Below are 115,343 nucleotides of genomic sequence, written 5' to 3'. Positions count from 1 at the left end.
TGTAAAGCACAAAGAATAAAGCACAAAGCACAAAGATGGCTTTTAAAAGTATAGTAATCTCTACTCTATTTTATTCTTTATGCTTTATGCTTTATTATTTTGAAACCGTAGGTTTTAGTCTAAAAACCATCCCCGGATTCTCCACCCCAATGTACAAGTAGCCATCGCGGCCTTGCTCCACGTTGCGCATTCGTCCCACGTTGACTAAAACTTTTTCATGTTTCACCACTTTGTTGTTCTTCACCTCTACGCGGTTCAAATAGTTGAAACGTAAGGATCCGATCATTAGGTTGCCTTTCCAAGCCGGGTATTTATCACCCGTCACAAAAGTCAAACCAGATGGTGCGATAGAAGGGATGAAATAGGAGATAGGTTGCTCCATGCCTTCTTTTTTAGAGATAGCCGAAATCGGTTTCCCATCATAATTGATACCGTAAGTAATCACCGGCCAGCCATAGTTTTTGCCAGCCTGAATGATGTTAATCTCATCACCACCACGAGGACCGTGTTCCGTTTCCCAAATATCGCCCGTCCATGGATTTGTCGTTAATCCTTGTGGGTTGCGCTGTCCATAAGAATAAACACTTGAATTCTTGAATGGATTATCAGCAGGAATCGTACCGTCATCATTTAAACGGTGGATTTTGCCGTTGTCATTATCTAATTTCTGTGGGAACACTTTCTCCATTCCACGTTCACCTACCGAGAAGAATAGATGTCCTTGTTTGTCGAATGTGATGCGAGACCCAAAGTGGAGTGATGTTTTCGTATACGGCTTCGCTTCGAAAAGTTCTTGTGATTCTACCCATTGATTGTCTTTAATTTTACCCCGAACAATGGCGGTCGTATTCACTTTAGATCCATCTTCCATTTTAAACTTCGAGTAGGACAAATAGATCCAGCCATTCTTCTCAAATTGTGGGTGCAGAGCGATATCTAATAAACCACCTTGACCTTGTGAATAAACGGAAGGCGTCCCTGTGATAGCTGTTTTGTTACGTTTTTGGTCTACCTGATATAATACACCTGAACGATCAGAGATTAAATAATCATTTGAAGGCAATTGTACAAAACCCCATGGGCTATCTAAACCGGTTACAATTGTATCTAGAGCGATCGTCATTCCCTCTGATTTGAAGATATTCGAAGTGGGCTTGTTCGCGAATTTGTATTGCTCCACACCGGCTAAGTTTTCGACGATTAAATCGGCTAATTTTTCGATTTCCTTCGGAGTTAACACTTCTTTCCAGGTCGGCATACCTAAGTCAGGATACCCGTGCGTGATGCTATTTAAAATATCGGATTTTTTATCACCGTGCTTCCATTTGCGGTCCACGAAAGCTTCCACTTTTTCTCCGTGGCAAGACGCACAGTATTTGGTATAATTCACCTCAGCAGGCTCTTCAATCACAGCAGGTGCCTTTGTTAAAGACATCGTGCTCAAAGCGGCCATCGCAATCAGGCCAATAAAGGATATTTTTTTAATCATAGCTTGGTATTTTTCAGTCACGAAGCTAAAAATTAATTTCTATATTTCTATCTTTAAAGCTTACCTCATTCAACATATGAAAAAAATCTTACTCGTTCTCTTATTTGCGTCGCTAACTGTGAGTGCACAGGTTCCTAGTCCAAAATCGCATTTTGGTTTTTCTATCGGCGATAATTACCATTTATCCACGTTTACGCAGACGGAGGCTTACCTAAAAAAGGTGGCGGCATCGTCTAATCGGGTGAAGTTGCAGTCGATTGGAAAGACGGAAGAAGGCAGAAATCAGTACATGGTGATTGTTTCTGATCCGTCGAATATAAAGAATCTAGCTAAATACAAGGCTATTTCGCAGCGTTTGGCACGAGCAGAGGGCCTGAGTGAGTCTGAAGCGAAGGCTTTGGCCAAAGAAGGAAAAGCCATCGTCTGGATCGACGGCGGTTTGCACGCCACAGAAACGGTGGGAATCCACCAGTGGATCGAATCCATTTATCAATTCACCATCCGAAATGACGAGGAAACAAAACGCATCCTCCAAAACACGATCATCCTCTTCGTCCACGCAAATCCAGATGGCCAAGAATTGGTTTCGAATTGGTACATGCGCAAGGCAGACACGCTGAAACGCTCGACGGATAATTTGCCACGCTTGTACGAAAAATACATCGGACACGACAATAACCGCGATTTCTACATGATGAATATGAGCGAGTCCACGAATATGGCCCGCCAACAATACATCGAATGGATGCCGCAAATCTTGTACAATCACCACCAAACAGGTCCAGCAGGTACCGTCGTGGCCGGTCCTCCTTACCGCGATCCTTTCAACTATGTCTATGATCCCCTTTTAATTACGGGAATCGACGCACTAGGAGCAGCCATGAGTTCTCGCTTGAACGCGGAAGGAAAGCCAGGTTACACGATGAAATCAGGATCTGTTTATTCAACCTGGTGGAACGGTGGATTACGTACCACGGCTTATTACCACAACATCATTGGTTTATTAACCGAGATCATTGGCGATCCGACACCATCCACTATTCCTTTGGTCCCAAACCGGTTGATTCCTAATTCGGCCACCCCATTTCCGATTACACCACGTAAATGGCTCTTCAAGAACTCGATTGATTACTCGCTTTCCTTGAACTATGCAGTCTTAAATTATGCGACGCGTTACCGCGAAGAGGTCTTAATGAACATCTACAAGATGGGTAAAAAATCCATTGACTTAGGATCGCAGGATTACTGGACGATGTCGCCTAATAAGGTGGAAAAACTAGCGGAGATTTCGGGGGGTAACTATAAGAAGAAAGCGGATAGTTTATTTGCTGCTGTTTACACGAATCCAGCCACGCGTGATGCACGTGCCTATATCGTGACGGCTGACCAATCGACTTCGGGTATTGCGTTTATCAACATCTTAATCAAGAGTGGTATCCGCGTAGAGAAGGCAACGAAAGCCTTCGAAGTAAATGGAAAGGCCTATCCAGCAGGTTCATATGTAGTGAAGACGAATCAAGCTTTCCGTCCTCACGTGATTGATATGTTTGAACCACAAGATCACCCAAATGACTTCCAATACCCAGGTGGGCCTCCAGTGCGTCCTTATGACGCCGCAGGTTGGACGCCAGCATATACGATGGGGATTCAGTTTGATCGGATTTTGGAAGAGGTAAATGGGCCGTTCGAAACGGTACCTTATGGGGAGCTTCAAAAAGCGAAACCAGCCTTCGTAACAGGGGCTTATTATTCATTCTCGACTTCGGATAATGCCTCATTTACTTTGTTGAATGATTTATTAAAAGCGGGTATCGAGGTTTCGAAAAACGCATCCGCTTTTTATGTAAAGCACAGTGCGACAGCGGCGGATATCTTATCGAAGGCGTCTGTGAAAACACAAGTATTGAACGCTTTACCTGCTACCGTTTCGGCTAAAGTGGGGACGAAGCGTGTGGGTCTTTGGGATACCTATGGGGGATCTATGCCCTCTGGATGGTTGCGTTGGATTCTAGAACAACACCATTTCGATTTCAAATTAGTGTTCGCAAAAGAAATCGACAAAGGCAACTTACGTTCGAAATTCGATGTGTTGATTTTTGTTAAAGGAGCCATTCCAGGCTTAAAAGCAGAACCAGCTAATGAATGGGACGAAAAAGATCCAGTCGAGGCAGATATCCCAGCCGAATTCCACGAGACGATGGGTAAAATCACCGCTGCTAAATCAGTTCCAGCTCTTCGTGCTTTCTTAGAAGAGGGAGGAGATATCATTACCATCGGTTCAAGTTCAAATCTAGCCTATCACTTAAATCTTCCAGTGAAGAATGCCTTAGTGGAGATGGTAGCAGGAAAAGAGCGCAATTTACCAGGTGAGAAATTCTACATTCCGGGTAGTGTGATGCAAGTAACGGTGGATCAAAATTCACCAGCTAACTGGGGAATGGCGGCTAAAGCTGATGTCATCTTTGCAGCTAGTCCAGTCTTTAAATTATCTCCAGAGTCTATCTCACATGGGGAATTAACTCCTTTAGCTTGGTTCGCATCTGAGAAGACCTTACGTAGTGGATGGGCCTTTGGTCAAGCGTATTTACAAGATGGAGTTGCTGCTTTTAAAGCGAAAGTGGGAAAAGGAAATCTGTATGTATATGGTCCAGAAGTAACGTTTAGAGGCCAAACACACAGCACATTCAAAATGGTATTCAATCAATTATATGAAAACAATCGCTAAGATTATTGGGGGTATTTTTATAGCCCTATTTGCAGTTATTCTATTCTTCGCTGAAGCCGATCGTCCTGTGGAGGAATTGATCCCCCTCTATGCGAACAAGGATTCTAAATTCATGCCCATTATGGGGATGAAGGTACATTACCGAGATGAAGGAGTGGCGACGGATACGTTGCCATTGATTTTACTGCATGGGATGTCCTCTTCTTTGAATACATGGGATAATGTGGCGCTCTACTTAAAACGATACAAGCGGGTGATTAGTTTGGATTTACCTGGTTTTGCACTAACGGGACCTTCACCGGAAAACAACTATGATTTCCCCTATTATTCCAAGTTTATCGATTCCTTTGCGACGCGCTTAAAGATCAAGCGATTCATTTTAGTCGGTAATTCGATGGGTGGAGCCATTTCCTGGAACTATGCGCTTCATAATCCGTCACGATTAGCTCAACTGGTTTTGATCGATGCAGCGGGTTACCCCAAAAAAGGAGAAAGTGGCTCACTCGGATTTAAGTTAGCGTCTACTCCAGTTATCAATAATTTATTGTTATACGTTACGCCTAAATCTTTAGTCCGTAAAAGTCTAGAATCGATTTATGCTGATCAATCTAAAGTGACAGATGAGCAGGTGGAACGATTCCACGACATTGCCATTCGGGAAGGAAATCGCGCGGTAGCTTTGCAGATTTTCAAAGGATCTTTCCACGGAGATTACAAGCGCATAAAAGAAATCAAGACGCCTACGTTCGTTATATGGGGTGCAAAAGATAATTTAATTTCTGTGGATAACGGGGCAGAATTTATGAAGGATATCAAAGGAAGTAAAGGAGTGATTTTTAACGTAGGTCATGTTCCTATGGAAGAAGTGCCTTTTGACGTGGCTTTATCGATATATAAATTTGTTCGGTAGGACTTTTCAGTAGAAAATCTTATCATTGTATCAATTATAGACAATAAACCTATTTAATCATGAAAAGAATCTGGCAACTCACTTGCCTACTAGGACTTATCGCGTCCAGTACATTTGCACAGACTGACTTTAAGATGGCCGTTCAGGCTAAAATCGAATCAGGAATTATCGAGGGTGATTACAATACCCAGACTGGTATTCAAACTTATTTTGGCGTCCCTTTTGCAAAACCACCGGTAGGTGATTTGCGTTGGAAAGCACCCGTTCCGGCAGAAGCTTGGTCAGGCGTTAAGAAAACGAAAGCTTTCGGACCTCGACCGGTACAAGCGATTGTTTTTGGGGACATGGGATCTCGTTCAGTAGGTTTGAGCGAAGATTGTTTGTATCTGAATGTTTGGTCTCCCGCTAAAAGAAATACGAAAAACTTACCTGTATTGGTCTATTTCTATGGAGGTGGATTATTTGCGGGTGATGCCTCTGAGCCGCGTTATGATGGCGAAGCGATGGCGAAACAAGGAATCGTGGTGGTGACGGTGAATTATCGTTTGGGGCTTTTCGGATTCTTCGCACACCCAGAATTGTCTGCGGAGGCATCCTATAAAGCCTCTGGAAACTATGGTTATTTAGACCAAAATTTGGCCTTGAAATGGGTTCAAAAGAATATCGCTGCTTTTGGAGGAGATCCTGCAAAGGTGACCATCGCTGGAGAATCAGCGGGTTCCGCTTCAGTATCAGTCCAAATGGCTTCTCCGCTTTCAAAAGGCTTAATCGCCGGAGCGATTGGAGAAAGTGGTGCGGGTATTAATCCGACGATGGCACCTATGCCTTTAGCGCAAGCAGAGAAGGGTGGTGTGGCATTTGCGGAGAAAGCAGGAGCGAAGTCTTTGAAAGATCTTCGTGCCATGTCTACGCGCGAACTATTTGAGATTGCGCAAGAGACGCGTTCAATGGGCTTCCCTACGGTGGTAGATGGTTATTTCTTACCCAAAACCTTACCTGAATTATTCAATGCAAAACAACAATCAATGGTTCCACTTCTTTTAGGTTGGAACTCTGCTGAAATCCCTGGTGGCGCCTTTATGCAAGGAAAGCCGTATACGCACGATAACTATGTTTCAAAAGTGAAAGAGGTGTATCCTGCTGATCACGAAACCGTTTTGAAATTATATCCATCGGGTTCAGAGGATGTGATCGAGCGTTCGGCTACGGCTTTAGCGTCAGATCGTTTCATTTCTTACAGCACGTGGAAATGGTTTGATTTACATCGCAAGAATTCATCTCAACCGGTTTATCGCTACTTGTATTCTCGCTTCCGTGCTCCCTTAGTGGATAAGTCGGCAGCCTCAGGTTTAGCGGGTGGAACGGTGAAAGCTGATCCGAATGCACCTAAACCGCGTCCTGCAATCGGTGCGCCTCACGCTTGTGAGATCGAGTATTGCATGGGTAATCTGCACTTAATCAAGGATTATGCGTTTACGGCAGATGATTATACGGTGTCCAAAACGATGTTCGGTTATTTCGCGAACTTCATTAAGACGGGAAATCCGAATGGAGGAACTTTGGCAAACTGGCCAGCAGCAGCTCCATTAGACAAAGAGCCGGGTGTAATGGTCATCGATGTAGAATCGAAAGCCGTTAAAGCGACTGAAGATGCGCGTTATGAATTTTTAGATAAACAATACAAAAACTAATCAAGATGAAAAAATTGACCTTAGCTTGTGCTTTGATTTTAGCCTCAGTGGGCTTGAAAGCACAAATTACAACAGGTAAGGACGTTGCTGTTGTAGCAACGGACGCAGGTAAAGTGCGCGGCTATGTTCACAGCGGCATTTATACCTACAAAGGTATTCCATACGCGGAGGCGGCTCGTTTTGAGGCTCCTCACAAACCAAAGCCTTGGGCTGGTGTTCGTTCTTCTTTATCATATGGCCCTGTTTCGCCTTTAATCGACGAAACGACTCAGGTAAATGATGAATCAGAATTCGTATTCAACCACAATTGGGGTTTCACAAATGAAGATTGTATGCGCATTAACGTGTGGACTCCAGGTATCAATGATGGGAAGAAACGTCCGGTAATGTTCTGGATTCACGGTGGTGGTTTTACATCAGGTTCTGCAGTTGAATTGCCGTCATATGATGGAGAGAATTTAGCCAAAAAAGGCGACGTCGTAGTCGTTTCCATCTCCCACCGGTTGAACATTACAGGGTACTTAGATTTATCCGCTTATGGCGAGAAGTACAAGTATTCAGCAAACAATAGCGTGTTAGATATGCGTGCGGCTTTGGAATGGGTAAAAGAAAACATCGGCTCTTTCGGGGGTGATGCGAAAAACGTAACCATCTTCGGTCAATCAGGTGGAGGCGCGAAGGTTAACACTTTAATGGCGATGCCTTCAGCGAAAGGTTTATTCAGCAAGGCAATCAATCAAAGTGGATCTTTCCGTTCTGAGATGTTAAACAAAGCAACAACCCAAAGCATCACAGCAGAGGTTTTAAAAGCCTTGAACATCCCTGCTGCGAAAGTGGATAGCTTACAAACGATTCCTTACCCTGTTTTAGCTTCAGCAGGCAAGAAAGCGTTGGCAGTAGTGGCAGCGCAATTAAAAGCAGCTGGGAAACCAGTAGGTGGATTCGGCTTAAGTTGGGGTCCATCGGTAGACGGCGATGTATTGCCTTACCAATTATTCTCGAAAGAGGCGTTTGAATTATCGAAAGACGTGCCTTTATTGATCGGTACGGTGAAGAATGAGTTTATGCCTTCGATCATGAGTGGTATGTCAGATGCTACTGCGGAGCAGGTGGAAGGATACATCAAACGAGTATATGGTGACAAAGCGGATGCCTTTAAAGCGGCGGTGAAAAAAGCCTACCCTAATGACACGAAACCATCTGATTTAATGGATGTGGATGTGATGTTCCGTCCGGGTGCGGTGGTTCAAGCAAAAGAGAAGTCTGCCTTGAAAGCGGCGCCGGTTTACATGTATTTGATGACTTGGCAATCGCCTGTGATGGACGGAAAGTACAAAGCTTTCCACTGCATGGAATTGCCTTTCTGCTTTAATAATATTGCGCGTTGCGAGGAGATGACTGGAGGCGGAAAAGAGGCCTATGTCTTAGCGGATCGCATGAGTTCGTCTTGGATTAATTTTGCCAAAACTGGAAATCCAGCGCACAAAGGTATTCCAGCTTGGCCTACCTTCGATGCAGCAGGAACTGCAACGATGCACTTCGATAATACCTGCGTGGTGAAACCGCAGCAGGATGCGGAGCTCTTCAGCTTAATCGCTAGATAAATTGATGCACATTAAGTAAAGAGGCCCTTCGTGAGAGGGGCCTTTTTTATTAGTAATAAAAATGATTAGCTCATTTTACCTATCGCACAGCTGACGTAGGATTTAGCTTGTTTAAATAGTGAATTGTCACCTCGCTGTGGATAACCCATTGAATTCAAGGAATCGATTACTTCGCTTAGCTTGTAATGATCACCCGTAAGGCTGATTTTTTCTTCTTCCTTATCGATTTCTACTTTCGTGATTCCTTTAATTTTCTCTAAAGCCTGCTTAATGCTGGTCATACATCCGCCACACTTGATGTTTTCTACAAAAATCTCTTGCGTTTTCATGGTGTTATTATTTGTTTAGTCAAATGTAGGCTATCTTTAAGCGATAAAAGGTGATATATATCACTTCTAAAAATATGAAAAAACACTTTTCGCTAGCAGACCTTCAGTCCTGGGAACGCTTCACCCGTGCTAATTTGATTAATACACTGAGTGGCTTTAAGAGCTTGTCGTTGATTGGGACCGTGAATGGCGAAGGTGTTTCAAATCTTGCCGTTTTTAGCAATATTGTACATTTAGGGGCTGATCCAGCTTTGATTGGTTTTGTTAATCGTCCTTTAGCTGCAGCGCCGCATACCTTGTCGAATATCCAAAAGACGGGTTTTTATACGGTGAATTTAGTGACCGAGGCGATGTATAAACAGGCCCATCAGACGAGTGCGAAATATCCGGATGGGGTTTCAGAATTTGAGATGACGGGCTTGACGCCGGAGTTTAAAGAGGGTTGCCTTGCGCCCTTTGTGTCAGAATCTCCGGTGCAATATGTTTTGAAATTAGAGCAGGTGATACCGATTGAGTTAAATAACACTTTTTTTGTGATTGGGTCCTTGCAATCGATGTACTTTCCGGAAGAACTGATGGAGGAGGATGGCTTTTTGGATTTGGCCAAAGCCGGAATCTTAACCTCCCTAGGCACCTCCGGTTATTATAAAACAACGAAAATAGACAACTTACCCTATGCAAAAGTTAAGTAATCTGGTAGACGAATTAGCGTCCTATATTCCACAGTTAGAGGCCAGAAATGAGGCTGTTTCTGCTTCCTCTGTAGGCTGGCAAATCGAACATAGCTTATTAGTTATTTCTTCTGTGATCGAAGGGGTTAAGAGATCAGATCCGTCGAAATACAAATGGAGTTTTCGACCTATTAAATATTTGATTTTTTGGCGAGGTAAAATTCCAAGAGGTAAAATAGGGGCACCTAAAATAGTTATTCCAGGAGAAATAACACAGGATACATTGCAGGCTCACATAGCGCTATGTCGTCAACGATTAGATGAATTGGAACAATTGGGGGCCGGACATTATTTTACCCATCCGTTTTTTGGAGATTTAAGAATGGCGGATACGCTTTCTTTCTTGTTTATTCACACGGAACATCATTTGAAGATTATTCGGGTCATGCTGGCGCACTAGCGCACTTTCCGGCAATATATCCGGTTGTCCAGGCAGATTGGAAATTGAATCCGCCCGTGACGCCATCGATGTCCATGACCTCGCCTGCAAAGAATAGCCCAGGACACTTTTTGCTTTCCATCGTTTGGACGTTAATGTCTTGTAAATCCACTCCACCAGCGGTCACAAATTCCTCTTTGAAGGTCGTTTTGCCTTGCACCACATAGCGGTCGTTAATCAGTGTATTGATGAGTTTATTAAGCGCTTTCCCCCCCAGTTCATTCCAGCGAAGGCTGGTCTTGATTTCATTTTTCTCTAACAGATAGACCCAAAGGCGATTTGGCATTGGGAATGGATTCAAGTTCGCCACCATTTTAGCACCGTGGTCTTTGATGACTTGTGCGATTTGCGTTCTTAAATTGTCCTCTTTCGTGTCATCTAACCAATTGACTAGGATGGCACATCGGTATTCTTTTTCGGCAAGAATGCGCGCTCCCCAGGCGGATAATTGCAAGATGGCCGGGCCGCTCATACCCCAGTGGGTGACGAGGAGGGGGCCTTGACCGATGAGTTTTTGGCCTTCAATTCGAACACGAGCTTTCTCCACTACGATACCCATGAGGTCGCGAACAGGTTCAGCCGGCATATTGAACGTAAACAAGGAAGGAACCGGAGGAACAATCGTATGTCCCACATCTTCAAGCCAAAGCAATCCCGACATCTTCGGCTGCCCACCCGTCGTCACAATCACGCGATCTGCATCGTATTCCGTGTCTTTGCAATGGATACGGTAGCCTTTCGGTGTCAGCTTGATTTCGTCTACAGATTGACTGCTGTGTAAGTTGATGTGAAGCCGTCTAGCTTCGGAAAGGAAGCAATCGATGATGGTTTGAGAATCATTCGAAAGCGGAAAAATACAGTTGTCAGGATAGGTTTTTAGTGCCACACCTCTGCTCTCCAGCCATTCGACCATCGTAGCGGCATTAAAGACTTCAAAAGCCTTGCGAAGAAATTTCTCCCCTCGCGGATAGTTTTCAGAAAGTAAACGAGAATTAAAGGTGGCATTCGTGACATTGCAACGACCTCCACCGGAGATCTTCACCTTTCCGAGAAACTTAGAGGTTTTCTCCAAAATAGTCACCTCCGCCTCCGGGTTATGTTCTTTTGCCGAAATAGCCGCAAAAAAACCAGCCGCTCCACCACCTATGACAATTATTTTCATTGGATGAATTTATCGAGGATTTCCCTTTCGATGTTCGCGTCTTCTATGAAGTGTGTCTTACTCATGTACAAAAATAACAAAAAAGCCGGGCAAAATGCCCGGCTCGAATTTTAATCTGCTAAAGTCTGGTAGACCATTTGGCGTAGACTATTGTGGTATTCCCAGGTGAAATTACTCTCTTGGGTCATCAATAAAGCAATCAATTTTTCCTTCGGGTCTATGAAGAAGTGTGTATTATTTGCCCCTCCCCAATAGAATAAGCCATTGGATGCCGGTGTTTTCGTAGCTGGACCATCCGTAACTACGGCAAATCCAAGTCCCCATTCCGTCCCAGGCGTTTTAAATAAATCCCCTGTGTGGTTTGAAGTCATTAATTCCACCGTCTTGCGGCTTAGGTATTGTTTTCCTTTATAGGTTCCGCCGGCCAGCATCATTTGGCAGAAAGTAGCATAATCTGTAGCCGTTGAGAACAATCCATTCACTCCACTCCAAACAGTCACATTCTCATACGGAGGTTGATTCGCCGCCACAGAGATCGTACCATTCTTACCCTTGGTATGCAATGCTACAATCTTAGACTGCTCTTCTTTAGGTACATTATAACCTGTATGTTTCATTTCCAAAGGCTCAAACAAGCGCGACTTCAAAAAGTCATTCACACTCATTCCAGAAAACTTTTCAATTAACACACATAGCACATCTGGACCCGCACTATAATTCCATTCCGTCCCCGGCTGAGCTAATAGCGGGTATTTCGTCATATTCGCCACCCGTTCTTGAATCGTTTTGATACCCGGTTTAAAATAGCCATTTCTGAATCGAATCTGCACCGGATTTTGTTCCAAACCATGCATCAAACCACCACTATGGCTCAGCAATTGCGTGATAGTAATCTCCGATTTTAATGAATCGGTAGGTGCATCTGGACCATCAGTTACGCTACGAATGACGCGAAAATTCTTGAATTCTGGCAAATATTTCGACACCGGATCACTCAACTTAAAATATCCTTCCTCATACAACATCATGAAAGCCGTCGAAATAATCGGCTTCGTCATCGACTGAATATAGAATAAATCATCGGTCGTCATGGGCGTTTTAGTCGCTACATTTTTATAGCCCAAAGCCCCCTGGTGAACCACCTGCCCCTTATGAATGATCATCGTCACGGCACCCGGAATATTTCCCTTATCCATTTCGGATTGAACAAACTTTTCTAATCGCTTCACGCGATCAACATTAATGCCAGCTACGATTTTAGGTGCTTGCCCTTGAATTTCACCTACGATTAGGAGGGTGAAGAGGAGGAGGAAGAGTTTAGTTAGTTTCATCATTTTTTTAGTGAGGAATAATTATCAGTTAATTTAATTAATTATACTTAATTAAAGGTTACATTTATAAAACCAAGGTTACATCTGACCTCTATTATTCCAAATCAAAGAATAAGTACTTACCCCAATTACTCAATTAACATTAACCTTACCCGTAGCTTAGAGAATGCTTCTTATTTGCTATAGTTCTATTGTTTTTTAATCTGATAGGGTCGAATCCGAAAATCCTTAAAAGAGTAGGAGCTATAGTGTAAACTAATTTAAAATGAGAAAAATTGTCTTTTTCATGGGTTTCAGTTGTTTGTTGTTTTTGAATTCTTCGTGTGTGAAAAGTAAGGAAGAGGCCGAATTGGTAGGGCAAAATGCTGAAAATCGACAAGCCTTTATTCTACGTAACGTATCTATGGTTGCTGAAATCCAAAATTTCATGCGGGAAAACCAAGAATTTATTTTAGGTAACCAAGAGAAAATTGTCAAACAGTACGATGGTAATTTGTACGAATTTTTGTCCGCCGTTAAATCTGAAGACGCTCAGTTCAATCGTGTTATTTTGCAATTAAAGCGAAATGATCGATTAAATCAGGTCTATTATTTGAGGAATAAAAAGGTTTCGAGCGAGGTGATTATTTCAGAAATGAAACAACAAGAGAATACCTATACAAAAATGCTTTTGGACGATTCCGGAGATCGCAAAACCTGTATGGCTTTGTATATGCAAAATGCCTCAGATTGTAGATTGACATTTCTAAGAGATGTTACTATTTCTGTTCTATCTGCTGGTTTTGGAGGAATAGGTTGGGGGTTAATTACATCATTTAATGCAGGATGGGGTTTAATCGAATGCCAAAACCGAGCACAAAGAAATTTTGATTATTGTTTGGGAAATATTTAATAATTAAACTCAATCTATATGGAAAACAACGTAAGTCTTTATCTAAAAAAGTATGGCATAGCCTTGTGCTTGATTATTAATCAAACCATTTGCATTTACCTCTTATCTTATCAGAGTGATTTTAAAAGTCCCAGAATTTACCTTCACCTGATAACGCTCGCAACGATAGCACTTATAGCCATTAAATACCCTGAATACCAGCGAATTCGATGGGGGGCAATGCTTATTATCGCAGTTTTACTCTTGATTTTTTATTTGATGGAGGTCAAATATGCGGTATGAAAAAGGGCAGCCTTTACAGCTGCCCTTTTATTTTATTTCCCTTTTTTCTGTGCCGCTAACCATTCCATAATGGTAACTGGCTTGCCATTTACGCGAACTGGCGATCCGTCTAAATCGGTTCTTGGTAGGTTTTCATGTAGATAAACCCATGACCAGTGGCCATTGTATTGAAAGCCTTTGCCACCATAGAAATTTGTAATGTCATTCACTTGATCATAATAAGTGAAATGTACATTTTTCGCGCCTGCTTTACGAAGACGGTCGAACACAGGAACGACTGTTAAGTCAGGAACGGTGGTTTTGTCGTCTTTGGAATGAACAAACCAAATAGGCACATTCTTGATCTTTTGAATATCGCTATCCGAGATATACTCAGATTTATAGGCTAAAGCACTAATGTAACCCGCCGCAAAATAATCCGGATACAAGAAGATCAGTTTCAAGGCCATATAACCTCCATTCGAGCAACCACCCACATAAATACGGCTGGCATCAATTCCTGGATTTGCTTTGACATAATCCTTAATTAAAGCCATTAAACCTTCATTGTAAATGTCATTGTCTTTTCCTTGAGTTCCCACGCCTTGTGTATTGTGCATCCAAGCGCCTGGACATTGAGGTGATAAAACATAAGCACCCTCGAAAATCGATTGGATACCTTCTCCTGCATAATTTGCTGCTTTGTTTCCCAAAAGAGGAACTGTCGGATCCGTTCCACCTTCTCCACCACCATGCAACCAAATGATTAATGGAGCTTTATCTTTCTTCACTTTGGGAGTGAAAGTGGCGTAAGACATGGTTAATTTATCACTATAGGTATATTTCCCAGTTAAGTCAAATTGATCTACTAGAGGCATGATTTTACCTGTTGATGTATCCCAAACTTGCCCTGATTTAGTCTGAACGATCGTTAACGAATAATCTACCCACACATTTCCTTTGCTTCTTTGGTATTGAAAAGGGGAGCTGATCGCAATTTGTGGGCCCACAGATAAAACAAGTGTGATATTTTTGCCCGTTTTTACGCGGGAACCAATCTCATCAGAAACATAGGCAGTCACGATATCACGTTTGTTATCGGGGTCAGCTATAGGTCCAGTGCTTGATTTGCGGCTAGCGAAGACGGTGTAATCCGCCACATTGACTTTCGAGGTGGTATCATTTAAAGCTAAAATGACTTTGTTTACGCCTGCACCCCAATCGAATCCTTCGACGACGATCTTGTAAGTGCCTGTGGGTTTAGCATAGCTGCAGAATGCCAATAAGGCCAAGAGCAGCGTTAATAAAGAGTACTTTTTCATAGATATTAGGTTTAGTTTATAGTTTCTAGTAATTCTAAGGCTTTGCGGGTGGGTAATTCTTTGGTTTCAATGACCTTGTCAAGGATTTGGACTTTTTGATCTTTGGTATTAAATGTAGGCCAAACCTCTAGGCCGGCTCCATTCGGATTACCAGTCTTAGTAAAGTTAACCCAATACGAGGACATTTTTTGGCTTAAAACCTGATCGATTGCTTCGAATGGACGATTCACTGTTTGCAAATTTGCATAGGCATAAGGCACCTCACCGGTATGAAATGCTCCGTATCGAGTAGATTCATCATAACCTGGTACAGCTCGGTTGAAGTTATATACATAAACGGGCGCTTTGCCTTGTAGGTTCTGTTTCTTTGCCCAGGTATGGACTTGTACCCCAAAACTCTCATCGCGTCCTAAGTCCAAAGATCCATTCGGTCCATAAGCAGCTAAAACTTCAGCTCCTCGTGTTCCAAACCTCTTTTCTAATGTTGTTTTAAATACTTCTGGTTCTGCTGCCTTTGCACTTAAACGATCTTCAGAATTCCAACCCACTAAGATGGGAACATCGTTTTGAAGTCCTTTGGAATAAATTTCTGGCATAGCTAATGGTAAAACATAGCCGTCAGAATAAGGGGAAGCATTGCCACCTGCTTTCTGAATCGCATCTGCAGATAAGGCACGCAAATCCGCTAGTGATTTAGCTCCTAACGTAGTCGCCCAGTCCAGGCCATTATTTTCTGCTTGAGCTTTAGTAATTGCCGGTCTTAATGGACTAGGAAGCATGCTGGCGCCACTTTCTGCAATAGCACCCTGAAAAAGACCTTTTGCTAAAGGGGAGGCACACAAGAAGTTCACGGCAAAAGCTCCAGCTGATTGTCCCGCGATCGTCACTTGATTGGGGTCACCACCGAAAGCGGAAATATTCTCTTTTATCCATTTTAACGCCGCAATCATATCTAGTAGTGCATAATTTCCGGATGATCCATAGGCTGCCTCTGCACTCAATTCAGGATGTGCTAGAAACCCAAAGATGCCCACGCGGTAATTAATACTGACAAATACGATGTCTTTCTGGGCCATGTTTTCTCCGTCATAAATAGGGCAGGCGGCCCCGCCACTTCTGAATCCACCTCCATAAATGTATACTAATACTGCTTTTTTGCCTTGAGGTGATTTAGGAGCCCATACATTGAGGTATAAACAATCTTCACTGATGGGTGATTCTGGAATGAGGAATTCAGAGGACCAAAAAGCAAAGGGTGTCGGTTTAGCTTGCATCGGGCTAGGTCCGAATGCTTTGGCTTCTTTAATGCCAGACCATGATTCCATAGGAACTGGAGCCTTCCAACGCAATTCACCCACAGGTGGTTTCGCAAAAGGAATACCTAGGAATTTTTGAATGTTAGTTTTCGGGTTAAAGGTTCCAGAAACGGTCCCTTTCGTTGTTTGAATTATCACGTTCTGTGCATTTAGACTGAACGTAAATAAGACGAGGAGTAAGATTTTTTTCATGATTAATAAGTCAATTCACATTTCTCTCCATCGCACATCTTTCGAATGTCGCCGGAGTAGATGTTTTTTAGGTCTGATTTTAATAGTTCGCGTTTTTCTAGGGATAATTTACGCAGTAGTTTGCCCTCTGCGAAGCGACGGGTTTGGGTTTCATTTTCTAAAATGAGGCCAGGGACTTCGGTTAGGGCACCGTCGTCGTTCTTTGCTGCCATAGTGAAGTAGCAAGAATTAGTGTGGGTGACTACCCCCGTTTTAGGCTTTAGTGATTCGATGCGCATGCCGATGATCATGGTGGTTCTGCCCACATAGTTAACGGAGGCTTTGATGGAAACTAGGTCACCTACTTCCACTGGGTTGAAGAATTCAACGCCTTCCACTGCAACGGTTACGCAATAGTTGCCGCTGTGTTTTGCTGCGCAGACATAGGCGACTTTGTCCATTAGGGAAAGGAGAGTGCCCCCGTGAATTTTGCCGCTAAAGTTAGCGAAGGCGGGGATCATTAATTCGGTGATAGTGGTCTCTGAATCGGAGACTTTCTTAGGGCTCAGCATAGTACATGTTTAACTATCACTAAGCTAGCTAAATTTTGGCCATAAAAAAAGGGGATGATCGATGACCACCCCCTTCTTTAACCCCTGATAATTATTTTGCTTCAGCAGCTGTAGCTCCTTTAGCGATAGAGTAAACAACTAAACCGAAACCGATTTTGTTTACTGCATCCGCAATATTGTAAGCTAAGTCGATGTTTCCTGAGAAACCTGATAACAAGTTACCTGGTAACATCATGTAGCCTACTGGATAGATTGCCCAGCCTACTAATGTGAACCAACGCATTACTTTGAAACCTGATTGTACTCCAGCGTTTGTAGACGCAGCAGCTAACTTAGAAGCCTCACCCATGTAGATTTCATAGATGATGATTGCCCAACCTAAAGTAGAGATGATACCCCACATTACGTTTTGCGCTGGTACTACAGCCTCTCCGATGTAACCTGCTACTAGCATAACTACTGAACCGAAGATTAAACGTGATAACATTCCTGTCTTAGCACCTGCTGGCTTTAAGATCAAGAAGTATTCAATACACATCAATGGAACAGTTAACGTCCAGTCGATGTAACGGAATTGTGTAGGAGACTCATGTGTGTCTAACCATACACCGCGCATGTAGAAATAATGCACTGCCGCAATAAATGTGATTAAAGCAGAAATCAATAAAGATGTTTTCCACTTGTCGTTAACTGTGCCTCTCTCAACGATAAAGAAGATAGATGCAGCAAGCATCGACATGTACCCTGTAAAGAAGGTGAAGCCGATGTAATCTCCGGCAGCTAGGGTGCCGTTCAATAAAATGTTTAATGTTTCCATAAATGATAATGATTTAAAGTGATACTGTTTAAACTGATGATGTCGGCAATTGTTTCAAATATTGTAAAAAAAATTTAAAAAAAAATAAAAATTATACAATATGTTTAATTTGGGCGTTTTATTAATTTATGCATAAGCACAAAATGGGGTAGTGTCAGTAAGGATAAGAAAATAAAAATCGGATATATTTTTAAGTCTTTGAATATCAAAATAATATAGGCCAAACCAATAAAAAGTGCTCCCAATGTGAAGGGGAGAAGCTTTTTGTATAATTCTAAGAAATTGAGCTCAAGTCGATTTTGCATGCCTTTGAAACTGTAGACAGCATGGCAACAAGAGAAATAACAGATAAATGCGGGTATTAGCGGCAAAAAATATCCAGCAGCTAAAGTGAAAAAAGTATTTAAAAAAGGAGTAAAATTTTTCTTGTCAAATCCGAGCAAAAGAAAAATTAAGCTCACAAAGAGAAATCCCGGAGACAGATTTTCCACAACCGGCACTCCCATTGAGCTAATAATTCCTCTGACCTCTGGCCAATGACTGACTAAAATAAAACTCAAAATGCCAGTGCCCAGACTGACGGTTCTAGCGAGTTGAAGCCAAGTGTTTTTCTGATTAATGGGAGAAAGATCTTCCATATCGCCAAAATGAAAGACACTTATCCCTATAAAAATGATGAATGATATCGTAGGAGATAGGTACCAAAGCAATCCATAAGCGAGCATTATGCCTAGGTAAAAGCTGATAAAGGGTTTTAAATGAAACGTTAGATTTTCTCTGGCGGCGATCTTTTTAGCAATTAAATGATCTCCAGCACCATGTGGAATCCCGGTCGCAAAAAGTAAAATACCAGCAATGATGTAATCTATGTTTGTCTCCCAAGGTCCGAAAACTTGGTAACAAAGCATATAAACTGCTGTAAAGATGGCCCCCAGGTAGTTTTTCATCGGATCAAGTGTTTAATGAAAAGGGGGATATCAAGTTGTGCCAGCAATTTCACCTCTTGCGCTAAGGTTGTTTTATCATCTAAAAAGCGCAGAATATCTTTTTTAGGTACACGAGTAAATAAACGATCCATCACCCCCGGGATTTTATGCATCTCATTTTGCATGATTTTTAGGAGCATTTTGTCGTAAAACCGGAAGCGTTTTGGCGTTTTTTTGCGGGTGCCTTGTGCCCTATATATGGCATCTTGATGCATTCTTGTAAATGCGTAGCCTGTGGACGGCTTCATGTTTCCGGAGGCAGCCCCTATTTTGAAGACCTTTCCCTCTTTTTCTTCCGAGCTAAATCCCATCGGGATGGTACCCTTTTCCTCTGAAATTATATTAAATGATTTTTGAGGAAAATGCGATGCCAAATATTTTTGCCAAATCCCCTCGTAAGTCTCTTTATCATAGGAAGCAGCCGTGAACACAGTCGTTTCTATTAGTGCTTTGGTCGAGCTGAAGGGCAGAATGTAGTGGAAAACAGCCATTTCTTTTGTTGAAAAATCTAAACTGAAATCCATGAGGGTGACAAAGGAATCATCTACGATGGGTTCATCAAATTCGATGAACTTGCCACTGAAATGTTGGAATATAGATCCTTTTGTGGGTGTGGGCCTAGAGTCTGCTATTTTTTTTGCTTGGTAATGAGTGCCATCTTCACAAAGGATGGTCTGAAGATCTTCCCCTTCTTGAATGTGTTTTGCTCGTTGTAGTAGATGTGTTATGTTCGATTCACCAGGGATAAATTGTTCGAAAAAGAAGTTGAAAAATCCCTCTGATGAAATATAATTATAACTTAAAGGCCCTATTTCTGATTGTATCGTTTTGCCTTGGCTTGTCCGGTAGGTCATGTTTTTCCAGGACTTTTCGACTAGAAAAGGAAAAGAGGAAGAGGTATGGTCTTCCCAAAAACACCAACTCTTCTGAGATCGATCCCCTGAATCAAGTAGTAAGATTTTCTTTTTTCTAGAGGGATCAGCTTGAACTAATTCATATAAAAGCTGCAATCCTGACGCTCCAGCACCTATAATCGCAATATCGTATACAAGTGTGGCCATCAATATAATTATTGAAATAAATAATTGTATTTATTAAACCGCAAACTACAGAATTTGTTTCACTTATTTAAATCGTGCGGCATCGATGACTAGACAAAGGCCTGCCTGAAAGACAATCAATGCGCCTGTTCCATAGAAGAACCAGTCGCCTCCCTGCAATTTAGTGATACCTGCGTCGATTGCAAGTGAAAGCCCACTTCCTGTTAGAATGAGGCCTGAGGTGGCTTGAATGACCCAACGTGTTTTATTTTGCATGTGGTAAATAGTTTAATAGGGAATTGTAAGCTGGTTTTCTCTTATAGTCATCATCGAACAAAAGCGGGTATTCTTTCGGTCTCTTGAAATAACCACGTAGCCACGAATCTTTGTCCGAAATATTCCAAAAAGTAATGCCATATTGCTGTGCAGCAGGAATCATCATGTAAGACTTGAATACGAAGTTAAATTGTTCAGCTTGCGCTGAGGCTACTTTTTCTTCATAGATAAAGTCCGGATCGTTCTTCGGATTTACCGCAATATCTAGTTCTGAGAGGTGGATTTTTAAGCCTGTTGCTACGGATTTATCGAGCACCTCTTGCAATTCATTTCGCTTCGAATCCACATTAATATGCATCTGTAATCCCAATCCATGAATGGGAATCCCGCGACGTTTTAGATCGGATACGAGGTCGAGGATGGCCTGCATTTTCTTTGGTTTTCCATCTTGTCCATAGTCATTGTAAAATAGAATCGCAGCTGGATCTGCCTCATGGGCCCATTGGAAGCTTTTGGCGATATAATCGGGAATATGATCAGCCCATAAAGAGGGACGCAAACTCCCGTCATCCAAGAATGACTCATTCACCACATCCCATCCAGCCATCTTACCTTTATAATGCGATGCAACCGTTTGAATGTGGTTTTTTAATAGCTCTTCCCAAGCTTTCTGATTGCCTTGAAAGTCCTTCATCCATTGCGGTACCTGATTATGCCAAACCAAGGTATGCCCATGCATTCTTTTACCTGATGCTGTGGCGAAATTCAGAATTTCATCTCCTTTGGAGAAATCAAAACGATCTGCGGCCGGATGAATCAACATCATTTTCATGTGATTTTCTGCGGTTAGGCTCGTCCATTCCTCTTTTGCAATGTTGTGATAAGCCTCATTCTCGTTCAGCATTCGTGGATTAACGGAAGCACCTAAAGGAAATTTTACTATATTTTTTAGATAAGTATCTTGCGCGGAAAGGCAATAGGAAAGGCCTAATAGTAAGGTAATTAATTTCATAGAATGGAGGTTTAGTTTTACAAAATAGCTAAATTGTTTCATTAAACTATCCTTATTACTATGAAACGAATTCTCTTATTTCTCCTTTTTTCTACATTCTTAGTAAATGCCCAAATTCCTTATGGATCAAATCCGAAAGTGGGTAAGCGCATTCAAGTAGGTGATATTTCGATGTATTATGAAATTTACGGTAAGGGCGAGCCTTTAATTCTTTTGCATGGTGGATTTGGTTCCTCTGAAATGATGGGAGGTATGATCGCAGCATTTTCTAAAAAATACCAAGTCATTGCAGTCGATTCTCGTTCACAAGGCAGAACTACAGATAGTGATGAAAAGGAATTGAGTTATGCTCAAATGGCTTTAGATGTGAATGGTTTTATGGATTTATTGCACATCAAAAAAGCGAAATTCGTGGGGTGGAGTGATGGGGGAGATATTGCCTTAGAGTTAGCTTTGATTCATCCGGAGAAGATCACGAAAGCGGTCATCATGGGAGCTAACTTTTTAGGAGAATCCAAAGGGGTATTTCTAGGAATAGATACCACCTGGAAAATGGACGCCAAGGATCCGCTTTTTGCAAAAACTAAACCGGAGCTTGTCAAGTATTTTTCTACTTATGAGCGTTTAGCTCCTGACAAAAAGAAAATAGAATCTTCTAGAAAGAAGGTGTCTGAAAATGCATTTAAGAATCCCAATATTACATTGGCACAATTAAAGTCCATCCAAGTGCCATTTTTAGTGATGGCTGGGGACCACGATATGTTTACTTTAGAACATACCATTGCCATGTATCAAAATCTACCACAGGCATCACTTTATATAGTTCCAGATGCAACTCACATTTCACCATTTGAAGAACCAGAGCTAGTGCATGCTGAGATTTTACGGTATTTAGGAAAGCCTTATAGAAGGTTAGATGCGTTTTATTTTTGGAGATAAAAGAAGGCCACCACTCAGGGGTGGCCTTCTTTAAGTATAATGGATATTACTCCCCATTCACCTTCCTGATGAACGATATAACGCCATTCATGTAGGTTTTTTGGTCGTCCCACATCGCTAAATGACTACCGTTAGGACAATAGAGGTAAGATCCGTTTTGAACCATTTTGCTTTGTTCTTCCATCGCCTTCGGGTCCATGGTATCGTGTTTTGCACCGATCATTAGGGTAGGAACAGAGATTTCTTTTAAGCGATTTTTGATATCCCATTTTTCCAAAAGTCCACTAATTCCAAATTCACTCGGTCCCTGCATGCGGACATAAATAGAGCTATTTCCGTGTTTAAATGAACGATTTATAGCATCAGGCCATTCTATTAAGCGGCAGATATGTTCGTGGTAAAAGTTAGGAATTAAGAGTTCCATGTAGCGAGGATTATTGAAATCCTTTTTCGCCTCGATGGCTCTAACCTCCGCTAATACCTTAGGATCCATTTGCTTCGCCAATACCTCCTCGGCATATTTTCCATATTCTGGCGCACTTGCTACCATGTTAGAGACTAATAGTCCCTTCATATTTTTCTGGTATTTCAGCGCGTATTCCATGCCTAAAATGCCGCCCCAAGAATTTCCAATGATGTAAAAATTAGAGGAATCTGCACCTATCGCTTTGCGAACTTGCTCCACTTCCTCTACAAAACGCTCCGTTTTCCATAATGTGGAATCCGTCGGTTGATCACTGTAATACGAGCCCAGTTGATCGTATTCGTAGAATTCGAAACCCTCTCTTTGGAAGAAAGTCTCAAAACATTCCATATACTCATGCGTCATCGCAGGACCGCCGTGTAATAAGAGAATTTTGATTTTAGGATTAGTCCCAAAACGCTTCGTCCACACCTTGAACGTCCCAGAAGGCGTCTGAATGGGAATCATCTTCACGCCAGCCGCTTCGATACTATCTGGATAAGTGAAGTAAGTAGTCGCCGAATCTGTGCTTTTCGTGCAGGCAGACAGGGTGAAAATGGAGAAGGCGAGGAGAAGGAGTTTGTTCATCGTTTTTTTGTTTAAACATACGATAAATACGGGAAAATTGTATTAAGTAAATAAACTTCCATAGATCAGAAATAAAAAGGTTGACCCGCTAAAAAGTGGGCCAACCTTTAAATGAAAATAAATTATTTAGAACTCAAATCCGACTGAACGGTCATGTACATAATGTCATTTTCTACAACGAATGAACGCATGATAGCCATGTCTTTTTCGTAAGCTCCCTTGCCATAAATCTCATCAAATGTTTCCTTTAGTTTAGAGGCTTCGTCTAATTCTTTCCAGCCTGAAGGAAGGCGACGGGAGAAAATAAGACGATTGGCACCAGAAGTAGTATAGGTCGCAATTTTGAATCCTAATTTATCCCAAACCTTTGGCAGGCGTTTGATGACATCCCAAAACTCTTGAGATGGAGCATATTTTATCGTCAGCACATTGAAACGAAATTTATCTGTTGATTCTTTCATTGCGCTGTTGCTATATTCCGCTCTGTAGCTAATAATATCGCCTGCTGTAACGCCTTCTAGGTGGGGTGACACTTTTACGTAAAAATCGTTAGCTGCCTCAGAGTTAGACGTAGGGCCGTTTAGGGCATCTCGTTCTGCCCAGGAGAGACCAAAATTATAGGTGGCCATTACTTCATTGTGGTGGCTTCCTCCAGTGACATTACTGATTGTCCAAGCGGAGGGCTCGCCTGCTTTTCTGAATTTTGCTGTGTGGCTTTTAAGCGCTTCATTAAATGCCGAACGGTGGCCTGTTTTTACTTTGTAAAATTGAATGTTGGCTGTTTTGGCTTGTCCGTAGCTGTTCGAAACAAATAAGGACAGGGCAAGAAGTAGAAGGATTTTTTTCATTGTTTTTGTTATTTTGATTAGGTGGGAAAATTAGCCTAATCAAATCCGAAGGCCTGATTTTTTGTCCCTGTATTTGTCCATTTTTAGCTATTTTTTGTCTAAATTTCTGTATCTCATGTACTAAAAAGCCTTTATGTTTGAATTTGTGCCCTATTTATCGTTTCTGACTAGTGGTGTGGGAATACTTTTTATGGGGTTTCTATTACTTCGGTTTTATCGGCAGCCTAAGGTTTATGGTTTACTCTACGTCATTTTTGCACTCGTCTTTTTAGAGTTTTACATTTATGCGCTGACCTCTAAGCACATTTACCAAATGCTTTTCTTGCTACGCACCCCTAATATTATTCGGGCCTTTTTGCCTATTGTGCTGTTTTTGTATGTTAGATCAATGGTGCATCCACAGAAAAAAATCCGAGGATTCATGTGGTTTCATTTTATTTTTCCTGTCAGTATTTTGATTGGATTGTTTCCTGATTTGATATTATCCGCTGCAGAAAAGACAGTGATTTTAGATCATTATTATCAAAAGAATAATTACTTCATTAACACACCATCTGGCTGGATTCCTGCGGGTTACGTGCAGCCAGTTTCCATAGTAGTGGGTGTAATCTATGGCGCGCTAACGCTATTGACTATTGCACAAGCAAAGAGGATATATGGCTTAAATTATGTATTGATGAATAAGCAATCTCTACTCTGGCTGAATTTATTGAGTGCTACCGTATTCCTATATTTCTTGCTTCAATTATATCAATACCTGAATTTATTTGTCAATAATAGCTTCGATCCACCCTCACAAATAATCAAGTGTGTCATCGGGATTTTCTTGTTTTCTTATTTCATCAGTACGCCTAATGTGCAGGAGAATATGGATGGATGTATTTTGCCAAAAGAAAAGGGGATGCCATCCGTCGGAGAAATTCTTCCTACTTTACTAGAAAAAAGCCCAGAATCAAAGGATCTGAGTACATATTTGTCTGAATCGAAATGCTTTTTGGAGGAGGATTTAGATTTATCGGCTTTGGCAAAAAGCCTAGAAATGAGTTCGGTCAAATTATCAAAACTCATTAAGCAAGCCTATGGCATGTCTTTTGCCGAATTAATTAATCGTTTCCGCATTCATCATTTTCTTTCGCAGAGGGAATCGTTTACCCAGTATACCTTAGAAACTTATATCTACCAAAGTGGTTTTGCTAATCGCTCCACTTTTTACGCTGCTTTTAAAAAGTATGTAGGAGTCAACCCGAGCTTTTATTTGAAAGAAATAAAGCGATAATTGTATTCATAATCATTTAATAAAATGAAACCGTATTTAATTGACTAGATTTGCATCCGTTAGCCTATATTGGTGAGTATTTAGTTGCATATCATGCCTAAAAATGTAAAAATTTCCGTGTTGATGGCGGTCTACAATACGGAATTTTCTTTAACCAAAAGAGCCATTGATTCCGTTTTACAGCAAGATTTTCAAGATTTCGAACTGATCATTATAGATGATGGCAGTAAGGGAAATGACCGCAAAGAGTTATTAGATTACGTAGAAAAATACGAGGATAAAATCGTTTACATCCGCCATAGCAATCGTGGCCAGGCAGAATCCATTAATCGGGGTGTGTTGATCAGCACGGGTGAATTCATCACTATTTTAGATAGCGATGATGAATACAAAGTTCATCATTTAAGTTCTTGTTTGCAGGAGATGGAGCATGTCGATTTGATCTGTTCTACCGCTGAAACGGTCGTGGATTCAGTCGAAGATTATTATGTTCCTGATAAAAATGATTTGAGCAAGCCGATACATTTGGATGATGCGATTCTTTTTGGGACTTTGTTTGGTCACCAAAAAGTGTTCAAGAGTATCGATTTCAAAGGCGGATTCGCCGCTGATTCGGCCTTTTTTGAAAGAGCTGAAACCCTTTTCAAGACGAAAAAAGTCTTTAAAAGATCCTATATCTATTATCGAAATAATCCGAACAGTACCTGCGCAGTTCTGAAAAAGCAATTAGCTTTAAACGAGAATTAATGAACCTCCTATTAGCTTGTCATATTACTGGTATTTACGACGTAAACCGGAGTACCACCTTGCCGGATGATTCCTATGAATTAGTACAGGCATGGGCAGAATCGGTAGCTGCAACAAAGCTAAACGGGGTAATTTTTCACAATAACTTTTCGGAAGAAACCTGTGCGCGTTATGCGAATGAGTACATTTCGTTCGTTCGCATTGACTATAATCCCACCTATAATCCCAATGTATTTCGGTATTTAGTCTACCGTGATTATTTAGCAAAATGCACTGAGCCCATAGAAGGAGTATTTGTGACGGATGTGTCTGATGTGACGTTGGCCCAAAACCCCTTTACACATTCCCTCTATATCGAAAACCCTTCCTCCCTTTTCTGCGGGGATGAACCTAAGCTGTTGCGCAATGATTGGATGATGGCACATGGAGAACATCTTCGTTCGCAGATTCCGGATTATGCGGAATATGAGGAGCGATTTGCCTCAGATACCTTATTGAATTGTGGGGTTTTTGGCGGGCATTATCCGTTGTTTATGGATTTTTTGCAGCAGTTATGCGATCTGCATGAAACCTATAATCACATTAATAAGACGGCTTACACGGGCGATATGGGCGCTTTTAATTACCTAGCTAGAACTCGATTTAACGAGAATCTACAACATGGATTTCCCGTGAATACGGAATTTAAGGCCTACGAAAACGAGCGTACAGATTGCTGGTTTCGACACAAATAGGTCTAGTTATTTGCCTTGTATACCCGCAAGAAATTACCTCCTAACACTTTACTGATATCTTTAGCCGAATACCCACGTGCAATTAATGCTTGCGTAAATAGGGGATAATCTAGCACCGTTTTTAACTGTTTCGGCGCAGAATTAATTCCGTCAAAATCCGATCCCAAGCCCACGTGATCTACACCGATTAAATCTACGATGTGGTCGAAATGCTTCATTAATAGCTCTAAGTCGGGTTTGATGGCATTGCTCTCCTCTGCATATTTATCTGAAATCACCGTGAACACATATTCCGTTTGCATGCCAGATGCAATCATGGAATCAATTTCAGCGGCATGGTTCTTACGGAAAGCGGCGTCTTTTTGGAAGAAATCCACATCCACAAATCCAGAGAAAAAATTCAGGTGAATCACTCCTCCATTTTTACCGATGGCTAAAATCTGCTCGTCCTTTAAGTTTCTAGACACAGGACAAATACTGTAGGCGTTACTGTGAGAAGCGATAATGGGTTTAGTCGTCGTTTTGATTACATCCCCAAACGTCGTCTCACCCACGTGCGAAACATCCACGATCATTCCCAGCTGATTCATTCGCTGAACTACTTGTTTACCAAAATCCGTCAATCCTTTTTGGCCCTTATAATTTGGATTCTTCTCATCTGCGTGTGAGCTCGCCCAGCCTGGAGAATTGTTCCAAGTAAGCGTCATGTACCGAACTCCCCGGTTATAAAAAGTCTCTAATTTCTGTAAGTCGCTATCAATCATGTGACCGCCTTCCACTCCGAACTGTGCCACTAATTTGCCCTCTTTCAACGCTTTCTGAATATCTTTCCACGACTTCGCAATCACCATTTTCTCTGGATTTCTTGCCGCCACCGAATACAAACTATCCATCTCCCGCATGGCCCACTCGTAAGGCTTCGCTTTTTCCCCATCGCACCAAACCGAAAACAACTGGTAATCCACTCCTCCCTTTTTGAATCGCGCTAAATCGGAATGATTAATACCCGTTAAATCAGAATCAAGCGATACATTTTTCTCAATGCATGCCGTTAAACAATCATTGTGGGTATCAACTAGAATGGATTTGAAGTGTATGTCTTGGGCGAATGTAGCCGTTGATAAGAGAAGGAAGAATAGGTATTTCATAGATTGAAGGAATTTATTGAAATTATCAGTTTTATTTCGATTAAGCAATTTTTAAAAGGCGCTATAAATCAGGTATTACTAATTTGTTTCGTATATATTTGCCTTTAGTGGATGAGTGGATTGTGTACGATAACTCCAATTTTCTTCCTGTAGAAATTTGTCGTTACGATCCCAGGCGAGGGATTCAACTTAAAAACCTAGCATTATGGAACGTACTAAAACAGTACAAGTAAAAGAATCTAAGTCTACTTTGGATAAAATCGAAGAAGGCATGAAACTCGTCAAAGCCGATTTAATGGCCTATAAAAAAGCAAAGAACTCTAAACTAGTCGTCCTAAAAGATGACAAAATTGTGTTCCTTAACCCAGAGTAACATGTCCACTTGGAAAGAAGAAAATCAAGTCTTACTCAAGACTTTTACCTTTGCTAGCTTCGAAGAAGCCATGCAATTCATGCAAAATGCAGCTCCATTCATTAGCGAAACTGATCACCATCCCACTTGGTCGAATACATATAATCGGGTAGAAGTGAAGCTCACGACTCATGATGCGGGGAATAAAGTCACGGAGAAAGACCGAAAATTAGCAGCATATTTAGACAATTTATATAAGCGATGAAAAAACTACTTTTATTCCTATTTTTATGCCCTTTGCTGGCGATTGGTCAACAAAAAACATCAGACGAAGATCAAATCAAAGCCGTTATTCTTAAAACGTTTTCAGCTATGAAATCGGTCGATTCCGTGGCATTGAAGTCTTGTTTTACGGAGAAAGCGGTATTGCAAATCAGTCAAATTAGACCTGAGGGTAACATAGTCCGGGAAGTGCCCATCGCTAATTTTGTCAAGAATGTCATGACCAGAAAAGCGGGTGATATGGACGAACGGGTTCTATCTTGGGGGCCTATTCTCGTTGATCATGAAATCGCGACGGCTTGGGTGCCTTATGAATTTTACCTAAATGGGAAGTTTACGCACAAAGGTGTCGACGCCTTTATTTTGGTTAAAGTGGGTGAGGAGTTTAAGATCCAAACCCTGTTGTATAATATGCAGAAGTAGATTCTATGAAAAAATACTTATTAGGTTTATATACTTTGTTAATGATGAATGCTTGTACGACTTCTACACCTCCTAAGGAAGGATTTATTGAGGTAGAAGGCGGGAAAATATGGTATCGAATAGATGGCGAAGGCGATAACACGCCTGTGCTTTTGTTGCATGGTGGGCCAGGTTCGTCGAGTTTTAATTTAGAGCCCTTGAAGGAATTAAGTCAGGACCGCCCGGTTATTTTCCTTGATCAATTGGGTTGCGGTCGTTCCACTCGGATTACGGATACCACGTTGATGACCATCGAGAAAAATGTGGAGCAACTAGAGCAAGTCAGAAAAGCGCTGAAACTGGATAAATTTTATTTGTATGGGCATTCCTGGGGGACGATGTTAGGGATGGATTATTATGTAAAATATCCCAAAGGCATTCAGGGTTTGATCTTTTCCAGTCCATTGTTTAGTACCAAAATTTGGACAGATGATGCCGATACCTTAATAGCGACTTTACCTGAGGCAACTCAAAAGGCCATTAGAGAAAGTGAACAACAAAAAAATTACAAGAACGAAGCCTACAAGGAGGCAATGAAAGTGTATTACAAAGCCTACGTAAGACGTAGTGACAAGTCTAAATCGCAGCAGGATTCAGCGGCCAAGTTTTTTGGTGAAAATGTCTACAATTTCATGTGGGGACCAAGTGAATTTACGGCGACTGGAAATTTATTGAATTACAATCGCTTGAAAGATTTACCTAAAATCACCGTGCCTACGCTATTGACGGCTGGAGAATATGATGAAGCCAGGCCTTCGAGCGTCCGCTACTATACCAGTTTAATTCCTGGTGCTCAGTTTAAGGAAATCCCCCAAGCGGCACATAGTACGATGATGGATAATCCGAAAGAATACATCGGGATTTTGAGGGAGTTTCTACAGAAAATGGATGTGGCTAAGTAGGATTAATTTTACTACTTGGCTAGTTCCTCTTCTAACAGTTGAATGATTTCTTTTGCTTTTTCTTGCGCTATATTAATCATAATTTGATAATAAGATGCATAACCACGTTGTACCCAAATGGCATTCGCATATTGGTAGAATTCTTTTTTATCAGTCGTTATAAATTCACTACCGGTCAAAACTTTAAGTCGATTAAGCTCAGTTCTATCTAATTGAATGTCATTAATGGCTTTAGGCGTTCCTAAAGTGGTGACATGTAAAATTCGATTCTGTGCCTCGTGAATCTCTCCCCAATTGCGCATATTTGATTCCTCCTGAACTCGAATGGTTTCCTTCCATTTTTCATATTCAGAAATTTTACGCACAATTTCCTGGTTTTTAATCAATCGATATCCGCCCGCATTTTTTAACTGATCTACCGTGTTTGAAGTAAAATTAGGTTTGATGATGGTAGCGGTGAGCTTTAAACTCCACAAATAAATCGAATCAATATCTGACTCTGTCCAAAACGTTTTGTATAAGGTTTTTTCTAGTTTTAGACTTTTTTCTTTTAGTCCTTCGATAGCTGAAACTCGAGTGCTGATTTCAGTTAAATCTACTTTCAAATCCTCTTTCATTCCCACTAAATAATCATGCTCTTTATGCCTCTCAGCTCGGTATTCTAAGTAATACTCCGACATGAAGCCTAAGAAAACGGCAAAGAATAACATCAAAAATTCTTGAACGTATTCTTTCCAAGATTTAGGATGGTGTGAATGGTGGTGAACTTCCATGGGTAATATGACAGATTTTGGTTTCTTGAAATTATCAGTTTTAATTGGTTATGCCAAAGAGGGCACCCTTCCCCTATTTCAACACATGGAACGCTAGCACGTTCTGCACATCGTAAACATTCACTGATTTGTTGAATTGCTTGATGATGCTCGGTTGTGCCTCTCCGGAGATCCAAATCTTCAATTCCGCATCTAGGTCAAAAGTTCCCGCCGTTTCGATGCTGAAGCGAGAAATGCTTTTGTAGTTGATGGATTTGTATTCTGTCTTGGAACCTGTAAGTCCTTGTTTGTCGACTAAAATGAGGCGCTTCGAGGTGAAGATGAAGGTATCTCTGATGAGCTTGAATCCTAATTCGATTTCTTCGCCTTCGATGAGTAGTTTGCCAAAATCTTTCAGTAAATCCTCCTTATTTACTGTACCTGCGTTGCCAAGGATGGCGGAAAATAGTCCCATAGTGAATGATATTTAAGGGTTTTGTATTTTTTAATTTTTTGTGGTGTAATTCTACATATAAATCCTGAATTATTTTGAACAAATTAGCAATTTAGTTGCTTTATAGATTCGATGGATGGTTTTCTCCAAAGACTCTTAAGCACTTTACCTGCAAAGAAATAGAATATGTTAAAAATAGCTCACAGTTCCATTTATGCACATCCTTTGCCAGAAGGACATCGGTTTCCCATGTTGAAATACGAGTTGATTCCGGAGCAATTGCTGTATGAAGGAAGTATTACCGAGAGTCATCTTTTTGCGCCGGAGAAATGTGCTGCCGAAGACATCTTGTTAACGCATGATGAGGCGTATTTTCAGCGACTTATCGGGCAGCAATTGACAGCATCTGAGCAGCGAGTTATTGGTTTTCCGCAGTCTGAACAATTAACAAATCGAGAGCTGGTTATCACGCAGGGAACGATCGATTGTGCGCTTTTTGCGTTGGAACACGGCTGTGCGTTGAATGTGGCGGGTGGGACCCACCATGCTTTTGCGGATAGAGGGGAGGGATTTTGTCTGTTAAATGATATGGCTGTGGCGGCTAACTATATGCTTCATCGGAATTTGGCAAAAAAAATACTCATCATCGACCTAGACGTTCATCAGGGGAATGGGACGGCAAAACTGATGGAAAATACCGCAGAGGTATTTACATTTAGTGTACATGGAAAGAATAATTATCCCTTTAGAAAAGAAACATCTGACTTGGATATCGGCTTAGAAGATGGAGCTGCTGGTCCGGAGTATATGGAAATGCTGGAGACTACACTTCCAGGTCTAGTGGATAAAGTGCAGCCTGATTTTGTCTTTTATTTATCCGGAGTAGATGTGCTTGCGACAGATAAATTAGGGAAGTTTAAATTAAGTCTGGAGGACTGTAAGCAGCGAGATAAATTCGTATTGGATTTAGTACATAAACATAAAATACCTGTCACTGTGGCGCTGGGAGGTGGATACTCTCCGGATATTAAGGATATCGTGGAGGCGCATTGTAATACATTCAGGCTGGCCTTAGACTTATTTGACTAGCGCAAACGAGTGTAACTTATTTATTTTCAAAACATTACGGATAGTCTCGTGTTTAGATTAGGAACTTAAACACAAGAACAATGAAAATGAAATTTATTGCCGGAATTATCACCTTGTTTATCTCTGCCTTCTCGGTATCAGCCCAAACAACGGTAGTGGATGTAGCGATTAGCTCAAAAGACCATACGACATTAGTAGCTGCCGTAAAGGCTGCGGATTTAGTAGCTGTTTTACAAAGTGCAGGTCCATTCACGGTTTTCGCACCTACGAATGCTGCTTTCGCAAAGTTACCTGCAGGCACAGTGGAGACACTTTTGAAGCCTGAAAACAAAGCAACTTTAGCTAAAATTTTAACCTACCACGTAGTAGCGGGTAATTTAGACGCAGCTGCTGTTATCAAAGCTATTACAGCTGCAAATGGATCATTGAGCGTAAAGACAGTAAGCGGAGGAACACTTATTGCTTCTATCGAGAATGGTAAAGTGGTTTTAACAGACGAAAAAGGAGCGAAAGCTACTGTCGTAGCTGCTGATTTAAAAGCAGGTAACGGGGTGGTACACGTTATTGACTCAGTTGTATTGCCTAAGTAATACTTTCTATAAATGAGTTTTTGCTTAAGGGCCGCCTAATTTTAGGCGGTCCTTTTTCATTTATATCCTACTCTCTCAAACCCTCCACCAGCGCTTTCTTCTGAATCTTTCGGATGGCCGTTTCGATGGATTTCTCCGGTTCGATGATGTTGTAAGCTCCCCAAAAATCCGGGTCAGACAAGCTGGATACTTTGTCCGACATGATCACATTCGAGTTCAATTTTTGTGTAGACCCAGGTTCTTTTTTATCCGATTTTTTCCAATCTGTTACGGCCATTTCCACGGTGGTAGTGTAGACCGTGTTGAATATTCTTTTGTCCCAATTTAATTTAAAGGTCAAATCCGCGCGAGAATAGGCATAAATCCATTTGCCATTTTGTTCCCGGTAGTTAATCTGGTAGCGGACTTCGGAAGGGTATACATCTAATCCCAGTGGTTTTTTGCGCGTAAAGAGGCGACCCGCCTTGACTTTGTCTTCCACATTCAGTGCGAAGGAGGCGCTCACGACAGCAAGACTTTTCGCATCGATAAACAATTTGCCATAATAAAGCGGGAAGTCGTAGGCAGATTTTTGTTTGAAGGCTAAGACTAAGACCTGATTGCCGTTAATCTGGGTGACTTCTTCTAAGTTGAAATCATATAATTCAAAGGCGTCTTCTGAGAATATGTTGCTCGGATATTTGACTAAATCGATGTACAAAGCGGAGAATGGACCACCTTGTAATTTGAAATTTACGGTGTCTAACTTCGTGTAGTCCGTGTTTTTTCTGCCCTTAAATAGGTCTATTAGGTCTTGTGAACCGTCGGTGAATGGCTCTTTTTGGATCTTCACGATGGATTCTGAAAGGGAGACGTAGGTCCGGCGTTTTTTGATGGTCTCGCGGTAAAAACCAGTCATTGCGAGTGGATCGTCTCCGTAGTTTTGGAGTCTATTATTTAATACCCCCAAAAACACCGTTTTCGCATCCCTCGAATTCACCACCACCTCCTCTAGGACGGTATTGCTAGGCTCCAAGTACAGGATATTTTTCTCTGCTTTTAACTCTTGAATGGAAACGATTTTGTTTTTATAGCCTAAAAATGAAATGATCAGGTTAGCGTTCTGATTGTCTTTAGGAACCTTAATTGCAAACTTTCCCTCGCTATTGCTGATTGTCGAGATCGATGTTCCTGCGATCGAAATACTCGCATAAACAAGCTCATTCCTTGTTTTACTATCTAAAATCGAGCCCTTGAATTGGTTGAAGGAAGTCGAATCTGCAGCCTTACTGCTCGAGAAACGAGCGTTTGCTGACCATGCACCCAGAAGTAGTACAAAGAACACTCCTAAGAAACGTACGCGTAGGTTAGTTTTCATAATGTGGTTTTTAGGTATGCCAAATATAGTCATCGGATTGATACCATAACCGGAAATGATGGGGAAATGTTGCCAAGAATTTCTATAGAATATTTATGTCAAATTAGGTCAGCATTTAACAGCCTATACTGATTTGTAGATTTTTTTTATCAATTTCGATTTATCATGTGCAACATCAACGGCCCATTCAAATTGTGTACCTGTGCGGAAAAAGTCGATAAGACTAAGCCGCATTGGAATTTGCATCGGTATCTACAGTCGAAGGAGATGGATGCGGATTATGGTTTTGAGTTTAGGAAGGGCAAGTGGAAGATGTTGGAACCATTTGAAAGGTATAGTTATAGCCATAGTCTGAGACATTTTGGGAAAATTATAAGGCTAGGAAAAACTATAACTACCCTCAAAAACACCTTACCCTTTCTGTTGCTTGTCTCTTTCCTTTTCGCCTGCGATCTTAAGCCGATCGATTATTCAAAGAAAAGGAGAAAATCATCCTATGTGAGTGCAAGTACTACCCAGACCGGGAGACTTAGAAAGGCGCATGCACGCAAAAGTATCAGCACCTCTAAACGGGCCTTTAAGAATCGACTTAATTCCCGGAGTTATTATAACCGGAATAAGAATCGGAGGAAGTTGAGGAAGGGAGATTGATCCTATCTGTCAAACTATTTTACCCTTTCTGTTCAGTACACTTATCAATAATTTCTTGACGGTTTCCATTTCCTCTGCTTTGCTGGATGCGACAAATAATGTCAAGCTTGCTAATGCTTCGTTGCTAATGATGGAATGATTTAAAGAGGTAAATAATAATTCGTTTTTGTCCAAAAATAGTAAAAAGCAGGCAGCAGCTATTCGCTTGTTTCCATCCACGAATGCATGGTTTTTTACAATTAAATACAATAACATGGCTGCTTTTTCCTCAATAGACGGATAGACTTCAACATCCCCAAAACCTTGCATTATCTGATGTAATGCACTGTCGAATCCTCCATCTTTTAATTTCCCGAATAGATTTGAATGGAATCCCAATTGCATTTCTTTAACCAATTCAGCATATTCAATTAGGGAAGGATAGGCGATGTTTTCTTTGTGATTACCTATTGAGTCTAATGTTTCGTGGTCGAAATCATCTAGCAATTTTAATCCTACACTAAACCGATGTAGCCATTCGTATCCAGAAGTAGTTAACGCTTTCTCTTCGATGGCCCTACTAAGAATTCGGATACCATCATGTAACACTTCGATTTCTTTGTTCTTCTGATCTAGTCGTTTTTCGTTGATGGATATACCCTCAATCAAGAAATCTTTTAGTCTTTTCGTCGCCCATTGTCGGAATTGGGTACCTCTTTTGGAGTTTACACGATAGCCTACAGATAAGATGGCGTCTAGGTTATAAAAATCTATTTCTCTTAATATTTCACGTTTTGCCTCTAATTGAACTGTTGCATTTTTTGCAACAGTTGAGATTCTGTCTAACTCTCCTTCATTATATATATTTCTTAGGTGCCTAGAAATAACTGATTTATCCTTTTCGAATAACGTCGAAATTTCATTTAAGTTTAGCCAAAAAGTATCGCCAACAAAGTGAACTTCTATTTCTGTGCTCCCGTCAGGAGAAGTGTAAATCTCTATCTGATTATCCATTGTCTATTTATTAGTGGTTATAATTTCTGCCTAAAACTAGACAGAATTAAAGCCACTAAATAGCTTAAGGATTCGATTATCAGTTAGTTGATAAGCTGCACCCTATACGCACCCCTACACCCCCGGAAAGCAAACCCCATAAAACTCCTCAAACTCCGCCGTATCGGCGAAGAAGCCCTCGTAGTTTTCGGCTTCTGATGGATTGAGTTCTTGGGCCTTTTTTAGGTCTTCGCAGGCGCCCGCGTGGTCTTTCAGTTTTGCCTTCACCATGCTGCGGTAGAAGTAGACGATGGCGGAGGATGAGTCTAGCGAAATGCTCTTAGAAAAATTTTCAAGTGCCTCTTCCCACAGGAATACGCTGTTCAATGCGATTCCTAGCGCGAGGTAGCTGATGGCCTGGTATTCTTTGGTTTCGCCTTGGGTGATCATGGCGGAGATGATGCGTTTGCGGACGGCCACCTCTTCATCGAATAATCCCAGTTCTTCGAGGCAATCAGCGGATCTGTTTAAGAGAATGAGGTCGTCTGGGGTGATGGCTAGGGCTCTGCTAAAGTCGCTGAGGGCTGCTTCGATGGACCCAAAATGTTGTTTAATATCACCGCGGAATAGGAGCATTTCTGTGTCGAAGCGTTTAGCGAGGAAGAAGCTGTCGACCAGCGATGAAGCCACGTCGTATTTTTTCAAACGAAGTAGGCAGCGGGTTTTGGAAATCAGGCTGGGTGTGTGGTAGGGCGCGACCTTGATGGCCTCGTCATACGCGTTGATAGCCAGGTCGTATTCCTTCTCGTATTGATAGGAGAGGCCTAGGTTATAGCGGAAGTTGATTTCTTTGGGGAGCAAAGCGATGGCTGAGCGCAGGTATTTTCTGGACTCTTCGTATTTTTCTAGCACCAGGTAATCGAAACCGATGGCTCCCAGTGTCTCGCCTGATGGATCTATCTTAGCAAGTTCCAGGTAGTCTTTCACGGACAGGTCGAATTTCTCCATTTTTTCGTAGCAGACCGCTCTATTGCGAAGGGCTTTCACGTCTTTGGGGTTTAATTTTAAGGCCAAAGTCAAAGTAGACGCCGCCTCCTTAAAACGACCGTTTTCGAAATGGGTAGCTGCTTTCAAACGGTAGGACTCAGCAGTCTGTGCGAAAGCGGCAAACGAAACCAGAATTAGTAGGAAGATTTTTTTCATGACGGCAATCTCAGAAATGCCACAGACAAATAGGGTCAAACGCGAAAGAAAATACAAACTATTTATTTAGCGGTCATAAATCTGCAGAATGCATTAAATCTCTGCCAAATAAAGTCAATCCCTTGGATACGAACCGATTAAAATGCTATGTTTAGGTTATAAACTGTTCATTATGTTCAATCAGAATCGCATACTCCGAGTTTTTAAGTTGATTACGTTGTTGAAAACGTATCCGGCTAAATCCATTAAGCGGCTAGCTCAGTCTTTGGAAATATCAGAACGCAGCTGTTATCGCTATATGGATTTATTAGCGGAGTTAGGGTTCGAGGTGAAGAAGGATGATCACAATAAGTTTTCTCTACCGGCGGATCAGGTGGTAGAACCATTCACGAAGGAAGAGTCTCATTTAATTCAGGAGGTATTAAGCGTTTCTGTGAAGAATAACCCGCTGGTGGCTTCCATTAGGTCTAAATTGCCTTCCTTAGAAGAGTCGAATATCCTCGCGACGAATATTGTGCATGGGCATTTAGCTAAGTTAGTTGCCAAAATCAATGACGCCATCACCCATCAAACGCAGCTCCTGATACAGCGCTATCAGTCTGCGAATACAGAAAGCATTTCGGATCGATTAGTGGAACCCATCGGGTTTACGGCGAATTACCAGTATTTGTGTGCTTTCGAAGTGGAGTCAAAACAGAACAAGTATTTCAAATTGGAGCGGATGGGATCTATTGAAAATTTAACGGAAATCGTTAAATTTAAAGAACTACACCAACTTTTAAACCCAGATGTCTTCGGTTTTAATGACTCAGGAGAGAAGTTTTCTGTCAATCTAAAACTAAGCATGCGCGCCATGCTCTTTCTAAAAGATGATTATCCGGCAACGGTTGATTTTCTGACCGAACAAAAAGACGGTTCTTGGCTGCTAAGTGTGGAAGTGAATAGCATGGAGCCGGTGGAGAGAATTGTGAGAAGCTTACCATTAGATATTCTATTATTATGAAAGATTATGAAGAATACAGGACAAAATTAAATGATCCAAGATGGAAATTGATTCGTCAAAAAATCCTCAAAAGGGATAATAATGAATGCAAGGTTTGTCAATCTAAGGTCAATTTAAATGTTCATCATCGAGCCTATATTTTCTATCGAAAATATCAGATTTATCTTGATCCTTGGAAATACCCACCTAATATTTACATTACCTTATGTGAAAAATGTCACGAAAAAGGGCACAGTCAATTTAAAGTTCCAATAAAATATATCTAACAATGGGAATCATAAGTTTTTTAAAATCAATTTTTAATAAACAAGAAACAATAGAAGCAGAATACTATGAAGATGATGATGTAGATAATAATTCTGAAGATATTGAGGATTCTATTCCAGAGCCTGTCTTTGTAGCAAGTCAAGAAGAAATTAACAATTTAAATAAAATGGAAAATAAAATTAATTTGAAACAATCTATTATAGATGAAATAGATATGTACACATCGAAAAATCTTGAATCTGAAGGTTTTCAAGATTGTATTTCTAACAATGATTTGCTTAATAGGGATAATAATATTAGCCTCATTAAGGCAGGATTTAAAAATCTTTTAAATAAGTCAATTGCCGATTTAGATATTCGCGTTTTTGAAATTAAACAAAGAATAAAAACATATGAATCAGCAGGTATGACTGAGAGTATAACCAAATTTTCTAATGCATTAAGTGAGTACGAATTATTTGCCGACAGTTTAAAGAATATCTTGAATGATGAAGTTCAATTGCTTGAAAAATTAAATTATTGTATTTTAAGTTATGAGATTGGATTTACTAACGGATTACGAAATAACGATAACGAATTAATATAAGATATATGAAAAATAATTTGTGGATAAAGTTCGGTTGTTTTCTAACAGGATACAATTATGAATTGCTCAAAGAATGTGGAGAGGCGAGTAAAAAATCCGTAAAAAAATTTACAGCTGCACTCGTAATTATATCATTGATTTGGGCTGCAAATGGATATAATTTTAGCTCGAGGTATCTTGATTCCAATATAGTGGGTTCCTTAATAGGTTCTGTACTATCTGTTATTATGATTATAATGATAGAGAGGCAGATCATCTTATCTGTTAGACCCAAAATATGGTTAAAAATATTCAGGTTTGTATTAGCGTTTTTAATGGCGATGATTGGATCCGTAATTATTGATCAAATCTTATTTTCAAAAGATTTAGATGAATTAAGGAAAGAAAACATTGCTCAAAACTATTCTGATTCTTTAAATCTTGCAGGAAATAAGTACAATTTGCAATTAGAAATTCAGTCAAATCGTGAACAGTCCAAAGCAGCTGACAACGATTTACAACAGGTTAATAGGCAAATTGTCATGTCTGGTGGGAGTAGATCATCAACCAGGTCTACTACTGATTCTACAAATAAAACATTTTCTAATACAAGTACGTTGGATATTAGTCCTTTAATCAATAGGGCTAAAAATATATCTGATGAGAAAAAAAGGTTTTCTGATAATATCGATAATCTAATGTTGAAGCAAAAGCAGATCCATGAAAATTATAATAAAAATAAGAAACCTTCTTCAGACGGTTTTTTAGGAGAGTTGAAATTGCTTTTTGATTTTATATTTCAAGGAGATTCAATAATAGCGCCATTGGTTTATGTTTTTTGGTTTTTATTGTTTTTAACATTAGAACTTTTAGTTATTATTGCAAAAGTCAGCGAAGATAAAAATGACTATGAAATGAGAGTTGAATTTGAGTTGGATAATAATCAGAAAAAGATAGAATTCTTATCAAAGAAAGTCACCTCTGATTTTAATAGTTGATTTTATTTTTAACCATCATGAAGCATTATTTCGTATCAGCTGCTATCATTCTAGTTAATGATGAAATTCTTTGCTTTCAAAGAGGTCCTAGTAAGTTCGATTACGTATCACATAAATATGAGTTTCCGGGCGGTAAAATAGAGGAGGGTGAGTCCCGTGAAAAGGCGTTAGTTCGTGAGATAAAAGAAGAACTCAATCTAGATATTAACCAACTGGATTTTTTCCAAACCATCGAACATCAATATCCTGATTTCAAAATAACGATGCATGCTTTCAAATGCGTTGTAAATAACTTTGAAGAAATTCAGTTGAATGAGCATTTGAACTTTAAGCAATTAGCTATTTCAGAGTTGTCAAATCTTGACTGGGCAGCTGCAGATATCCCATTTGTCGAAAAACTTATTTCAGAATCAAATGGTTGAGTTGAGTGATGAATTTTATGATAATATCAAATCGGGATTTATAGAGAAATCTATTGACTCATCAGGTGAATTTATCCCTCGCTTATTAACGAATGAAAAGTCAGAAGGAGTTAAAGTTCTTTCTAGTATAATTGCCGAATTAAATACCTGTGAAGAGTTTTGGTTTTCGGTCGCATTTTTGACTAACGGAGGTTTGCAGACCTTGGTAAATACATTCAAAGAATTACAAAATCATCAGATTAAAGGAAAAATTCTCGTTTCTCAATACCTTAATTTCACTCAGCCAGAAGCGCTAAAAAGATTATTGAAATTCGAAAACATTGAACTTCGAATAAATACAAATGAAAACTTTCATTCAAAAGGTTACTTATTTAAAAAGGGAGGATATTACAATCTAATTGTTGGCTCTAGTAACCTGACAGCTAGTGCTTTAAGTACGAATAAGGAGCTAAATTTAAAGGTGTCTGCAAAAGATGAAAGCTATATTATTCAAAAAGCATTGCTAGAATTTTCAACTGATTTCAAAAATTCCACTATTGTTGATATTGATTATATTAATCGATATCAATTAGAATATGAAAATGGTAAGAGATTTCAATCAGAGTATTTATTTAAACAGATTGAGATTAACCCAGCAGGGACGAAGGTTATTACACCAAACTTGATGCAAGTAGAGGCTTTGGCTAATCTAAAAAAGTTGAGAGTAGAGGGTAAAAATAAAGCTTTATTGATTTCTGCTACAGGTACAGGAAAGACTTATTTGTCTGCTTTTGACGCTAAAGAGTTTAACCCTAAACGTCTGCTTTTTGTAGTGCATCGAGCCAATATTGCGCAAGCTGCAATGGAAACCTTCATTCGAGTTTTTGGGATTCAAAAAGAAATGGGGTTCTATTCTGGTTCAAGAAAGGAAGTAGAAAAAGACTTTATCTTTTCTACGATTCAAACTATTTCGAGAGATGAACATTTAAATGTATTCCCGAGAGATCATTTTGATTATGTCATTATTGATGAATCTCACCGAGCAGGGGCTGATTCATATCAAAAGATAGTCAACTATTTCAATCCAAAGTTTTTGCTCGGGATGACTGCTACCCCTGAAAGAACTGATGGATTCGATGTTTTTTCGCTTTACGGTCATAATATTGCCTATGAAATTCGTTTACAGAAAGCCTTAGAGATTGAAATTCTTTCTCCATTCCATTATTTTGGAGTAACAGATTTGACCATTAATGGACAGGAAGTTGAAGAGAAATCTGATTTTAATTTATTGACTTCTGATGAACGTGTAAACCGAATAATTGAGCAATCTCAATTTTACAGTTGTGATGATGGTAATATTAGAGGTTTAGTTTTTTGTTCCAAAGTTGAAGAAGCCAAAGAGTTGTCGACTCAATTTACTAAGCGAGGATTTAGATCCATTGCTTTGTCTGGAGAAAGTTCGGAAGACCAACGCAATGAAGCAATAGATCGCTTGGAGTCAGATGATTTAACTGATAAAATAGACTACATATTTACAGTAGATATCTTCAATGAAGGAATTGATATACCTCGTGTTAATCAGGTGATTATGCTTCGTCCTACACAGTCGGCTATCATTTTTGTGCAGCAATTAGGAAGAGGTTTAAGAAAAGCTGAGGGAAAGGAGTATTTAACTGTAATAGATTTTATTGGGAATTATACGAATAATTTTTTGATACCAATTGCACTCTTTGGGGATACTTCTTACAATAAGGATAATCTTCGTAAGCTTATAGCAGGAGGTAGTAATCAGATTCCAGGTACTTCTACCATCAATTTTGACAAAATATCGAAGGAGAAAATCTATGCAGCAATCGACCAATCGAACTTTTCTCTGAAAAAGGACTTAATTAAGGATTACGATTTGTTGAAATATAAAATTGGTTATTATCCTATGATGATGGATTTCTTGCAACATGGTTCGAGGGATCCTTTTTTGTATGTTGAATATGCTGGTTCCTATTTTCACTTTGTTTCTTCTATTGAACCCGATATAGCCGGAAAGTTAACCGCTGATCAGTTGGCTATTTTGAAGCTTTATTCTACAGAAGTTAATAATGCCAAACGTGTAGAGGAATCGGAATTACTTTATATTCTATTAACAAAAAGCGAGGTTAAAATTTCGGAATTTGTAAAGCTTATTTATGGTAAATATGGCTTTGTGCCCACCATAGAAACGATGGTTTCTGTCATTTCAAATTTGAATTTCTATTTCATAAATAAACGTAATTCGATTAAGGAATTAGGTTCAAAAGATCTCGTAGAACAAAATGGAGAAATTATCTCAAGTTCAGGATTCTTTATTCAGCAATTAAAAAATACCACTTTTTACCGTTATTTATTGGATAGCGTATATTATGGAATTTCGAGCTTTGACAAGACTTTTGAGCTCAGTAAATATTTGGATGGGTTTTTATTACACCATAAGTATTCACGAAAAGACATTTGTCGAATTTTGAATTGGGATAAAAATGAAGAATCGACTATGTACGGTTATAGTATTAAATATAATACTTGTCCAATTTTTGTCAATTATCACAAGGAAGACAATATCGCTGCTTCAACAAAATTTGAGGACAAATTCATAAACAGTAGTCATTTTCTATGGTTTTCTAAGCCAAGAAGAAACATGGAGAGTAAAGATGTTTCAGCAATTAAAAACCATAATGATAGCCTCAGATTATCCTTGTTTATAAAGAAAAGCAACGGAGAAGGGACTGATTTTTATTATATGGGTGATGTTAAGCCAATCGATAAATCTTTTGAAGTAACAACTATATTAGATGATCACGGCAATAGTGTTTCTGTCGTAAAAGTGATTTTCAAATTGAATCAGCCAGTAGAGGATTCACTCTATGACTATTTAACAAAATAGACTTAATTGCAGAAATTAATAAAAAGGAATGAAAGATATAGAAGAAATAACAAAGGAGCTTTTGAAATTCAGAAATGAAAGAGATTGGGAGCAGTTTCATAATCCTAAAGATTTAGCACTTGCGATTAATGTTGAAGCCGGAGAGTTATTGGAGCTCTTTTTATGGAAGAATTCTGAAAATGCTAATGCAGAGAAAGTGAAAGAGGAATTAGCCGATGTTCTTGCCTATGCGTTTCTACTAGCTGAAAAATATAATTTTGATGTAAAAGAAATAGTTCTTGAAAAGATTGCTAAAAACGGAGAGAAATATCCAGTTGAGAAAGCAAAAGGATCAGCAAAAAAATACGATGAACTATGAGCTTGTCTTTCGAGCTATCTGTTGAGGTTTCAGAGAAATACGATTTTAAAAAAGAATCTTTACCTCGAATTGAACAAAATACATGGGTTAAAAATCAATGGCCGCTTGTTTATTTTATTCAAAATGATTCTCTAAAATTAGCCTATGTCGGAGAATCGACAAATGCATCCAGTCGAATAAAAAATCATTTAGCTAATCCAGAAAGGCGCAAGCTTGATAAGATATCAATTATTGGATCTGATAAATTTAACAAATCGGCTACACTAGACATTGAGTCTAGTTTAATACAATATCTCAGCTCAGAAGGGACCTATGAGCTCCAAAATGGTAATTTTGGTTTAATTAATCATAAATATTATCAGCAAGACCTTTATAAGAACCTCTTTAAAGAAATTTGGAATAAGCTAATCGAGCAAAAGGTCGTAACAAAATCTTTGTCTGAAATTGAAAATTCGGAATTATTCAAATATTCTCCCTACAAGTCATTAAATGAAGATCAATACAATTCAGTTCTTGAAATCCTTGAAGGTCTAACCTCATCAAAATCATCTAAAATAGTCATTAGTGGAAGTGCTGGTACAGGCAAAACAATACTTGCCACATATTTGATGAAATTATTAACTACCGATGTAGAAAGTATTCATGCCGATGAACTGAATGACGAAGATTTACGAGAAATAAATTACATCATACAATTCAAGAAAAAATACCCAAATGCGAAAATTGGTTTAGTTGTGGCAATGACTTCTCTTCGGGAATCTTTGGAAAGTGTTTTCAAAAAAATACCAGGACTAAAATCATCTATGGTAATTAATCCTTCTGATACGTTTAAGTCGAGTGAAAAATATGATTTATTAATCGTAGATGAGGCGCACCGCCTAAGACAATATAGAAATATTAGTTGGATGGGTGCATTTAAAAAGAATAATGAAAAATTGGGTTTAGACAGTAATGGAACTGAACTTGATTGGATAATTGCAAATAGTAAAAATCAAATTTTCTTTTATGATATAGCTCAATCCGTCAAACCATCAGACGTTGATGCGGACAGTTTTGCCAAAATCCTAAAAGAAGAAAATACTTTACTTCTTGAATTAAAGTCTCAAATGAGAGTGAAAGGAGGGAATAATTATATTCAATTTGTTCATGATTTACTTCATGTTGAGAGAACACAAACTGTAAAATATCGAGAAGAGAATTATGATTTGATTTTGTTTGAAAATTTCAAAGACCTTCATTCAGAGCTTACAAAAAAAGAAAACCAATTTGGATTGTGCAGAATGATTGCTGGATATTCTTGGCCTTGGTTGTCTAGTCCAAAGCAAAATCCGCTGCCAGATCCGAGTGTAACTGATATTGATTTAGATGGCTTAAAATTTAAGTGGAATTCAACCGATAGAGACTGGATAAATTCTTCGAATGCATTTGATGAAATAGGATGTATACATACTACTCAAGGATATGACCTCAATTATGCTGCCGTAATATTTGGCAGGGAAATTAATTATAATAAAATCAAGAAGTGCGTTGAAATTGATCCAAGTAAGTATTTTGATCTAAATGGTAAAAAGGGAATTTCTGATCCTGAAATCTTAAAAGAGTACATTATTAATATTTACAAGACAATAATGTATCGTGGAATTAAAGGCACATTTATTTATGCTTGTAACAAAGAATTAAGAGAGTATTTGTCTCAACATATCGAAATATTTAGAAAAGAAATCCCTTTCAGAATCTTACATAATGATGAAGTTAAGCCCTATGTTAATTCGATTCCATTAGTTGATATTTCCGCCGCTGCGGGTAATTTCAGTGATTTACAAGTTCACTCAGAATTAACCTGGATTGAGCCACCCTTTAATATAGCAGTTCAAAAGGGATATTTTATTTGTAAAGTGGTGGGGGAATCAATGAACAAAAAAATCCCTAATGGATCTTATTGCCTTTTCAAACAAGATGAAGGCGGTAGTAGAAATGGAAAGATCGTATTAGTCGAATCCACAAATATTCAAGATTCTGATTTTGGTTCAGGTTATACAGTTAAAGAATATCATAGCACGAAGAATGTCTCAGCAGAAGAATGGAATCATGAGGCAATTATTCTAAAGCCTTTATCTGATCAAGAAGAGTATTCTGAAATTATCCTTCGCGATGACGAAATGAATGATTTTGGGGTTGTGGGGATATTTGAAAGGGTTTTGATCTAATTGTTGATTTGTTAGATTCTAAAAGAGGGGTTCATTTTTCCCTCTCTTTTTAAACTTAAAAATCTTCCTTTTTCACCAAGCTCCCTAGTCATATAAAAATCTTGCGTCGATTAATTTACCTAATCGACGCATATTTGCGTAGAATAATCGATATATTTACCGCATCGAATTTAATCGAACATGGCGAAATATATCTATCAATCTCCCACTTGGCCTAATTTCACTTGGAAAGAGGCGGAACTAAATCTGCTTTTAGGAGAAGTGCGTTTTTTGCAGGGAAAAATTGCTGGCCAAATGTCTACGATTGGATTTCTGCCTAGACGAGATGCCCAGCTGAACTCGTTGACTTTGGACGTGGTGAAATCGTCTGAAATTGAAGGAGAACACCTGAACTATGATCAGGTTCGGTCATCGGTGGCCATTCGATTAGGGATTGAAGCGGGTGGATTAGCCACGGAGGACAGGAGAGTGGATGGGGTAGTCGATATGGTTTTAGATGCAACGGTAAATTTTCTAAGCCCCATCACGAAAGAACGTCTATGCGGATGGCATGCCGCGCTCTTTCCTACGGGTTATAGTGGTCCCTACAAAATAGAGGTGGGCCGCTACCGGTCCGGAGAAATGCAAATTGTATCGGGTGCCATGGGTAAAGAGACGGTGCATTATGTGGCGGTGGAAGCCGCGAGGGTCCCACAGGAAATGGGCATTTTTATTGATTGGCTAAACAGCGATGTACCTATGGATCCTGTGCTAAAAGCGGCCGTCGCCCACTTTTGGTTTATCATCATACACCCGTTTGACGATGGAAATGGACGTATCGCCAGGGCGATTAGTGACCTATTTTTAGCCAGATCAGAAAAATCAGCTGAACGATTTTACAGTATGTCCAGTCAAATGCTGATCCAGAAAAAAAACTATTATGCTACCTTGCAAAAAATCCAACACAGCGACGGGGACATCACGGATTGGATGCAGTGGTTTCTAGACTGTGTGCACTTAGCGCTAGTAGACACGGAATCACAGCTCCGCTCGTTGATGGTGAAAACAGAATTTTGGCATAAAATGGACAAAACCCCTATTAATGAACGCCAAAGAATCCTTTTAAACAAATTGTTTGACCACTTCGATGGCCACCTAAGCACCTCTAAATGGGCTAAAATCGCTAAATGCTCCCACGACACCGCCCTACGCGATATCAAAGACCTAATCGAAAAAGGAATCCTAAAGGAGGATCTAGCCGGCGGCCGTAGTAAGAATTATAGGTTAATGGCTCCTTAGAAAGCACTTGAAAAATTATCAGTTTCTGGGCCTACTTAAATTCGTTTACTCACCTACTTTTTTTTAAGTTTGTTCAGCCTGAAAAAGGGGTAGTTCGGAAATTCCGAATAACCACTCAACATAGCGCTAAGGCTGTAAAAATCAAGAAGATAAAGTTAATGAATGCAATTTCTTCTTTTATGAATTGCCTTATTTCAGACCAATTAATGTACTTTATTTCCAATTTAAAATTTACATTTTTGTTAATTATTTACAAATATGTAAATTATTTTAGTACATTTATATGATGCAGGTAGTACTATGTAAGACTGGAGAGCCTAAAAAAATTGTTGTTGAGCAATTAGAGGAATCGGACTACAAGATAATTACTAAATCTAAGTATCATTTTATTTGGAAAGATCAAAAGTCAAATGATGTATATAAGCTTAGGCTTATTGAAAATGAAGAAATTTTGGGGCTTATATCATTGAAAGTCCATATCGATGAAACTAGAATTGAAATTCTGTTATTAGCCTGTTCAATTGAAAATACGGGTAACAATAAAATGTATGATCGGATAGCAGGAAATTTAATTGCTTTTGCTTGTCGTGAATCTATTAAACTTTTTGGTGCAGATGCTTGCGTTTCACTAGTACCGAAGACGGAATTGAAAAAATATTATATAAGTAAATACGGGATGATAGATGCTGGTAGGCAAATCTATTTAGAATCAAACTCTCTTTTCTCTCTTCTAAAGGAATATAAGGTATGAAAACGAATGAAAATAAATTTACAATAGATGAGTTAGCTGACTCGGTAATATCTCCTAATAGCCTGACTCGCGAGGAAAGAAAATTAGCCGATGCAGAACTCGCAGAAGCTCGAAGAAAAAATAGAGAGGGAATCACCGGAGATCAGCAATTGTATGCAAAAGTTTTACAATTGCGCTTTTTAATGGAAGATTATGCTAAATCAGAAATTTTCGATAAGGAATTGTCGTTCGCTTCATTCCTTCGTAAATATATCAGGTTAAACTACAAGGTGAATAAAAAGTTTGCTAATGATATTAGTTTAAAAGAGGCCGAATTAAGTCTGATTTTGAATAGGCACCGTTTACCTAATGAAAAAACGATAGTGCGCTTAGAGCTTCATTCAAATAATATGATTCCTGCCATTAGTTGGTATCGAGTTTTAGAGAAAGAAAAAGAACACGAACTTCAGTCTAATACCGCATTTAAAGAAAAACAAAACAAACACGTAAAAAATCGCCTTCACTTTGAATTACAAGAAGTGTAAGATATATGTGAATTTGGAGAGAGTATAAATGAATTGCCGTAAAATAAAAAAAAGACCTCGTTTGAGGTGGTTTCTGTGGTTCCACTAGTTGAATCAGTTCTTACACTAGCTTATCTAAATCGTATCTTATCCGAACTAGTTTAATCAATTGTTTTTTTTGAATTTTCTTAATTAAGTAAGGTTCACTTAAATCGGTGTTTTGCCTGATCTTATTCGCAGTTTGTATTTCTTATAAATTGGGCTTTGTTTAATTTTAAATAAAAAAATTGCAATTGTTTAATTTGGAAATGTAAAATGTGTAATTTTGAATATAGCTTATAACTAATTGATTTATAGGATACATAGTTAAAAATTTGTTAATTGTTAAATATTAATAATGTTAATTAATTCTAAGGTCTAATTCAAATGTCTACTGCAACATTTAAACACTTTGACTTGAAATTAATTGAGCCGGATTTTGGCTCAAGTTTAACTGATTTAATTATCGAGTTAGATTATTTACGTAAGAAACAATTAGGTGGATCTACACACCCTAAGGTATTTTTTCAGTTAAAAAATATCTTCCATAAATTAGAAAGTATTGGTTCAGCGAGTATTGAAGGTAATAATACGACCATTGCTGAATATATGGAAACCAATCTTTCTGACAAGAAACAATTCTCTGAAGGGATAAAGGAAATTCAGAATATTGAGAAATCGATGGCATTTGTTGAAGAGAGTATTGCCAGCCATCCCATTAACAGAGCATTTATCAGTGAAATGCATAAGATGATTGTTGACGACCTAATGCTGCCACCTCAAGGTGAGGGAGATTCCACTCCCGGTCAATATCGTCAAGTTAATCTCGAAATTAGTAAATCGACTCATAAGCCACCAGAATGGTTGCAGGTGAAGGAGTATATGGAGGAATTACTCAATTTTGTAAATAGAGAAGATAGCCCTAAATATGATTTATTAAAAACAGCTATTGCTCATCATAGATTTGTCTGGATTCACCCTTTTCGGAATGGTAATGGTAGAACAGTTCGCTTGTTCACTTATGCAATGCTTGTCAAAGCTGGATTTAACGTTAATGTGGGTAGAATTATCAACCCTACAGCTGTGTTTTGTAGTAATCGGAATGATTACTATAGTTATTTGTCTGCTGCTGATAATGGAACAAGGGCTGGTATGTTATCCTGGATTGAGTATGTATTAAAAGGATTAAAAGAGGAAATAGAGAAGATCGATAAATTGTCAGATTATGAATATCTGCGGAAAGAAATCCTAATGCCATCAATTAATTTGTCTTTGGAAAGGAAGTATATAACTGATTTGGAAGCTAAAATACTTAAACGAGCGGTTGAACTTCAAGTTATTTCTGCTGCGGATCTTAAGAGCATTTTTCCTGGGAAGGCGGACTCTGAAGTTTCAAGGCAGATTAGAAAACTAATTGAACAAAGAATGTTGACTCAAGAGAAAGATGGTGGACGTAAATATGTACTTAGATTCGATAATAGTTATTTGCTTCGAAGTATTATTCAGCTTTTAGGGGATAAGGGATTTCTGCCTGTTTGGGATGAGGAATAGGTGATTTGTAAGGCGGTCATTTTTCATCATAAGCGGATTGTGTAAGTTTAAAGGGGGTACTGTTTTCCTGTTCCAAATTAACTGTTAGTAAAGGAAATGCATATTAGCTCCACCCTTCATTTTTATTTTTTTGGACAATTTTTGTGTAATTCAAGACAAATTTTAATACGGCTCATGTAGTTATTTTTAAGGGAATTGTAAAATTAGAGGATTCTTTAACCTTTAACAATTCTCACATGAAACGAATTTTTCTTCTAATTTTCTCCCTGGTTTTGGCTTTTCAAGTAATGGCTCAGTCGACCGAAAAAATCTATTTTTTACTTAATGAAAGTAAAGTTGTAGACACTGATATCTACAAAAAAAATTATCCGGTCGTTCGGAATTGGTGGATGGAAGCAACTAAAGGTATTAGCTATAATCTTTCAGCACACACCTCTGAGACGGGGCGCACGTATGGAATGGTATTTGTTCGAGGAGAGGAAAATTTGGGGAAATATGTAGGCCTTCGAGCGGCACTTTCCGACAAGGCAGCGATGGAAATTAAGGCAGTTACGGATGAAAATACGTCCAATCGAATGCAGGCTATTGCGCGGTCTATTTGGGTACAAGTTCCCCAAGCATCGGTTATTGAACCTAACTTCAAAATGGAAAATTATGATTTCCGCAAGATTCACATTTTTACGGTTCCTTTCGATAAAGTCTCCGAATATGAGTCTCTGATTCAGCAATCGAATGCCTTGGACAAGTCCTTGGGTTTTAGCTATAATTACATTTTATACAAGGCAGTTGATGGCTATGCAAATAATACCTATATGCTTATTCTGCCTGACAAATCCCGTTTGGACTATTATACACATCAAACGGAGCGAAACGCTAAGCGAAAAGGAAATTCCCAATTAGCTTCATTAAATAAACGCATGGGTCAATTACGTAATATTGTACGTATCGATTACTTAAGTAGGGTCGGAATTAACTAGCTAAGCAGCGCATGAAAAATATTTATCTGCTGTTGAGTCTTTTATTAGTCAGCAGTTTATTGTTAGGGCAATCACCAGGAAAAATGAATCCAGGCCGATTGGCTCGGATCGATGCCTGGATGGAACAGGCCATTGTTGAGAAGCAATTGAATGGGGCTGTTGCCATTGTACATCGAAATAATCAATTGGTCTATCATAAGGCCTTTGGCTTGATGGATGTGACTTCCCAACATGCTATGCCAAAAGATGCCATATTTCGTATAGCCTCCCAGACAAAAGCAATTACCGCAACGGCAATTATGTTATTGTACGAGGAAGGGAAATTGTTGTTAGATGATCCTATTGAAAAGTATTTGCCTTCATTTGCAAATCCTCGGGTGATTACGAAATTTAGCCTGAAAGATACCACGTTTACGACTGAACCTGCCAAGCGCTCAGTTCGTATTCGTGATTTATTAACGCATACCTCTGGAATTGGTTATGCGCAAATCGGATCTGACACGGCGAAAGCGTTGTATGCTAAATATGGTTTGGTCGGAGGAATCGGTGTAGTTAATCCCCGAATTCGATTAGTGGATCAAATTGAAACACTAGGTAAAGTTCCACTTTTGCATCATCCGGGTGCTCGTTGGACATATGGGTTAAATATCGATGTATTGGGGCGTTTGGTCGAAGTATTAAGTGGGATGAATTTGGATGCATTTTTGCAGAAAAGGTTATTTCGGCCGCTCGGCATGAAAGATACCCATTTTTACCAACCTGAGGCTAATTGGTCTCGGATTGTACCGCTTCATTCCAATCCTTCTCAAGGAGAAATCATGAAACTACCCCTAGAAACGCCTATGCTTGGTGGGCTCTATACTGCCTATCCCCATTTTCAGGGAACCTATTACTCGGGTGGAGCGGGCCTGTCTAGTACGGCTTGGGATTATGCCCAATTTTTACAAATGCTCTTAAATGATGGGGTATTACATGGAAAACGAATTTTAGCACGCTCCAGCGTTCGTTTGATGCGAACAAACCAAATCGGTGAAATCGATTTTGAGATGGCGGGTCAGGCGGCTAATCAAAAAGTCGGTTTTGGCTTTATCATCAATACCGAAAAAGCTGCTGGGCAATCCCCGGTCTCAGTGGGTACGTATTATGGAGGTGGGGCCTTTTATTCCATTTATTGGATTGACCCCAAGGAGAAAATTACTGGCCAATTGATGATTAATATGCTACCAATGAGTCAGGTTGACGTATTGGAAAAATTTAAAGTGGCCGTTTATCAGGCCATAGAGGATTAAGATTTAGTTTTTTTGCGTAACCGGCGGACCACAATGATGACTATGGCAATGATAGCGAATAGGATCGGGAATGACATGGCGATAAGATTTTAGTTTGAACAAATGTAAAAAATAATATGGAAGTACATCATCATGCTCATGTTCCCAAACAATGGAAAGAGTATATTACTGAGTTTGTCATGCTTTTTGCAGCAGTAACACTTGGATTTATCGCGGAGAATTACCGGGAACATCAGATTGAGAATAATCGAGCTAAGGAGTATTTAATGCTTTTTCGCGATGAAATTAAACGAAATAATGCCTCGATTGATTCCGTACTTCAACTGGCGATGCCCGTCCTACGCCGTAACGAACAACTTTATTTTAGGCTCTATTCGGACGCATCTTTGTCAAACAAGCGCATCACTGATTCCTTGGATCTGATGGTACACCGCTTTTCAAACGATAAACGAATTTTTGATCAGATGAAGAATTCAGGTTCTCTCCGTTACATCAAAGACCAAGCTTTGATCGAAGAGATTAGTAAATATGAACGTGACGCTGATTTTGCTGAATTCCGAACGTTTGACCAAGAGACATCCGCGGGAAAGTTATTTTGGGATTTTTTGGTACAAGAAATGCCTCCAGCCCTAATAATAGGTTGGTTGAACCAAGCAAATTTTGCTCAGATCATGCAGTTAAATCCCTCTTATGTGTCTATGTACCAGATGCAAAAAAAACAGATCGAAGCTGATTTGGTTCAGATTCGCTTATCTAAATCTGTGCGTCAAAAATTATTGAACTACCTGATAAACAAGTGTACGATGCAAAAACTTAGTGTGCTAAATTTAACCATCTTACAAAAAAAATCGAAACCTTTACTCGAACATATCAATCTTTACCTATCTGCAAATTAATCATATATGAAAACACTTCTTATCTTTCTCTTTTTTTCGACAAGTCTCTTCGCTCAGACTTTCCAATCGCTCGATCAATACCTGCAAAAAGAGGTCGAGGCGAAAAAACTCATCGGCGTACATGGCCTCGTTTTTCATAAAAATAAAGTTGTTTACGATAAATTCTACGGAAAGCGTGATCAAGAAAATCAGATTCCCATGAGCGGGAATGAGATATATTATCTGCAGTCCATGTCCAAACCCGTTATTACGGTTGCACTCATGACACTGTACGAGCAGGGTAAATTCCAGCTCGATGACCCGGTGGAAAACTACCTGCCCGAATTCAAGAATTTACGGGTTGTCCATGATGTCAATAAAGGCATGGCGAGTGGAAATGTAGCTGCGAATAGTAAGGTGACCATTCGCCAACTCATCAGTCACACTTCCGGGATGTCGCATGGCATCACGCAGGTGAAAATGGATCGGGATATTTGGGATACTATTTTATTTGATACAAGTTTAACTACCATCCAGAAGCGAGTGGCGGCTTTGGCAACGATTCCTTTATCTTATCAACCAGGCACGAAATGGAATTATTCCTTTGGGCCCGATGTTGCCTCCCGATTAATTGAGGTCCTGTCTGGCCAAACAACGGATGCATATCTAAAGAAGACCATTTTCCAACCTTTGGGTATCAAGGAAATGGGCTATAACCTGAATCCGGAGCAGCAAAAGCGTGCCATGATTCTCTATGAATTTCAACATGGCAAGAACTTAGTCCGCGCTAACATGCAACCTCAAAGTTCTGGTGTGACCGTTTTTGCCGGAGTAAATGCCTTATGGGGTACGATGCAAGACTACTTGACTTTCGCCAAAATGCTGTACCATGAGGGTGAATTAAACGGGAAGCGCATCCTGAAAAAAGAAACGTTGGATTTGATGCGGACAGACGTGACGTCTGAAATTAATCGCAAGCCGGATCAAAGCTCACAGATTTATAAAATAGCCAACGGGATTTCATTGGATGAAGATGGGAGTACGAACTTAGAACCAGGTTATGGATTCGGTTTGGGATTTGGGATTTTAGTTAATCCAGCGACGGCCAATAAAACGAATGTCTCAGCCGGTGAATATTTCTGGAGCGGAGCGAACTCCACCCACTTTTTTGTTAATCCAAAGGATGATGTTATTGGTATTTTCATGACGCAAATTGGGGCTTTAACCACTCCGAATCCCTATCAGTTTTATTTTGGGGACGAATTCCGAAAGGGGGTATATGCGGGAATTAAAAAGACTGAAACGAAAGTCGTGAGCTTAGAGCCTGTCAAGGCAGCCGAAGTGAAAGCCTTGGGATTCGACCAAAAAATATTGGATGATTTTCAAAAGGAAGTTATCCGCTCGATCGATCAAAAGGAAATCGCTGGAGCTGTGACACTTATTGCACGAAAAGGGAAAATTGTTCACTTCGAAGCGAAAGGGGAATCGCAATTGGAGACACATATTCCCATGAAAAAGGATGCCATTTTCCGTTTGGCTTCCATGACAAAACCCATTGCCACCCTGGCACTTTTACTCTTGATGGAGGATGGGAAGTGTAAACCCAATGATCCCGTGAGTAAGTACTTACCGGAATTTGCGTCCCAACAGGTCCTGTTGTCCAAGGACAGTGTCGATGGTATTTGGATGTACAAGACCCAGGAAGCGACTAAACCAATGTTGATTCGTCATGTTTTAACGCATACAACGGGCCAACCGAGTGCTTATGGTGGAAATATGTCAGAAGCCTATGGGGCAATTTCCAAAAATGCCTATTCCAGCGATATCGCGCATTATGTGAAGAATCTGGCTAAATTACCCTTAACCCACGAGCCGGGCGAGGGATGGATATATGGTCCCGGGCTATTAGTTGCTGGTCGCTTGGTGGAGGTCTTATGTGGAATGCCCTTCCAGGATTTTGTTCAGAAGCGCATTTTGGATCCCTTGGAGATGAAGGATACGCACTTTTATTTGGAACCTAAAGATTCCCCTCGATTTACGTCGTATTATCAACCGGATGGCAAGGGAGGTTTGGCCTTAATCGATCCCGGTTCCGAGAAGAGCATCCGAATTAGTGGGTCTAAGACCTTCTATTCGGGATCAGGCGGCTTGCATTCGACAGCAACGGATTATTTTAAGTTCTGTCAAATGGTCATTCAAGACGGGGAGTTTAATGGGGTGCGTATCGCAAAGCCATCGACCATTGCCTACATGAAGACAGATCAAACGCCTTTGAATTTGGAGGCGGCGATTACGCCCATGGACGATTTGAAAAATAATGGATTTACCTTCGGATATGCGATCAAGCGGAGGGATATTGGGAATGATCCCCGACCAGCCGGTACGATCTATTGGAGTGGAGCTACGGGTCCTATTTTCTTTATCGATTTAAAACATGAGATGGTCGCGATGGTCTTATACCAGCGCCCTTCCTCCTCTCCCGTCAAAATTAGGACGGAATTCAAAAACTGGGTAATGAAGAGTTTAGTAGATTAGTAATTCACTAGGGGTTCAAACAAGTTTTTCGCTCCATGTGTTTGATGTATTATTTTTTTGTATGTATCTCAAATTCTGCAGGGTATCTCTTTTTAAAATAGGCCCTGAGTTTATTTTGGCCAGTCTTATCTTCGTTGATTTGATAAAACATGTCAAAATAGATTAGTTCCTCAGGGCTAACTTGGATGGTTGTTTTGAGTTTTTGAGAGAGATTATGGTAGTAGCTTTCGATGGCATTTTCTGGATCAAATCGTGGATTAATGACATCATAATAGGACATTTGATGCGTTTGGAAAAGGTGACGGAGCCCATCATATAGACCGATGAGCGGGACGGAACCATGGTCATCTTTGGGGTAAAACTGGTACGCAAAGGGTAAATGTGTTTTTGCTTTTTTTAGGCTTAGGCAAAAGCGGATAATTTCTTTTTCGTGTTTGGAAAAAGAAGCTTTGCTGCGTAGGGCGGCATTTATTGTAGGTTCGTTGACTGTATTTGCAATGGCGATGAAAAGTGCTTTATCGGCGTATTTTGTCGGATTTTGTTCGAGCTGTTTAGCCAATGCATCGGCAAATTTCCCTTCATCATACCACAAGCTTGGATCCATAACGAGGTAGTCATCGAACATATCTGGGTGATTTTTGAGTACTGAAAGGGCAAAAAGTCCGCCAAAACTATGGCCTGCTAGCGCTCGATAGCCTGAAGCTGGATATTTCGTTTCTATGTAGGGAATAATTTCTTGGAGGATTGATTTGGTGAATTTTTCTCCTCCTCCTGTTTGTTTGGCCATTTCAGTGGGTAATATGGCAGATGCATGAACAGGGTAGGGAGTTAAATCTCGGGTTCGCTGTGTATTGTGAATGAAAACGACAATCATTTTGGGCAACACGCGGTTTCCATTTTTTTCGTTGAGGTAATTGATCATTCCAGCTACGCTGAAATGGGTATCTTCTCCGTCTAGCACATAGAGCACGGGATATTTCTTTTGTTTGGGTTTATTTTCTGCTAAATCCGATGGCAGATAAATGTGTAATTTTCGTTTTTCAGCCAGGATTTTTGAGCTAATAGAATCTACCTTGAGGTTTGTGATTTGTGCTGTAAGGGCTTTTGCAAATACTAGCAGGAAGCAAATGAAAAAAATGGTTCTGTTAAGGCTCATGTTGAATTAGTTGAATGAGGGCTTCTCCCTCTTTTTTTAATTTCTCTTCGAAGAACATGACGACATAATTGCTTTTATCCATGGAGAAAAAATGGGACATCATGGTGTTTAATTTTTGTGGATTGTCACTCAAGAGGGGTGGGTTGTCGCTTGGCATCAAGTTTGATTGGTAATTACTCACATTCGCCCCGGCATATTTCATTAAGACCTTCACATCAAATATTTCTGCATTTGCTTTCGTATATTCCCGAAGGTAATTCATTTCACCTTCTTGGAATTTTTCAATGGCAGCGATTGAGTTTTCATAATGCTGGATAGCTTGTATAATCTCTGGATTATGAATGAGTCGGAGTCCACCTGCATTTCGCATTAATTGAAAACCTGCATCGGTTCGTTCGAATAGGTAGCGGACATGTAAGCGACGCCCATTATAATAGAAAGGCCCCGTGTTTTTCTTGAATTCATCATTTTGATAACTCGTTGCGAATTGTCGGCAAATTTTCGCTCGAATATTTCGGTAATATAGATTAGAGTCGACCATTTGAATGTCCATTCGAAGGTCCTTAACTATCAATTGGAGGAATTCTTTTTCGCGCTGGCGTTCGATAAAATGTTCACGGTAGTTCTCCACAAAAAATCCGAGTGTGACGGCTAAAAACAGCATCAAAAATTCTGATATGTACTCTTTCCATTTTTTAGGATGATGCGAATGGTGATGTACTTCCATAGGTAATGGCTTAGGGCTAAGTTGATTAAGCTGGAAATTAATAAAATTATATGACTGAGAAGAATATTTTCCCTAAATTCAATCTGTTTTGAATAAAAGAAATCCAGATGATGAAATTTAGCTTAGCGTTTATCGTATCAGTCACCTTCTTACTAAGTTGCACGACTATTAAAGACGGCGAAAGTTGGAAGATGAGAGCTGAAGACAAGACCATCGGCCTCACCTTGCTTTGGAACCTACCTGAAGAGAAGTTAAAGGAAATGTTGCCCCCTAATCAAATGCCGCGAATTCAAAATGGCAAAGGTGTTTTAATGGTATTTTTATGCAGCACAGATCGTTATTCTGTAGGCCAAAAGAACTACGGACAATTAGGCGTCGCACACCTCATCATACCTTTAAAAGACGCCATCTCCCTTCCTGAAACAATCGGATTGAAAAATCAAGCAATCATTACTGGATTAAAGAAGAAAGGATTCCCTGCTCGATTTGGCGATATCAAACTACAATTAGAAGAAGTAGGAGATAGTGTTCGTGTTAAAGGAGATCTAATCTTAGCTACAGGTGAAATGCATTTCTCAGGTATCGCGGAGAATAAGAAGGGCAACCTAGTTTCACTTAAAAACACCACCTTACTGGGGGTGGATTTGCAAAAAGATGTCCTGAGTGGCCCAGAGTACTATAACCCGATTGCGTTTAAATCAATAACCATTAAGCAATCAGGAGAGAATTGGATTGAAAAATATAACTTAAATTCTGCGCCGGATCGCATTTGGGTGAATGTTGATTTTGGGGTAGATTTTAAATACACAGCCTCTCGTGCTACCCACTTTGCTACTCCTGCCGTAAAATAAAAAAAACCACCTCATTTGAGGTGGTTTCTGTGGTCCCACTAGGATTCGAACCTAGGACCCCCTGCTTGTAAGGCAGGTGCTCTGAACCAGCTGAGCTATAAGACCATTCCGTTGAATTGGTTTGCAAATATCTTATTTTAATTTAAAATATGCAAGTCAGGGTTTGAAAAAAGTTGATATTTTTTGACCCTGAGGCACTTTTCGTTGATTATCTGCCTGAAACACACCATCTTTACAGCTGAAAAATATTTTTATGGAATCATTGCTTTCAGTAGATAGTATTGTCAGTTTATTGACATTGACGTTTTTGGAGATCGTATTAGGGATCGATAACATCATCTTTATTTCGATTACGGCCTCTCGCTTACCTAAAGAGGAGCAAGGCAAGGCGCGCAATATAGGCCTACTGCTGGCGATGGTATTCCGGATTATCCTGTTGTTCGGGATTTCGGTCCTGATTTCCCTGCAGCAGCCCTTCATGCACATCGAGACGACCTGGCTGAAAGCGGCGCCGTCTGGTCAGGCGATCATCCTGTTCGTGGGTGGTTTGTTCCTATTATACAAGGCGACGAATGAAATCTTCCAGAAACTGGAAGGAGAGGAGCACGAAATCTCGGGTACAAAGAAGGCCGTTAATTCGATTGCCAAAGTCGTAACGCAGATCGCCTTGATTAACTTAGTTTTCTCAATTGATTCTATATTAACCGCTATCGGTTTAAGCAACGACATGTCCGTGATGATCATCGCCGTAGTCGTGTCAGCCCTCATCATGATGGGATTCTCTGGCCCAGTAGGCCGCTTTGTGAACAATCACCCGTCCTTACAGGTTTTGGGATTATCCTTCTTAATCATGATCGGTTTCATGCTCATTGCTGAAGCGAGCCACGACTCCGAACTAGTGATCTTAGGAAACTCCATAGGCACCATCCCTAAGGGTTATTTATATTTCTCCATCGCCTTCTCCCTTTTCGTTGAATTCATCAACATCCAGATGCGCAAACGCTCTACGAAGAAAGTGGAAATTAACGATATGAAGAATCAGGCGGAGAAAGAAGGGATTATTTAATGCTTTTCGCAATCGCCAGTAGCTCTTTCGCGCCACCCTGCGGAAGTCCTAAGACCTTCTTCTTTACTTTACCTGAAGCATCTAAAAAGAACACAGTAGGATAACCTTCTAATGGATACATATTTGCTAAAGCTGGGCCTTCGCCTGCTTCCATGTCTACACCGATAGAAACGAAGTGTTCGTTAATGTAAGCGCCTAATTCTGGGTTAGGGAATACCTTCGACTTTAATACTTTACAAGGTCCACACCACGTTGTGTATGCATCGAACATGATGCCTTTGTTCTCCTTCTTCGCTTTCGCCATCGCTTGTCTGAAGGTTCCTTCGAAGAAACGTACGCCAGCTGGCTCGTCTTGAGCGATTGTGGTTAATGAGATGGATAAGAGGGCAATTAGTAAGTATTTCATAACATTAAGTCGGGAGTCACTAGTCACTAGTCGCTAGCAAAAGTTTAAATTAGATCTCTACTCTATACTCTCTACTCTAAAACTGTCGACTAGTGACTAGAGACTAGCGACTATGTTAAATTCATATAATTAATCCGGAGGATTAATTATATGAATTTAACATCACTGGCATCACCAGCAATAAAATATCCTCATTCTCATCTTGATCCGACGGGATAATCAAACCAGCCTTGTTAGGCTCGCTTAATTTAATGTCCACGAATTTCGCTGATAAGTTGCTTAGTAATTCAGAAACTAATTTCGCGTTGAAACCGATCTCCATGTCTTTTCCTGCGTAGTCGCAAGCAAGCACTTCGTTCGCCTCGTTTGAGTAATCTAAATCCTCTGCTGAAAGCGTTAGCTTGTTTGCTGAAAGCTTTAAGCGGATTTGGTGAGTCGTTTTGTTTGAGTAGATCGAGATACGTTTTACCGAGCTCAAGAACTCAAGACGGTTGATTGTTAAGATCTCGTTGTTTTCTTTCGGGATCGCGTTTTCGTATTCTGGGAAGCGCTCGTCGATGATGCGGCAGATTAAGGAGAAGCTTTGGAAGCTAAAGAACGCATTCGACTGGCTGAATTCTACGGTTACGTTAGTGTCGTCTGAAGGAAGAGTGGATTTTAATAGGGCCAAAGCCTTCTTTGGCAAAATTAAACTACTCTGTGCATCCGGACGGATATCGTTACGACGGTAACGCACTAGACGGTGACCGTCTGTCGCTACGAAGTTCGTGTGATTGCCCATCATCTGGATTAAAACTCCGGTCATCGCTGGACGCATATCGTCGTTTGAAACCGCTAATAACGTATTTGCGATCGCTTCGCCTAATACCATCGAGGTAAGAGAAATCGATTGATTCTTCGCTACTTCTGGGATACGTGGGAAGTCGATTGGATTTTCGCCTGAAAGCTTGAAACGACCGTTTTGGGTAGAGATTTCTGCGCCGAAGGTTGCTTGGTCTGCAGAGATCGTCACCGGTTGCTCCGGTAAGCTACGTAGGGTTTCTAACAATAAACGCGCTGGTAAAGCGATCGATCCGTTCTCGAATCCTTCTACTTCTAAACGCGTCGTCATCACCGTTTGTAAGTCTGATGCCGTTAAAATCAAGGTATTGCCCTCTAATTCCACTAAGATGTTCTCTAAGATAGGGATGATCGGGTTCGAAGCAACGACACCATTGATGGCTGATAATTGCTTTAATAAGATATTAGAGGCTACAAGAAACTTCATTATAATTTAGCTTTAAGATACGTGTAAAAGGGTTTTCGACAGGCTGTCGTTCAAACCTTGAAGTTAAAATAATTTAGGCTTTCTACCAAAGCTTTTAGCGAATGTATTTACCGATTGAATTTCCGCTTTCTGTAAAAGACCACGGCTAAACTGATCAGCGTGGCGAAAAGTAACGGCACCGCAATGTTGATGACTTGGTAAAAGGTGCCGTCTGCTTGGATTTTGGCCTTATCTAAAGGACGCAACTGAATCGATTTCGATCGAGCTAAGAGCGGCAAATTCTCATCCAGCAAGTAGCTGAAGCTATTTAACAGGAAGTCCTTGTTCGCGAAGGTGTTCTTCATGAAAGGGTCAAAACCCAGTGGCATCGCCTGCTGCAATTTATAATCCACTCCATTCACCGCCACATCGCCATCCGAAACGACGATGATCGCAGATTCTGCTGTGCCTTTGGCCACAAAATTCGTGTCCTCCGTCACATAAGGGAACGCGGTTTCGAAGGTGCCCTCGACTAAATAAGCGGCGGTTTGAACGCCCGCCTTGTAGGCTTCCGGGTCAAAATCCTTCCCCGCAGAACTGAACGATAGTAGGGAAGGAGCCTTCGCCACCTGGGTATAAGGACTCGTTCTAAGTAGTGGCGTCTTGCGCAAACGAACGCCAGAAATCGTATCGATGCTGGAAACGAAGCGCCCATAAATGGCATCCAGATTCTTCGTGATCAAATTAGTAGGATTCCCATTTAACAAAGGGAATGCCGGCCAAGGCATCAGCTGAATGTTCGCCTGATTTCCCAGGTTGCCCACCTTCAAAGGAATCATCCCAGATAGCTGGGCGTCTTTTACTAGGTTTGCATTAATCCGAAGGCCGTAATGAAATAAGATATTCTCTAATCCCGTCTTAGGCGCGCTGATGGCTAGGCCTTGTGTCTCCAAGGTATCGATTTTCACACCGTCCACCAGGAAGAGGGCCTTACCGCCTTTGACAATAAACTGATCTATTTTATAGGCGTCCGACTCGCTAAAAGCCTTCGTAGGCTGAAGCACACAGATGGCATCGAGGCCGTCCAAGGTAGGAGAGGCCGCCAAGTCCACCGGAAACAGGTCATATTTGCGTTTTAAGCTATTGATCAGATCGATCTGGGCAATCGCTGGGGTCGATGAATATTCGACGAAGAAACCGATCTTCTTGCGCTCCTGGGGTAGCAAGGTTTGGATGGCTTGCACGATCTCGAATTCCAAACCCTCCACCGACTGGTTAATGATCTCCTCTGGGCTCGCTAACTTGTTCCCCTTTAACAAAAGAACGCCTGTCTTCAAGGCTCCTTTCGTTAATACTAAACCAGGGAAAACCAATTGCTGCACCTGCTTGCCATTGTCCTTATGAACTAGGTTCGTGGGTGGAATATCAAGTGAATCTAGCTGACGAGTAAGTTTCGCGCGTGCTTCCTCTGTCGGATAGGCATCATAGACATCGATGACCCGCACCTCCAGCTGCCTGCCGCTCTGCATCTCCATGTCGGCTAGCAAATCCAAAGTCTCCTTTTTCAAACGCTTAAATCCTCCGGGCAAATCATCCCCGCCTAAATAAACGTCCACCTTGATGGGCGCATCGATGCTGTTTAAAATCAGCTCACTCGATTCGCTTAAGGTATACTTGCCATCTTCACTTAGATCGAAACGCCCGCGCACATAGGGGCTGATCGCTATCAGGACTAGTCCGATACCGATGAAATAATACGCGCTAAAACGTTTCCAGTGTTTCATTATTCTGTTAAACAAGAAAAGCATCCCTTGCAGAATGCTTTTCTAATCGAATTTTATAAATCTTAATAGAACTTGTAACGCTTGTCTACAATGTTCGCATTTTCTTTAATTGCTTCGTTGATGTAGAATGAAGAACGTTGTGTGTTCATCATTTGGATCTGGTTCTTGTATGGAGAGTAATCCGCTAAAGCTGGAGCAGGAGCACCGCTTAATTTCTCAGCGATAAACACACCGTTATCTCCTACGAATACTTTCGAACGCTTTCCGTTTTTCAAACCAGCGATACGACCTAAAGCAACCGCATCTGGACCTGCTGTATTCAACATACCGCTAGCCAACGTGATATCTTGCACCGTCTCTACTAAAGCACCCGCACCGTAAGCCTGAGCGATTTGCTCTAATGAACCTTTCTTGTTCTCTAATTTCTTAGCGATCATTTCGCCTTTCAATTGATTGCGAACTAAAGCCGTTAACTCTAAACGGAAGTCTTCTACTTTCACATTATCCTTATCTGACTTTCCAGTCACATAAGCCACGATGTATTGCGAATCTTGCTCGAATACTTTCTTAGAACCATCACCTACAGCGGTGTTGTCATCGAATGCCCAACGTACGATCTCACGAGCGTTTGTTAAGTTATTCACAGATGCCGCGTTTTCAGTTAAACGATCTGCACGCATCATGATTAAGTTACGGTCTTTTTTCAAGGCTACTTCGAACGAAGCTAAGTTGCCATTTGCATTGGCAAACGCATCAGCCGTCGTGAACACTTTGTCCATCGTTGCTTGAGAAGGAGCGATGTTCTTGTTGATCGCTGCTAACTTATAGCTCGTGTTTGTCTTAGCTTCAGTCACTTTCACTACGTGGAAACCAAATTCAGTTTCAACTACACCTGGCATTAAACCAGCGCCATTATAACCGAATAAGGCTTTTTCGAATGACTTAGCCATTCCACCGTTGTTTTTGAAATAACCTAAGTCACCACCTTGTTGTGCAGTGCCGTCCATTCCATTCATTTGGGCCAAAGTCTCGAAGCTCGCGCCTCCTTTAATTTGTGCCAAAATTCCTTCCGCACGAGTTCTCGCTTGCGCCTTCGCCGAATCCGACTTGTTCGCTGGTGCGATTAAGATGTGGCTAGCACGCATGGTGAATAAGGTATCTTTCTTCACGCCGCCGTATTTGTAGATCGAATACGTCAAGCCGTTTTTGAAAGGTCCGTAGATACCACCTACTTGGAAAGTAGCTAATTGTGGTTTCACTGACTCAGGAATCTCAGAATAAGAAACTAAGTACGGAGTACGTACATCTGAGTTTAACATCGCAAAAGCTGAATCATTTTGCGCTACCGCTAAATCCTTCGCTAATTTCTTGATCGAGTTATAGAACTCAACTGTATCTTGTTTCGTAGGGATTACTGGGAAAGTTACGTATTGAATCGAACGTGTGTTTGTTCCTTTGAACTCATCCTTGTGCTTCGCTAAATACTCTTCTAATTGAGAATCTTGCACCTTAATGCTTGAATCTGCGATAGAGAAGAATGGAACAAATAAGAATTTCGAATTGAACTTCGCTGTTTGAGCTTGGTAATCCTTCGCTGCTTCCGCTTGCGTCACGTAGTTAGACATACGCAGTAAGTTCTCGTATTTTGCACGGATACGATCTTGAGAAATAGATTTCTCAAAACGGTCCCAAGCTTGTTGTTGCTCTACTGGCAATGTCTTCAAGTTCTTTAAGAACTGAACGACGAACATCTTGTCGAATTGACCCGTTTGTGGGTTAGTGAATTGCTGACGAACAGATGGGTGGATGTTGTTTCCTTGCACCATGTCGATTAATTCTTCGTCAGAAACCTTGAGACCTAACGCATCGAATTCTTTTTTATAGGCGATGTCTAAGATTAATTGGTTCCAAACTTGGTCACGAATCATGCTCGCTTCTTGCTCAGATGGACCTTTGCCCGTTTGAGCCGTATAATTTTGAGTTGCCTCTTCTACTTTCTTTTGGAAGTCTTGGATCAGGATGCTTTCTCCAGCAATCTCACCCACTTCTTGCGAGTTAGACCCGAACAAGGATGATTTACCTTGGAAAATATCACTTCCCACCAGGAACAATACTAAACTGATAGCAATCGCCGCCGCCGCTACTCCTGACTTCTCTCTAATTTTTGTAATTAATGCCATTATAAGGATAAATAATTGTTTTTACTCTTTGATTTTGCTCTTGTGTTTTGAACAAAGAAACGCAAAATAATCACATTTCTAGTTCAAAAGCAAGGGTTAGTTGGCTAAAACCGTTTTTAAACTTTGTAAAAATTGATCCGCAATTTTTTGATCGATCGCTAAGCTCGGCAAAAGGCGCAACGTATGCTTGCCAGAATAACCGCAGAAGATGTGTTCTTTAAATAACAAAGCATCTCTCACAGTCCCCACAGGCTGTTCTACCTCAATTCCGATCATCAATCCACGACCTCTCACTTCCGTGATTCCGTTAATGCCTTTCAATTCTTTTTGAATATAGTCACCCATTTTCGACGCGTTCTCTATCAACTTTTCTTCTTGAATCACATCCAGCACCACATTCGCTGCCGTACACGCCAGGTGATTTCCCCCAAAAGTCGTCCCCAGCAAGCCATAACTCGCCTGAATATGCGGCGCAATAAGCACGCCACCGATTGGGAAACCATTCCCCATACCTTTGGCAGTCGTCATCATATCCGGATGAATCCCCGCAAATTGATGCGAGAAGAAATGCCCAGAACGGCCATAACCACACTGAACCGAATCCAAAATCAACTGAGCTCCCGTCTCATCACAACGCTTTCTCAACGCCTTTAAGAACGCATCGCTCGCCACCTGAATTCCACCCACACCCTGAATGCCTTCCACAATCACCGCCGCCGTCTCTTCCGTAATCCCCGCTTCCAAGCCCTCCAAGCCATTAAATGGTAAGAAAGTCACATGCGACGTATCATTCATAGGCGCCACAATGCTCGGATTATCCGTCACCGCAACCGCCCCAGCCGTTCTCCCATGGAATGCCTTCGAGAAAGCCACCACCTTCTTACGACCCGTATGAAACGAGGCCAATTTCAGCGCGTTCTCATTCGATTCCGCTCCTGAATTTGTCAAAAACAAGGTATAATCTTCGTATCCAGATACTTTTCCTAGCTTCTCCGCCAACTCTTGCTGACCCGAGATGATAATCGAATTCGAGTAGAAGCCAATGTGATGAAGCTGCTCCGTCATTCGCTTCACATAGGTAGGATGCGAGTGTCCGATGGAAATCACCGCGTGACCACCATATAAATCCAGGTATTCCTGTCCATTTTTGTCCCAAACGGTACTACCCTTGGCTTTTACAAGCTCAATGTCGTAGAGGGGGTAAACGTTGAATAAGTTCATATTTCTGTTTGAAAGAATAAAGCATAAAGCATAAAGAATAAAGATGGTATCCGCTGCGCGGATGAATTCATGAAGAATTTTTTCTGAAACCTAAAAAATAGAGCCATAGGCTCATTTTTTATCATACTTTATTCTTTGTGCTTTGCGGAAGATTTAGGTTTAAAGCTAAAATCCTATGGATTTAAGTTTTAAACCTAAATCTTCCTGCCAGCCCAGCATCAAATTCATATTCTGAACCGCTTGGCCGGAAGCACCTTTAATTAAATTGTCGATCACAGAGCTGATGAGGATTTGGCCCTCATGAACCTGTAAATGAAGAAAACACTTGTTTGTATTCACCACTTGTTTCACGTCCACCGCCTCTGGGCTAAGGAAAACGAAGGGCGAATTCGCGTAGAAATCTTCGTATAATTTTTCGGCCTGCTCCTGCGTCCCGCTGTAGGGCGTGTACACATTCGCCATGATCCCACGCGAGAAATTGCCGCGGTAAGGGATGAAATGGATGGCCTTTTTTGTACCTAAAGTCTGTTTAATCTCTGCCAAATGCTGGTGTGTAAACGTCTTGTACACACTTACATTGTTATTTCTCCAAGAGAAATGGCTCGTTGGGGACAGCGATTGGCCAGCGCCCGTCGAACCAGTGATGGCTGAAACGTGCACGTCTTCGGTGATTAAACCTGCTTTTGCGAGGGGCAAAAGGGCTAATTCGATCGAAGTGGCGAAGCAGCCTGGGTTCGCGATTTTGGTCGCGGATTTGATTTTTTCTTTTTGGAATTCCGCTAAACCATAGACGAAGCCCTCGGATTCATCGCGGAAGTCCGTACTTAAATCGATGATTTTCGTGTGCCAAGGAATATCGTTTGCGGCTAAGAATTTCTTCGATTCGCCGTGTCCTGAGCAAAGGAAAAGGACGTCAACGGGTGTTAGGTCTTTAACAAAACGTAAATGTGTAGATCCCAATAAATCGGTATGCACGTCTGAAATCAACTTTCCAGCCTGTGAATTCGATAAAATGCAGGTCAAATGCACGTCCGGGTGATTCACTAAGATTCTTAGTAATTCGCCTCCTGTATAGCCTGCGGCTCCTACGATTCCGATCTTTGCCATGTTATTGTTCGTTCACTTTCCGGTGGATCATCGTTTGGTTCGAAGCGATTTTCGAGAATCCTCTCACATCGTCTCCTGTCCATGCTTTATTCATTTCACCATACGCCCCAAAAACCGACGACATCAAATCGTATTTCGATTCAATTCCCGTCACCATGAACTGGTAAGGAGATAGCGTTACGTGAACCGTACCCGTCACATTTCCTTGCGTATCCGCTAAGAATGTTTCGAAATTACGCATCACAGGCTCTAAGAATTGGCCTTCATGCAATAAGGTGCCGTACATATCACCGATGTTTTGTTTCCAATACAATTGGTGCTTCGTCAACACGTGTTTTTCTAATAAATGGTGTGCTTTGATGATGATCAAGGGCGCAGGTGCCTCGAAGCCCACACGTCCTTTAATCCCGATAATCGTATCACCCACGTGGATGTCACGACCGATCGCAAAAGCACCCGCTCTTTCTGTTAATTCGCGAATCGCAGCTACAGTCGATGGGAATTTCTTTCCGTCGATGCCCACCAGCTGACCTGCTTCGAATTGCAAGCTGATTTTCTCTGGAGTCGTCTTCGTTAATTGCGTAGGCCAAGCCTCTTCTGGTAAATAACCGTCAGAAGTTAAAGTCTCTTTTCCTCCTACGGATGTTCCCCAAAGACCTTTATTGATCGAATAAGTCGACTTGTGCCATTCCTGCACCACACCTTTCGACTTTAAGAATTCGATTTCTGCTTCTCTTGATAATTGTAAGTCACGGATAGGTGTGATCACCTCGCACTCAGGTGCTAGGATTCTGAACACCACGTCGAAACGAACTTGGTCGTTTCCAGCGCCTGTACTTCCGTGCGCGATCGCTTTCGCTCCTAATTTGGCAGCATACTTAGCGACTGCCGTAGCTTGAAAAACGCGCTCAGCAGACACAGATAGGGGATAGGTATTGTTTTTTAAGACGTTTCCGTATACTAAATACTTCAAACAATCCTGGTAGTATTCCTCCACCACGTCCAATGTCACGTGCGAAGTCACCCCTAACGAATAGGCTTTCTCCTCAATGGTTTTCAATTCCGCTGGAGAAAATCCGCCGGTATCAACTAAGGCCGAGTGCACTTCCATGCCGCGCTCTTCCGTTAAATATTTCACACAAAAGGAGGTGTCTAAACCACCACTAAACGCTAGAATTACTTTAGGCTTGCTCATATTTGTTCTATTTTACCTTCTTTTTGAAAGGCATTAATAATTTTTCTTTAAACTTCTTTAGACGGGTAAAATCCGTGATATTCTTCAATAATAACCACTTTTCGTCTTTTTCCTCCGGTGTTTTCTTATCTGGATTCTCCGGATCATAAATCATTCCGGTACACAAACAGATCTTGCGTTCTGTTCTTGTCAAAATGTCAAAATTCACACAAGACTCACAGCCCTTCCAGAAATTATCGTCTACCGGTAATTCTGCAAAAGTCGTAGGCTCGTAGCCTAAGTCAGAATTGATCTTCATGACCGCTAATGAGGTCGTGATACCGATGATTTTCGCGTCTGGAAAACGTTCGCGGGATAACTTAAATGCACGTTCTTTCACGGCTTTAGCTACTCCGTATTTTCGGTAACTAGGTTTTACAATTAATCCGGAGTTTGCGACAAACTTTCCGTGTTCCCAGGTTTCCACATAACAAAATCCGACAAAAGAGCCGTCAGCGTCATCTGTTGCGATGATTGCTTTGCCTTCTGACATTTTTTCTTGTAGGTATTCGGGGGTACGCTTGGCAATTCCGGTTCCGCGAGCTTTGGCTGATTCAGCCATCTCGTGGCAGATGGATTCGGCTAGGGCGAAATGTTGCTCGCTAGCCACTTGAACGGTATATTTATGCATGAATGGACGAAAATTGAAGAATGAATTAAATTAAAACACAGCCTCAGCGTATTATACGCGGAAGATGAATCGTCGCTTTCGTCGGAGCGGAGATGTAGAGTAATAATTTGAATTAGTAAACGTCATTCTTTAGTTTTGCCAAAGGTTCTGTCACGTGTTTCCACGTTTAAACGTCGAATTTCGGCAAATCCTAGTTTAAATCCCAATAATCAACAAATTATTTGATGGAAGAGTCGACACCGCTCACCGCTGAAACCCTGGTCTATGCCTATGCATCGGGTGTGTTTCCGATGGCGGAGGAGACGGGAGAGATTTTTTGGTACAGCCCGGATCCGCGGGCGATCATTCCGATTCAGAGTTATAAGCCTGCCAAATCCCTCAAGCCCATCATCAACCAAAAGCGCTTCGAAATCCGCGTAGACACGTGTTTCGAACAGGTCATGCGAAATTGTGCTTTGCCTCGTCCCACGGAGCCCGAAACCTGGATTTCAGAAGAAATAGTTCAAGCCTACACGGAATTGCACAAAATGGGTTTAGCCCATTCCGTCGAAGCCTGGCAGGACGACAAGCTGGTGGGAGGCCTCTATGGCGTTTCCTTAGGAGCCGCCTTTTTCGGCGAATCCATGTTCTCCTTTGTCTCCAATTCCTCGAAAGTCGCCTTTCATTATTTGATACAAATCCTGCGCGAGCAGAAGTACGAGCTCCTCGATTCCCAGTTCATGAACGATAACGTTCAGCGCTACGGAGCCATCAATATTCCACGAACTGCCTACATAAAAAGACTCGCTAAAGCCTTAAAAAGCACCTGCCACTTTCAGAAACCCATTATTTAAACTAAATTGCGGCATGTCTAAGCCCATTCTAGTCATTAAATTCGGTTCGTCATCCATCACCCACAAGAACGGGGAGGTGAACGAGCAGACCTTGGAAAAGATTGCAGCACAAGTTTCTAGCCTCACAAAAGACTACCACATCGTCCTCGTTTCCTCCGGAGCCGTGGCCGCTGGAAAAGCCTTTTTATCGAATTACAAAGGCTCCCTGTCTGAGCGCAAAGCCGCCGCAGCCATCGGAAACCCCATTCTTATCGCGAAATACAACCACTATTTCTCAAAATACGGCATCTCCATCGCTCAATCGCTTTGCGAACGCCACCATTTCTCGAACCGCGAATCCTTCCTTCAATTGAAGGAAACCTATACCGAACTTTGGAAAAGCAACGTCATTCCCATCGCAAATGAAAATGACGTCGTTTCAAACACCGAACTTAAATTCTCCGACAACGACGAACTCGCGACCTTAATCGCGACCGGCTTTGGCGCAGAAAAACTCTTAATATCAACCTCCGTAGGTGGCCTCTTGGACGGGAATGGCGAAATCATTCGCTACGTTCCCAAAATCGACGCCTCCACCTTATCCGTCGTTTCCTCTGACACCTCATCCACCGGTTTAGGCGGAATGATCTCGAAACTCACCTTCACCCGCCTAGCCATGCGCTTAGGTATCAAGGTCGTGATTTTCGGGTTAGATCAAGCCGGAGGAATCGTCGATGCATTACATGAAAAAATAGGCACGGTCTTCGAAGCAGGCAAAGCCAGCCTCACAGCCCGCCAAAAATGGCTCGCCGCCGGCAGCCTCATCACCAGTAAAGTTGTCCTAGACAAAGGCGCCGTGAGAGCCATCAATTCCCGCAAGTCTCTTTTATCTGTCGGCATCACCGAAATCCTCGGCGACTTCATGAAAGGCGAAGTGATTGAACTATTAGATGCCACTAAAACTCCATTCGCCATTGCCAGGGCTAGATGCTCGAAGGCGGAGTTGGAGGAGGCCGGTAAAGGGGTTGAAGTTGCCAACGCCGATGACATCGTATTAATATAGTCACGACTTCGTCGTTTAGTCGTCCTTCGGACTTAGTCGCGACGTTGTCACTTAGTCGTCCTTCGGACTAGTAGAATAAAATTTTTGACTTATTGACTAAGTTGCGAAGCAACGACTATATCGCGTAGCGATGACTAAGTCACGTAGTGACGACTAAGCCGCAGGCGACTAAGGCGCTTTGCGCCGACTAAGTTGCGAAGCAACGACTAAATCGCGCAGCGATGACTCAGTCACACAGTGACGACTAAGCGATTACCACCGCTCTTCCACTCTCCACATCCTGTTCCACCGTCTTGTACTTCACATCTTCTTTGATGCTTCCGTCCGCGTATTGAACAGTGACACGTTGGTTACGGTCTGCGATCTTGATCGCTTGGCGAGGTGCCGCGCGTTCTACCGATGGGGTAGATGGATCGTGGTATTCTTCTTGAGCGCCCGCTAGGCCACCTAATAGAGAAGAAATCGCATCGTCTTTGCTCATCTGCAATTTAGGTGCTTTCTCTTTCGGAGCTTTGGCTGCGGATTGGTTCGTTTGTTGTACCGCAGGGATTTCAGCCTTGATCACAAAGCTGATGGTATCCATGTTTACGCGGGAAACGAAACGTTGGAATAGATTGACTGATTCGAATTTGTAGATCAATAAAGGATCTTTTTGTTCGAATACGGCGTTTTGAACGGATTGTTTCAAGTCGTCCATCTCGCGTAAATGCTCTTTCCACTCTTGGTCGATGAGCGATAAGGTGATGAATTTCTCCATCTCTTTTACCACCTCTTTACCTTGAGTTGAAATCGTTTTGTCTGCGTCCACGACGATACCTGTGGTCATTTGGCCATTGCTAATCGGCACCTGGATGCCTGAATAGCCTTGTTGTTTCGCTTCTTGAGCTACCTGAATAACTTGAGAGGCGATGACCTCGTTTTTCGACTTATAATGTTGCTCAGCCGCTAGGAATAATTGTTCCGTTCTTTGGTCTGCATTCAATTTATTAAACGCTGACGCATTGAATGGTGGCTCCATTCCTAATAATTCGATTGTCTTCAATTCGAAATCATCGTAGCTCGTGTAGCCAGTCGCGATGTCGCGGCACACGTCGAACAAGATGTTGATGATGTCTAACGATAAACGCTCGCCTAAAAGGGCGTTTTGACGACGCTTATAGATAGCGTTACGTTGGTAGTTCATCACGTCATCATATTCTAATAGACGTTTACGAATGCCAAAGTTATTCTCCTCCACCTTCTTCTGTGCTCTCTCAATCGACGAGGTAATCATCGAGTGTTGGATCACTTCGCCTTCTTCCATTCCCAGACGATCCATCACCTTCGCGATACGATCTGATCCGAATAAACGCATCAAGTTATCCTCTAGGGATACGAAGAATTGAGATGAACCCACGTCACCTTGACGTCCCGCACGACCACGTAATTGGCGATCGACGCGACGCGACTCGTGGCGTTCGGTACCAATGATCGCTAGACCACCTGCCGCCTTCGACTCTGGGCTTAGTTTAATATCGGTTCCACGACCCGCCATATTCGTGGCGATCGTTACCTTGCCTGACTGACCCGCTTCTGCGACGATTTCCGCCTCGCGCGCGTGTTGTTTGGCATTTAATACATTGTGTTGAATCTTGCGAATCGTTAATAAACGACTCAATAACTCTGAGTTCTCTACCGAAGTCGTACCCACTAAGACTGGACGTCCGCTGGCTACTAATTCTTGAATTTCCTCCGCTACAGCATTGTACTTCTCGCGAACGGTGCGGTACACTTTGTCCTCGTGGTCTTTACGTTGAATCACGCGATTCGTCGGAATCGAAACCACATCTAATTTATAGATTGTCCAAAACTCACCCGCTTCCGTCTCCGCCGTTCCTGTCATACCCCCTAATTTGTGGTACATACGGAAATAGTTTTGAAGGGTAACCGTGGCATAGGTTTGGGAAGCATCTTCTACATTCACTCCCTCTTTCGCCTCAATCGCCTGGTGCAATCCGTCTGAATACCGACGTCCTTCCATCACACGCCCCGTTTGCTCATCGACGATCTTCACCTTGCCATCTACTAAGATATATTCCGTATCCTTTTCGAATAGGGTATAGGCCTTTAATAACTGGCTCACCGTGTGAATACGAGATGCCTTTTCGTTATACTCTTGAATCAATTGCTCTTTCGCCGCTAGACGATCAGCATCCGATAAATCGGCTGTTTTCTCGATGCGGTTTAAGTCAATCGAAAGATCAGGTAAAACGAAGAAGTCTGGATTTTCGGTGTTGCCACTCATGAATTCCAAACCTTTCTCGGTCATCTCCACCTGGTTGTTCTTCTCTTCGATCGTGAATAAAAGCGGCGCCACCGCCTCAGGCATCATCTTTTGGTTGTCCGCCAAATAGATGCTCTCCGTCTCATTCATCAATTGCTTCATGCCGTTTTCAGACAAGAATTTGATCAATGGCTTCGACTTAGGTAAACCTTTGTAAGCGCGATACAGGGCTAAACCACCCTCTTTTTTATCCCCAGCGGCGATCAATTTCTTCGCTTCTACTAGGAAGTTTTGAACGATCTGCTTCTGTGCTTCGACTAATTTGTGAATGCGAGGTTGGAAGGTTTCGAACTCTTGCTCATCGCCTTTTGGAATCGGTCCAGAGATAATTAAAGGCGTTCTCGCGTCATCAATTAACACCGAATCGACCTCATCGACCATCGCGAAATGATGCGGTCTTTGGACTTGATCCTCTAGACTACGCGCCATATTATCGCGCAAGTAATCAAAGCCAAACTCATTATTTGTTCCGTAGGTAATATCTGCCCAATAAGCCGCGCGACGCTCTTCTGTATTAGGCTCGTGTTTATCAATACAATCTACTTTCAATCCGTGGAATTCGAATAACGGCGCATTCCACTCGGAGTCACGTTTCGCTAAGTAATCATTCACCGTTACTAAGTGAACTCCGCGTCCTGCTAAGGCATTTAAATAGGTAGGAAGGGTAGAAACGAGTGTTTTTCCTTCACCCGTACCCATTTCTGAAATCTTTCCTTGGTGTAATACGATACCCCCGATCAGCTGCACATCATAGTGCACCATGTCCCAGGTAATCTCGTTTCCAGCAGCTAACCATTGATTTTTCCAAACCGCTTTGTCCCCCTCAATCACCACATTCTTTTTCTTAGAAGCGATGAATTTATCCTCTACCGTCGCCGAAACGACTAATTGCTTATTCTCTGTAAAACGACGCGCAGTTTCTTTTACCACCGCGAATGCTTCTGGTAAAATCTCCATCAATACCACTTCTAAACGGCTATTGCGCTCGAGTTGTAAGGCATCGATTTGTTGGAAGAAACGGTCTTTTGCATCTACATCTTCTGTTTCTTCAGCAGACGTGTGTAAGGCCGTGATTTGATTATCTATATCTGCTAAAAAAGCGCCAATGCGAGACTTGAATTCGGCTGTTTTACCACGCAATTCGTCATCTGATAAGCTGGCTAACTTAGCGTACTCACTCTTTATATTCTCAACGATAGGCATCAACGCTTTAATGTCGCGCTCTGATTTCGTGCCAAAAATTTTCGTTACCGATTTACTGATGAATGAAATCATTATAATATTCTGTGCTTGTTAGGCGTTTGGAAAAATGAAAAGGCAATTTACCAATTTGAATTTTTATCCTAACTATAATCGATAAATTAATCCGAAAAAATGTTAGAATCCACTCAAAATTACTTGATTTGTAAATTAATCTACTCAACAAAATGTCAGAGCTTCCAGTTCCACCGCGCAGAGCACCCCGCAAAAAATTGAAAATGCCTTTATTTGGCGGCGGCAGTGGTTCTTCAGCACATAAGGATGATGTGTTTGGGAAGAATTTCGGTTCTATTTTGATTGCGATGACGGGGATTGCTTTTGCAGCCCAAATTTTCTTGCCTAACCTTTGGGCACAAAAAGTATATAACGATGCCGATGAGATTAAGGAGATGAGTTGGAAGGGAAGCATTCGAAAAAAATACACAGACGCTAAATCAAAGAGCAATATTCATTATTACCTCTTAATTAAAGGAGAGAAAGGTGGGAAACAATTAGTGGATCTAGTTGATGCTGATCCCGTATTTTTCGACCAAGTAGCCGTGCCACAACGCGTGGAGAAAGCCGCGAATTCTCTGAATGTTCGGGTGCAGCGTTTTTCAAAACCTGATACGACCTTAACCATTAAATTCTTAGAATAAGATGCCAGCTTGGAATACGAAAAATATCGCTCATTTATTATCTAGAACGCTTTTTGGCTATTCGAAGCAAAACTTGCAGGCCGCTCAAGGCTATTCCTCTTTTGCTGATTTGATCGATTTAGCGATTTTGCAAGACGCACCCCAGCCCTCAGCGCCTAATGCTTGGGTGAATACGGTGCCTGCTGCTTCCCAAACGACTTCCGGAGAAACGGGAACTTGGTACCGGGAATTCAATTATTGGTGGTTTAATTTAATGCACAAAGAGGGGCTAGCGATGCGCGAGAAAATGGTGCTCTTTTTACATAACCATTTTGCGAACGAGCGAGATAAAGTAGTTTATCCCCAAAACATGTACGCCCAGAATGCCCTGTTTCGCAAATATGCGCTAGGCAATTTCAAGCAGCTGGTGAAGGATATTTCCAAAGATCCGGCCATGCTCATCTACTTAGATGGGAACAATTCGCGCGGCTCAGTTCCAAACGAAAACTATGCCCGCGAGCTTTTGGAATTATTCACGATGGGTATCGGTAACTACACGGAAACCGATGTGAAGCAAGCGGCCAAAGTGCTCTCTGGGTGGCAGGTGAGTGGATTGAAAGCCACTTTTGTTCCTGCACGCTGGTATACAGAAGCCTCTGTTACGGTATTAGGCAAAACGGCGAAATTCGACATGGATACCCTAGTGGATCATATTTTCACTCAAAAAGCCACCGCCGAATTCATTTGCCGTAAACTCTACAAGGAATTTGTCTATTACAAGCCCAACGAGGCTTTTATCTCCGAAATGGCAACGGTATTCCGTGCTAACAACTTCGAGATGAAGCCGCTTTTGAAGTTTTTATTCTCTTCAGAGGAGTTTTACACAGCGGCCTATATAGGAGCGAAGATCAAAAACCCTACCGAGCTTATGGGAGGTGCCTCTAAACTCTTAGAATTAGCCGCGCCGGATTACATCAATATGTATGAGTTGTCCAAAGTGCTTCAAATGCAATTATTCCAGCCACCCGATGTGGCCGGCTGGCCGGGTCAACGCGAATGGATTTCCTCAACGACCTATTCTTATCGAGGTGGTTTCACGGATTCCTTGATCACAGGGAAACGCTATAATGGGGTAAATGTCACCGGAAAGCTTTCCGCTGTGGCCTATGCCCAGACTTTTCAGAACTCCGAAAATGCGGTTGAATTTGTGGACGATGTGTTAGCCTTGTTCTTACAATTCCCCGTTACTCCTAAAAAGAAAGCGTTCTTGTTAGAAACGCTCTTAGGTGGAACAATCGTAAAAAACTGGTCTACTTACACGCCCGGAGCAAACGTGAGTTTGCAGCAATTTTTCAAAGCCGTCATGCGTTTACCTGAATTCCAACTCTGCTAATCATGAAAAAGGAACTATCTAGATCAGAATTTTTAAGGAGGATGGCGCTACTTTCAGGGGGTGTCGGATTAGGTATTTCGGGTATCCCGGGTCAGGCCTATGCCCAATTGCCAGCCGGGCTTGCCGCTTCCGTGCCTGCAGGAAATGCTTTGGTGATCATTCAATTAGTGGGAGGAAACGATGGTTTAAATACCGTCATTCCGGCCGAAAATGATATTTACATCGCTAAGCGACCAGACATCGCCATTAAAAAAGTCGATGCGCTAGCCTTGAAAAATGGGATGTATTTACATCCTTCGATGGCAGGCATTAAGTCTTTGTATGATCAAGGAAATGTGTCTATCATCCAAAACGTCGGCTACGCAAACCCGAACCGTTCCCACTTCCGTGCCACCGATATTTGGAATACGGGGTCGGATGCGAATGTAGTTTGGGAGGAAGGCTGGGCGGCTCGTTTTTTGGCAGAAAAATACCCTGCCTACCCCATAGCGATGCCTTCGCATCCAATGGCCATCCAATTAGGTTCCGTCGAATCCTTGTTATTTCAATCTGACCTAGGTCGTTTCGGCACCGTTTTCGAAGATCCTAACCTCTTCTATCAACTCGTTTCAGGCACCTTAATAGACGACGAAATTCCGCCGGCTACCCTAGCAGGAGATGAATTAGCCTTTTTGAAGCAAATTTCGAGCACTTCCTTACAGTATTCGACGGTCATCCGTGATAAGGCCTTATTGGGTAAAAATGCGCTCAGCTATCCAGCCACTAACCTGGCTAAACAACTGGGAATCGTTGCGAAATTGATCACAGGTGGCTTAGAAACGCCTGTTTACTTGTGTACGATAGGAGGATTCGACACGCATGCGAATCAATTAAATCAACACGCGAACTTGTGGAAACAGATTTCAGATGCGGTAGCGGCCTTCCAAAAAGACCTGAAAACCCAAAATAAAGCGAAAAATGTGACCGTGATGACCTTCTCGGAATTCGGTCGCCGTGTGAACCAAAACGGCACCACCGGCACCGACCACGGAACGGCTGCTCCTATGTTTGTGATCGGAGATACCGTGAGAGGAGGCTTAGTGGGAGAGAACCCGAACTTGACGAATCTAGATTCGAATGGAGATATTAAGGCAGTTTTTGATTACCGCCAGGTTTATTCCACTGTCTTGATGGATCATTTAGGTTTGACGGCTGGTAGCACTTCGGCGATTTTTAATAAATCTTTCGAGCGTCTGCCTATCTTCTTGAACTCGCCATTGCTGGCTGAAAAAGGCGTGCGTATGGTATTGATGGATCCAGCTCCTAATCCTGCCTCCGGAAATGTGCGCATTCAGTTTGCGGCCTTTGAGGCGATGCGGGTGGAATTAGCACTTTACAACTTAGTGGGAGAGAAGGTAAGCCAACTATTTGCCGGCGAAGTGCAGAGCGAAACCTATACTTACGCGTATAATGTCAGCGCATTTGCATCGGGTACCTACTTGTTAAGTTTGTCCTCTTCTACGGGTGAAAGAATAACGAAGCGATTAATCCTTTTAAATTAGATTCAGATGCTTATCTTTGTAGATTGATGAAAAAGAACTTCTATTTTGTTTGTTTATTCACGTTGATCAGCCTCTCTGCGAGTGCACAACGTTGGTCCTATGGAGCAGGCTTAGGAGGCTCGCTCTACCACGGAACATTTGCTAACTGGCATGTGCTTCCGAACGACAAAGAGTTTGCGATGACACGCCCGGCCTTGAATCTTCAAGTACGCTATCAGAATAACCCCACTTTTGCTTACCGCATCCAAACTGTTTTCACAGATCTTCGTGGAGGCACAGGAAACCGGGTTTCTCCGGTGACGGTTGCACTTCCCGTAACGAATTTTGCGACGTCCATCTTCGGCATTGATGCCTTAGTGGAATATAATTTTTTGAACTACCAAAACTCAGTCAGACGCGTAAATAACTGGACTCCTTACTTTTACCTAGGGGCTTCTACGGTTTTTGCCAAAGTTTCAGGCACCCAAGATGCCGTCGCTTTTAAGACCAATACGAAGATGAATTATGCGCTTCCTTTTGGGATTGGGTTTAAATACCAATTGAGCCCAAGCTGGGGAATTCAATGGGATTTAGGTGCCCGAAAAACATTTACAGACGCTTTAGATAGACCGTTAATGGAGGGAGAAGCCGCGTTTAATTTATCAAAAGGAGATCAATATCTGAATTCTTCCTTAACCGTAACCTACACGATTCAATCCGTTTTTTGTCCTACCTATTAACAAGTTTTAATTGGATAGGGCGGCCGTTTTAACTACATTTGCCACCTTATTGTTTTGAAAATCCTGAATTAAATTGAAAGAGTCGATTGATCTACATCATGTTCCTGTACACATTGCCGTTATTATGGACGGGAACGGTCGTTGGGCAAAGCAGCAAGGGATGATGGACCGGGTTTTTGGTCATCGTTCAGCTTTGAAAGCAGTGAGAGAAACGATCGAAGGTTGCGGGGAACTAGGAGTGAAATTTTTAACTTTGTATGCCTTTTCAACTGAGAATTGGAACCGTCCGAAAGCGGAGGTAACGGCCTTAATGAGTCTTTTAGTGAGTGCGATTAAGGATGAATTGCCGGGGATGATCGAGAAAGATATTCGATTAAAAGCCATCGGCGACCTAAGCAAATTGCCCGCCTCTTCCAGAGCTGAATTAGAAAAAGCGATGGCGAAGACGGCAGATAACAAAGGTTTGACGCTAAATTTAGCCCTTTCCTACTCAGGTAAGTGGGATTTAGTGCAGGCCACTCAGCAAATTGCTGAGAAAGTAAAGAATGGAGAATTAAACGCTGAATCTATTGATTCAGATACGATACAATCACATTTGTCGACGGCAGAAATGCCCGATCCAGATTTGATGATTCGAACCGGTGGAGATCACCGAATTAGTAACTTTATGCTGTGGCAATTAGCCTATGCAGAATTGTATATTTTTGAAGATTTGTTTTGGCCAGATTTTAGAAAAGAACATCTAAATGAAGCGATTATAGACTTTCAAATGCGTGAAAGACGTTTTGGAAAGATAAGTGAACAATTAAATTAAGGGCTGAGGCCCCCGTATGAAAAAAGCAATTGCCATCCGATTAATCAATAGCCGTAGCCTGTTTTTGGGACTACTTATTTTTACGTTAGGAATTCAACAAGTCTCTGCCCAAATCCTGGGTAGCCGTTCTCGTAGCTCTGCCTTACCAGAGACGAGTTTTTCGTATGCAGATCCTAAAGAATACACGATTGCAGATATTCAAGTAACCGGTTCTCAATTTTACGATGGGACTTCTATGATCAATATCTCTGGCCTTCAGGTGGGTGATGTGATCAAAGTACCTGGTGATGCGATTGCCTCAGCGATTCGTAAAATTATGAATCAGGGTATCTTGGATGAAGTATTAATCTATGCGACGAAGGCGGAGGAAGGAAAGATTTGGTTAACCATCGAATTAAAAGAGCGTCCTCGTTTATTCTCCATCCAATACACAGGCATCAGAAAAGGAGAGCAAGAGGCTTTAAACGAAAAGATGAAGACCTATAAAGGCAAGATCATCACGGAAACGCTTCGTAAAAACTTAGAATTAACGATTCGCAAATACTACCAAGAAAAAGGTCGTTTGAACGCGAAGACTAAGTCAACCATTAAAACAGATTCTATCCGAGGAAACAATGCCATTTTACAAGTGGTAGTGGACAAAGGGGAGAAAGTGAAAGTGAATAAGATCATCTTGAACGGGGTCGATGAGAAGTACCGTTCGTTGGTTTTACGCAAGATTAAGAATACGAAGCAGATGCGTTTTGGACGCATTTTCAAGCCATCTAAATTCGTTCCTAAAAAGTGGGATGAGGACAAAGAGAAGTTGCTAGCAGCTATGAATAAATTAGGCTACCGTGACTTCCAATTAAAGTCAGATTCGATCGGAAACTTTAATAAAGAGTCGATTAACCTGGTTTTAAACATTGTTCAAGGGGCGAAATATTACTACCGAAACATTCGTTTCGAAGGGAATTACATCTATCCTGATTCCGTTTTAAGGGATGTCTTAGGTGTGAAGAAGGGTGATGTGTACAATACCGAAGAATTAGACAAGAAGATGAACTCGAATCCAGGAGAGGATTTAAGTTCAGTGTACATGGATAATGGCTACTTGTACTACCGCGCAGAGCCTGTTGAAACGGCTATCGAAGGCGATTCCATCGATTTAACGATTCGTATTTCGGAAGGTAAGCAAGCGACAATCAATAAAGTAACATTAAACGGTAATACGAAGACGTCTGATCACGTGGTGATGCGGGAGATTCGTACCTTACCAGGCCAAAAATTCAATAAATCAGCCATCATTCGTACGGTGCGTGAACTTTCCACAATTGGTTATTTCAACCCAGAAAAAATTAGTCCTAACCCAGTACCGCGTCCTGATGGAACGGTAGATATCGAATACAATGTGGAGGAAAAACCTTCTGACCAGATTGAGCTCTCTGGAGGTTGGGGTGGTTATATCGGTTTCGTAGGAACCCTAGGTATTGTCTTTAATAACTTCTCAGCGAAGAATATATTTAACACGAAGTCTTACCATCCACTGCCTGCAGGTGATGGCCAAAAACTTGCTGTCAGATTCCAAGCCAATGGGGCTTCCTTCCAGAACTATAGCCTGACGTTCACCGAGCCTTGGTTAGGTGGTAAAAAGCCGAATTCCTTATCAATTTCATTAAATAGCAGTATTTCTTATCCTTACAAGTTCCGTCAATCGGGTTACAATAGCTATGGTGCAGGTGGACTTGGTGGAAGTTATGGTGGCTATGGTGGCTATGGCGGCTATGGCGGCTACGGCAGCGGCTACGGAGGTTATGGTGGTCTTGGTGGATATAACTCTTTCTCTGTTCCTGACTCTTTAGTAGATGCACACTTTAATGTAACAAGTTTATCGATCAGTTTAGGTAAAAGATTGAAGTGGCCAGATGATTATTTCTCTTTGAGTCATTCACTTTCTTTCTCTCGTTTCGATGTAGACCGTTATTATACGTGGGCTTATCCTCAGGGAATTTCGACGTCGGTTACTTTTATGACGAACTTATCTCGTAATAGTATTGATAACCCGACCTTCCCTCGTTCAGGATCTAGCTTCTCTATATCAGGTAGTTTAACGCCTCCATTTAGCCTTTTAGGGTTGAATAAAGATAATCTCTTAATCGAATACCATAAGTGGATGATGGATGCTAGCTGGTTCAGTCCACTAGTGGGTAAGTTTATCTTACACACCAGAGCTCACTTAGGATTCTTAGGGTCTTATGGTGGCAAAGAAACGACACGTTTTGAGCGTTTTGACTTAGGTGGTTCAGGTATGGTGCAAGGATTCTCCTTTAACCGCGATATCGTAGGTCTAAGAGGTTACAAAGATCGTGTGATCGGACCATCAGGTTCTTATGGTAATGGTGGGGTTGCTTATAACAAGTTTGTGATGGAAGTTCGTTATCCAGTTTCCTTGAATCCATCGGCAACGATCTTCTTGTTAGGATTCGCAGAAGGCGGAAATAACTTCTCGTCATTGTCAGAATATAGTCCGTTTAATTTATATAAATCAGCTGGTTTTGGGGCGCGTATCTTTATGCCTGCCTTCGGTATGATCGGTATCGATTATGGTATGGGCTTTGATAAACCACGCCCGGGAGATTCTGATTTTGGTCGTCAGGCCTTTACGTTCTCTATCGGTCAGCAATTGAGATAATGATGCGCTTCATATTCGCATTTCTTGGAGTTCTGTTGTTTGCCCAGGTGGCCTGTGCACAGAAGTTCGGTTATGTGGATACGGAGTTTATTACCTCTAAGATGCCGGAGTATGCGAAAGTGCAGAAGCAAATTGAGCAAAACACGGCTACGTGGTTAGCGGAGGTAGAGAAGAAGAAAGGGGAGCTGGAGAAGTTAGAAAAAGAGTACAAACTAGAAGAGCTCTTATTAACGGAAGATTTAAAGCAGCAACGCTTAGCGGCGATTCAAGCGAAGAATAAGGAGGCCAAAGCCTTTGAAAATCAGGTTTTCGGGACAGAAGGCGAGTTATTCAAATTAAAACAGGCAGCCTATAAATCCATCCTAGATCAAATCTCGAAGGCCATTGAAAAAGTGGTGAGAGCGAAACGACTGGACTTTATCTTTGACAAGGCAAATGACGGCTTAGTTTTATTATACACTAATCCGGTACACGACTATTCTGACTATGTTTTAGAAGAGCTAGGTTTAGAATTAGATCCGAATTTGGTAGAAAAAACAAAGAAAGAAGCGGCGCAAGAGCCGAAAAGTCCTAAAAAGAATTAATTTTACCCTAAATAATACAGAGAACACAAACAAATTATTAATACACATGAAAAACAAGTTTATTTTGGCCGCAGGCCTACTTTTCGGATTAGCTGCTTTGCCTGCTACGGCTCAAGTAAAAATCGGATTCATCTACCAAGAGAAAATCTATAGCCAAATGCCAGAGGCTAAGCAAGTAGAAGAAGATTTGAAGAATACAGAGAAGCAATACCAAACATTGATTCAAGCGAAAATCAAGGATTTCCAAGATAAGGCAGCTGTATACGAGAAATTACCAGCGAACACTTCTGATATCATCAAACAAGATAAAGAGAAGGAATTACAAAACTTACAAACTTCAATTCAAGAGTTCCAACAAAACGCTCAGACTTCTATCCAAAAGAAGCAAGCGCAATTGTTACAACCTATCGTAAAGAAAATTGAAGAGAACATGCACGCAGTAGCGAACGAAAACGCTTACACGTTTGTGTTTAATAACTACGAGCCAGGAACAGGTGCTAACCCAGTATTATTACACTTCCCTGCTGAAGCAGATATCTCTGATTTAGTATTGAAGAAAATGGGAATCACGCCACGTGCAGCAGGTGCAGCAGCTCAAGCAGCAGCGGCTCCAGTAGCAGCTCCAGCGGCTAAGCCAGCAGCTCCTAAGAAGTAATTCTTAAGTCCTATAATTAGAAAGCCTGATCGGAAACGATTGGGCTTTTTTGTTAGTCCTTGGTGAGGAATTTGTTTTGGAATAACAAGATAGCCATTACCCCACAGAAGATGGCGGCATCGGCAAAATTAAAAATGGGTGTCGAGTAATACGAACCTCCCCAAAGCGGTATCCAAGAGGGCAAATTGCCCTCATAGAAATCGGCAAAGAACATATCGATAACTTGGCCATGGAACCACTGCATAGGCGCTCCAGCTGGCGCATTATTAAACCAAACGCCATAGAAAACAGAATCAATTAAATTCCCAATCGCTCCACCTAAAATCAAAGCCACGGAAACCAACAATCCCCATGGGCTATTTTTGACTGTTAAGGAATGCAAATAATAACCAATCCCGAACATCGCCACAATGCGAAAAGTCGTTAAGATTAATTTACCCCAAATTGATCCAATTTGAATCCCAAATGCCATCCCCGGATTTAGGGTATAATGCAATTTGAAAAAATTTCCAATTAAAGGAATTTGGCCAAAATATCCAGGTTCCATCCACGTATGAACAGCAATCTTAATTCCTTGGTCTAATGCAATAATCAGGAGGCTTAGGAGGAAATAGCGGTAGTTTTTCATGCGTTGTTTCGGCGGTTAACTTCTTTTTGTAACAGGGCAAACTCTCTCGATGTTTGTCCAGCGATAGAACTGTTTTCTTCTGCTCTTCTAAATAGATACGGCATAACGGCGTCTACCGGGCCATATGGCACGTATTTCGCCACATTATACCCCGACGCAGCTAAATTATAAGAGATGTTATCTGACATACCCAAAAGTTGTGCAAAGTAGATATTCGGATGATTCGATGGAATTTCAAGAGCATTCATCGCATCACATAAACGCAAGCAGCTAGCTTCATTATGGGTTCCCATGCAGAAATGAACGCGCTCCACATTTTTCAAACAAAGTTCAACCCCTAAATCATAATCGCGATCGGTATCTTCTTTGCTTACATGCAAAGGCTCTGAATACTCGTCTTCGTGAGCTTTTTGGCGTTCTTTCTCTAAATATGCCCCGCGCACTAGTTTTACGCCTAAATAGTAATTTTTCTCTTGAGCTGTTTCCACTGCCGCATTTAGATTAGCGAGCATATCGTGGCGGTACATTTGGAAGGTATTATAAATGATGGCTGTCTCTTGATTAAAGCGCTCCATCATTTCATAGGTTAAATGATCGATTGTCGTCTGAATCCAGCTCTCCTCGGCATCAATGAATAAACGGACTTTCAGCTGGTGGGCCAGCTCACAGATTTCGATTAAAATTTCTTTGCTGTGATCGAATAATTCTTGCTCTTCTTCATTCAATTCAGCTTCGGTTTGTGCTTTTTCCAAAAGCTCTGCCTTAAATATCCCCGTCACTTTAAAAACCGCAAAGGGAATGGCTGGATTTTCAGCTGATTTACGAATGGTTTTTAGGATTTCTTCCTTCGTTTTTTGGAAAGATTTTTCGCTTTCTTCGCCTTCTACCGAGTAATCTAGAATAGTGCCAATTTTTGCTTTTTCGAGTTCTTGAATCGTTGATTCACAGCCATCTATGGTTTCACCTCCACAAAATTGGGCGAAAATGGTACTTTTAATGATTTTTTTAATGGGAAAATGCAAAAAAAGAAACAATTTGATGAAAAAAGTGCCTAAATTTACAAGCCAATTTTGGTTCATTGTGGCGAAAATCCAATAGGACTTCTTCAACTGAAAATTGTCTTTCGATGCAAAGGCTATTTTAGTATCCTCAAAAGATAAACTTGTCGAGGGTATTGTTGATGATTTTTTTGTCATTTGTGCGAAAAATTGATGCAAATATAAGTGAATTATTGTCGATTGCTTAAGAAATAAATAAACAAATCAATAGGGGATGCAAGTCCTCGTTAACCGTCAGAATATTATGAATGCCAATTTAGACATTGTACCGATGCAAGACTGGATTCAGACGAACGGAAAGCCCTTAATCATTGCGGGTCCATGTTCAGCTGAGACAGAAGAGCAAGTATTAGAAACCGCTCGCCGTATCAAAGCGGAGGGTTATGCTCACATTATGAGAGCGGGTGTTTGGAAACCTCGTACACGTCCAGGCAGTTTTGAAGGGATGGGAGAACCAGCCTTGAAATGGTTAGTTGAAGCAAAGAAAGAAACTGGTTTACCATTAGCGATTGAAGTAGCTACTCCAGAGCACATCGAATTAGCGTTGAAATACGGTGTTGATGTTTTATGGATCGGTGCTCGTACAACGGTTAACCCATTTAACGTACAAGATTTAGCAGATGCTCTAAAAGGAGTAGACGTTCCTGTATTAGTTAAGAACCCAGTGAATCCAGACCTAGCTCTTTGGGTAGGTGCTTTCGAGCGTCTTCAAGGATCAGGTATCAAGAAATTAGGTGCCATCCACCGTGGTTTCTCTAACGCACAAGAAACGAAATACCGTAACTCACCGATGTGGGCGATGGCAGTTGAATTAAAGCGTTTGTTCCCTCAAATGCCTTTAATCGGTGACCCATCTCACATGGCGGGTAAGCGTGCGTTATTGATGGAATTATCTCAACGTATTTTGGATTTGAACTACGATGGTATGATCATCGAGACTCACCGTGATCCAGATGCTGCCTGGTCAGATGCTTCACAACAAGTAACTCCTGAGAAATTAGGCGAAATGTTACGTGATCTTGAAGTTCGTAACGCAAGCTACGGAGCAGACTTCTCTGATGAATTAGCGGGTCTTCGTGAGAAAATTGACAACATCGACCGCGAACTTTTAGAAGTTTTGGCTGCTCGTATGTCAGTTGTTGAGAAATTAGGTGAATACAAGCGTGATAACAACGTAGCGGTATTGCAATTAGATCGTTGGAAGCAATTACACAACGACCGTGCAAACCAAGCGAAAGGTTTAGCTTTATATCCAGAATTCGTAGAAGAACTATTTAAATTAGTTCACTTAGAGTCGATCCGTAAGCAAACGGAAGTGATGAATAATGCAGCGGTTTAATCGCTAAATTTTATACTAAAAAAGGCCCTTTTAAGGGCCTTTTTTAGTATAAAATAGAAAGCACAAAGCACAAAGAATAAAGCATAATGATGGAATCCGCTTCGCGGATGCATTCTTGAAAAACTTTTCACGATTCCATCGACGCAGGCGATACCACCACTATTCTTTATTCTTTGTGCTTTATTCTTTTTGATTTACAAGTCCTGGACTATCGACTAGTGACTGTCGACTAGTGACTACCGACTAATCTTCCACCCCGCCCACACTATCAATCCCATCCCTAACAGCGTTAATAGATCTGGGAAACCATGACCTAATACCACTTCGATGATAATCGAGAAGATAACGGCGCTGTTACCCACCACACCCACGACGCTAGCTTTTTCATTCAAAAGCGCCTGCGTGGTGAAGTATTGAACACCCAGCGCAAGTAAACCCATCACAACAGCCCATATCCATTCCGCAATGGATGGCTGCACCCAAACTCCGGTCACGAAGCTATTCTCAAAACCACCTAGCGTACCCGTTAGTAAGGAAATGGTCGACGCAATTAATCCCGCTCCCATGAAGGAGACGACGACCCAGCGGGAATCGTAGTATTTTTGAGCTTCTTTGATGGCTAAATAGCCTAAGGCCGTTCCCATGGCATAAATGATACCGGTACTATGGTGCCAAAGAGAACCATCACTACTCGGCTGGAAAATGAGCAAGATGCCGAAAAAGCCAATCAATAGAAATAACACCTGTTTGCTGCTTAGGCCTTCATTTGGCAATAGAAAGAAGCTAAAGACCGCAATAAAGAGCGGGAAAGCCTGACCATAGGTATTTGTTAAGGATAAACCCAAATGTTCGAGGGTGTAGAAAAGGCAATAGAGGGTGAAGGCGCCTAAAAGACCGCGGAGAATGATGAAATAGAGTTTTCCGCCGGTTTGGATGGCGGGTCTTCGGTAAAGGCTCGTCAATAAAAAGGGGAGGCCCACAGCACTTCGGAAGAAAACGAGTTGAATGGAGCTGAAGGTGTGGCTCATCTCTTTGGCGATCGCGGACATAATGGCGAAGCAAAGGGAGGAGAGCAACATAAAAAAGACTCCTTTATTGGAATAAATTCGTTTCAACATCCGATTTAATCTTCGAGGATTAGCTCAAATTTTCTAACTTGCATTTCTTTTCAAAGGTATGACAAAAAAAATAATTTTATCGCCTGATGCGCCCGCTCCGATTGGTCCTTATTCCCAAGCGGTTGAGGTGAATAACACACTTTACGTGTCTGGACAGATTGCTTTATCCGTTTTTGAGGCGGGTGGAACTATTGAAGAGGAGACGAATCAAGTGATGTTGAATTTGCAACATATTTTGACGGCGGCAGGTTATGAATGTAGCCAGGTCGTGAAGTGTTCCATTTTTGTGAAGGATATGAACCATTTTGCCCAAATAAATGAGGTATATGGCCGTTATTTTTCCGTAAATCCTCCAGCTCGGGAAACGGTGGAGGTTGCTCGCCTTCCCAAGGATGTGCGTGTAGAGATTTCGTGTATTGCCTATAAATAATAATATGACTGATTCAGTACGTGTTCGTTTTGCACCCAGTCCTACGGGAGCTCTCCACATTGGAGGGGTGAGAACCGCTTTATATAATTACCTTTTCGCTCGAAAAATGGGCGGAAAATTCCTTTTACGTATTGAGGATACGGATCAGGCGCGCTTTGTACCAGGTGCGGAACAATACATTTTAGATAGCTTGGCTTGGTTAGGCATTAGTCCTGACGAGGGAGTAGGCGTGGGTGGACCTCATGAACCTTATCGCCAAAGCGAGCGCAAAGACCTCTACAAGGCCTATGCAGATCAATTATTAGCCGATGGAAAGGCGTATTATGCCTTTGATACCTCAGAGGAATTAGATGCCATTCGCGCTAGTTTTGAGAGTCAAGGATCTGCTTTTCAATACAATTCTTTGACGCGTGTTAAATTGAAGAATTCGATCGCTTTAGCTCCTGCTGAGGTGGAGCAATTAATCTCTTCCGGAACGCCTTACGTAATTCGCTTGAAAGTTCCAGCGAAAGGTGAGGTGCGTTTCCAAGACAGTATTCGTGATTGGGTTCACGTGCATACGTCGAGCATCGATGACAAAGTTTTGATGAAGTCAGACGGGATGCCTACCTACCACTTAGCGAATGTGGTAGATGACCATATTATGGAAATCACGCATGTAATTCGTGGTGAGGAGTGGTTACCTTCGGCTCCATTACACATTTTATTATACCAAGCTTTTGGTTGGAAAGCGCCTCAGTTTGCGCATTTACCACTTTTATTGAAGCCTGAAGGCAACGGCAAGTTGTCTAAAAGAGATGCAGATTTAGGTGGTTTTCCGGTATTCCCGATGGAATGGACGGATCCAGCAACGGGCGCGGTTTCTAAAGGTTTTAAGCAAGAAGGCTATCTGAAAGAAGCTACCTTGAACTTTTTGGCCTTCTTAGGCTGGAATCCAGGGACCGAGCAAGAAATGTTTAGCTTAACGGAGCTTGCAGAAGCTTTCTCTTTAGAGCGTATTAATAAAGCAGGTGCGAAATTCGATGTGAAAAAAGCACAGTGGTTTAATGAGCAATATTTGAAATTACAAGATCCAGCGGCCTTAGCGAAGGAATATTTGCCTTCTTTGCCAGCTGATCAAGGTCTTTCTTTCGTTTCTTTATTCTTAGATCGCATCACGTTCCCGCAAGAATTAGCGGATAAAGTGGCCGAGTTTAAAGCGCGTCCATCCGTTTATGAGGAGGCAGTATTAGCTTCGAAATGGAATGCCGATGCAGCGACTGGTTTGCAATTCATTGCACAGGCCTTGCCTAGCGTGAATTCCTGGGAGCCGGAAGGTATCAAACACGCGATTCACGAGGTATTAGAGGCGAATGGAATTAAGATGGGTAAAGTGATGCAGATTTTACGCGTGGCTTTGAGTGGTAATGGAGCGGGTCCTGATTTGATGATTTCAATGCAATTATGGGGTAAAGCAGAGGTGATCGAGCGATTATCAGCCGCCTTAGCCAAATTCCCTACAGTATAAAATACGATGGCGAAGAAGGATAAAAAGAAGGAGTTGCCCACGGTGCATCCGGATTTAGCGGGATTCGAGATGAATATTGATTCATTTGGAACCATTACGTCTACCCTTGATCGCGATCGATTGAATGCTTTTTTGGACAAACAAATGCCCGAGGATAAAAAATTAAAGCCGAAAGAAAATGAAGGTTAGTCAGGAGGATGTGAAGAAAATCGCGCATTTAGCTCGATTAGAAATGCCCGAATCGAAGATAGGGGAGATGCAAGATTCCATCAACAAGGTATTGGTATGGATGGAAGCGTTGAATTCGGTAGATACGTCGGAAGTGGAACCTTTGGTCCACATGACGTCTGCTCTAAATAATTTCCGCGAAGATGAGGGTAAGGTTACCTTAGATCGTGCCAAAGCCTTAGCACTAGGTCCCGATACAAACGAGACTTATTTCAAAGTGCCGCAAGTAATCGAGTAATTAGCCGATATAGTATTCAATCGCCTTTTTCATTTCCGATTTGCTGACCGGAATATCATAGCCACAATCCCCAATTCCTGTTAGCAAAGAGAATCTAACCTCTCCGCCTTTGTTCTTTTTATCTTGAAGGGTCAATGCAATGATGGCCGGAATTTCCGAAGCCTTCAACGCTACCTTTCCATAGGTCTCGAACAAGTAAACTTCGATATCTCCTAGTTCTTCTTCCGTTATCAATCCGCGTTGATAGGCAATATATGCCTCCATGATCATTCCCACAGCGATTGCCTCGCCATGTAAGATTTTGCGTTTGCCTTGGTCTAATAAGAAGGTTTCCACCGCATGTCCCAAAGTATGCCCCCAGTTCAAGATTTTACGCAAACCTTTTTCGGTCGGATCTTCTGCCACAACGGCTTTCTTAATCTCCACTGAATGTTCAATTAGACCAGCAAAATCTACTTCTGAAAAGTCGGAATGGCTGATTTGCTCCCATTTCTGCGCATCACGGATTAAACAATGTTTGACGATTTCTGCATAACCAGATAGTTTTTGCTTTTGCGGAAGACTCTGAATAAAATTTGGATCGATTAAAACCGTTTTAGGAAGATTAAACACCCCGATATGATTCTTTAAGCCTTGGAAATCCACCCCTAACTTACCCCCTACACTCGCATCGACTTGGGCCAAAAGCGTCGTAGGTATCTGGATAAAATCGATTCCCCGCTTATACGTAGAGGCACAAAAACCGCCTAAATCACCGATCACCCCACCGCCTAAATTAATCAATAAGCCATGTCGATCCATGTTCGCTTTCGTCATCGCCTCCCAAACCTTTTCACAGGTTCCCAAGTGCTTATTATTTTCACCAGATTTGATTTGAATCTTGATGAAACCCTTAGGCAAATAGGCTTGAATGAGAGGTAGGCAATGTTTTGAAGTCTGCTCGTCTACTAAAACCGCTACTTGCAAATAAGCGTTTTGGCCTAAAAATGAAGGCAAAGATTTTGAAATAGAGGCGATTTCGACAGACATAGGATTTTTTCTTCAATGGATTCCTCAAAATTACCATGATTTTATGAAAATGGACTATTTTTTGCCTAATTTTGTACCCGCTTGTTAATCCCACAAGATTTACATTTTTTTATGAGAGAAATTCAGTTTAGAGAAGCCTTACGTGAGGCAATGTCAGAGGAAATGCGCCGTGATACATCCGTTTTTTTAATGGGTGAAGAAGTGGCTGAGTACAATGGTGCTTACAAAGTTTCACAAGGAATGTTAGACGAATTCGGTCCAGAACGCGTAATCGATACACCCATCGCTGAATTAGGTTTTGGTGGTATTGCCGTAGGAGCAGCCGCAAACGGTCTTCGTCCGATCGTTGAATTCATGACATTTAACTTCTCTTTAGTTGCGATTGACCAAATCATCAACTCAGCAGCTAAATTGATGTCTATGTCCGGTGGACAATATTCTTGCCCAATCGTTTTCCGTGGACCTACAGGAAACGCTGGTCAATTATCATCTCAGCACTCGTCTAACTTTGAAAACTGGTTTGCCAACACACCAGGTTTGAAAGTAGTCGTTCCTTCTAACCCTGCTGATGCAAAAGGTTTGATGAAATCTGCGATTCGTGATAACGATCCAGTGATCTTCATGGAATCTGAGTTAATGTACGGGGACAAAGGTTTAGTACCAGAAGGCGAATACTTAATCCCTATCGGTAAAGCGAATGTGGTTAAAGCGGGTACGGCCGTGACGATTGTTACTTTTGGTAAAATGCTTTCTCGCGTGGTTATGCCAGCAGTAGAGGAATTAGAGAAGCAAGGAATCTCTTGCGAGGTAATTGATTTACGTTCAGTTCGTCCCATCGATTATCCAGCTTTAGTGGAGTCTGTAAAGAAAACAAATCGTTGTGTTGTAGTAGAAGAGGCGAATCCTTTATCTGCTATCTCATCTGAGATTTCTTATCACTTACAACGTTGGGCATTTGATTATTTAGATGCACCAGTTGTTCGTGTTAACTCACGCGATTTACCTCTTCCATATGCACCTACGTTGATTGAAGAAATTCTGCCATCTATCGAGCGTACGATCCAAGCGGTTAAGACAGTAACTTATAAGAAGTAATTTACTTTAGTGCATAAAAAAAGCCAGCGTTTCGAAAGAAGCGCTGGCTTTTTTAGTCGCTAGTCACTAGTCGCTGGTCGCTAGTCACGACTTTTTTAAAGCATAAAGCACAAAAAATAAAGTATAAAGAGGGCATCCGCTTCGCGGATTAATTTGTGAAAAACCCTTCACAAACGTATCGCCACCGGCGATTCCAACTCTATGCTTTATTCTTTGTGCTTTATTCTTTAATCTCTACTCTATACTCTATACTCTTTAATCTAGTCTAGCGACTAGCGACTCCCGACTAGAGACTAAAGTACGTAGATAAACCTCGATCCATCCACATCCACTCCCTCTAGCTTAATACGTCCTTTTCTAGATTCTAAAGCCTCAACTGCTTCCTTAGGAGAGTTGATCACCTTGTCATTGATCTTTGTGATGACAGATCCTTTCGCTAATCCGTACATTTCTAAACGGCCATCTGGCAATACTTCAGCGATCTTCACGCCTGCACTTACCCCAAATTTCTTCATCTCTGCTGGAGTTAAGCTCGCAAACTTCGCTCCTAAGAATTCTGATTTCGCTGATTCTGAAGAGTTGTCGCCTTTCACGATTTCGGTATTACCGTCTTTGTTCTTCAAGGTAACTTTGAATTCTTTTGTTGATCCATCGCGGTTAACCGTTACCTGAATAGCCTCACCTGGACGCTTGCGGCTAACGATTTCCATTAATTTTGCTGATGATTTTGTTTCCACACCGTCGATCTTCACGATGACGTCGTTAATCTTGATGCCTGCATCTTTGGCAGCGGAATTCTCAGAGAAACCACCTACATAGACACCCGCACTTGTTTTAAGGTCTTTCTCGTCTGCTAGTTTAGCATTTACTTCAGAGATTTGAACACCTAAGAAACCACGTTGTACGTTACCGTATTTGATTAAATCGGCTGACACTTTCTTCACGATGCTCACTGGAACGGCGAAAGAATAGCCGGCAAATTGGCCTGTGCGCGAATAGATGGCCGTGTTGATACCGATTAATTCCCCTTTTAAGTTGACCAAAGCTCCTCCTGAGTTACCTGGGTTAACAGCGGCATCCGTTTGGATAAAAGATTCTAATGGATTCACATCTGGCGAATCGCGGTCGATGATGTTTTGACGACCTTTGGCAGAAACGATACCAGCCGTCACCGTAGACTCTAAATTAAATGGATTACCCACAGCTAATACCCATTCGCCCACGCGAAGTGCGTCTGAATCGCCAAAAGTTAAGAAAGGTAAATTCGTTTCCTTTATTTGGATAACGGCTAAATCAGAAGAGGGATCCGTCGAAATAACTTTCGCTTTGTACTCACGCTTGTCATTTAAAATAACAGTCACTTCAGCCGCTTCCGCCACTACGTGATTATTTGTAACAATATATCCGTCAGCGGAGATGATAACCCCGGAGCCAGACGCTTCTTGTGGTTGTTGCTGTTGTCTACGACCGCCACCGAATGGATCGCCAAAACCAAAGAAATCATCGAAAGGGCTCGAGAATTGTTGTTGTCTTTGACGAGTTTCCATCTTCGTTTTGATGTGAACGACGGCTGGAGTAGTTTTTTCCGCGGCATAGGTGAATTCACCAGGATTGCCGGGTACATTTTGATTTGAAACAGAGGTGGTGAAGGCAGAGGGTGCATCCGAAATTCCGGAGTTGCTACCTAAATTAAATAGAGAATAGGCACCTAAAGTGACTCCACTGGACATTAATGCAATGATCGCATACGACTTAAGCTGATTATTCATTTCCATTTGGCTTTATTTGATTTAAAAAATGTACCACGAAATTAAACGAAAATTAGGCTCGCACAACCTCATTAACAAGTTTTAAGAGTTTTAAATCCCGAAGGAAATGGCTAATTTTGTGGTTCATTCGTAAAAACACGTTCAAATGATTTTAAGTGAGCAAGAATTATTGAGGAGACAAAAGCGCCAAGAATTATTGGCGATGGGAATTGATCCTTATCCTGCACAGAAATACCCGGTGAATGTTTATTCTGATCAGATTTTGGCAGAATTTAAACCGGAATCAGGAAATTTCCAGGACGTCGTGTTAGCCGGACGTTTGATGGGCTTCCGTATCATGGGAAATGCCTCGTTTGCGGAGCTTCAGGACGCGAATGGCCGTATTCAATTGTATTTCCGCCGCGACGATTTATGTCCTGGTGAGGATAAAACCTTGTACAATACGGTATTTAAAAAGTTATTAGACATCGGTGATATCATCGGTGTGAAAGGATATGTGTTCACGACGCAGATGGGAGAAATCTCTGTTCACGTGCGTGAATTTACGATTTTGTCTAAAGCCTTAAAGCCTCTTCCTGTCGTTAAAGAAGCAGATGGCCAAACCTACGACGCCTTTTCTGACCCAGAAATGCGTTACAGACAGCGTTACGTAGATTTAATTGTGAACCCATCGGTGAAAGATATCTTCATCAAGCGTGCTAAGATCATCTCTACGATGCGTGCCATGTTTGACGAAAGAGGTTGGTTAGAAGTGGAAACACCAGTATTGCAAGCCGTTCACGGCGGAGCATCCGCTCGTCCATTCAAGACCCATCACAATACCTTAGATATGCCGCTTTACTTGCGTATCGCGAATGAATTGTATCTAAAGCGTTTGATTGTTGGAGGTTTTGATGGCGTTTACGAGTTTGGCAAAATGTTCCGTAACGAAGGAATGGACCGTACGCACAATCCAGAATTTACCTCCTTAGAGTTTTACGTCGCTTATAAGGATTACAACTGGATGATGAACCTGACGGAGTTAATCTTCGAAACGGTAGCGTCACGTTTGCATGGTAAAACTAAAATCGCGGTAGGAGAGAATGAAATCGAATTTGCGGGTCCTTACCCTCGTTTAACTATTTCAGGCGCTATTTTACAGTATTCAGGAGTTGATGTGGATGCACTTTCAGAAGACGAATTACGCGCGAAATGTGTTGAGTTCGGAATGGAAGTGGACAAAGGAATGGGCAAAGGAAAGCTAATCGACGAATTATTTGGCGAGAAAGTAGAGGCCAACTTAATCCAACCGACATTCATAACGGATTATCCTGTCGAGATGTCTCCATTAACGAAGAAGCACCGTTCGAAAGAAGGTCTTGTAGAGCGTTTCGAATTATTCGTGAATGGAAAAGAAATCGCGAACGCTTATTCAGAATTAAATGATCCAATCGATCAAAAAGAACGTTTCGAAGATCAATTAGCTCTTGCAGCACGTGGTGACGACGAAGCGATGGCGATGGATCACGATTTCATTCGTTCATTAGAATATGCGATGCCTCCAACTTCTGGTATTGGTATCGGAATCGACCGATTGACGATGTTAATGACGAATCAATCGTCTATTCAAGAGGTATTATTCTTCCCTCAGATGCGCCCAGAGGTGGTGAAGGAAGTGGATTCAGAATCTGCTTTTGCCGAAAGAGGTATTTCTGAAGTATGGATCCCCGCTTTACAAAAGATGGGTATCTTAACATTGGACGCATTAGATGCAGCAAACCCGAATAAAGTATTCAATGACTTAGGGGGTATGCGCAAGAAATTAAAGATTGATGCGGCAATGCCGACTAAGGACGAAGTAACTGCCTGGATTCAGGGCTAGTTCTTTTTAACCTGCATAAAAAAAGCCTTCTTTTCAGAAGGCTTTTTTATTTCTCTTTAACTAGAGATCAATGTTGCAATTTTTGTAGGTAAACCTAAATATATATTGTAAAAAAAGATTTTCTCTAATCAAAAAAACGAAAGAAAAATTAGATTTTCTTTACGTTGATAGCGTTTGCACCACGCTTTCCATCAGTAACTTCATAAGATACTGAATCATTTTCGCGGATAGTAACACCTGAAAGGCCAGTTACGTGTACGAAAATGTCTTCACCTGTTTGATCGTCAACGATGAATCCGAAACCTTTCGTCTCGTTGAAAAATTTTACTTTACCAGTTTGCATAAAAAAAATGTTAAAAATATTAATGCCATCCAGACGAAAGTCTTTCAAGCTCTCAAATGTAGAGAAAAAAGAATTGCATGCAAGACTTTTCAAATAAATATTCCATTTTTTAAAAAATTAATGTAATAATAATTATTTTTTATATAATTATTTTGATAATAAGTAAAATACGTTTAATATTGACTAAATTTGTTTCTTCAATCAGCTCACTATGGAAAAACTGAAATTTTTTGTTGAGAATCAGGCATTTGGCGTTTGTACTCACTTGGGAGAGAAGTTTAAAATCTCCACTAGTAGCATTCGGTTGTACTTCATTTATACCTCGTTTATCACGATGGGTTCCCCGGTCATTATTTATTTGATTTTAGCCTTTTGGATGAATATCCGTCGCTATCTACGTCAAAGAAATAACCCAAGTGTTTGGGATATTTAAAATTTCAGTTGATTGAATTTCTTTTTGCCTTGTAAGAAATAGGCTTTTAAAATGCTGCCTTGGTAGCTCTGAGGCCATATTTTTTGTAGGTCAGCGGGTAAGTTGTGTTTTTCTTTTACAGAAAACAGGTAGACGTAAAATCCGTAATGTGCCTTCAGGATAGCCGTGAAGGAAGAAAATTTACCCTCTGTTAAGAACTTGATTCCAGCAATTCCATCAAAGATCATACGAAAGAAGATAGTGAAGAAGCGCTGTGAGGGTTCTAGGTTTTTGTAAAGTAAAATCAGGTTGTTACGGAAATTCAAATAGGTTTTGAAAGGGTTTTCTTTGTTCAGAGTTCCTCCGCCTACGTGCAATACCTCGCTCTCAGCTACCGCAGCAATGGTATATCCTGCCCTCTGCATTCTCCAGCATAAATCGATTTCCTCCATGTGTGCGAATAAATAGGCATCTAATCCACCTACTTTTTGGTAAACATCTGCACGAACCATTAAACATGCGCCAGTTGCCCAGTTAACGGTTGCTGTGGCATATTGTCCTTCGCTTTTTTCTAGTGTATCAAAAAGGCGGCCTCGACAAAAAGGATAACCATAACTATCCCAATACCCACCTGCAGCGCCTGCATATTCAAAATACTCCGATTTTTGATAATCTAAAAGATAGGGTTGAGCTGCACCTAGTAAAGGATTCGCTTCAAAATGCGCCAATAAAGGGGCAAGCCAGCCTTTGCGTGGGGCTATGTCTGAATTCATCAAGACATAATAGTCGGCTTTGATTTGGCCTAATGCATAATTATAACCTCCCGCATAACCTAGATTTTCTGCCCAAGAAATTACTGATACCTGAGGAAATGAAGTGGCTAATAAATGTAAGGAATCGTCTTTGGAACCATTGTCAGCCACATAAATAGTTGCATCGGGAGTGTTTTCCAATACGATGGGCAAGAAATTAGCGAGGAATTTCCGACCATTATAATTCAAAATGACGACGGCGACAGACATGCCACAAAGGTAATCGAAAACAATCAAATTAGAATTTCTTTCAGAAAGATGTATTTTTGTTCCTTCATAACAATTTGATAACCTATGTGGTCCAGCTTTTTTCGCAAGAAATCCATCGATAAAATTATTTCAGATCAATTAGAGATCGAAAGTTTAGAGGGTAATTCCATGGATCGCAACCTGGGAGTGCGTGACCTAACCTTCATGGGGGTGGCTGCCATTATCGGTGCTAGTATTTTCTCTGCGATCGGTCAAGCCTCAGCGAATGGAGGCCCTGCCGTTTCCATGTTATTTGTTTTTACGGCGATGGCCTGTATGTTTACAGCCTTCTGTTATGCCCGTTTTGCAGCCACAGTGCCTATTTCTGGTAGTGCTTATACCTATGCTTATACGAGTTTAGGGGAGATTGTTGCTTGGATTTTGGGCTGGAATTTGCTTTTAGAATACGCCATTTCGAACGTGGCCGTGGCTATTTCCTGGTCTAAATACTTTGTGGATCTATTAGAAGGATTAGGAATTCATGTGCCTGAGTTCATGACGATGGATTATTTATCTGCCAAAAGAGCCTTCACCGAAACGAATTCCGCATTAGCCTCAGGTCAGAAATTTGAAGCTTTGTCAGTGAATTTACGAGAAGGTTACACGGCCTATCTATCGGCTCCGACCATATTTGGCTGGCATTTTGTGGCAAATATCCCAGCTCTTTTAATCACAGTAGCCATCACGTATTTAGTATATATCGGTATCAAGGAGTCGAAAAACACGAACAATATTCTCGTGGTATTAAAGCTTTTAGTGATTATGATAGTCGTTGGTGTAGGGGCCTTTTATGTGCAGGTAGAGAACTGGACGCCCTTTGCGCCCAATGGAATCTCTGGTGTTTTGAAAAGTGTGGCAGCCGTTTGTTTTGCTTATATCGGATTCGACTCGATTTCTACGACAGCAGAAGAGTGTAAGAATCCGCAGCGGGATATTCCCAAAGCCATGATGTATGCCTTGATCATTTGCACGGTTTTATACGTATTAGTGACGTTGGTTTTGACGGGCATTGTGCCGTCCGGAAATTTAGCGGGGATTGAGGATCCTTTGGCCTTCATGTTTATGCAAGTAGGCTTGCCAGGAGTAGCCGGAATCGTTGCAGCTAGTGCTGTAATCGCTTTAACTTCAGCTTTATTAGTGTATCAATTAGGCCAGCCACGCATCTGGATGACCATGTCACGCGATGGTTTATTGCCAAAAGCCTTCTCCCGCATTCACCCTAAATACCGCACTCCTTCGTTCTCCACCATCATGACCGGAGTCCTAGTCGGTGTTCCTGCCTTGTTTGCGAACCTAGAAGAGGTGATTAATTTGAGCTCCATTGGTACTTTATTCGCTTTCGTTTTAGTTTGCGGGGGTGTGTTAGTGCTAGATCTAGACCCAGAGAATCAGAAGAAATCCAAATTCAAGATCCCTTACATTAACTCAAGCTATTATGTAGGTTTATCCTTAATTTTAGCTCTTGTTTTAATCGTAAATTCTGGTGTAAATCTGGGCGAATGGCTTCAGGGATTATATTCGGGCGAAGCAAAAGCGGATCACGTAATCATGGCCGGATTCTTTCTAATCTGGGCAGTGATGGCCTTTTTCAGTGTGACAAAGAAATTGTCTCTGATCCCTGTTTTAGGTTTGTTGGTTAACTTATATTTGATGACTCAAATGGGCGCCACGAACTGGGAGCGATTTATGTATTGGTGCTTGGCAGGTGTGTTGATTTATTTTGGGTATAGTTATAGGAAGTCGAAATTGAATTTTAAGCTGAAAGCTTAACATTCAAAGCATAAAGCATAAAGAATAAATTATAAAGTTGGAATAAAAAATGGGCTGAATTTTCAGCCCATTTTTTATGATTAAGAAACACATTTCACAAATCGTTGCGAAGCAACAACCTTCTTTATTTTTTGTGCTTTATTCTTTATGCTTTATAAGAAATGATTAATCATTTCGTCTCCCATTCAACAAATTCAAATAATAAAGCAACTGCGCTAGCATACCCAAGGCAGCCACCACATAGGTCATTGCTGCCCACCAAAGCGCATCTTTCGACATCGCATATTCTGCAGGCGTAACGATTCCTTTTTCTTTGATCCAGTTTAATGCTCTGTTCGAAGCATCGAATTCGACTGGTAAAGTAACAAAGCTAAATAGGGTAGCCATAGCAAATAGGGCAACGCCGATCGCTAATAGGGTAGAGTTTCCCGTAGAATACAGGGCGAACATACCTATCATTAATAAGATGGGCATAAATCCGTTAGCGATGCTTAGCATGGGCACCATGGCGCTACGGAACTGTAGGAAAGAATAAGCTCTTGCGTGTTGGACTGCGTGACCACATTCGTGGGCAGCAACCGCAGCGGCAGCGGCGTTTCGGCCGTGGTACACATCCGCACTTAAATTTACGGTTCTGTTAGCTGGATTGTAGTGGTCGGTTAACTGGCCTTCTACCGAAATGATTTGTACATCTGAGATTCCGTGGTCTGCTAACATCTGGGCAGCAATTTCTTGTCCAGATAAATTGCTTTGCAAAGGCGTTTGGGAATAGGTTTTGAACTTTGATTTTAGTCGCCAAGAGATAAGCATACCTGCGACCCCGAAAATAATGGCAATGAAATACATAGAATTATTGTTTAAGTTTTTGAATGATTTTGGTGGTTGAATAGTCTGGCACTAGCGCGATGGTTTTTACTTCCCCGCCAGCGGCGATTACTTCTTTGGCCCCTACAATCGTCTCAATCGTATAATCATCACCCTTTACTAGCACATCAGGAGTCAATGCCTGAATGAGTTCTAAGGGGGTCGACTCCCCGAAAATAATCACCTTCGAAACAAAACCCAAAGCCGCGATCAGGCGTGCTCGAGCATATTCTGAATTAACGGGTCTCTCGACTCCTTTTTCAAGGGTACGAACAGAGGCGTCAGAGTTAACCGCGACGATCATTTGGGTGCCAAATTCGCTCGATTTTTCCAAATAGTCCACATGTCCTAAATGCAAAATATCGAAGCAACCATTGGTGAAAACGACTTTGTCTCCGTCCTTTTTCCAGGCTTTGCGACGCTCAATAGCTTCAGATAGCGTGACTATTTTATGTTCAGTTCTGTTCGACACGAGACGAAATTTTGGGTAAAAATAAAGTAAGTATAAAACTAAATCCCCCTAATAACAAGAGGGTGATCATTTGAGTTCCGTGGAAAAAGGTAGCCAGCATAAATCCGTCTTTGTAGGCTAGGGAATAGAAAACGAAAGCGGATGCCACTAAGCTGTGGTAGGCGCCTATGCCTCCTTGGGTAGGAGTGGCCATCCCGAAAGTTCCCATCACTAAAACAGTTAATGCGGCGCTAAGGCCTAGGTTTTCGCTGATGGGGAAGGCTAAAAATAGGGTATAGGTGCTCAAGTAATAACACAGCCAAATTCCAACGCTGTAGCCGATGAATTTTCCGGGAGCAGCTAGGTTTCGAATGCTACCGATTCCGGCGATCCAGCCTAGGAGCATTTTGCCGATTTTGGATTCCTCGCCGATATTTTGAAGGAAATCTTTGAACTTCCAAAGTACCCCTAATCCAATTAATCCAAGTACTGAAGCGGCGATAATTAGCGTTCCTGATGGCAAATGCAAGGTAGGGAAAAGGCTTTTTTGGAGCGGTTCCCATTCGAATAAGAAGGTAATTCCGACTAAAACGACTAGACTGATCAAGTCAACAATTCTTTCAGTGATTACGGTGCCAAAAGATTCCTCAAACGGGATGTCTGCCGTCTTTTTCAATGAACCACAACGCGATACTTCGCCTAAACGGGGGACGAGAAAATTCGCAAAGTAGCCGATTAATACAGCAGAAAATGTGCGTACCGTGCCAGGCTGATAAGACATGGCGCTTAGAAGTTGCTCCCAGCGCAAGGCGCGCAACAGGTGTGAAAGGATGGCAATCACAACGGATACAGCTACCCAATTATAATCGGCTTGCTGGAAGGTCTGAAGGATATCATTCCAATGCAATTGGCTTTTGGAAAAAGCCCAATACAACAAACCAGCTGCTAATAAACTTGAAATAAGGTATTTTATTATCGACTTGAGCATCTTGTTTGTAAATCAGATCGCAAATTAAAGACCTTTCATTGTATAATGATGGTGATAATCCGATTATTTTTTTGTATTTTTGCAATGTTTTTTGGGGTATTTTGCCCCTAGTAATCAAATTAGAATGGCCAAATTACGTATTCTTTACGTTTCAAGTGAGGTAGATCCTTTTCAAAACACGTCTAAAATTGCTGATTTCGTTCGTGCCCTTCCTACAGCTATGCAGGAGAGAGGGATGGAAATTAGAATTTTAGTGCCGCGATTCGGTTCGATCAATGAGCGTAAAAACCGATTGCACGAAGTTGTTCGTCTTTCAGGTATTACCATTCCAATGGGAGAGGAAGAAAAGCCTTTGACCATTAAAGTAGCGAGTATTCCAGCTGCGAAATTACAAGTATACTTCATTGATAACGAAGATTATTACCAACGTAAATATGTGCTTAACGATAAGGAAGGCGCATTTTATGCGGACAATCACGAGCGTGCAATTTTCTTCTGCAAAGGAGCATTAGAGACGGTAGTGAAGTTAGGTTGGGCACCCGATATCATTCACTGTAATGATTGGATGTCTAGTTTAGTGCCTTTGTATATTTCAACGCATTACCAAAATCACCCGATTTACAAGGATTCGAAAACAATTTTCTCGCCACACAATTCTGCTTTTGATTTTACGTTTGAAGCAGACGATCTGATCGAAAAAGTAAAGATCGGAGATTTAGACGAAGCACACTTAGGTAGCTTAGTCGGTGGAAATTACGAAGCATTTATTAAGATAGGTGCAGAGTATGCTGACAAAATAGTTTCTTTAGAAAATGCGGATAATACCCGTATCCAATCGATTATTGATGAATATCAACATAAAACCTCTCAAAACATTGCCGATAATGACCTCGATTTCTTCGAAAAAACGTACTTGGAAATGTCCGGCAATTAAATGGGTAGGAATTCTTTCCTTATTCCTTGCATCCTGTGATACACCTAAAGAAATCGGCGACGATTTGTTTAGCGTGGAGGTGGGTTTGAATTATTCAGATACGTTAACGGTTAAATCGTCATCAGTTCTGATTGATTCTATCTATACAGGTTCTCCTAGCACCATGTTAGTGGGAAATTACAATCATCCAGTACTCGGATTAGCTGAATCTGCGGTTTTTACGCAGGTTTCCAGCATCGATACCTTATTCGCGAAAGCAACTTCGGTGTATGATTCACTCACTTTACGTTTAGCGTATTCAGGTTACCAAGGGGATACTACGAAGACTCAAACTTTAAGCGTATACCGTTTATTGGATAGTTTAAGCAGAGGAACTGATTATTTTGCAAACTCTACGATTCGTTCAGATGCGGCTATTTTAGGGCGTCATACCTTTGCTCCGCGACCTATCCGAACAAAAGCGATGAATGGAGATTCTGTTCGATACGATACGCTTCGTTTCAGGATGTCAGATACCTTTGGTCGTGAATTGTTGAGTAAATATGCGGAGACAACAGTAGCCGCTGGTGGTAAAGGGTTTAGAGATTTTTTTCCAGGTATGTTGTTTAAATCAACTTCTAGTTCACCGGCTGCTTTGCTTGGTTTTAATCCGGGTTATTCAAGAATGACGTTGTATTTCCACAATCCTGGAGAAACGACAAGCTACAGTATGGATTACTATTTTAGTCTTTCCAATGCGATTTTACCGGAGTTATTAGCTCGTTTCAATCAAATTAAGTCCACTAAATCCGGCGCCTTAAGTGCCTTGCAAAACCCTGGAAATATTGTTTCTTCTACTAATACTAGTGGATTAACCTATATCCAAGCAGGAACTGGAGTAGCGACGAAAGTGGAGTTTCCTTATTTGTTGAACTTGAAAGGGAATCGTAATGTAGCGGTGAACAAGGCAGAATTAGTTCTGACAGCAGCTGATAATATCGATTTACAGCAAACGATTGGTCAACTTTCTATTGTTGAAACGAATGCCACGAATCGTACCTTGCGAAATAGTTACGGGTTGAAATATTTGTTATCAGAAGGCGGTGGGAGTGTCTTAACGGCGGCCATTGATCCAGCTTCGAAAACGTATACGTTCAATGTGACTACCGCGATGCAATCGCTTTTAGTGGGTAAGCAAGCTAATTTGGGTTGGTTAATTACCCCAGCCTTGACCTCTAATTCAGCGGGTAATACGAGAATCATCAATGAGAGTGCACGCTTTGTGCCCTTACAAGCAATGAAGGCTCGTTTGAAAATCTATTATTCTTATATTGCCAAATAAATACCGGCATAATGGCGAATCTACGGGTAAGCTTAGTTCAAACCGATTTAGTTTGGGAAAATCCCACTGCTAATTGTGCGCAATTAGAGGAAAAGCTAGCTATTCTAGCAGGTAAAACGGACGTAATCGTTCTTCCTGAAATGTTTGCCACGGGTTTTTCGATGGCCGAATCGGGGGCCGAAATGGGTAGAGGCCCAGCGCTTCAATGGATGCAATTGCAGGCAAATCGCCTGGGGGCCTTAGTCGTGGGTTCTTTAAAAGTAAAACAAGGATCTTCTTTTTACAATCGACTTTATGCGGTAGAACCTTCAGGATCCTTCGCGGCCTATGACAAGCGACATCTTTTTCGCATGGGTGGGGAGCATAAGTTCTATCAAGCCGGAGACCAACAGGTTATCGTATCCTACAAAGGTTGGAAATTAGCGCTATTTATTTGCTATGATTTACGATTCCCCGTGTGGTCTAGAAACGTCGATATGGCTTATGATGCGGCTATTTATGTAGCTAATTGGCCTGCGCCACGGGCGAATGCCTGGAGAACACTTTTGCAGGCAAGAGCAATCGAAAATTTAGCCTATGTGATAGGAGTGAATCGGGTAGGAGCAGATGCGAATGACTTAGCCTATGCGGGTGATTCGTTGCTTGTTGATTTCAAGGGAGGTTTAGCGCTTGATTTAAAAGCGGAAGATCAGATTTTGACGGCTGAATTGTCTGCCTCGGAATTAGCTGATTTCCGGGCGAAATTCCCGGCTCACTTGGATGCAGACTCCTTTAGTTTGTCTTCTCTTTAAAGAATTTCTCCAAATCTATAATTTCCTTCATCGGACTATCGCTCACTAGCTTTCCTTGGTGAATAAGTAAAACGCGATCGCAAATGGCCTCGACTTCGGATAAAATATGGCTGGAGAAAAGAATGATACGGTCTTTTTGAAGGCTTTTAATCAAATCCCTGATTTCATCCCGTTGATTCGGATCTAATCCACTGGTAGGCTCATCCAAAATCAAAATGCGCGGATTGTGAATGATCGCGAGGGCAATACCAACACGTTGTTGATATCCTTTCGAAAGTTCTTGTATTTTTTTGTGCGCCTCTTTTTGGAGACCTACCCATTCAATCACTTCTTGTACCCGAGCTTCCAGTTGCGGGATTTGATGGATTTTACCGATGAAGGCCAAAAACTCCCGAACATACATCTCAGCATACAAGGGATTATTTTCAGCTAAATAGCCGATCTGTTTTTTAAGCTCAATCGAATGTGCTTGTGGGTCTTTATGGTCGATAAGGACACTGCCTGAAGAGGGCTGAATAAGCCCTAAAAGCATTTTTAAGGTAGTCGACTTTCCCGCTCCGTTTGGCCCTAAAAAACCAACAATTTCACCTGGCTCCAAACGAAAACTTACATCAACGACAGCGCTTTGATTCCCGTAGTTTTTGCTTAGATTTTTTACCTCGATGAACATATTGACAAAGGTAGTCAAAAAGGGAATTATTTCGTGTAACTTTGTGTTCCTGATTCAAATGCCTAAAAAATGCTAGATAAAATTCGCTTAGATCGTATTGAAGATGCCTTGGAAGATATTCGCCAAGGTAAAATTATTATTGTCGCTGACGATGAAGATCGGGAAAATGAAGGCGATATGATTTGTGCTTCAGAGGCAATTACGCCTGAGATTGTGAACTTTATGATTAAGGAAGCGCGCGGTTTAATGTGTGTTTCTTTAACAGACGAACGTTGTCAGGCTTTAGGTCTTGAGATGATGGTGAATCAAAACACCACTTCGCACGAAACACCTTTCACCGTTTCAGTCGACTTATTAGGGAATGGTTGCACCACGGGTATTTCCGCTCAAGATCGGGCCAAAACCATACAAGCCCTAGTGGATCCTGCTACTCAGCCGGCAGATTTAGGTCGACCTGGCCATATTTTCCCCTTAAAATCGCGTTCAGAAGGCGTTTTGCGTCGAACTGGTCACACGGAAGCATCGATGGATTTTGCACGCCTGGCGGGCTTTAAACCCTCTGGAGTATTGATCGAAATCTTGAACGAAGATGGAAGCATGGCACGTTTGCCAGATCTACGCGTCATTGCGGATAAGTTCGATTTGAAGTTAGTGACGATAAAAGATTTGATTGAATACCGGTTAGCGAAAGAATCTTTGATCAAACGCGAGATCGGTGTGAATATGCCTACCGAATGGGGATCTTTTGAATTAGTGGCTTTCAAGCAAATTAATACGGGAGATACGCATTTAGCTTTGATCAAAGGAAGCTGGGAGAAGGACGAGCCGGTGATGGTTCGCGTTCACAGTTCTTGCGTGACGGGGGATATTTTTGGTTCTTGTCGTTGTGATTGTGGCGAGCAATTGCATGCAGCCATGGAAATGGTAGAGAAAGAAGGCAAGGGCGTTATTTTGTATATGTTCCAAGAAGGCCGCGGCATCGGTTTAATCAATAAATTAAAAGCCTATAAACTGCAAGAGCAAGGCCGTGATACGGTGGAAGCGAATTTGGAATTAGGCTTTGCCATGGATGAACGTGATTATGGCGTAGGAGCGCAAATCTTGCGTGATTTAGGCGTGCATAAAATCAGGTTGATCTCAAATAATCCAAAGAAAAGAGCCGGACTAATGGGCTATGGATTAGAAATTGTCGATTCGATTGGAATTGAAATTCCAGCAAATCCACACAATAAGAAATATTTAGAAACGAAAAGAGATAAAATGGGGCACGCGATTCGCTAGAATCGCGCGCCTTTCTTTTATTGATTCCCTAGAATGATTGGGGCGCTTTTGCCACCCATAATGATCACTTTTGCGTTAGGGGACTTGGCTAATTCTTTTTGGGCAATAATAGACTCATACTGCAATTGCTTATCACTTAAGCCGGTCGATAAAATCTTTTGGTAATCGGCAATACCTTGTGCCTCAACCCGCTTTCTCTCTGCCTCTTGCTTCTCCTTTTGTAAGACGAATTGCATCTTTTGAGCATCTTGTTCTGCATTGATTTTCGACTCAATCGTGGTCTTCACAGAAGTAGGTAGGTTGATATTACGAATTAATAACTGCTCTAAAACCAAGCCTCTTTTCTTGAAATTCTTTTCGATATCTTGGTAGATTCGTTGTTGAAATTCATTACGCTTTAAGGAATAAAGCGCTACAGCGTCGTAATAAACAGCATTATCGCGAATCATGGTACGTGTGATAGGTCGAACTACCTTGTCTTTATAATCTTCACCTATTTCACGTAGAACGCGAGGTGCCTCCGAAGGGATGATGCGGAACAATACAGTTAAATCAACCACTACTTCAAGACCATCTGCGGTTAAAACGCGGATGGCATCGTCGCCTTGCTTGTCTCCCTCATCGTGAACGCTAGACATTGTGTAATTCTGTGTTTTCGCATCGAATACCACGATCTTAGCTAATGGGTTAACAAAATTAAGACCACTGTTTAAGGTGGTGGGTTGAACTTTTCCAAAGACGCTTTGGACCCCAACTTCACCCGCATCTACTTGTTTTACGGCTGAACTGGTTAATCCAAGGATGGCAAAAACACCCCCTACGACTTTTAATGATTTGCTGTATTTCGAGAATACCAGGTTGGGATTTGAGATCGCATTTCCTGCGACAAATAAGAGAATCCCTAAGAAGATGAAAAACATATTTTTTTAGATTTAAATGTGGTCAAATTTATCATAAAGTATTCAATAATCCCTAATTTTGAATATGATTGAAATCAAGGGTTTATCAAAATCTTTTAACGGTCGTGTGGTACTCGATGACATTAGTGCGAATTTCCAACAAGGAAAGACGAATATGGTCATCGGTGGTAGCGGAACGGGTAAGTCTGTTCTGTTGAAATGTATGATCGGGATTTTGGTACCTGAACAGGGCAAAGTGCTCTATGATGGACGTGATTTCTTGACGGCTCATCCCGATGTAGTGAAGGAGATTCGCCGTGAAATGGGCGTTCTATTTCAAGGAGGTGCTCTTTTTGACTCGAAATCGGTGTTAGAAAATGTGCGTTTCCCCTTAGATACGCTGAGTTCGATGCCATTAGACGAAAAGAATGAGCAAGCGATGCTTTGTTTGCAGCGAGTGGGTTTAGAAAATGCGGCTTTACTTATGCCATCTGAGATTTCAGGTGGGATGAAGAAACGGGTAGGCATTGCTCGAGCCATCGTAATGAATCCTAAGTATCTTTTTTGCGATGAACCAAATTCCGGTTTAGATCCCTTAACAGCCGTTAAAATCGATTATTTGATTCAAGAGATTACGCAGGAATACAACATGACGACGGTCGTTATTTCACACGATATGAATTCGGTGATGCGTATGGGCGAGTCGATTATATTCTTGAAGGAAGGAAAAAAGATTTGGGAAGGGAATTCAGAATCCTTTCATCAGTCTGGCGTTCCCGCTTTAGAGGAGTTTTTATCAACTAAATTATTTTAATATGTTTTCTCTACGTAAGTATAATACGTTTGGGATTGAGGCGGCAGCTAGTCAATTCGTAGAGATTAGTTCGGTGGAAGAATACGTTTCACTGCGTCAGAAAGGAGATTATTCAAACTTGCCTCACCTGTTTTTAGGCGGAGGAAGTAATGTATTATTGACCAAAAACCAGGAGGCTTTGGTGGTGAAAATTTCCATCCCAGGGATTTCAATCGTGCAAGAGGATGCCGATTTTGTGTGGGTAAAAGGAGGTGCAGGGGTTGTTTGGGATGAATTTGTGCAATTTACGGTAGATAGAGCTTGGTCAGGTTTAGAGAATCTTTCTTTAATTCCAGGTACCGTGGGCGCTGCACCGATGCAGAATATCGGTGCTTATGGTGTTGAAATTAAGGATACGTTTGAGTCATTAGAGGCGCTTAATTTAAAGACCTTGGAGATGGAGGTTTTTGATGCCAAAGCCTGTGCATTTGGTTACCGTGAAAGTTTCTTTAAGCGCGCAGGAAAGGGTCAATACCTAATCAGCTCAGTTACATTTAAATTAGCGAAGAAACCTTCTGTGAAAACTTCCTATGGCGCGATTCAGGAGGTATTAGCAGCCAAAGGAATTAGCCAGCCATCTATACGAGAGGTCGCAGATGCCGTTATTGAAATACGCCAAAGTAAATTGCCAGATCCGAAAGAGATCGGTAATTCAGGTAGCTTCTTTAAAAATCCAACCGTTTCGGCCTCAGAGGCGGCTCGACTTATTTCAGAAAATCCAGGTATCCCACATTATCCAGTGGAAGGAAGTTCTGACGTAAAATTCCCAGCCGGGTGGTTTATTGAAAAGGCCGGATGGAAAGGATTTAGAAGAGGAGATGCAGGGGTGCATGCAAAGCAAGCCCTCGTTTTAGTAAATTATGGGGAGGCAAAGGGTGAGGAGATTTTGGCCTTATCAGAAGAAATAAAGAAATCGATTTTAGACACTTTCGGGGTCGTTTTAGAGACCGAAGTAAATATTTTATAACATGACATTACCGACTTTAGAAAATTTAGGAAAAGGCCCCTTCTTTTTGATGGCAGGATCTTGCGCGATAGAGAGCAATGACCTTGCTTTTGAAATTGCGGAGAAAATCGATGGTCTGACGAAGGCCATGGGAATCCCCTATATTTTCAAAGGTTCCTATCGCAAAGCTAACCGGACAAAAATTGATTCCTTTACTGGAATTGGTGATATCAAAGCGTTGGAAATTCTTCAAGCGGTGGGAAAACACTATTCCTTGCCTACGGTTACGGATATCCACGAAAGCTCCGAAGCAGCTATGGCAGCAGCTTATGTGGACGTATTACAAATTCCCGCTTTCCTTTGCCGTCAAACGGATTTATTAGCCGCAGCTGCTCAAACGGGCAAAGCGGTCAATATCAAGAAAGGACAATTCATGTCTGGCGCATCCATGCGCTTCGCAGTAGAGAAGGTATTGCACGAAAATCCAGACGCGGTGGTTTACTTAACCGATCGGGGAAATTCTTTTGGTTATGGTGACTTAGTCGTGGATTACCGTAATCTTCCGGAGATGTCGGCTCTGCATGTTCCGGTCATTATGGATTGTACACACTCTTTACAACGCCCAAATCAAACAACGGGTGTTACTGGCGGTCAACCGGCTTTAATAGAAACAATTGCCAAAGCAGCAATCGCGGTAGGTGCGGATGGTATCTTCATCGAAACTCACCCAAATCCTTCCGTAGCTAAATCTGATGGAGCCAATATGTTGCCTTTGGATCAATTAGAAGGTCTATTAGAGAAATTATTGCGCGTTAGAGAAGCGATTGTTTAATGCATTTTGTAGATCATTTGTAAGGTGATATCCGTTTTTTGATCGCCTTCGATGAGGTCAAGGCTGGTACCTATTTCCGTTCGATCGGTGTAGTTGATACGTGCCCATTTCAGGGCAAGTTGTATTTCTCGGTTCCCTTGGTAAATAACTACTAGATTTGTTTTCCATGCCTTCCCGAAATAGGCAGGAAGTAGAAACGAACTGGGCACTCCCGGTTCATAGGCATAAAGCCTCGTGTCATAGGAGGGAGAATTCACCCAAACCAAACGATATTGAATCCCCCATTTCCCACGATCCCATTTCGTATCTTGAAGCAATAAATAGCCTTTTTCGTTTCCTGTTTGAGTAGCCATAAGTCTGAGATGAAAATCCCAGGATTTAATGGCCACATAATGCCCATCCAAACTGATCTGAAGTAAATCTTTATCCTCCTTTCGGGTCCATTTTCCCTGGATAAATCCTCTAGCCCTATGTCGCTTATCCCAAATTAGCCTGGATAAGATCTCCCAGCCGGAGGTATTGGGCTGAGAGACCTGGTATTTCGGCCCAGGAAAGTGAAAATAATCTACAAATGAACTAAGTCTCCACTGTCTATTTATTTGATAACTATGGCCCAGGAATAGGCCTGTTTCGTTTAAATTCTCTGCGTTTTCAGATAGGCCATTGGAAGTTGGGCTAAAATAGCCGGAGGAATATAGCCTAAATAGATAAGATAGATCTGCTTTCTTCGAGAGTGAGGTGGCTCCAGATTGCAAAATAGAATAGCGATGTTCTCCCGCATAAGCGAATTCTCCCACCAGTCGAATGTTTCTGAAAGGGTATTGGAAACTGACGGAATAATTTCTCAATGTTTGGCCTGACCATTCCGCTTTTTTATAGCCTGATCCCTCCGGTTTAGGCAATGACCAATGCGTAAATACGGAATTCAATTGAAGTACGAGGGGAATTTTCCGAGCGGAATAAACGAGGTTCGCTCCCAGAGTTCTTTCCTGCATCGCATTTTTGTGGCCGATTTCGGAGGTGGTTCGGTGAAATCCATCCTCTACTCGAGAGCGAAGAAATGGCTGGCCAAGAGAGTCAGTTCCAGTGGTTGCATCGAGGTTTCTAAGGGACGCGAAGGCTTGTATGCGCAGGTATTCGATGAGTTTAAAGGTTATGTTGATTCCTCGGTAAAAGCCATATTCTGTACTTGAGCTGTAGGCTAGTCCGCCTAGATGGAATTTTTGGGTAGCCTTTATGCTCTCAAAACTCTTGCCTAGTGAGAATCCGCCAGATTGGACTAGTCCTTGTCCCCACTGATTCACAAAGTCCCCAAAAATGATTTTTTCGACTCTACTTTTCGATTTAAATTCAATGAAGCCACTACTGAAGTCGCTGAGGTTCTTTTCTCCGGCATCTTTTTGAAGCAAAAAGCCCAACCGTAGGTTTGAATTGAGTTGGCCGCGGTAACGGAGCGTTTGGTTTGTTCGATCGCCTACATACCGAACTCGGCTCTTTAAGTCGGGATCCGTGAAGCCTTTCTTGGTTTCGGCTGTCCAATCTGTTTTAAACAAGATTTGGTGGGTAGAAGAACTAAGTTTCCACCAGCGAGGGGTTGTTAAGCTACAAATTAGATAGTCTTGGGTTCTTCGTAGGAACTCTAGGTCCCAAGAGGGGATGGTTTGTAATTCTAAGATGGATTGGAAGGTGCCTATTTGCTTTCGATAGGCGATGAAATCAGCGATTTGTATGGAATTGAAAAGGAGGGAGGATTGCATTTCCTGTTCGCTTACTAAATTGATGTTCAGTGGATTAGCGAGGTAGTAATCGAAACTGGATTGCTTTTCTTCTTCCTCCTGGGTGGGGATTTGGGAAATGGCTAGAAAGGAGCAGAGCAAAAGCAGGATCGTTTTCAAGTGTTTTTTCTTGAAATTACGTCGGAGCTTTAGGATTCAGATTTTAAAAACTGATAATGAAAATCACTTAGTTGAATTTTCGTTCGATAATGGTATGAAGTTCCTCCCAAATGGCTTCGTTTTCAGCCGCTCGGTAAGCTTGGTAGCGATTCATTAGCTCTGAAGCCCAGGTTGTGGCTTCTGCCTCATGATCGATATACTGGATTAAGGACTCCAATTGTTCCACATCACCTTGGAATAATTCCTGAATGAATTTAATACGTTGGTGCAAAGGGATGGTATCTGCGATACGCTGGGTCATTTGTGATTCGACTTTGGCCTTCAACGAGTCAGATGATCCACTTAATAGATCTTTCAGTCGGGTGAATTCCTCCTCTGTAGAATCTTCTAGGCTTTCTGGAGCCTCGAAATACACTTCGCTTTTTAATAAATCGAAAGGCTCCGCTGGCGTTTCGGCGGCTGGGTAGTCCACTGGCTCAGTGGGTGTTTCGGTGGAAGGGTAGTCCACAGGCTCTTCAAACACTGGGGCATCTGCTGAATCATACGAATTCAATAGATCTGCAAAACTAGGCTGAGCAATCTCTTCTGTAGATATTGAAAAACTTTCAATCCAGGAAACCCAAATAAATTCCGGAAGAGCTACTTGGTACAATAAGGTTTGGGCAATGCCCGCCCACTTTTCTTCAAAACGCGGGCTTGCCCAAGGGAAATTAGGGAAAGCTTGAGCCGCTTGAGATGAGTTGAGCTGTGCTAATAGTTCAATTTGAATAGCTTCAACGATGGGAGTGGGAACTTCCCAGGCTAATACCTCTTGAAATGTGATCGACTCTGCTGAATCATTCCAGTAGTGCAAGAAGATATTCGGTGTTGCCATGTTATGATTTAATTTCTAGTATTTCACAAGCCATTCGAGCAGCGGTTTGTTCCGCTTTTTTCTTAGAGTAGCCTTTTCCTTCCGAGATTTTTTCGCCGTCTAGCATCACCAAAGCGGTAAATTCACGGTTATGGTGCTCGCCTTCTTGGTCCAGTTCGAAAGCCACTTTTTTGCCTTCTTTCTGTGCCCATTCAATTAGCATTGATTTGAAGTTCGGGTTGTTTTGTACAACGGCTTCTAAGTCAAAGTATTGTGTTAGGATTTTTTTAATGATGAAGTTTTGGGTAAAGGCAAAACCTTTATCTAAATACACGGCCCCAATGAAGGCCTCTAGCGCGTCTCCATACATGGAAGTACGGGACATGGATGTTTTGCGTTGGACTTCGAATTCGATGACCTCTTCTAAGCCTAATTTGCGGCCAATTACGTTCAAAGATTCGCGGCTGACCATTCTAGAGCGGATTTCTGTTAAGAAACCTTCGTCTTTGAAGGGGAATTTTTGGAACAAATACGTCGCCGTAATCATACCTAAAACGGAATCGCCTAAGAATTCCAGGCGCTCGTTTGACTCCTTGTAGTTCTGAGAGATACTCTCCTTCGAGGCTGAAGCGTGTAAAAAGGCTAGTCGATATAAGGTTAAATTACTCGGACTAGCCCCTATAAGATGCTTGACCGATTTCTTTAAGAATTTCTCTCGCTCGTCTAGTCGAATCGGATCTAACCAGTTTAGGAGAGATTTTACGGCCATATTTTTCTTAGATTTTTCTGAAAATAACGGTTGCATTGTGACCACCGAAACCAAATCCGTTGCTCAATGCGACGTCAATTTTACGTGCCTTACCCACATTCTCCGTTAAGTCGATGCGTTGATCGATTTCTGGATCGCGGTTAAATACGTTTATCGTAGGAGGTACGAATTGGTGTTGAATCGCTAATACAGACGCTACTGCTTCGACAGCACCTGCACCACCTAATAAGTGACCTGTCATCGACTTCGTTGAAGAGATCGCTAATTTATAGGCGTGCTCACCGAAACAATCAACGATGGCTTTAATTTCTTGAGGATCACCGATCGGAGTCGAAGTACCGTGTGTATTCACGTAATCTACTTCTTCTGGCTTGATGTTTGCATCTTCTAATGCATCTATCATTGATAATAAAGCACCATAACCCTCTGGGTGTGGAGCTGTAATGTGGTGTGCATCAGAAGAGAAACCTCCACCGATTAATTCCGCATATATTTTCGCGCCGCGTGCTTTTGCGTGCTCGTATTCTTCTAAAATCAAGGCACCTGCCCCTTCACCTACCACGAAACCATCGCGATCCACATCGTATGGACGTGAAGCTGTAGCTGGATCATCGTTTCTAGTAGACATCGCGTGCATCGCCGTAAAACCACCTACAGAGGCGATCGTCACTGGCGCTTCAGATCCACCCGTTACACACACGTTAATACGTCCGGTACGGATGTAGTTGAAGGCATCAATAATCGCGTTGTTTGCAGATGAACAAGCCGAAACCGTTACGTAATTAGGGCCACGGAAGCCATTACGGATGGAGATTTGGCCTGATGATGAATCAGCGATCATCTTAGGGATAAAGAAAGGATTGATTTTCGGTGTTCCGTCTCCTTGTCCGAAATAAATCATTTCGTCCTCGAAAGTCTTCAAACCACCAATACCTGATCCCCAGATAACGCCTACTTTGTTTTTATTTAATGTTTCCATGTCAAAATTCGCGTCAGCAATCGCTTCATCAGCGGCTACGACAGCGTATTGTGTGAATGGATCCATTTTGCGAGCTTCTTTGGCATTAATAAAATCTTCTACCTTGAAGTTCTTTAATTCACAAGCAAAACGAGTTCTGAATTTTTCCGCATCGAATTTAGTGATAGGACCACAACCGCTCACGCCGTTCTTTAATCCATCCCAATATTCACTAACGGTATTCCCGATGGGGGTTAGGGCACCTAAGCCCGTGACTACTACTCGTTTTAACTCCATATTCGTATTTTTTATGAATCTACTTTAAATAAAAAATGTCAATCAGTCCGAGAAATCCCATGGAAAAATCCACCTGATTACTGTTAACTAATTGACATAATTTTTATGGTTGCTTCGATTACTTTGCGTTCTCTTCCAAATAAGTAATAGCTTGGCCTACTGTTTGGATATTCTCCGCTTGATCATCTGGGATAGAAACAGAGAATTCTTTTTCGAATTCCATGATTAACTCAACCGTATCTAGAGAGTCAGCTCCCAAATCATTTGTGAAAGATGCCTCAGGAGTAACTTCTGATGCTTCTACACCTAATTTTTCAACGATGATGCTTTTTACTTTTTCTGCAATATCTGACATTTTAATATTATTTTGGGGTTCAAAAACGATGCAAAGATTAGAA

108 protein-coding genes and 1 tRNA gene are annotated in these 115,343 nt (G+C 41.5%); 60 read left to right on the top strand and 49 right to left on the bottom strand.

Translation table 11 applies throughout. The features are described from left to right. Window positions 1–94 precede the first annotated feature (94 nt). Window positions 95–1,489, bottom strand: a complete 1,395-nt coding sequence (locus V7S74_RS08945; protein WP_406778414.1) for a PQQ-dependent sugar dehydrogenase — start codon at window positions 1,487–1,489, stop codon at window positions 95–97. A gap of 76 nt (window positions 1,490–1,565) precedes the next feature. On the opposite strand from V7S74_RS08945, the gene V7S74_RS08940 reads away from it, so the two are divergent. Genes V7S74_RS08940 through V7S74_RS08925 form a run of 4 tightly spaced genes read left to right on the top strand, consistent with a single transcriptional unit; the run spans window position 1,566 to window position 8,419 of the window. Beyond that, complete coding sequence (locus V7S74_RS08940; protein ID WP_406778413.1) at window positions 1,566–4,214, top strand: M14 family metallopeptidase; 2,649 nt, start codon at window positions 1,566–1,568, stop codon at window positions 4,212–4,214. Continuing rightward, window positions 4,198–5,124, top strand: coding sequence for an alpha/beta hydrolase (locus tag V7S74_RS08935; protein WP_406778412.1), 927 nt, complete (start codon window positions 4,198–4,200; stop codon window positions 5,122–5,124). The genes V7S74_RS08940 and V7S74_RS08935 overlap by 17 nt, the downstream gene beginning before the upstream one ends. A 59-nt stretch (window positions 5,125–5,183) precedes the next feature. Next, complete coding sequence (locus tag V7S74_RS08930; RefSeq protein ID WP_406778411.1) at window positions 5,184–6,815, top strand: carboxylesterase/lipase family protein; 1,632 nt, start codon at window positions 5,184–5,186, stop codon at window positions 6,813–6,815. 5 nt (window positions 6,816–6,820) lie between these two features. Next, the gene (locus V7S74_RS08925) at window positions 6,821–8,419 is read left to right on the top strand and encodes a carboxylesterase/lipase family protein (protein ID WP_406778410.1); all 1,599 of its coding nucleotides are present in this window, start codon (window positions 6,821–6,823) and stop codon (window positions 8,417–8,419) included. A 65-nt stretch (window positions 8,420–8,484) separates the two neighbouring features. On the opposite strand, the gene V7S74_RS08920 is transcribed toward V7S74_RS08925, so the two are convergent. Further along, entirely contained in the window at window positions 8,485–8,748 is a 264-nt protein-coding gene (locus V7S74_RS08920) for a heavy-metal-associated domain-containing protein (RefSeq protein ID WP_406778409.1), read from the bottom strand. Between the two features lie 74 nt (window positions 8,749–8,822). Between V7S74_RS08920 and V7S74_RS08915 the strand changes: the two genes are divergently transcribed. Both V7S74_RS08915 and V7S74_RS08910 read left to right on the top strand, forming a co-directional pair. Beyond that, a complete protein-coding gene (locus V7S74_RS08915; RefSeq protein ID WP_406778408.1) occupies window positions 8,823–9,440 on the top strand; it encodes a flavin reductase family protein in 618 nt (205 codons plus the stop codon). Continuing rightward, entirely contained in the window at window positions 9,424–9,879 is a 456-nt protein-coding gene (locus V7S74_RS08910) for a DinB family protein (protein WP_406778407.1), read from the top strand. The genes V7S74_RS08915 and V7S74_RS08910 overlap by 17 nt, the downstream gene beginning before the upstream one ends. Here V7S74_RS08910 and V7S74_RS08905 read toward each other — a convergent pair. Then, a complete protein-coding gene (locus tag V7S74_RS08905; protein ID WP_406778406.1) occupies window positions 9,863–11,080 on the bottom strand; it encodes a BaiN/RdsA family NAD(P)/FAD-dependent oxidoreductase in 1,218 nt (405 codons plus the stop codon). The two genes, V7S74_RS08910 and V7S74_RS08905, sit on opposite strands and share 17 nt — an antisense overlap. A 110-nt stretch (window positions 11,081–11,190) precedes the next feature. Then, on the bottom strand, window positions 11,191–12,414 hold the full coding sequence (locus V7S74_RS08900; protein WP_406778405.1) for a serine hydrolase domain-containing protein: 1,224 nt from the start codon (window positions 12,412–12,414) through the stop codon (window positions 11,191–11,193). A 262-nt stretch (window positions 12,415–12,676) separates the two neighbouring features. Here V7S74_RS08900 and V7S74_RS08895 point away from each other — a divergent pair, with 262 nt between their 5' ends. Beyond that, the gene (locus V7S74_RS08895; RefSeq protein WP_406778404.1) at window positions 12,677–13,303 is read left to right on the top strand and encodes a hypothetical protein; all 627 of its coding nucleotides are present in this window, start codon (window positions 12,677–12,679) and stop codon (window positions 13,301–13,303) included. Between the two features lie 314 nt (window positions 13,304–13,617). Here the strand turns inward: V7S74_RS08895 and V7S74_RS08890 are convergent, their stop codons facing one another. The 8 genes from V7S74_RS08890 to V7S74_RS08855 form a co-directional block, all read right to left on the bottom strand. Further along, window positions 13,618–14,886 (bottom strand): prolyl oligopeptidase family serine peptidase, encoded by a 1,269-nt coding sequence (locus tag V7S74_RS08890; protein ID WP_406778403.1) that lies wholly within the window; start codon window positions 14,884–14,886, stop codon window positions 13,618–13,620. An 11-nt stretch (window positions 14,887–14,897) separates the two neighbouring features. Beyond that, entirely contained in the window at window positions 14,898–16,394 is a 1,497-nt protein-coding gene (locus V7S74_RS08885) for a carboxylesterase/lipase family protein (protein WP_406778402.1), read from the bottom strand. 2 nt (window positions 16,395–16,396) lie between these two features. Further along, a complete protein-coding gene (locus V7S74_RS08880; protein WP_406778401.1) occupies window positions 16,397–16,945 on the bottom strand; it encodes an acyl-CoA thioesterase in 549 nt (182 codons plus the stop codon). A 91-nt stretch (window positions 16,946–17,036) separates the two neighbouring features. Continuing rightward, complete coding sequence (locus V7S74_RS08875; RefSeq protein ID WP_406778400.1) at window positions 17,037–17,762, bottom strand: bacteriorhodopsin-like; 726 nt, start codon at window positions 17,760–17,762, stop codon at window positions 17,037–17,039. Between the two features lie 104 nt (window positions 17,763–17,866). Further along, window positions 17,867–18,709 carry a Brp/Blh family beta-carotene 15,15'-dioxygenase gene (locus V7S74_RS08870; protein ID WP_406778399.1) on the bottom strand — a complete coding sequence of 281 codons (843 nt, stop codon included), beginning with the start codon at window positions 18,707–18,709 and terminating at the stop codon, window positions 17,867–17,869. Next, window positions 18,706–19,809: a lycopene cyclase family protein gene (locus V7S74_RS08865; RefSeq protein ID WP_406778398.1), complete on the bottom strand. Its 1,104-nt coding sequence runs from the start codon at window positions 19,807–19,809 to the stop codon at window positions 18,706–18,708. The genes V7S74_RS08870 and V7S74_RS08865 overlap by 4 nt, the downstream gene beginning before the upstream one ends. Window positions 19,810–19,872: 63 nt before the next feature. Then, window positions 19,873–20,064: a hypothetical protein gene (locus V7S74_RS08860; protein WP_406778397.1), complete on the bottom strand. Its 192-nt coding sequence runs from the start codon at window positions 20,062–20,064 to the stop codon at window positions 19,873–19,875. Further along, window positions 20,054–21,076: an endo-1,4-beta-xylanase gene (locus tag V7S74_RS08855; protein ID WP_406778396.1), complete on the bottom strand. Its 1,023-nt coding sequence runs from the start codon at window positions 21,074–21,076 to the stop codon at window positions 20,054–20,056. Before V7S74_RS08855 ends, V7S74_RS08860 begins: the two co-directional genes overlap by 11 nt. A gap of 60 nt (window positions 21,077–21,136) precedes the next feature. Here V7S74_RS08855 and V7S74_RS08850 point away from each other — a divergent pair, with 60 nt between their 5' ends. Next, complete coding sequence (locus V7S74_RS08850; protein ID WP_406778395.1) at window positions 21,137–22,015, top strand: alpha/beta fold hydrolase; 879 nt, start codon at window positions 21,137–21,139, stop codon at window positions 22,013–22,015. Between the two features lie 46 nt (window positions 22,016–22,061). On the opposite strand, the gene V7S74_RS08845 is transcribed toward V7S74_RS08850, so the two are convergent. Further along, window positions 22,062–23,066, bottom strand: coding sequence for a proline iminopeptidase-family hydrolase (locus V7S74_RS08845; protein ID WP_406778394.1), 1,005 nt, complete (start codon window positions 23,064–23,066; stop codon window positions 22,062–22,064). Window positions 23,067–23,188: 122 nt separating this feature from the next. Then, a complete protein-coding gene (locus V7S74_RS08840) occupies window positions 23,189–23,914 on the bottom strand; it encodes a hypothetical protein (protein ID WP_406778393.1) in 726 nt (241 codons plus the stop codon). Between the two features lie 421 nt (window positions 23,915–24,335). Between V7S74_RS08840 and V7S74_RS08835 the strand changes: the two genes are divergently transcribed. The 3 genes from V7S74_RS08835 (at window position 24,336) to V7S74_RS08825 (ending at window position 26,671) form a co-directional block, all read left to right on the top strand. Beyond that, window positions 24,336–25,190, top strand: coding sequence for a helix-turn-helix domain-containing protein (locus tag V7S74_RS08835; protein ID WP_406778392.1), 855 nt, complete (start codon window positions 24,336–24,338; stop codon window positions 25,188–25,190). A 93-nt stretch (window positions 25,191–25,283) separates the two neighbouring features. Further along, entirely contained in the window at window positions 25,284–25,937 is a 654-nt protein-coding gene (locus V7S74_RS08830) for a glycosyltransferase family 2 protein (protein ID WP_406778391.1), read from the top strand. Further along, window positions 25,937–26,671, top strand: coding sequence for a hypothetical protein (locus tag V7S74_RS08825; RefSeq protein WP_406778390.1), 735 nt, complete (start codon window positions 25,937–25,939; stop codon window positions 26,669–26,671). Before V7S74_RS08830 ends, V7S74_RS08825 begins: the two co-directional genes overlap by 1 nt. Before the next feature lie 2 nt (window positions 26,672–26,673). Here V7S74_RS08825 and V7S74_RS08820 read toward each other — a convergent pair whose 3' ends face one another. Next, the gene (locus V7S74_RS08820; protein ID WP_406778389.1) at window positions 26,674–27,819 is read right to left on the bottom strand and encodes a dipeptidase; all 1,146 of its coding nucleotides are present in this window, start codon (window positions 27,817–27,819) and stop codon (window positions 26,674–26,676) included. Between the two features lie 205 nt (window positions 27,820–28,024). Here V7S74_RS08820 and V7S74_RS08815 point away from each other — a divergent pair, with 205 nt between their 5' ends. The 4 genes from V7S74_RS08815 to V7S74_RS08800 are packed head-to-tail and all read left to right on the top strand — an operon-like array spanning window position 28,025 to window position 29,817. Further along, window positions 28,025–28,192 carry a hypothetical protein gene (locus V7S74_RS08815; protein WP_406778388.1) on the top strand — a complete coding sequence of 56 codons (168 nt, stop codon included), beginning with the start codon at window positions 28,025–28,027 and terminating at the stop codon, window positions 28,190–28,192. A 1-nt stretch (window position 28,193) separates the two neighbouring features. Beyond that, window positions 28,194–28,436: a 4a-hydroxytetrahydrobiopterin dehydratase gene (locus V7S74_RS08810; RefSeq protein ID WP_406778387.1), complete on the top strand. Its 243-nt coding sequence runs from the start codon at window positions 28,194–28,196 to the stop codon at window positions 28,434–28,436. Continuing rightward, entirely contained in the window at window positions 28,433–28,876 is a 444-nt protein-coding gene (locus tag V7S74_RS08805; protein ID WP_406778386.1) for a hypothetical protein, read from the top strand. The genes V7S74_RS08810 and V7S74_RS08805 overlap by 4 nt, the downstream gene beginning before the upstream one ends. Window positions 28,877–28,881: 5 nt before the next feature. Then, window positions 28,882–29,817, top strand: a complete 936-nt coding sequence (locus V7S74_RS08800) for a proline iminopeptidase-family hydrolase (RefSeq protein WP_406778385.1) — start codon at window positions 28,882–28,884, stop codon at window positions 29,815–29,817. Between the two features lie 11 nt (window positions 29,818–29,828). Here V7S74_RS08800 and V7S74_RS08795 read toward each other — a convergent pair whose 3' ends face one another. Both V7S74_RS08795 and V7S74_RS08790 read right to left on the bottom strand, forming a co-directional pair. After that, window positions 29,829–30,590 carry a hypothetical protein gene (locus V7S74_RS08795; protein WP_406778384.1) on the bottom strand — a complete coding sequence of 254 codons (762 nt, stop codon included), beginning with the start codon at window positions 30,588–30,590 and terminating at the stop codon, window positions 29,829–29,831. 73 nt (window positions 30,591–30,663) lie between these two features. Then, complete coding sequence (locus V7S74_RS08790) at window positions 30,664–31,044, bottom strand: PH domain-containing protein (protein WP_406778383.1); 381 nt, start codon at window positions 31,042–31,044, stop codon at window positions 30,664–30,666. A gap of 165 nt (window positions 31,045–31,209) precedes the next feature. Here V7S74_RS08790 and V7S74_RS08785 point away from each other — a divergent pair, with 165 nt between their 5' ends. Continuing rightward, window positions 31,210–32,112: a histone deacetylase family protein gene (locus V7S74_RS08785; RefSeq protein ID WP_406778382.1), complete on the top strand. Its 903-nt coding sequence runs from the start codon at window positions 31,210–31,212 to the stop codon at window positions 32,110–32,112. An 86-nt stretch (window positions 32,113–32,198) separates the two neighbouring features. Further along, window positions 32,199–32,702 (top strand): fasciclin domain-containing protein, encoded by a 504-nt coding sequence (locus V7S74_RS08780; RefSeq protein WP_406778789.1) that lies wholly within the window; start codon window positions 32,199–32,201, stop codon window positions 32,700–32,702. A gap of 67 nt (window positions 32,703–32,769) precedes the next feature. Here V7S74_RS08780 and V7S74_RS08775 read toward each other — a convergent pair whose 3' ends face one another. From V7S74_RS08775 to V7S74_RS08765, 3 genes are all read right to left on the bottom strand, one after another. Next, the gene (locus V7S74_RS08775) at window positions 32,770–34,059 is read right to left on the bottom strand and encodes a carboxypeptidase-like regulatory domain-containing protein (protein WP_406778381.1); all 1,290 of its coding nucleotides are present in this window, start codon (window positions 34,057–34,059) and stop codon (window positions 32,770–32,772) included. A 660-nt stretch (window positions 34,060–34,719) separates the two neighbouring features. Further along, entirely contained in the window at window positions 34,720–35,703 is a 984-nt protein-coding gene (gene rhuM / locus V7S74_RS08770; RefSeq protein WP_406778380.1) for a RhuM family protein, read from the bottom strand. A gap of 114 nt (window positions 35,704–35,817) precedes the next feature. After that, complete coding sequence (locus tag V7S74_RS08765; RefSeq protein WP_406778379.1) at window positions 35,818–36,885, bottom strand: tetratricopeptide repeat protein; 1,068 nt, start codon at window positions 36,883–36,885, stop codon at window positions 35,818–35,820. Window positions 36,886–37,057: 172 nt separating this feature from the next. On the opposite strand from V7S74_RS08765, the gene V7S74_RS08760 reads away from it, so the two are divergent. The 15 genes from V7S74_RS08760 to V7S74_RS08690 all read left to right on the top strand — a co-directional run bounded on the left by V7S74_RS08760 (window position 37,058) and on the right by V7S74_RS08690 (window position 55,396). Beyond that, entirely contained in the window at window positions 37,058–37,888 is an 831-nt protein-coding gene (locus tag V7S74_RS08760) for a helix-turn-helix transcriptional regulator (protein WP_406778378.1), read from the top strand. A gap of 268 nt (window positions 37,889–38,156) precedes the next feature. Continuing rightward, window positions 38,157–38,741 (top strand): hypothetical protein, encoded by a 585-nt coding sequence (locus V7S74_RS08755; RefSeq protein ID WP_406778377.1) that lies wholly within the window; start codon window positions 38,157–38,159, stop codon window positions 38,739–38,741. 5 nt (window positions 38,742–38,746) lie between these two features. Next, window positions 38,747–39,718 carry a DUF4407 domain-containing protein gene (locus V7S74_RS08750; protein WP_406778376.1) on the top strand — a complete coding sequence of 324 codons (972 nt, stop codon included), beginning with the start codon at window positions 38,747–38,749 and terminating at the stop codon, window positions 39,716–39,718. Window positions 39,719–39,735: 17 nt separating this feature from the next. Then, complete coding sequence (locus V7S74_RS08745) at window positions 39,736–40,140, top strand: (deoxy)nucleoside triphosphate pyrophosphohydrolase (protein ID WP_406778375.1); 405 nt, start codon at window positions 39,736–39,738, stop codon at window positions 40,138–40,140. Then, on the top strand, window positions 40,133–43,033 hold the full coding sequence (locus V7S74_RS08740; RefSeq protein ID WP_406778374.1) for a DEAD/DEAH box helicase: 2,901 nt from the start codon (window positions 40,133–40,135) through the stop codon (window positions 43,031–43,033). Before V7S74_RS08745 ends, V7S74_RS08740 begins: the two co-directional genes overlap by 8 nt. Before the next feature lie 28 nt (window positions 43,034–43,061). Continuing rightward, window positions 43,062–43,391: a nucleotide pyrophosphohydrolase gene (locus tag V7S74_RS08735; RefSeq protein ID WP_406778373.1), complete on the top strand. Its 330-nt coding sequence runs from the start codon at window positions 43,062–43,064 to the stop codon at window positions 43,389–43,391. Then, the gene (locus V7S74_RS08730) at window positions 43,388–45,598 is read left to right on the top strand and encodes a DNA/RNA helicase domain-containing protein (protein WP_406778372.1); all 2,211 of its coding nucleotides are present in this window, start codon (window positions 43,388–43,390) and stop codon (window positions 45,596–45,598) included. Before V7S74_RS08735 ends, V7S74_RS08730 begins: the two co-directional genes overlap by 4 nt. Window positions 45,599–45,778: 180 nt before the next feature. Beyond that, window positions 45,779–46,876: a Fic family protein gene (locus tag V7S74_RS08725; RefSeq protein ID WP_406778371.1), complete on the top strand. Its 1,098-nt coding sequence runs from the start codon at window positions 45,779–45,781 to the stop codon at window positions 46,874–46,876. Between the two features lie 283 nt (window positions 46,877–47,159). Continuing rightward, on the top strand, window positions 47,160–47,627 hold the full coding sequence (locus V7S74_RS08720; protein WP_406778370.1) for an N-acetyltransferase: 468 nt from the start codon (window positions 47,160–47,162) through the stop codon (window positions 47,625–47,627). Continuing rightward, a complete protein-coding gene (locus tag V7S74_RS08715; protein WP_406778369.1) occupies window positions 47,624–48,151 on the top strand; it encodes a hypothetical protein in 528 nt (175 codons plus the stop codon). The genes V7S74_RS08720 and V7S74_RS08715 overlap by 4 nt, the downstream gene beginning before the upstream one ends. 405 nt (window positions 48,152–48,556) lie before the next feature. Beyond that, complete coding sequence (locus V7S74_RS08710) at window positions 48,557–49,720, top strand: Fic family protein (RefSeq protein ID WP_406778368.1); 1,164 nt, start codon at window positions 48,557–48,559, stop codon at window positions 49,718–49,720. Between the two features lie 389 nt (window positions 49,721–50,109). Then, the gene (locus tag V7S74_RS08705; RefSeq protein WP_406778367.1) at window positions 50,110–50,697 is read left to right on the top strand and encodes a hypothetical protein; all 588 of its coding nucleotides are present in this window, start codon (window positions 50,110–50,112) and stop codon (window positions 50,695–50,697) included. Between the two features lie 11 nt (window positions 50,698–50,708). Further along, a complete protein-coding gene (locus tag V7S74_RS08700; RefSeq protein ID WP_406778366.1) occupies window positions 50,709–51,986 on the top strand; it encodes a serine hydrolase domain-containing protein in 1,278 nt (425 codons plus the stop codon). Window positions 51,987–52,102: 116 nt separating this feature from the next. Then, complete coding sequence (locus V7S74_RS08695) at window positions 52,103–52,882, top strand: hypothetical protein (RefSeq protein ID WP_406778365.1); 780 nt, start codon at window positions 52,103–52,105, stop codon at window positions 52,880–52,882. Between the two features lie 6 nt (window positions 52,883–52,888). Continuing rightward, on the top strand, window positions 52,889–55,396 hold the full coding sequence (locus tag V7S74_RS08690; RefSeq protein WP_406778364.1) for a serine hydrolase domain-containing protein: 2,508 nt from the start codon (window positions 52,889–52,891) through the stop codon (window positions 55,394–55,396). 49 nt (window positions 55,397–55,445) lie between these two features. On the opposite strand, the gene V7S74_RS08685 is transcribed toward V7S74_RS08690, so the two are convergent. Further along, on the bottom strand, window positions 55,446–56,552 hold the full coding sequence (locus tag V7S74_RS08685; protein WP_406778363.1) for an alpha/beta hydrolase: 1,107 nt from the start codon (window positions 56,550–56,552) through the stop codon (window positions 55,446–55,448). Beyond that, complete coding sequence (locus V7S74_RS08680; protein ID WP_406778362.1) at window positions 56,542–57,279, bottom strand: hypothetical protein; 738 nt, start codon at window positions 57,277–57,279, stop codon at window positions 56,542–56,544. Before V7S74_RS08680 ends, V7S74_RS08685 begins: the two co-directional genes overlap by 11 nt. A 107-nt stretch (window positions 57,280–57,386) precedes the next feature. On the opposite strand from V7S74_RS08680, the gene V7S74_RS08675 reads away from it, so the two are divergent. Next, window positions 57,387–58,130: a hypothetical protein gene (locus V7S74_RS08675; RefSeq protein WP_406778361.1), complete on the top strand. Its 744-nt coding sequence runs from the start codon at window positions 57,387–57,389 to the stop codon at window positions 58,128–58,130. Between the two features lie 30 nt (window positions 58,131–58,160). Here the strand turns inward: V7S74_RS08675 and V7S74_RS08670 are convergent. Continuing rightward, a tRNA-Val gene (locus V7S74_RS08670) sits at window positions 58,161–58,235 on the bottom strand. 148 nt (window positions 58,236–58,383) lie between these two features. Here V7S74_RS08670 and V7S74_RS08665 point away from each other — a divergent pair. Beyond that, entirely contained in the window at window positions 58,384–59,196 is an 813-nt protein-coding gene (locus V7S74_RS08665; RefSeq protein WP_406778360.1) for a TerC family protein, read from the top strand. Here V7S74_RS08665 and V7S74_RS08660 read toward each other — a convergent pair. The 8 genes from V7S74_RS08660 to V7S74_RS08625 form a co-directional block, all read right to left on the bottom strand. After that, window positions 59,189–59,602: a thioredoxin family protein gene (locus V7S74_RS08660; protein ID WP_406778359.1), complete on the bottom strand. Its 414-nt coding sequence runs from the start codon at window positions 59,600–59,602 to the stop codon at window positions 59,189–59,191. The two genes, V7S74_RS08665 and V7S74_RS08660, sit on opposite strands and share 8 nt — an antisense overlap. 142 nt (window positions 59,603–59,744) lie before the next feature. After that, window positions 59,745–60,869, bottom strand: a complete 1,125-nt coding sequence (gene dnaN, locus V7S74_RS08655; protein WP_406778358.1) for a DNA polymerase III subunit beta — start codon at window positions 60,867–60,869, stop codon at window positions 59,745–59,747. Window positions 60,870–60,976: 107 nt separating this feature from the next. Beyond that, entirely contained in the window at window positions 60,977–62,632 is a 1,656-nt protein-coding gene (gene gldG, locus V7S74_RS08650; protein ID WP_406778357.1) for a gliding motility-associated ABC transporter substrate-binding protein GldG, read from the bottom strand. Window positions 62,633–62,694: 62 nt separating this feature from the next. Continuing rightward, complete coding sequence (locus V7S74_RS08645) at window positions 62,695–64,812, bottom strand: peptidylprolyl isomerase (RefSeq protein WP_406778356.1); 2,118 nt, start codon at window positions 64,810–64,812, stop codon at window positions 62,695–62,697. Between the two features lie 96 nt (window positions 64,813–64,908). Then, on the bottom strand, window positions 64,909–66,033 hold the full coding sequence (locus V7S74_RS08640) for an aspartate aminotransferase family protein (protein WP_406778355.1): 1,125 nt from the start codon (window positions 66,031–66,033) through the stop codon (window positions 64,909–64,911). Between the two features lie 165 nt (window positions 66,034–66,198). Further along, complete coding sequence (gene argC / locus V7S74_RS08635; protein ID WP_406778354.1) at window positions 66,199–67,140, bottom strand: N-acetyl-gamma-glutamyl-phosphate reductase; 942 nt, start codon at window positions 67,138–67,140, stop codon at window positions 66,199–66,201. Between the two features lies 1 nt (window position 67,141). Beyond that, window positions 67,142–68,335, bottom strand: a complete 1,194-nt coding sequence (argG, locus tag V7S74_RS08630; RefSeq protein ID WP_406778353.1) for an argininosuccinate synthase — start codon at window positions 68,333–68,335, stop codon at window positions 67,142–67,144. Between the two features lie 7 nt (window positions 68,336–68,342). Continuing rightward, window positions 68,343–69,005 (bottom strand): GNAT family N-acetyltransferase, encoded by a 663-nt coding sequence (locus tag V7S74_RS08625; protein WP_406778352.1) that lies wholly within the window; start codon window positions 69,003–69,005, stop codon window positions 68,343–68,345. Between the two features lie 224 nt (window positions 69,006–69,229). Here V7S74_RS08625 and aat point away from each other — a divergent pair, with 224 nt between their 5' ends. Further along, entirely contained in the window at window positions 69,230–69,838 is a 609-nt protein-coding gene (aat, locus tag V7S74_RS08620; RefSeq protein WP_406778351.1) for a leucyl/phenylalanyl-tRNA--protein transferase, read from the top strand. A gap of 13 nt (window positions 69,839–69,851) precedes the next feature. Next, on the top strand, window positions 69,852–70,880 hold the full coding sequence (gene proB / locus V7S74_RS08615; protein ID WP_406778350.1) for a glutamate 5-kinase: 1,029 nt from the start codon (window positions 69,852–69,854) through the stop codon (window positions 70,878–70,880). Between the two features lie 244 nt (window positions 70,881–71,124). On the opposite strand, the gene secA is transcribed toward proB, so the two are convergent. Continuing rightward, window positions 71,125–74,478 (bottom strand): preprotein translocase subunit SecA, encoded by a 3,354-nt coding sequence (gene secA, locus V7S74_RS08610; RefSeq protein WP_406778349.1) that lies wholly within the window; start codon window positions 74,476–74,478, stop codon window positions 71,125–71,127. A 152-nt stretch (window positions 74,479–74,630) separates the two neighbouring features. On the opposite strand from secA, the gene V7S74_RS08605 reads away from it, so the two are divergent. The 8 genes from V7S74_RS08605 to V7S74_RS08570 all read left to right on the top strand — a co-directional run bounded on the left by V7S74_RS08605 (window position 74,631) and on the right by V7S74_RS08570 (window position 83,457). Further along, on the top strand, window positions 74,631–75,101 hold the full coding sequence (locus V7S74_RS08605) for a hypothetical protein (RefSeq protein ID WP_406778348.1): 471 nt from the start codon (window positions 74,631–74,633) through the stop codon (window positions 75,099–75,101). A gap of 1 nt (window position 75,102) precedes the next feature. Beyond that, window positions 75,103–76,473 (top strand): DUF1800 domain-containing protein, encoded by a 1,371-nt coding sequence (locus V7S74_RS08600; RefSeq protein ID WP_406778347.1) that lies wholly within the window; start codon window positions 75,103–75,105, stop codon window positions 76,471–76,473. 2 nt (window positions 76,474–76,475) lie between these two features. After that, window positions 76,476–78,014, top strand: coding sequence for a DUF1501 domain-containing protein (locus V7S74_RS08595; protein WP_406778346.1), 1,539 nt, complete (start codon window positions 76,476–76,478; stop codon window positions 78,012–78,014). A 26-nt stretch (window positions 78,015–78,040) separates the two neighbouring features. After that, the gene (locus tag V7S74_RS08590) at window positions 78,041–78,733 is read left to right on the top strand and encodes a DUF6089 family protein (RefSeq protein ID WP_406778345.1); all 693 of its coding nucleotides are present in this window, start codon (window positions 78,041–78,043) and stop codon (window positions 78,731–78,733) included. A gap of 73 nt (window positions 78,734–78,806) precedes the next feature. Further along, window positions 78,807–79,547, top strand: coding sequence for an isoprenyl transferase (locus V7S74_RS08585; protein ID WP_406778344.1), 741 nt, complete (start codon window positions 78,807–78,809; stop codon window positions 79,545–79,547). Between the two features lie 16 nt (window positions 79,548–79,563). Beyond that, window positions 79,564–82,218, top strand: coding sequence for an outer membrane protein assembly factor BamA (gene bamA, locus V7S74_RS08580; RefSeq protein ID WP_406778343.1), 2,655 nt, complete (start codon window positions 79,564–79,566; stop codon window positions 82,216–82,218). After that, entirely contained in the window at window positions 82,218–82,802 is a 585-nt protein-coding gene (locus tag V7S74_RS08575) for an OmpH/Skp family outer membrane protein (protein WP_406778342.1), read from the top strand. The genes bamA and V7S74_RS08575 overlap by 1 nt, the downstream gene beginning before the upstream one ends. Before the next feature lie 46 nt (window positions 82,803–82,848). After that, window positions 82,849–83,457 carry an OmpH/Skp family outer membrane protein gene (locus V7S74_RS08570; protein ID WP_406778341.1) on the top strand — a complete coding sequence of 203 codons (609 nt, stop codon included), beginning with the start codon at window positions 82,849–82,851 and terminating at the stop codon, window positions 83,455–83,457. Between the two features lie 52 nt (window positions 83,458–83,509). On the opposite strand, the gene V7S74_RS08565 is transcribed toward V7S74_RS08570, so the two are convergent. Both V7S74_RS08565 and V7S74_RS08560 read right to left on the bottom strand, forming a co-directional pair. After that, a complete protein-coding gene (locus tag V7S74_RS08565; protein ID WP_406778340.1) occupies window positions 83,510–84,085 on the bottom strand; it encodes a lipoprotein signal peptidase in 576 nt (191 codons plus the stop codon). Further along, entirely contained in the window at window positions 84,082–85,281 is a 1,200-nt protein-coding gene (locus V7S74_RS08560; RefSeq protein WP_406778339.1) for a proline dehydrogenase family protein, read from the bottom strand. The genes V7S74_RS08565 and V7S74_RS08560 overlap by 4 nt, the downstream gene beginning before the upstream one ends. 106 nt (window positions 85,282–85,387) lie before the next feature. On the opposite strand from V7S74_RS08560, the gene V7S74_RS08555 reads away from it, so the two are divergent. Next, window positions 85,388–86,482, top strand: a complete 1,095-nt coding sequence (locus V7S74_RS08555) for a chorismate mutase (RefSeq protein ID WP_130923009.1) — start codon at window positions 85,388–85,390, stop codon at window positions 86,480–86,482. A 236-nt stretch (window positions 86,483–86,718) separates the two neighbouring features. Here the strand turns inward: V7S74_RS08555 and V7S74_RS08550 are convergent, their stop codons facing one another. After that, window positions 86,719–87,600: a DMT family transporter gene (locus tag V7S74_RS08550; protein WP_406778338.1), complete on the bottom strand. Its 882-nt coding sequence runs from the start codon at window positions 87,598–87,600 to the stop codon at window positions 86,719–86,721. A 58-nt stretch (window positions 87,601–87,658) separates the two neighbouring features. Between V7S74_RS08550 and V7S74_RS08545 the strand changes: the two genes are divergently transcribed. The 4 genes from V7S74_RS08545 to gatC are packed head-to-tail and all read left to right on the top strand — an operon-like array spanning window position 87,659 to window position 90,003. Continuing rightward, entirely contained in the window at window positions 87,659–88,030 is a 372-nt protein-coding gene (locus V7S74_RS08545) for a Rid family detoxifying hydrolase (protein ID WP_406778337.1), read from the top strand. Between the two features lie 4 nt (window positions 88,031–88,034). Further along, entirely contained in the window at window positions 88,035–89,537 is a 1,503-nt protein-coding gene (gltX, locus tag V7S74_RS08540; RefSeq protein ID WP_406778336.1) for a glutamate--tRNA ligase, read from the top strand. A 6-nt stretch (window positions 89,538–89,543) separates the two neighbouring features. Then, window positions 89,544–89,726, top strand: a complete 183-nt coding sequence (locus V7S74_RS08535) for a hypothetical protein (protein WP_406778335.1) — start codon at window positions 89,544–89,546, stop codon at window positions 89,724–89,726. After that, window positions 89,716–90,003, top strand: coding sequence for an Asp-tRNA(Asn)/Glu-tRNA(Gln) amidotransferase subunit GatC (gene gatC, locus V7S74_RS08530; protein WP_406778334.1), 288 nt, complete (start codon window positions 89,716–89,718; stop codon window positions 90,001–90,003). Before V7S74_RS08535 ends, gatC begins: the two co-directional genes overlap by 11 nt. On the opposite strand, the gene aroB is transcribed toward gatC, so the two are convergent. Then, window positions 90,004–91,032: a 3-dehydroquinate synthase gene (aroB, locus tag V7S74_RS08525; protein WP_406778333.1), complete on the bottom strand. Its 1,029-nt coding sequence runs from the start codon at window positions 91,030–91,032 to the stop codon at window positions 90,004–90,006. A gap of 111 nt (window positions 91,033–91,143) precedes the next feature. Here aroB and V7S74_RS08520 point away from each other — a divergent pair, with 111 nt between their 5' ends. Continuing rightward, window positions 91,144–92,127: a pyruvate dehydrogenase complex E1 component subunit beta gene (locus tag V7S74_RS08520; RefSeq protein WP_406778332.1), complete on the top strand. Its 984-nt coding sequence runs from the start codon at window positions 91,144–91,146 to the stop codon at window positions 92,125–92,127. A 293-nt stretch (window positions 92,128–92,420) separates the two neighbouring features. On the opposite strand, the gene V7S74_RS08515 is transcribed toward V7S74_RS08520, so the two are convergent. Then, a complete protein-coding gene (locus tag V7S74_RS08515; RefSeq protein WP_406778331.1) occupies window positions 92,421–93,896 on the bottom strand; it encodes a Do family serine endopeptidase in 1,476 nt (491 codons plus the stop codon). Window positions 93,897–94,041: 145 nt separating this feature from the next. On the opposite strand from V7S74_RS08515, the gene lysS reads away from it, so the two are divergent. Further along, entirely contained in the window at window positions 94,042–95,757 is a 1,716-nt protein-coding gene (lysS, locus tag V7S74_RS08510; RefSeq protein WP_406778330.1) for a lysine--tRNA ligase, read from the top strand. 148 nt (window positions 95,758–95,905) lie between these two features. Here lysS and V7S74_RS08505 read toward each other — a convergent pair whose 3' ends face one another. Next, window positions 95,906–96,100 (bottom strand): cold-shock protein, encoded by a 195-nt coding sequence (locus V7S74_RS08505; RefSeq protein ID WP_130895221.1) that lies wholly within the window; start codon window positions 96,098–96,100, stop codon window positions 95,906–95,908. A 211-nt stretch (window positions 96,101–96,311) separates the two neighbouring features. Here V7S74_RS08505 and V7S74_RS08500 point away from each other — a divergent pair, with 211 nt between their 5' ends. Continuing rightward, on the top strand, window positions 96,312–96,533 hold the full coding sequence (locus tag V7S74_RS08500; RefSeq protein ID WP_130895222.1) for a PspC domain-containing protein: 222 nt from the start codon (window positions 96,312–96,314) through the stop codon (window positions 96,531–96,533). On the opposite strand, the gene V7S74_RS08495 is transcribed toward V7S74_RS08500, so the two are convergent. Further along, the gene (locus tag V7S74_RS08495) at window positions 96,530–97,534 is read right to left on the bottom strand and encodes a glycosyltransferase family 2 protein (protein ID WP_406778329.1); all 1,005 of its coding nucleotides are present in this window, start codon (window positions 97,532–97,534) and stop codon (window positions 96,530–96,532) included. The two genes, V7S74_RS08500 and V7S74_RS08495, sit on opposite strands and share 4 nt — an antisense overlap. Before the next feature lie 84 nt (window positions 97,535–97,618). Here V7S74_RS08495 and V7S74_RS08490 point away from each other — a divergent pair, with 84 nt between their 5' ends. Then, window positions 97,619–99,343 carry an amino acid permease gene (locus tag V7S74_RS08490; RefSeq protein ID WP_406778328.1) on the top strand — a complete coding sequence of 575 codons (1,725 nt, stop codon included), beginning with the start codon at window positions 97,619–97,621 and terminating at the stop codon, window positions 99,341–99,343. Between the two features lie 165 nt (window positions 99,344–99,508). Here V7S74_RS08490 and V7S74_RS08485 read toward each other — a convergent pair whose 3' ends face one another. From V7S74_RS08485 to V7S74_RS08475, 3 genes are read right to left on the bottom strand one after another with little or no spacing between them, the layout of a single operon-like run. Then, window positions 99,509–100,189: a zinc metallopeptidase gene (locus V7S74_RS08485; protein ID WP_406778327.1), complete on the bottom strand. Its 681-nt coding sequence runs from the start codon at window positions 100,187–100,189 to the stop codon at window positions 99,509–99,511. 4 nt (window positions 100,190–100,193) lie between these two features. Next, window positions 100,194–100,679 carry an adenylyltransferase/cytidyltransferase family protein gene (locus V7S74_RS08480; RefSeq protein WP_406778326.1) on the bottom strand — a complete coding sequence of 162 codons (486 nt, stop codon included), beginning with the start codon at window positions 100,677–100,679 and terminating at the stop codon, window positions 100,194–100,196. Further along, on the bottom strand, window positions 100,663–101,646 hold the full coding sequence (locus tag V7S74_RS08475; RefSeq protein WP_406778325.1) for a lysylphosphatidylglycerol synthase transmembrane domain-containing protein: 984 nt from the start codon (window positions 101,644–101,646) through the stop codon (window positions 100,663–100,665). The genes V7S74_RS08480 and V7S74_RS08475 overlap by 17 nt, the downstream gene beginning before the upstream one ends. Before the next feature lie 124 nt (window positions 101,647–101,770). Here V7S74_RS08475 and V7S74_RS08470 point away from each other — a divergent pair, with 124 nt between their 5' ends. The 3 genes from V7S74_RS08470 to V7S74_RS08460 are packed head-to-tail and all read left to right on the top strand — an operon-like array spanning window position 101,771 to window position 104,692. Further along, complete coding sequence (locus V7S74_RS08470; RefSeq protein WP_406778324.1) at window positions 101,771–102,580, top strand: glycogen/starch synthase; 810 nt, start codon at window positions 101,771–101,773, stop codon at window positions 102,578–102,580. Next, window positions 102,531–103,901, top strand: a complete 1,371-nt coding sequence (locus V7S74_RS08465) for a DUF4270 family protein (protein WP_406778323.1) — start codon at window positions 102,531–102,533, stop codon at window positions 103,899–103,901. The genes V7S74_RS08470 and V7S74_RS08465 overlap by 50 nt, the downstream gene beginning before the upstream one ends. Window positions 103,902–103,912: 11 nt before the next feature. Beyond that, a complete protein-coding gene (locus tag V7S74_RS08460; protein ID WP_406778322.1) occupies window positions 103,913–104,692 on the top strand; it encodes an amidohydrolase in 780 nt (259 codons plus the stop codon). Here the strand turns inward: V7S74_RS08460 and V7S74_RS08455 are convergent. Continuing rightward, window positions 104,673–105,380, bottom strand: coding sequence for an ABC transporter ATP-binding protein (locus V7S74_RS08455; RefSeq protein ID WP_406778321.1), 708 nt, complete (start codon window positions 105,378–105,380; stop codon window positions 104,673–104,675). The two genes, V7S74_RS08460 and V7S74_RS08455, sit on opposite strands and share 20 nt — an antisense overlap. A gap of 51 nt (window positions 105,381–105,431) precedes the next feature. Here V7S74_RS08455 and V7S74_RS08450 point away from each other — a divergent pair, with 51 nt between their 5' ends. After that, window positions 105,432–106,643: a bifunctional 3,4-dihydroxy-2-butanone-4-phosphate synthase/GTP cyclohydrolase II gene (locus tag V7S74_RS08450; protein ID WP_406778320.1), complete on the top strand. Its 1,212-nt coding sequence runs from the start codon at window positions 105,432–105,434 to the stop codon at window positions 106,641–106,643. Window positions 106,644–106,660: 17 nt separating this feature from the next. Here the strand turns inward: V7S74_RS08450 and V7S74_RS08445 are convergent, their stop codons facing one another. Next, window positions 106,661–107,563, bottom strand: a complete 903-nt coding sequence (locus V7S74_RS08445; protein WP_406778319.1) for a prohibitin family protein — start codon at window positions 107,561–107,563, stop codon at window positions 106,661–106,663. A 64-nt stretch (window positions 107,564–107,627) separates the two neighbouring features. On the opposite strand from V7S74_RS08445, the gene V7S74_RS08440 reads away from it, so the two are divergent. Genes V7S74_RS08440 through kdsA form a run of 3 tightly spaced genes read left to right on the top strand, consistent with a single transcriptional unit; the run spans window position 107,628 to window position 110,173 of the window. Further along, window positions 107,628–108,356 (top strand): ABC transporter ATP-binding protein, encoded by a 729-nt coding sequence (locus tag V7S74_RS08440; protein ID WP_406778318.1) that lies wholly within the window; start codon window positions 107,628–107,630, stop codon window positions 108,354–108,356. A gap of 1 nt (window position 108,357) precedes the next feature. Further along, window positions 108,358–109,362, top strand: a complete 1,005-nt coding sequence (gene murB / locus V7S74_RS08435; RefSeq protein WP_406778317.1) for a UDP-N-acetylmuramate dehydrogenase — start codon at window positions 108,358–108,360, stop codon at window positions 109,360–109,362. 1 nt (window position 109,363) lies between these two features. Continuing rightward, a complete protein-coding gene (kdsA, locus tag V7S74_RS08430; RefSeq protein ID WP_406778316.1) occupies window positions 109,364–110,173 on the top strand; it encodes a 3-deoxy-8-phosphooctulonate synthase in 810 nt (269 codons plus the stop codon). Here the strand turns inward: kdsA and V7S74_RS08425 are convergent. From V7S74_RS08425 to V7S74_RS08405, 5 genes are all read right to left on the bottom strand, one after another. Then, the gene (locus V7S74_RS08425) at window positions 110,170–112,068 is read right to left on the bottom strand and encodes a ComEA family DNA-binding protein (RefSeq protein ID WP_406778315.1); all 1,899 of its coding nucleotides are present in this window, start codon (window positions 112,066–112,068) and stop codon (window positions 110,170–110,172) included. The two genes, kdsA and V7S74_RS08425, sit on opposite strands and share 4 nt — an antisense overlap. 67 nt (window positions 112,069–112,135) lie before the next feature. Continuing rightward, window positions 112,136–112,942 carry a hypothetical protein gene (locus tag V7S74_RS08420; protein WP_406778314.1) on the bottom strand — a complete coding sequence of 269 codons (807 nt, stop codon included), beginning with the start codon at window positions 112,940–112,942 and terminating at the stop codon, window positions 112,136–112,138. 1 nt (window position 112,943) lies between these two features. Further along, on the bottom strand, window positions 112,944–113,690 hold the full coding sequence (rnc, locus tag V7S74_RS08415; RefSeq protein ID WP_406778313.1) for a ribonuclease III: 747 nt from the start codon (window positions 113,688–113,690) through the stop codon (window positions 112,944–112,946). Window positions 113,691–113,697: 7 nt separating this feature from the next. Further along, complete coding sequence (gene fabF, locus V7S74_RS08410) at window positions 113,698–114,945, bottom strand: beta-ketoacyl-ACP synthase II (protein WP_406778312.1); 1,248 nt, start codon at window positions 114,943–114,945, stop codon at window positions 113,698–113,700. A 118-nt stretch (window positions 114,946–115,063) separates the two neighbouring features. Then, window positions 115,064–115,300, bottom strand: coding sequence for an acyl carrier protein (locus V7S74_RS08405; protein ID WP_130895240.1), 237 nt, complete (start codon window positions 115,298–115,300; stop codon window positions 115,064–115,066). Window positions 115,301–115,343: the final 43 nt, after the last annotated feature.

Source organism: Aquirufa novilacunae, assembly GCF_045310505.1.
GTDB classification, from domain to species: domain Bacteria; phylum Bacteroidota; class Bacteroidia; order Cytophagales; family Spirosomataceae; genus Aquirufa; species Aquirufa novilacunae.
Note: the sequence above shows the minus strand (reverse complement) of the source record. Positions and strands in the feature narration are given on the sequence as shown.

What these genes read in the sequence shown, in the direction of transcription:
- V7S74_RS08450 (WP_406778320.1), top strand. Translation starts at nt 105,432, where the DNA reads ATGCTAGATAAAATTCGCTTAGATCGTATTGAAGATGCCTTGGAAGAT.
- V7S74_RS08600 (WP_406778347.1), top strand. Translation starts at nt 75,103, where the DNA reads ATGCCAGCTTGGAATACGAAAAATATCGCTCATTTATTATCTAGAACG.
- V7S74_RS08860 (WP_406778397.1), bottom strand. Translation starts at nt 20,064, where the DNA reads ATGCAAAATAAAACACGTTGGGTCATTCAAGCCACCTCAGGCCTCATT.
- V7S74_RS08645 (WP_406778356.1), bottom strand. Translation starts at nt 64,812, where the DNA reads ATGGCATTAATTACAAAAATTAGAGAGAAGTCAGGAGTAGCGGCGGCG.
- V7S74_RS08765 (WP_406778379.1), bottom strand. Translation starts at nt 36,885, where the DNA reads ATGAAAAAAATCTTCCTACTAATTCTGGTTTCGTTTGCCGCTTTCGCA.
- V7S74_RS08715 (WP_406778369.1), top strand. Translation starts at nt 47,624, where the DNA reads ATGAAAACGAATGAAAATAAATTTACAATAGATGAGTTAGCTGACTCG.
- V7S74_RS08545 (WP_406778337.1), top strand. Translation starts at nt 87,659, where the DNA reads ATGACAAAAAAAATAATTTTATCGCCTGATGCGCCCGCTCCGATTGGT.
- rnc (WP_406778313.1), bottom strand. Translation starts at nt 113,690, where the DNA reads ATGGCCGTAAAATCTCTCCTAAACTGGTTAGATCCGATTCGACTAGAC.
- V7S74_RS08590 (WP_406778345.1), top strand. Translation starts at nt 78,041, where the DNA reads ATGAAAAAGAACTTCTATTTTGTTTGTTTATTCACGTTGATCAGCCTC.
- kdsA (WP_406778316.1), top strand. Translation starts at nt 109,364, where the DNA reads ATGACATTACCGACTTTAGAAAATTTAGGAAAAGGCCCCTTCTTTTTG.
- V7S74_RS08445 (WP_406778319.1), bottom strand. Translation starts at nt 107,563, where the DNA reads ATGTTTTTCATCTTCTTAGGGATTCTCTTATTTGTCGCAGGAAATGCG.
- V7S74_RS08660 (WP_406778359.1), bottom strand. Translation starts at nt 59,602, where the DNA reads ATGAAATACTTACTAATTGCCCTCTTATCCATCTCATTAACCACAATC.
- V7S74_RS08775 (WP_406778381.1), bottom strand. Translation starts at nt 34,059, where the DNA reads ATGAAAACTAACCTACGCGTACGTTTCTTAGGAGTGTTCTTTGTACTA.
- V7S74_RS08740 (WP_406778374.1), top strand. Translation starts at nt 40,133, where the DNA reads ATGGTTGAGTTGAGTGATGAATTTTATGATAATATCAAATCGGGATTT.
- V7S74_RS08720 (WP_406778370.1), top strand. Translation starts at nt 47,160, where the DNA reads ATGATGCAGGTAGTACTATGTAAGACTGGAGAGCCTAAAAAAATTGTT.
- V7S74_RS08440 (WP_406778318.1), top strand. Translation starts at nt 107,628, where the DNA reads ATGATTGAAATCAAGGGTTTATCAAAATCTTTTAACGGTCGTGTGGTA.
- gldG (WP_406778357.1), bottom strand. Translation starts at nt 62,632, where the DNA reads ATGAAACACTGGAAACGTTTTAGCGCGTATTATTTCATCGGTATCGGA.
- V7S74_RS08895 (WP_406778404.1), top strand. Translation starts at nt 12,677, where the DNA reads ATGAGAAAAATTGTCTTTTTCATGGGTTTCAGTTGTTTGTTGTTTTTG.
- V7S74_RS08690 (WP_406778364.1), top strand. Translation starts at nt 52,889, where the DNA reads ATGAAAACACTTCTTATCTTTCTCTTTTTTTCGACAAGTCTCTTCGCT.
- V7S74_RS08735 (WP_406778373.1), top strand. Translation starts at nt 43,062, where the DNA reads ATGAAAGATATAGAAGAAATAACAAAGGAGCTTTTGAAATTCAGAAAT.
- V7S74_RS08795 (WP_406778384.1), bottom strand. Translation starts at nt 30,590, where the DNA reads ATGGAAGTTCACCACCATTCACACCATCCTAAATCTTGGAAAGAATAC.
- proB (WP_406778350.1), top strand. Translation starts at nt 69,852, where the DNA reads ATGTCTAAGCCCATTCTAGTCATTAAATTCGGTTCGTCATCCATCACC.
- argG (WP_406778353.1), bottom strand. Translation starts at nt 68,335, where the DNA reads ATGAGCAAGCCTAAAGTAATTCTAGCGTTTAGTGGTGGTTTAGACACC.
- gatC (WP_406778334.1), top strand. Translation starts at nt 89,716, where the DNA reads ATGAAGGTTAGTCAGGAGGATGTGAAGAAAATCGCGCATTTAGCTCGA.
- V7S74_RS08930 (WP_406778411.1), top strand. Translation starts at nt 5,184, where the DNA reads ATGAAAAGAATCTGGCAACTCACTTGCCTACTAGGACTTATCGCGTCC.
- V7S74_RS08710 (WP_406778368.1), top strand. Translation starts at nt 48,557, where the DNA reads ATGTCTACTGCAACATTTAAACACTTTGACTTGAAATTAATTGAGCCG.
- V7S74_RS08495 (WP_406778329.1), bottom strand. Translation starts at nt 97,534, where the DNA reads ATGTCTGTCGCCGTCGTCATTTTGAATTATAATGGTCGGAAATTCCTC.
- V7S74_RS08475 (WP_406778325.1), bottom strand. Translation starts at nt 101,646, where the DNA reads ATGCTCAAGTCGATAATAAAATACCTTATTTCAAGTTTATTAGCAGCT.
- V7S74_RS08870 (WP_406778399.1), bottom strand. Translation starts at nt 18,709, where the DNA reads ATGAAAAACTACCTGGGGGCCATCTTTACAGCAGTTTATATGCTTTGT.
- V7S74_RS08800 (WP_406778385.1), top strand. Translation starts at nt 28,882, where the DNA reads ATGAAAAAATACTTATTAGGTTTATATACTTTGTTAATGATGAATGCT.
- V7S74_RS08730 (WP_406778372.1), top strand. Translation starts at nt 43,388, where the DNA reads ATGAGCTTGTCTTTCGAGCTATCTGTTGAGGTTTCAGAGAAATACGAT.
- V7S74_RS08790 (WP_406778383.1), bottom strand. Translation starts at nt 31,044, where the DNA reads ATGGGACTATTTTCCGCCATCCTTGGCAACGCAGGTACAGTAAATAAG.
- V7S74_RS08890 (WP_406778403.1), bottom strand. Translation starts at nt 14,886, where the DNA reads ATGAAAAAGTACTCTTTATTAACGCTGCTCTTGGCCTTATTGGCATTC.
- aroB (WP_406778333.1), bottom strand. Translation starts at nt 91,032, where the DNA reads ATGTCTGTCGAAATCGCCTCTATTTCAAAATCTTTGCCTTCATTTTTA.
- V7S74_RS08915 (WP_406778408.1), top strand. Translation starts at nt 8,823, where the DNA reads ATGAAAAAACACTTTTCGCTAGCAGACCTTCAGTCCTGGGAACGCTTC.
- V7S74_RS08830 (WP_406778391.1), top strand. Translation starts at nt 25,284, where the DNA reads ATGCCTAAAAATGTAAAAATTTCCGTGTTGATGGCGGTCTACAATACG.
- V7S74_RS08695 (WP_406778365.1), top strand. Translation starts at nt 52,103, where the DNA reads ATGGAAGTACATCATCATGCTCATGTTCCCAAACAATGGAAAGAGTAT.
- V7S74_RS08855 (WP_406778396.1), bottom strand. Translation starts at nt 21,076, where the DNA reads ATGAAATTAATTACCTTACTATTAGGCCTTTCCTATTGCCTTTCCGCG.
- V7S74_RS08405 (WP_130895240.1), bottom strand. Translation starts at nt 115,300, where the DNA reads ATGTCAGATATTGCAGAAAAAGTAAAAAGCATCATCGTTGAAAAATTA.
- V7S74_RS08675 (WP_406778361.1), top strand. Translation starts at nt 57,387, where the DNA reads ATGATGAAATTTAGCTTAGCGTTTATCGTATCAGTCACCTTCTTACTA.
- V7S74_RS08560 (WP_406778339.1), bottom strand. Translation starts at nt 85,281, where the DNA reads ATGACAAAAAAATCATCAACAATACCCTCGACAAGTTTATCTTTTGAG.
- V7S74_RS08640 (WP_406778355.1), bottom strand. Translation starts at nt 66,033, where the DNA reads ATGAACTTATTCAACGTTTACCCCCTCTACGACATTGAGCTTGTAAAA.
- V7S74_RS08885 (WP_406778402.1), bottom strand. Translation starts at nt 16,394, where the DNA reads ATGAAAAAAATCTTACTCCTCGTCTTATTTACGTTCAGTCTAAATGCA.
- V7S74_RS08685 (WP_406778363.1), bottom strand. Translation starts at nt 56,552, where the DNA reads ATGAGCCTTAACAGAACCATTTTTTTCATTTGCTTCCTGCTAGTATTT.
- V7S74_RS08935 (WP_406778412.1), top strand. Translation starts at nt 4,198, where the DNA reads ATGAAAACAATCGCTAAGATTATTGGGGGTATTTTTATAGCCCTATTT.
- V7S74_RS08750 (WP_406778376.1), top strand. Translation starts at nt 38,747, where the DNA reads ATGAAAAATAATTTGTGGATAAAGTTCGGTTGTTTTCTAACAGGATAC.
- bamA (WP_406778343.1), top strand. Translation starts at nt 79,564, where the DNA reads ATGAAAAAAGCAATTGCCATCCGATTAATCAATAGCCGTAGCCTGTTT.
- V7S74_RS08485 (WP_406778327.1), bottom strand. Translation starts at nt 100,189, where the DNA reads ATGTATTTCATTGCCATTATTTTCGGGGTCGCAGGTATGCTTATCTCT.
- V7S74_RS08900 (WP_406778405.1), bottom strand. Translation starts at nt 12,414, where the DNA reads ATGATGAAACTAACTAAACTCTTCCTCCTCCTCTTCACCCTCCTAATC.
- V7S74_RS08755 (WP_406778377.1), top strand. Translation starts at nt 38,157, where the DNA reads ATGGGAATCATAAGTTTTTTAAAATCAATTTTTAATAAACAAGAAACA.
- V7S74_RS08460 (WP_406778322.1), top strand. Translation starts at nt 103,913, where the DNA reads ATGGCGAATCTACGGGTAAGCTTAGTTCAAACCGATTTAGTTTGGGAA.
- V7S74_RS08605 (WP_406778348.1), top strand. Translation starts at nt 74,631, where the DNA reads ATGTCAGAGCTTCCAGTTCCACCGCGCAGAGCACCCCGCAAAAAATTG.
- V7S74_RS08925 (WP_406778410.1), top strand. Translation starts at nt 6,821, where the DNA reads ATGAAAAAATTGACCTTAGCTTGTGCTTTGATTTTAGCCTCAGTGGGC.
- aat (WP_406778351.1), top strand. Translation starts at nt 69,230, where the DNA reads ATGGAAGAGTCGACACCGCTCACCGCTGAAACCCTGGTCTATGCCTAT.
- V7S74_RS08490 (WP_406778328.1), top strand. Translation starts at nt 97,619, where the DNA reads ATGTGGTCCAGCTTTTTTCGCAAGAAATCCATCGATAAAATTATTTCA.
- V7S74_RS08760 (WP_406778378.1), top strand. Translation starts at nt 37,058, where the DNA reads ATGTTCAATCAGAATCGCATACTCCGAGTTTTTAAGTTGATTACGTTG.
- V7S74_RS08575 (WP_406778342.1), top strand. Translation starts at nt 82,218, where the DNA reads ATGATGCGCTTCATATTCGCATTTCTTGGAGTTCTGTTGTTTGCCCAG.
- V7S74_RS08745 (WP_406778375.1), top strand. Translation starts at nt 39,736, where the DNA reads ATGAAGCATTATTTCGTATCAGCTGCTATCATTCTAGTTAATGATGAA.
- V7S74_RS08945 (WP_406778414.1), bottom strand. Translation starts at nt 1,489, where the DNA reads ATGATTAAAAAAATATCCTTTATTGGCCTGATTGCGATGGCCGCTTTG.
- V7S74_RS08665 (WP_406778360.1), top strand. Translation starts at nt 58,384, where the DNA reads ATGGAATCATTGCTTTCAGTAGATAGTATTGTCAGTTTATTGACATTG.
- V7S74_RS08910 (WP_406778407.1), top strand. Translation starts at nt 9,424, where the DNA reads ATGCAAAAGTTAAGTAATCTGGTAGACGAATTAGCGTCCTATATTCCA.
- V7S74_RS08465 (WP_406778323.1), top strand. Translation starts at nt 102,531, where the DNA reads ATGACCTCGATTTCTTCGAAAAAACGTACTTGGAAATGTCCGGCAATT.
- V7S74_RS08840 (WP_406778393.1), bottom strand. Translation starts at nt 23,914, where the DNA reads ATGAAAAAAATCCTTCTACTTCTTGCCCTGTCCTTATTTGTTTCGAAC.
- V7S74_RS08880 (WP_406778401.1), bottom strand. Translation starts at nt 16,945, where the DNA reads ATGCTGAGCCCTAAGAAAGTCTCCGATTCAGAGACCACTATCACCGAA.
- V7S74_RS08940 (WP_406778413.1), top strand. Translation starts at nt 1,566, where the DNA reads ATGAAAAAAATCTTACTCGTTCTCTTATTTGCGTCGCTAACTGTGAGT.
- V7S74_RS08535 (WP_406778335.1), top strand. Translation starts at nt 89,544, where the DNA reads ATGGCGAAGAAGGATAAAAAGAAGGAGTTGCCCACGGTGCATCCGGAT.
- V7S74_RS08520 (WP_406778332.1), top strand. Translation starts at nt 91,144, where the DNA reads ATGAGAGAAATTCAGTTTAGAGAAGCCTTACGTGAGGCAATGTCAGAG.
- V7S74_RS08820 (WP_406778389.1), bottom strand. Translation starts at nt 27,819, where the DNA reads ATGAAATACCTATTCTTCCTTCTCTTATCAACGGCTACATTCGCCCAA.
- lysS (WP_406778330.1), top strand. Translation starts at nt 94,042, where the DNA reads ATGATTTTAAGTGAGCAAGAATTATTGAGGAGACAAAAGCGCCAAGAA.
- V7S74_RS08565 (WP_406778340.1), bottom strand. Translation starts at nt 84,085, where the DNA reads ATGAAAAACTACCGCTATTTCCTCCTAAGCCTCCTGATTATTGCATTA.
- V7S74_RS08625 (WP_406778352.1), bottom strand. Translation starts at nt 69,005, where the DNA reads ATGCATAAATATACCGTTCAAGTGGCTAGCGAGCAACATTTCGCCCTA.
- rhuM (WP_406778380.1), bottom strand. Translation starts at nt 35,703, where the DNA reads ATGGATAATCAGATAGAGATTTACACTTCTCCTGACGGGAGCACAGAA.
- V7S74_RS08810 (WP_406778387.1), top strand. Translation starts at nt 28,194, where the DNA reads ATGTCCACTTGGAAAGAAGAAAATCAAGTCTTACTCAAGACTTTTACC.
- V7S74_RS08700 (WP_406778366.1), top strand. Translation starts at nt 50,709, where the DNA reads ATGAAAAATATTTATCTGCTGTTGAGTCTTTTATTAGTCAGCAGTTTA.
- V7S74_RS08785 (WP_406778382.1), top strand. Translation starts at nt 31,210, where the DNA reads ATGTTAAAAATAGCTCACAGTTCCATTTATGCACATCCTTTGCCAGAA.
- V7S74_RS08550 (WP_406778338.1), bottom strand. Translation starts at nt 87,600, where the DNA reads ATGTTGAAACGAATTTATTCCAATAAAGGAGTCTTTTTTATGTTGCTC.
- V7S74_RS08505 (WP_130895221.1), bottom strand. Translation starts at nt 96,100, where the DNA reads ATGCAAACTGGTAAAGTAAAATTTTTCAACGAGACGAAAGGTTTCGGA.
- V7S74_RS08825 (WP_406778390.1), top strand. Translation starts at nt 25,937, where the DNA reads ATGAACCTCCTATTAGCTTGTCATATTACTGGTATTTACGACGTAAAC.
- argC (WP_406778354.1), bottom strand. Translation starts at nt 67,140, where the DNA reads ATGGCAAAGATCGGAATCGTAGGAGCCGCAGGCTATACAGGAGGCGAA.
- gltX (WP_406778336.1), top strand. Translation starts at nt 88,035, where the DNA reads ATGACTGATTCAGTACGTGTTCGTTTTGCACCCAGTCCTACGGGAGCT.
- V7S74_RS08875 (WP_406778400.1), bottom strand. Translation starts at nt 17,762, where the DNA reads ATGGAAACATTAAACATTTTATTGAACGGCACCCTAGCTGCCGGAGAT.
- V7S74_RS08865 (WP_406778398.1), bottom strand. Translation starts at nt 19,809, where the DNA reads ATGGCCACACTTGTATACGATATTGCGATTATAGGTGCTGGAGCGTCA.
- V7S74_RS08815 (WP_406778388.1), top strand. Translation starts at nt 28,025, where the DNA reads ATGGAACGTACTAAAACAGTACAAGTAAAAGAATCTAAGTCTACTTTG.
- V7S74_RS08680 (WP_406778362.1), bottom strand. Translation starts at nt 57,279, where the DNA reads ATGGAAGTACATCACCATTCGCATCATCCTAAAAAATGGAAAGAGTAC.
- fabF (WP_406778312.1), bottom strand. Translation starts at nt 114,945, where the DNA reads ATGGAGTTAAAACGAGTAGTAGTCACGGGCTTAGGTGCCCTAACCCCC.
- secA (WP_406778349.1), bottom strand. Translation starts at nt 74,478, where the DNA reads ATGATTTCATTCATCAGTAAATCGGTAACGAAAATTTTTGGCACGAAA.
- V7S74_RS08780 (WP_406778789.1), top strand. Translation starts at nt 32,199, where the DNA reads ATGAAATTTATTGCCGGAATTATCACCTTGTTTATCTCTGCCTTCTCG.
- V7S74_RS08850 (WP_406778395.1), top strand. Translation starts at nt 21,137, where the DNA reads ATGAAACGAATTCTCTTATTTCTCCTTTTTTCTACATTCTTAGTAAAT.
- V7S74_RS08920 (WP_406778409.1), bottom strand. Translation starts at nt 8,748, where the DNA reads ATGAAAACGCAAGAGATTTTTGTAGAAAACATCAAGTGTGGCGGATGT.
- V7S74_RS08420 (WP_406778314.1), bottom strand. Translation starts at nt 112,942, where the DNA reads ATGGCAACACCGAATATCTTCTTGCACTACTGGAATGATTCAGCAGAG.
- dnaN (WP_406778358.1), bottom strand. Translation starts at nt 60,869, where the DNA reads ATGAAGTTTCTTGTAGCCTCTAATATCTTATTAAAGCAATTATCAGCC.
- murB (WP_406778317.1), top strand. Translation starts at nt 108,358, where the DNA reads ATGTTTTCTCTACGTAAGTATAATACGTTTGGGATTGAGGCGGCAGCT.
- V7S74_RS08725 (WP_406778371.1), top strand. Translation starts at nt 45,779, where the DNA reads ATGGCGAAATATATCTATCAATCTCCCACTTGGCCTAATTTCACTTGG.
- V7S74_RS08555 (WP_130923009.1), top strand. Translation starts at nt 85,388, where the DNA reads ATGAATGCCAATTTAGACATTGTACCGATGCAAGACTGGATTCAGACG.
- V7S74_RS08845 (WP_406778394.1), bottom strand. Translation starts at nt 23,066, where the DNA reads ATGAACAAACTCCTTCTCCTCGCCTTCTCCATTTTCACCCTGTCTGCC.
- V7S74_RS08470 (WP_406778324.1), top strand. Translation starts at nt 101,771, where the DNA reads ATGGCCAAATTACGTATTCTTTACGTTTCAAGTGAGGTAGATCCTTTT.
- V7S74_RS08805 (WP_406778386.1), top strand. Translation starts at nt 28,433, where the DNA reads ATGAAAAAACTACTTTTATTCCTATTTTTATGCCCTTTGCTGGCGATT.
- V7S74_RS08570 (WP_406778341.1), top strand. Translation starts at nt 82,849, where the DNA reads ATGAAAAACAAGTTTATTTTGGCCGCAGGCCTACTTTTCGGATTAGCT.
- V7S74_RS08835 (WP_406778392.1), top strand. Translation starts at nt 24,336, where the DNA reads ATGTGGTTTCATTTTATTTTTCCTGTCAGTATTTTGATTGGATTGTTT.
- V7S74_RS08515 (WP_406778331.1), bottom strand. Translation starts at nt 93,896, where the DNA reads ATGAATAATCAGCTTAAGTCGTATGCGATCATTGCATTAATGTCCAGT.
- V7S74_RS08500 (WP_130895222.1), top strand. Translation starts at nt 96,312, where the DNA reads ATGGAAAAACTGAAATTTTTTGTTGAGAATCAGGCATTTGGCGTTTGT.
- V7S74_RS08905 (WP_406778406.1), bottom strand. Translation starts at nt 11,080, where the DNA reads ATGAAAATAATTGTCATAGGTGGTGGAGCGGCTGGTTTTTTTGCGGCT.
- V7S74_RS08595 (WP_406778346.1), top strand. Translation starts at nt 76,476, where the DNA reads ATGAAAAAGGAACTATCTAGATCAGAATTTTTAAGGAGGATGGCGCTA.
- V7S74_RS08705 (WP_406778367.1), top strand. Translation starts at nt 50,110, where the DNA reads ATGGAAGCAACTAAAGGTATTAGCTATAATCTTTCAGCACACACCTCT.